The following is a 112688-nucleotide window of genomic DNA, read 5'->3' as shown; positions in this document are numbered from 1 at the left end:
GTGCGGCAAGACGAACCTCGCGATGCTGCAGCCCACCGTGCCGGGCTGGCGCGCCGAGACCGTCGGCGACGACATCGCCTGGATGCGCTTCGGCGAGGACGGCCGCCTCTACGCGGTCAACCCGGAGTTCGGCTTCTTCGGCGTGGCTCCGGGCACGAACTGGAAGACCAACCCGAACGCGATGCGCACGATCGAGCAGGGCAACTCGCTGTTCACCAACGTGGCCCTCACCGACGACGGCGACGTGTGGTGGGAGGGCCTCGAGGGCGACCCGCAGCACCTGACGTCCTGGCTCGGCGAGGACTGGACCCCGGACTCGGAGAAGCCCGCCGCCCACCCCAACTCGCGCTACACCACCCCGATCGCGCAGTGCCCGGTCGTGGCACCGGAGTGGGACGACCCGAAGGGCGTGCCGATCTCGGCGATCTTCTTCGGCGGGCGCCGCAAGACGACGGTGCCGCTGATCACCGAGTCGCGGGACTGGCAGCACGGCACCTTCATGGGGGCCACGATGTCGAGCGAGAAGACCGCCGCCGCGGCGGGCGGCCTCGGCCAGGTGCGGCGCGACCCGATGGCGATGCTGCCGTTCCTGGGCTACAACGCCGGCGAGTACTTCCAGCACTGGGTGAACGTCGGCAAGGGCGCCGACGCCGACAAGCTGCCGCGGATCTTCTACGTCAACTGGTTCCGCCGCGGCGAGGACGGGCGCTTCCTGTGGCCGGGCTTCGGCGAGAACTCGCGCGTGCTCAAGTGGGCCGTCGAGCGGATCGAAGGCACGGCGGCGGCCGCCGAGACCGCGATCGGCTACGTCCCGAGCGCCGACGAGCTCGACCTGGACGGGCTCGACGTGGTGCGCGAGGACATCGAGGCGGCTCTCGAGGTGGACGTCGAGGAGTGGAAGGCGGAGCTCCCGCTCATCGAGGAGTGGTTCGACAAGATCGGTGAGAGCCTTCCGACGTCGATGCGTGACGAGCTGGAGGCGTTGAAGCTGCGCCTGGGCGCCTGACCGACCACCTTGGAGCCGTACTGCTGTCCTGTGGAAATCAGCAGTACGGCTCCAAGGTGTGTTCCGGGCCTAGCATGGCTGCGTGGACCAGCGGGCTTCGGCTTGGCACCTGCTCCTGCTCGTCCCGTTCCTCGTCCTCGTCACGCCGTGGGTCAACACCGTGGAACCGAGGCTGTTCGGGATGCCGTTCTTCTACTGGTCCCAGTTCGCCTGGATCCCCGTGACCGCCGGCTGCCTGGCCGTGGTGTACGTCCGCTCGCGATGATCACGGAGAGTATGCGGCGACCACGACCGTTCACCGCGTGAGAACTACCGCTTGTCGAGTAGTGCCGCATCGTCTGCGCACCGGCGCCGTTTACGGCGCCTCGTCTTCCGTTCGAGGCCCGCTCGCCCCGGCCGGGAGCGCCGGACGCCGCTCGGTGACCGGCAACGGCTGTCGTCTCCCGGACCGCGGGTGCAACATTCGGTCGGCGCCCACGATACGAAGGGTGACCATCGTCGGATGGCGGTGGCAGCGGAGGTGACCCAGTGCTCGAAGTCGGACCGACGGACCAGGACGGCGAGGACGACGCCGACCTCGCCGTCTTCGTCGACCGTCTCGCGGCCGCGGGATCGGACCAGTCCACCACGGACGCCCAGACGCACATCCGCCGGGTGATCGCGGCCGGCTCGCCGCCGCCCGGGTTGCGCCGGCTGGCCGAGGCGCTCGCCGCCTCCGTGGCCGAGCTCCCGCCCTCGCCGCGGCGCCCGGCCGAGGACCCCGCCTCCGTCGTCGCTGCGATGCGCGACAACGCGCTGGTGGTCCTCGAGGACTTCGACACCGCTGCAGCTGCGGCCGCCATCGCCGCGCTGATCGCCGACGGGCGGCGGGTGATCGTCACGGGCGCCACGCCCGCCGAGGTCGCCGGCGTCCGCTCGGCCCTACCGCCGGACGCGGCCGACCGCGCGCTCCCGCACCTGCCGGCTCTCACCCCTGCCGAGCTGCGGGAGCTGCGCCGGCTCCTGGCCACCTCCACACCGGGACGCAGGGCGCGCCCGGGTCAGGAGCTGCCGCCGGAGTCCTCGTTGCCCGATCGTGGCGGCGTGGCGCAGCTGTGCGCCGAGGCGCTGCGGCACACGGGGGAGGACGCCGGGGCCTGGATGGTGCCCACGCTGCTGGCCGACCTCGACGAGGGCCGCCGCTCGGCCGTCACGTCCGTGGCCCGGGGCGTGTACGGCTCGCTCGGCTCGATGCCCGGCCACGCCGGGAGCGAGTGGACCTGGCGGTTGCTGTCCGAGCTGATCCACGGGGGTCGTCGGGCGGAGTTCGACCAGCTGGTGGATGACATCGCACGGGTGACCGCGGCGCTCGACCGCACCCGTACGGATCCGCCGGTGTCGTTCTCGGCGGCTCCCCCGCCCGGCGCGGTCGCGGTGCTCCTGCGCTATCGGGAGTTCCTCGCAGGCGGTGGCCGCACGCGCGCGTACTTCCGCTCCGCGGTGCAGCGCGAGGCCCAGCCGGTGCTCGACGTCGTGCGGGTGGGTGAGCGCCGGCCGGAGAACGAGGCCGACATCGACCAGGTGATCGACTACCTGGATCTGGTGGACCGCCAGATCCAGGTCGATGCCGCGTGCTCCGAGCTCGGCGTTCCGGTGCCGGGCGACGAGGACGAGCTGGCGGAGATCGCCGACGGCCTCGCCAAGGTCGCCGGCGCGGCGCGTTCGGTGGCGGCACTGCGCCACGACGTCCTGTTCCTCGCGCCCGACTCGCCGCTGGCGGTCCCCGATGTGGAGACCGCCGAGGAGATCGCGATCGCGATCATCGAGTACGCCGACCACGGCTCCGCGGTCGCGGCGGCCCGCAAGCTCGACCTCCTGGCCGCGGCGCTGGCCGACTGCAGCCCGGTGGCCGCGACGGCACCGGAGCACGAGCAGGCCGTCACCGCGCTGCGCGAGCGCGACGCCGAGGGTTACGCGGCCGCCGTCGAGGCCCTCGGGGCGGCGCGGCGTGAGGCGCGCGACGAGGCGCAGCGCCTGGAGCTGCTGGAACGGCTGCGGGAGGGCGCGCCTCGCCTCGCCGAGGCCTGGTCGGCGCTCGCCGAGGTCGAGCCCGCTGCGCTCGGCATCGCCTCGTTCGTGCCGGTGGCGCCGCTGCTCTCCGCGCTCCCGGCGCCCGACAGCGCCGACATCGTGCTCGTACTGGGCGCGAGCGGGCTCGGGGTCGAGCGGCTGCTGCTCGCCGCCGTCGCGCCACGGCTGGTCGCCGTGGTCGGCCCGGGTGACACCCGCGACGACTCGCCGAGCCTGCTGAGCGTGCTCCAGCGCGCGTCGGCGCTGGTCATCCGCGGCCCGGCGAGGCGTGGCCAGGTCCTGCCGTTCAGCGGGGGCGCGCCGCGCTCGGCCGCGCCGGTGGGCCAGGCGGGGGCCTGAGGCACGTCAGACCGTCACACGGTCCAGCAGCTCGATCGGGTCGCTGCCGTCGGCGTCGTGCTGCCAGTGGCCGGTGCCGACGGGCCGGTCGAGCAGCCACCCGCCCGTGCGGCGCCGCAGCCGTGCCATCGGGGTGGCCGACCAGGCCGCGCCGAGCTCCGGGTACGCGGGGGCCCTGCGCTCGAGGATCGTGACGTCGTCCCCGTGGATGGTGTAGGCGATCTGGCGCTGCTCGCGCTCGGCAGCGGGGATCCGGGCGGCGCACCACCGCGACAACCGTGTGCGTATCTCCTCGGGCACGGCCATGCCCCGATCGTCCCGGTCGGGCGGACTGCCGTCGAGCGCTATCAGCGGGACTCGCCACGCCCTAACCTGGACCCATGACGTCTCCGCAGGTCAGCCGGTTCGGCCACGTCGAGTTAGAGGACTTCCCGGAGGATCTCCGTGTTCGGGTCGGTGCCGTGTCGGAGAAATCCGGGTTCGTGCCGAACGTGTTCCGGGCGCTGGCGCGCAGACCCGCGGAGTTGCGGGCCTTCCTGGACTACCACGACGCGTTGATGGACTCCGACGACGGCCTGAGCCGGGCCGAGCGCGAGCTGGTGGTCGTGGCGACGTCGGGCGCGAACCACTGCACGTACTGCGTGGTCGCCCACGGCGCGATCCTGCGGGTGCGCACGAAGGATGCCGAGATCGCCGACCTCGTCGCCAGCAATCCGTGGGGTGTGGAGCTGAGCACGAGGGAGCGGGCGATCGTCGACCTCGCGTTGATGATCGCCACCGACTCCGCGTCGCTGACCGACGCGGAGCTGGACGACGCGCGCGCGGCGGGCCTGTCCGACGACGAGATCTGGGACGTCGGCGCGATCACGGCGCTGTTCGCGATGTCCAACCGGCTCGCCCACCTGACGGCCCTGCGGCCGAACCCGGAGTTCTTCCTGATGGGCAGGCTGCCCCGGTCCTGACGCCGCACCGGCGCGCAACCGCGCGTACACGTGCCCGTGACGGAGAACGGAGACGATCTGACGATGTCGAAGCTCTCCGGGAAGCGGGCGGCGATCGTGTCCTACCGCCTCGGGATGGCCGACGGGGTGTCGGTCACCGCGGCACAGTGGGTCACTGCCCTGCACCGCCTCGGTATGCAGGTGCGCACGGTCGCCGGTGACGGCAATCCGGACGTGCGCGTGCCCGGCCTCGCGCTCGACGCCCCACGCCCGCCCACGCGGCCCGCGCTGGCCACGGTGCTCGACGACGTCGACGTCGTGATCGCCGACAACGTGTGCTCGCTGCCGATGAACCGTGCGGCCGGCGACGCCGTGGCGGACTACCTGCGGGGCCGGCCCGCGGTCCTGCGCCACCACGACCTGCCGTGGGAGCGCGAGCGCTACGCCGCCGTCACCTCGTGGCCGCCCGACGACGCGGCGTGGCGCCACGTCACGGTCAACGAGCTCGCCCGCCATGCCCTCGCCGCGCGCCGCGGCATCGCGGCCGCCACCGTCTACCACGGGTTCTCCGAGCATCCGCGTCCCGAGGAGCGCGACGCGGTGCGTTCCCGGCTGGGGGTGGGTGACCGGCTGCTCGTGCTGCAGCCCACCCGTGCGATCCCGCGTAAGAACGTGGACGCCGGGCTGGGGATCGCCGAGTCCCTCGGGGCGGTCTTCTGGCTCACCGGTCCCGCCGAGGACGGCTACGCCGATGCGCTCACGCGGCTGCTCGCCCGCACCCGGGTGCCGGTGCGCCGCAGGCTCCCGGCGGGCGTCGACATGGCCGCGGCCTACGCCGCCTGCGACGCCGTGGTGCTGCCGTCCTCGTGGGAGGGCTTCGGGCTGCCGCTGGTCGAGGCGGCCCTGCACCGCAAGCCGATCGCGGTGGGCGGGTTCCCGGTGGCACGTGAGCTCGCGACCTTCGGTTTCCGCTGGTTCCCGGCCGACGACCCCGCGCGGCTGCGCGCGTGGCTCGCCGACCCCGATCCCGCGCTGCTCGACCACAACCAGCAGATCGCGGAGACCCGCTTCGGCATCGACGCCCTCGCGCGCCGGCTCGAGTGGCTGCTGTCCGGGCCTGCGGTGTGCCACCATGCTGGCACTGCCGGTGACGACGGGGGCCAACGATGCGACTGCGTGACCGCCTGATCGCCCGGGTCCTGCGCGGCCCGGTCGAGGCGCTGGTCGCGGAGGAGGTGGCCCGGCAGGTGCGGGAGCGCAAGCTCGACGCGCTCTACTCCTACCGCTGGCACGGCGACCGCGCCCGGCTGCACATCCCCGACACCGCCGTGGTCAACAACGCCCTGTTCAACATGTCCGGCGGCACGATCACGCTGGGCGAGTACGCGTTCTTCGGCCACGACGTCGCCGTCCTCACCGGCACCCACGACATCACGCAGTTCGGGCGCGACCGCCAGCTCGCCTTCCCCCGCTCCGGCCGGGATGTCGTGATCGGCGAGGGCACGTGGTTGGCCAGCCACGTCCTCGTGCTCGGGCCGGTGACGATCGGCGAGCACGCCGTGGTGGCCGGGGGCTCGCTCGTGCGGGAGGACGTGGAGCCCTACACGGTGGTGGCCGGGCGCCCCGCGAAGGTCGTCAAGAAGATCGGCCGTCCCGGCTCGTGAAGCTCGAGATCGGTGCCGGGGAGAAGCCGCACCCCGGCTACGACCTGCACGTGGACATGCTGGCGCTCCCGGGGATAGCCGTGCGCTGCGCGGCCGACGCGCTGCCGTTCGCCACCGGGTCGCTGGCCGCGCTGCGCGCCAACCACGTGCTGGAGCACCAGAGTTACGAGCTGGTGCAGGAGACCCTGCGGGAGTGGGCCCGGGTGCTGCGCCCCGGTGCACCGGTGGACATCGGAGTGCCGGACGCGAAGTTCGTGGCCGCGCAGTGGGTGCGCGGGGAGGTCGACACCGCGGAGGCGAACCACTGGATCCTCGGCGGGCACTCCGAACGCGCGGCGCACCGGGGCACCGACGCGCGCGGCGTGCCCTTGTGGATCTGGAACGCCCACCACACCCTGTTCGACGCCGAGTCGCTGCGCGCGGCGGTGGAGGCGTGCTTCGTGGTGGAGGAGCTGTTCACCTACGACATCCGCAACCTGCGGCTGCACGGGCGCAAGCCCTGACCGTCTACGATCGGCCCGTTCGTCCGATGGGTTCGGACGAACGGGCCGGATCGTAGCTACGCCTTCGGCCGCAGCCGCAGCTCCTGCATCCCGCCGTCCACCGCGAGCACCACCCCGGTCGTGGACGTCGAGCGCGGGTTCGCCAGGTAGGCGACCGCGTCGGCCACCTCGTCGGCCGACACCAGCCGCCCGTGCGGCTGGCGCGCCGCCAGCGCGGCGCGCTCCGCGGCCGGGTCGTCGGCGCTGTCCAGGAGGCGCCCCACCCAGGGGGTGTCCGCCGTTCCGGGTGCCACGCCGCAGACGCGGATGCCCTCGCCCAGGTGGTCGGCGGCCATCGCGCGGGTGAGCGCGTGCACCGCGCCCTTGCTGGCGCTGTAGGCCGCGCGCTGCGGGATGCCGGCCGTCGCCGCGATCGAACCGGTGTTGACGATCGCTGCGGACGGCGAGCGGCGCAGCGCCGGCAGCGCCGCCCGGCTCGTGCGGACGATCCCGAGCAGGTTGACGTCCAGGACCCGGTGCCACTCGTCGTCGGGGTTGTCCGCGACGGTGCCCTGCGACCCGATCCCGGCGTTGTTGACCAGGATGTCGAGCCGGTCCCACTCCTGCAGCACGCGATCGACCGCGGCGCGCACCGAGGTGTCGTCGGTGACGTCGGCCTGCACGGCCAGCGTTCCCTCCGGCGGGTTGCTCACGTCCCGGTCGAACACGGCCACGCGCGCGCCACCGGCCGCGAGCCGCCGCGCGATCGCGGCGCCGATCCCCGACGCCCCGCCGGTGACCGCCGCGACCAGACCGTCGAAGTCGCCCGCCATCAGCGGGTCCCGTCGACGAGCGCGTGCCGCTGCCGGCCGAGGCCCTCGACCTCGATCTCCACGACGTCGCCCGCGGTCAGGAACGGGAAGCGGCCGGACAGGGCGACACCCTGCGGCGTGCCGGTGATCACCAGGTCGCCCGGTTCCAGGGTCATGTACTGCGAGAGGTGCCAGACGATGAACTCGACGTCGAAGATCATGTCCTTCGTCGTGGAGTCCTGGCGGGGTTCGCCGTTGACCCAGCTGCGCAGGCGCAGGTTGCGGTGGTCGACCTCGTCCGGCGTGACCAGCCACGGGCCGGTCGGGCAGAAGCCGGGCGCGCACTTGCCCTTGCTCCACTGCCCGCCCGAGATCTCGATCTGGGCGTGGCGCTCCGAGAGGTCGTCGGCCACCACGAAGCCGGCGACGTGGGCGAGGCTCTGCTCGGGCGAGTCGAGGTAGGCCGCGGTCGAGGAGATCACGATGCCGAGCTCGACCTCCCAGTCGACCTTGGCCTGGGCGCTGCGCGGCATCGCGACGTCGTCGTCGGGGCCGCCCACGGTGTTGGGCGTCTTGAAGAAGACGACCGGGTTCTCCGGCGGCGCCGCACCCGACTCCGCAGCGTGGGCCGCGTAGTTCATCCCGATGCAGACCACGGCTCCGGGACGGGCGACGGGGGAGCCCACGCGCAGGTCCGACGCGCCGTCCAGGGCCGGCAGCGAGCCGGCCTCCGCGGCGGCGCGCACGTCGGCGACACCGCCCCGGGCGAGGAAGCCGCCGTCGATGTCGCGGGCGAGTCCGCGCAGGTCGTAGGTCCCGGTGTCGGTGACGAGGGCGGGGATCTCGGCTCCGACAGGTCCGAGGCGGGCGAGCTTCATCGGCGGCTCCTCACCGGTCGAGGTGATCGAAAGAAAGATCTGATGTCCGAGGGGGAACCTACCGGCCGCGCGGGCCGGAATCGACCGGGCAGGCGCGGTGATCTCGAGTATCGGTTGCTCATCGTCGTGGTGACAGCAATGTGCAACCGATACTTCGGATCTTCACCCTCGGGGAGCGGGGTGGACCTGCGGGAATTCGCGACCCAACCGCGACCTGATCGTTCTTGACCGGCCATACATCCGATGTCTACGGTGGGCCGCGCATCGCCGACGAAGGGACTGCGCGTGGGCCGCATCACCGCTCTGGAGACCGCGGACGTGCGGTTCCCGACCTCGCTCGAACTCGACGGGTCGGATGCGATGAACCCCGACCCGGACTACTCCGCGGCCTACGTCCGGATCGTCACCGACGCCGCGGACGGGCTCGCCGGGCACGGCTTCGTCTTCACCATCGGCCGGGGCAACGACGTGCAGGTCGCGGCGATCGAGGCGCTCGCCGGGCACCTCGTCGGCCGCGACGTCGACGCGCTGCTCGCCGACATGGGTGGCACCTGGCGCGAACTCGTGCACGACTCGCAGCTGCGCTGGCTGGGCCCGGAGAAGGGCGTCATGCACATGGCGATCGGCGCGGTCGTCAACGCCCTGTGGGACCTGCGGGCCAAGCGGGAGGGCCGCCCGCTGTGGCAGGTCCTCGCCGCGATGACGCCCGAGCAGCTCGTCGACCTCGTCGACTTCCGCTACCTCAGCGACGCGCTGACCCGCGAGCAGGCGCTGGAGATCCTGCGGGCGGCCGAGCCGGGGCGCGCGGAGCGGGAGGCGCGGCTGCTGCGCGAGGGCTACCCCGCCTACACGACCACGCCGGGCTGGCTGGGCTACGACGACGAGAAGCTCGACCGGCTCTGCCGGGAGGCGGTGGCCGAGGGCTTCGACCAGATCAAGCTCAAGGTCGGTGGCGACCTCGCCGACGACGTGCGCCGGCTGCGGATCGCCCGTGACGCGGTCGGCCCCGAGGTGCGCATCGCCGTGGACGCCAACCAGCGCTGGGACGTCGCCGACGCGATCGCGTGGATCAAGGAGCTGGAGGGCTTCGACCTCGCCTGGGTGGAGGAGCCCACCAGCCCCGACGACGTGCTCGGGCACGCCGCCATCGCGCGCGGCATCGCCCCGATCCCGGTGGCGACCGGCGAGCACATGGCCAACCGCGTGCTGGCCAAGCAGTTCCTCGCCGCCGACGCGCTGGCGGTCCTGCAGATCGACGCCACCCGCGTGGCGGGTGTCAACGAGAACATCGCGATGCTGCTGCTCGCGGCGAGGTTCGGGGTGCGGGTCTGCCCGCACGCGGGCGGCGTCGGGCTGTGCGAGGCCGTCCAGCACCTGGCGATGCTCGACTACGTGGCGGTGTCGGGGCGCATCGACGGACGCATGATCGAGTTCGTCGACCACCTGCACGAGCACTTCGTCACGCCGGTCCAGGTCGCCGGTGGGCGCTACCGGGCGCCGACCGAACCCGGAGCGGGAACCGAGATGCACGCGGCGTCGCTCGCCGGGCATACGGTGTCCACCGATGAATGATCTCGCCCTCGGCGCGCTGGGATTCGGTGGCGCCAACCTCGGCAACCTGTTCACCGCGATGTCCGACGAGCAGGCGCACGCCGTGCTGGAGCAGGCGTGGGAGTGCGGAATCCGCTACTTCGACACCGCCCCGCACTACGGCCTCGGCGTGGCCGAGCGGCGGCTCGGAGCGTTCCTCGCCGGCAAGCCGCGCGAGGAATTCGTCATCTCGACGAAAGCCGGCAGGCTGCTCCGTCCCAGCCCGGAAACATCAGATGAGTGGGACGAGGAAGGCGGCTTCGTCGTCCCCGCCGACCGGCGCCGGGTGTGGGATGTCTCCCCCGACGGCGTGCGCCGCAGCCTCGACGAGTCGCTGGAGCGGCTCGGCCTCGACCGGGTCGACGTGCTGTTCCTGCACGATCCCGACGAGTACGACGACATGGAGGGCTCGGTCCGCGCGGCCGTCCCGGGCCTGGTCGCGCTGCGCGACGAGGGCCTCGTGCGGGCGGTGGGGATCGGGTCGAAGTCCGTGGCCGCGCACCTCGCGGGCGTACGCGAAGGCGGGCTCGACCTGCTCATGGTGGCGGGGCGCTACACGCTGCTGGAGCAGCCCGCCGCCGCAGAGCTGCTGCCCGAGTGCCGGGAACGCGGCGTCGGTGTGGTGGTGGCCGGCGCGTTCAACTCCGGCCTGCTGTCCACCCCGCACCCGGCCGACGGTGCCCACTACGAGTACGGCGACGCGCCCGCCGAGGTGATCGCCCGCGCGGAGCGGCTCGCCGCCGTCTGCGCCGAGCACGGGGTGGAGCTGCCGGCCGCCGCGTTGCAGTTCCCGCTGCGGGAACCGGCGGTTCGTTCGGTCGTGCTGGGAGCCACGGAGCCCGCCCACGTGCGCCAGAACGTGGCTCGGGCGGCCGTGCCGATCCCCGCCGAGCTGTGGGAGCACCTCACCGCGCAGGGGCTCCTGCCGTGATCGACGCCCACCTGCACCTGTGGGACCTGCAGCGCAGCAACTACTCCTGGATCACCCCGGAGCTCGGCCCGCTGCACACCACGATCCGGGCGGAGCGCGCCGAGGCCGAGCTGCGCGCGGCAGGCGTCACGCACGCGGTGCTGGTGCAGGCCGAGGACTCGGTCACCGACACCGAGTTCATGCTGGACGTCGCGGCCGCCCACGGCTGGGTGGCCGGTGTCGTCGGCTGGGTGCAGCTCGACGACCCGGCGCTCGCCCAAGCCCAGCTCGACCGGTTCTCGGGCGACCCGGCGTTCCGCGGGGTGCGCCACCTCGTGCACGACGACCCGCGCGACGACTTCCTCGCCCTGCCGTCCGTGCGCACGTCGCTGGGCCTGCTCGCCGAGCGCGGCCTGCCCTTCGACGTGCCCGACGCGTGGCCGCGCCACCTCACCGCCACCGCGGAGCTGGCCGGGGCGCTGCCCGGGCTCACGGTCGTGCTCGACCACCTCGGCAAGCCGCCGCACGGGAAGCCGGACCTCCCGCGGTGGCGCGAGGCGTTCGCCGCCGTCGCCGCGCGCCCCAACACCGTGGCCAAGGTGTCCGGGCTGCAGGTGGCCGGCGAGCCGTTCACCGTGGCCGCCATCCGGCCGGCGTGGGAGACGGCGCTGGAGCTGTTCGGCCCGGACCGTCTGCTGTGGGGCAGCGACTGGCCGATGACGCTGCTCACGGCGGGCTACGCCGGCACCTGGGAGGTCATGTCCCAGCTGGTCGGGGAGCTGACCGCCGAGGAGCAGAACAAGATCCTCGCGGCCACGGCCCGGCGGGTCTACGGTCTCGCTGCGAACTCCTGAGGAGGATCTGTGCTCTCGGGCATCCACCCGCTCCTGACCGGGCCGCTGCTCGCCCACCTCGATGCGATGGGTCATTCCGACGCCGTCGTGCTGGCCGACGCGCACTTCCCCGCGCACCGGCTCGGTTCGCGCGTGCTCGACCTGCCCGGCGTCACGACACCGGACCTCATGGCCGCGATCCGGACGGTGGTGCCGCTGGACGACGCGCCCGCCGTCGACCTCATGGCCACCCCGGACGGGGAGCGGCTGCCCGTGCAGGAGGAGCTGGCGGCCGCGGCCGGCACCACCGACGTGCGCTTCCTCGACCGGTTCGGGTTCTACGAGGCCGCCGCGCCCGCCTACCTGATCGTGCGCACCGGCGAGACCCGGGTCTACGGCAACGCGATCCTGCGCAAGGGCGTCGTGACGTGAGCAGCGAGCTGCTCCTGGCGGCCCGGGGCGTCGGGAAGAGCTTCCCCGGCGTGCGGGCGCTGCAGGACATGCACCTGGAGCTGCGCCGCGGCGAGGTGCTGGCGCTCGTGGGCGAGAACGGCGCCGGCAAGTCGACGTTGATGAAGCTGCTGTCGGGCATCTACACCGCCGACGAGGGCGAGTTCCTCCTCGACGGGAAGCCGCTGCAGGTCAGCGGCCCGCGGGACGCGCTGGAGCAGGGCATCAGCATCATCCACCAGGAGTTCAACCTGATGCCCGACCTCACGGTCGCGCAGAACATCTTCATCGGCCGCGAGCCCCGCGCCGGACGGGTGTTCCTGGCCGACCGCGCGCTCGAGGCGAAGGCGGCCGAGCTGCTGGACCGGCTGCACCTGCCGCTGCGGCCCGGGCAGCGGGTCGGCGACCTCACGGTGGCCAAGCAGCAGATGGTCGAGATCGCGAAGGCGCTGTCCTACGACGCCCGCATCCTGATCATGGATGAGCCCACGGCGGCGTTGAACGACGCCGAGGTGCAGGTGCTGCACGACCTGATCCGCCGCTTCCGGACGCCGGACACCGCCGTCATCTACATCTCGCACCGGATGGACGAGCTGAAGGCGATCAGCGACCGCATCACGGTGATCCGCGACGGTCGCTACGTCGACACGCTGGAGACGGCGACCACGACGATGCCCGAGGTCATCGCCCGCATGGTCGGGCGGGAGATCGCGGGTGGCGCCGGGCCGGAGGGGGTGCGCGAGGACCGGCCCGTCGTGCTCGCGGTCGACCGGCTCAGCACGAAGGAGCTGCTGAAGGAGGTCTCGTTCGAGCTGCGGGAAGGCGAGATCCTGGGCTTCGCGGGGCTGATGGGCGCCGGGCGCACCGAGGTGGCCCGTGCGCTCGTGGGCGCCGACCCGGTCGCGTCCGGCACGGTCACGCTGCGCGGGAGGCCGGTGCGCATCACCAACCCGGCCGAGGCCGCCAAGCACCGCATCGGCTACCTGTCCGAGGACCGCAAGCAGCTCGGGCTGCTGCTCGAGCAGGACGTCAACGCCAACATCGGGCTGAGCTCGGTGAAGGAGAAGTTCCAGTCCTTCGGGTTCGTGCGCGCGAAGGCCATGCGGGCGCGGTCGCGCGAGCTGGTGGACGGCCTGCGCATCCGCACCCCGTCGGTCGACCAGACGGCCAAGTTCCTCTCCGGCGGCAACCAGCAGAAGGTCGTCATCGCGAAGTGGCTGGTCAAGGACTGCGACATCCTGATCTTCGATGAGCCGACCCGCGGGATCGACGTGGGCGCCAAGGAAGAGATCTACCGGCTGCTCAACGACCTCGCCGCCCAGGGAAAGTCGATCATCATGATCTCCTCCGAGCTGCCGGAGGTGCTGCGGATGTCGCACCGCATCGTCGTCATGAGCGAGGGACGGGTCACCGGGCAGCTCGACGCCGCCGAAGCCACCCAGGAGAGCGTCATGCACTACGCAACGCTGCGTCCCGACACGGAGGTCCTGACGTGACCACCCCCGCGGCCACCGACGAGGAGCAGCGCAGCGCAGCGCCCGATGCGGTGCGGCGTTCGCTGCGCGCGGGCCTGCAGCAGTTCCTCGCCTTCGCGAGCCTGCTGGCGATCTTCGCGTTCTTCTCGATCGTCGACCCGAACTTCTTCAACTACGGCAACATCACCAACATCCTGTTCTCGACCGTCGTGATCGGGACGCTGGCCCTGGGCACCACGTTCGTGATCATCACGGGCGGCATCGACCTGTCGATCGGCACCGGGATGGCGCTCTGCGCCGTCATGTCCGGGGTGCTGATCGTGAACAGCGGGCTGCCGATGCCGCTCGGGGTGCTCGGCGCGATCCTCTTCGGCGGGCTGATCGGGCTGGTCAACGGCCTCAACGTGGCCGTGCTCGGGCTGCCGCCCTTCATCGCGACGCTCGCGATGATGATGGTGGCGCAGGGGCTCGCCCTCGTCCTCTCCGACAGCGCGCCGATCTACTTCGACCAGACCCCGTCCTACATCGACATCTCGATCGGCAGCCTGATCCCGGGCACCGACTTCCCCAACGCGGTGCTCGTCCTGGCGCTGGCCGCGGTGATCGCCGGCGTGCTGCTGAACAAGACGGTGCTCGGGCGCTACACCTACTCGATCGGCAGCAACGAGGAGGCCACCGCGCTCTCGGGGATCGACGTGCGCCGCTGGAAGATCCTCATCTACACCCTCGCCGGCCTGTTCACGGGCCTTGCGGGCGTGCTGATCTCGGCGCGGTTGGGCTCCGCCCAGCCCGCCACCGGCATGGGGTACGAGCTGCAGGCGATCGCGGCCGTCGTCATCGGCGGCACCTCCCTCTCCGGGGGCAAGGGCTCGATCATCGGTACGGTCATCGGCGCTCTGATCATCTCCGTGCTCAACAACGGGCTGCAGATCATGCTGATCCCCCAGGAGTGGCAGAACGTCATCCTCGGCTGCGTGATCCTGCTCGCCGTCTACGCGGACCGCGCGCGCAAGCGCGCGACCTGACAACCGTTCGACCAAGGGAGTTCGATCGACCATGCGGATCCACCGGATCGGAGCGGCCGTCGCGACGGCCGCGTTCGCCCTGACCGCCGCGGCGTGCGGCGGCGGGTCGGACGCGGGCGGGGGTGGCGGCGAGGCCGACCAGCCCTACGTCGCGATCGTGTCCAAGGGCTTCCAGCACCAGTTCTGGCAGGCCGTGAAGCAGGGCGCCGAGCAGGAGGCGGCCCGCCAGGGCGTGCGGATCAGCTTCGAGGGCCCGGCCACCGAGGCCGACATCGAGGCCCAGGTGACGATGCTGACGAACGCGCTGGGCCGCCAGCCCGACGTCATCGGCTTCGCTGCCCTCGACTCCCGGGCCGCGGCGCCGCTGCTGCAGCAGGCGCAGAGCCGCGACATCCCGGTCATCGCCTTCGACTCGGGCGTCGACAGCGACATCCCGCTCACCACCGCCGCCACCGACAACAAGGCCGCCGCGGCCGAGGCCGCGAAGCACATGGCCGAGGCGGTCGGCGGCACCGGCAAGGTCGCGCTCGTCGTGCACGACCAGACCAGCAAGTCCGGCACCGACCGGCGCGACGGCTTCACCGAGTGGATGCAGGCCAACGCGCCCGGCATCCAGCTGCTGGAGCCGCAGTACGGCGGTGGCGACCAGGCGAAGTCCGCCGACATCACCAAGGCGATCATCGCGTCGAACCCGGACCTGAAGGGCATCTACGGGTCGAACGAGGGCTCGGCGATCGGCGTCGTCCGGGGCGTGCAGGAGAGCGGTGTGCAGGGCCTCACCGTCGTCGGCTTCGACTCCGGCGCGGCGCAGGTCGAGGCGATCCGCAGCGGCACGATGCTCGGCGCGATCACGCAGAACCCGGTCGGCATGGGCGAGCAGCTCGTCGACGCGGCGGTGAAGGCCACGCGCGGCGAGCAGCTGCCACCCGTGATCGACACCGGCTTCTTCTGGTACGACCAGAGCAACATCGACAGCCCGGAGATCCAGGAGGTCCTCTACCAGTAGGCCTCCCGCGTCCGGCGCGGCATTGCAGCAAAGCCACTTTCACGCAACCTCGTTGCAGGAAAGTGGCTTTGCTGCAACCAGGGGCCCTCAGCCCAGGGCTCTGCGCACCCATTCCGTCACGCCGTTGATGTGCACCGTCGCATGTGCCGCCGCAAGGGGCGCGTCGCCTCGGGCCAGCGCGTCGACGATCGCCTGGTGCTCGGTGAGGGTGCGGGTCACCGCGCCCTCCTCGGACAGGCCGCGCCAGATGCGCGCGCGCATCGTGCTGCTGGACAGCGTCTCCAGCAGGCTGGTCAGGTAGGCGTTGCCCGCCAGCTCGGTGATGTAGCGGTGGAAGACGCCGTCGTGCGCAACGAGGTCGTCCACCGACGTCGTGGCGTGCACCTGGGAGAGCAGGCCGTGCAGGTGCTCGACGTCGCCCGCCGACGCCCGCGCGGCCGCCAGACCGGTGGCGGCCGGCTCCAGGATCCGGCGCACCTCGAACAGTTCGAGCACCGACGCGTCCTGGTGGATGTCGGCCACGAACGACATCGCGTCGAGCAGGAGGTCGGGGGTCAGGCTGGTGACGTAGGTGCCGTCGCCGCGCCGCACGTCGAGCACACGGATGACCTCCAGCGCCTTGACCGCCTCGCGCAGGGAGCTCCGGGAGAGCCCGAGCGCCTCGGAGAGCTCCTTCTCCGGCGGGAGCCGGTCGCCGGGGCGCAGCTCACCGGACCGGATCATCGCCTTGATCTTCAGGATCGCCTCGTCGGTGACGGCCACCAGTGGAGTCTGCCAGGCGGCCCGCTGTCGGTGTCCCCGGTTAGCGTGCCCGCGTGCTGACAACGCTTGCCGTCGAGAACTACCGCTCCCTGCGCGATCTGGTGCTGCCGCTCTCCCGGCTCACGGTGGTCACCGGGGCGAACGGGAGCGGCAAGTCCAGCCTGTACAAGGCGCTGCGGCTGCTCGCCGACGCCGCGCGCGACGGGGCGGTGGCCGCGCTCGCGCGGGAGGGCGGGCTGCCCTCGGCGCTGTGGGCGGGGCCGGAGACCGTCGGCGCGGTGCGGGGCACACGGCGCACGAAGGCGGTGGGCCTGCGGCTCGGGTTCTCCGGCGACGAGTTCGGCTACGCGCTCGACCTCGGGATGCCGATCCCGGGGGAGACCGCCTTCAACCGCGACCCCGAGTTCAAGCGCGAGTGCGTGTGGAGCGGCCCGGTGCTGCGGCCCGCCGCGCTGCTCGCCGACCGCGGAGGACCGGTCGTGCGGGGGCGCGAGCCGAGTGGCGCGTGGGGCCGCGAGCAGCACCGGATAGGGCTCACCGACAGCCTGCTCACCGCGTTCGCCGATCCGAGGATCTCGCCCGAGGTGCTGGTGGTCCGCGAGCGCATCCGGTCCTGGCGGTTCTACGACCACTTCCGCACCGACGCCGACGCGCCCGCCCGGCAGGCGCGGGTGGGCACCCGCACCCCGGTGCTCGACCACGACGGCGCCGACCTGGCGGCCGCCCTGCAGACCATCCGAGAGGTCGGCGACCCGGCGGAACTGGCCGCCGCCGTGGACGACGCGTTCCCCGGCTCCCGGCTCGAGGTGGCCGCAGCGGAGGACGGCCGCTTCGCGCTGCAGTTCCACCAGCCCAGGCTGCTGCGCCCGCTGAGTGCCGCGGAGCTGTCCGACGGCACGCTGCGCTACCTGCTGTGGGTGGCGGCGCTATTGAGCCCCCGCCCGCCGGAGCTGCTGGTGCTCAACGAGCCGGAGACCAGCCTGCACCCGGACCTGCTGCCCGCCCTGGCCGCGCTGATCGCCGCCGCAGCGGCACGCACCCAGGTCGTGGTCGTCACGCACGCCCTGCCGCTGGTGCGCGCCCTCGAGGCGGTCGGCGACGACTCCGCGCTGCTGGAGCTGGAGAAGGAGGACAGCGCCACGGTCCTGGCCGGCCAGGGCCTGCTGGACCGGCCGTCGTGGCACTGGCCGAAGCGCTGACAACCGGGCCCGGTGGACGGACACCGACCAACGCCGCAGCAGAACGTTCACTATTGCAAACGATCCGTCCCAACTGCTTGGCGTAGGTCAGACATGCATCTATCGTCGCCACTGCGACTAGTAATCCAGCCGTAGAAAGTTTCCGCACGTAGGCCGCTCACGAGGAGCGCTGGAGGTTGGATATTAGGAGTCCATCGGGCGGATTCTTCGATCTACAGCAGCTTACGTTTGAAAAATGGGGGAGATTCTGATGAGGGTGCTTGCAAGTAAGGCCGTCGCGGCAGTGCTGACATCGGCAGCAGGTGTCATCGTCGGTCTCGTGGTAGCGGCCACTCCTGCGTCTGCCGCCTCTTCCGGTGTCCTCCAGCAGGGTGTCTGTGAAGGGTACAATTGTCTCTCAAGTGGATACGGATACGAGTCCGAATGCCGCCAGTCTCAGAGTAACTTCGCCAGGCATTGGCGCATCGTTGTTCCCTGCTTCGCCACGATTGATAGCTGGGGCTTCACCTATACAGCTCGATAGGAAAATCAGTTGTTCGTCCAGTTATAGTGTATCGATGGTAGGGTCAGACCTCGGCCGTGCCGTGCAGCACCCGGGCGAGGAACGTGCGCGTCCGCTCCTGCTGCGGGTTGCCGACCACGTCGGCAGGCGGGCCCTCCTCCACGATCACGCCGCCGTCGATGAACAGCACGCGGTCGGCCACCTCGCGGGCGAACTGGATCTCGTGGGTCACCACGAGCATGGTCATGCCCTCCCGGGCGAGGCCCCGCATGACGTCGAGGACGTCGCCCACCAGTTCGGGGTCGAGCGAGGACGTGGGCTCGTCGAAGAGCATGACCGTCGGGTCCATGGACAGCGCGCGGGCGATCGCCACGCGCTGCTGCTGGCCGCCGGAGAGCTGGCGGGGCATCGCGTTCTCCCGGTTCGCGAGCCCCACCCGCTCGAGGTTCTCCCGGGCCACCCGCTCGGCGTCCTGCTGGCTGCGCCCGAGCACGCGGCGCTGGGCGATGGTGAGGTTCTTCAGCACCGAGAGGTGCGCGAACAGGTTGAACTGCTGGAACACCATGCCGGTGGTACGCCGCGCGGCGTCGATGTCGACGTCCGGGTCGGTCATCTCGTGGTCGCCCACGACGACCGTGCCGCCGGTGGGCACCTCGAGCAGGTTCACGCAGCGCAGCAGCGTGGACTTGCCGGACCCGGACGGGCCGATGATGCAGACCACCTCGCCGCGGGCGACCTCGAGGTCGATCCCGCGCAGCACGTGGTTGCTGCCGAAGGACTTGTGCAGGTCCGTGACGCGGACCACGGTGTCGGTCATACCTCGGCGCCCTTCGGCATGCCCGCGCTGCCGAACCGGCGCTCCAGGCGGCGCGCGAGGTACGAGAGCGGAATCGTGATGATCAGGTAGCAGAGCCCCACGACGAGCAGGGGGGTGAGGCTCTTCACCTCGTTCAAAGCGGCGCGGCCGAACTGGGCGAGTTCCTGCTGCGTCAGGGTGGTGCCGAGCAGGAACGCCAGCGAGGAGTCCTTGGTCAGCAGGATCAGCTCGTTGGTCAGCGGCGGCAGGACGATGCGGAACGCCTGCGGGATCACGATGAACACCATCGTGCGCGCCGGCGACATCCCGAGCGAGCGCGCCGCCTCCACCTGGCCGGGCGGCACCGCCTGGATGCCGGCGCGGATGGTCTCGGCGATGTAGGCGGAGCCGACCATGCCGAGGGCGAGCGTGATGGCGAGCGTGCGGTCGAGATTGGTTCCGGGGAAGGCCAACGGGATGCCGAACCCGATCGCGATGAACACGAGCAGGGCGGGCAGCCCGCGGAAGAACTCGATGTACGCCCCGGCGACCCCGCGGTAGACGGCGATCGACGACAGACGCATGAGGGCCAGTACGAGGCCGAGTGCGAGCGCGAGGAGGAAACCCAGCGCGGTGAAGACCACCGTGTTGCGCAGCGCGATGATGATGACGTCGGGGAACAGGCTCGCCGCGACCTCGAGGTCGAAGAAGGCGCGGCCGATCGTGCCCCAGTCGGCGGTGAACGCGACGACCAGCGCGACCGCGACCGCGATCCCGTACTGGACGCCGCGCCACGCCTGGGCCCGTTGGCGTCGGGTGAGTGCCATGCGGGGGGTCAGCCCTGGCTCGGGGCCTGGCCGAACCACTTCTCGTAGATCCGGTCGTAGCTCCCGTCGGCCCGCGAGGCGGCGATGGTCTCGTTGATCGCCGCCAGCAGGGCGGTGTTGCCCTTGCGGACGCCGATCCCGTACTGCTCGTCGGTGCGGAATTCCGCGGTGACGGCGAGGCCCGGGTTCTTCTTCGCGAAGTCCAGCAGCGGGCCGTTGTCGGCGATCGCCGCCTCGACGGTGCCGGTCTGCACCGCAGTGGTCAGCAGCCCGAGGTCCTCGAAGACGACGATCTCGGCGCCTGCGATGTTCTCCTGCGCGTACAGCTGGCCGGTCGTGCTGTTCTGCACGCCCACCTTCTTCCCCGCGAGCTGGGCCGGGTCGGCGATCCCGGAGGCCTCCTGCACCAGCAGGGCCTGCGTGGCGTCGAAGTAGGGGTCGGAGAAGTCGATGTTCTGCTTGCGCTCCTCGGTGATCGTCATCGCCGCGGCGCCGAGGTCGCACTGGCCGGAGTCGAACGCGGCCCCGGACTGGATGCCGTCGAACGGCATGTCGATGATCTGCTGCTCGACCCCGAGCTTGGCGGCCACCAGGTCGACCATCTCGACGTCGAAGCCGACGATCTCCGCGCCGTCCTGGAACTGGAACGGCTCGTACGGCAGGTGCGTGCAGGTGGTCAGCGCGCCGTCGTTCACCAGCTCCACGCCTCCGGCGGCCGGGGCCGCGTCGTCACCTCCACCCCCGCATCCCGCGAGGACGACGGCGAGCGCGGCTGCGCCGAGCGCGATCGGGATGGAACGACGGATGGCGGGCACGGGGACCTCCTCGTGGGCGGTGAGTACGCGGGGATGCTGCCATCCGGCGGCTTCCAGGACACCTCTGAGTCGGTCACTGTTGTGTGACGTCACCCTGAGTGATTCATCGCCGCGGACCTGTGAGGACCAGGACTAGGTTGGGTACTCCTGGAACCAGCAGACACCGCAGGCGCGTTGTCCGCGATGAGTGCACCTACCACGGAGGACCGCGATGCCCCTGTTCAAACGGCTGGCGATGCTGGCCACGGCGGCCGAGGCCGCGCGCCGCTACGCGAAGAGCAACCCCGACAAGGCGTCCAAGTACCTCGACCAGGCTGCGTCCTTCGTGGACAAGCAGACCAAGGGCAAGTACTCGGGCCAGATCCGCGGCGCCACCGACAAGGCGAAGGGCGTCGCCGGGATCCGCCAGACCCCGGGCCACGGGCCCGCGGGCAACGGATACCCGCAGGGCGGGCCCACGCAGGGCTACGACCAGAACGCCGGGTACGGCAAGACGGCGGGCTACACGACCCCGCCGCAGCAGACGCCGCCCGCCCCGCAGCCCGGCCAGTCGCCGACGCCGTAGGGCCATCTCCGAACGGCACGTCCCCGTGGTCGGGGACGTGCCGTTCGTGCGTGCCGACAGGTGCGCCCCGCGGGGGCCGCCCGTGCCAGGATGACGGCGAGCCGGCAAAGGCGCCCTCACCCCGGGCGACTCGGCCGGGCCGCGTCCTCCGCGCCCGCCACGAACGGGAGCGGCTGGAGAGAGTACGAGGAGGCAGCGTGTCCGTTCCACACGACTGGACCCCGCCCACGGCAGCCAGCCCGGAGTCCCGGCGCGGGCGCGACCACGTGGTCGCCGGCCTGAAGGCCACCGACGAGGGGGATCCGGAGCTCGTCCAGCTGCTCACCCCGGAGGGCGAGCGGGTGTCCGACCCCCGTTTCGACTCCTACGGGGCCGACCTGGGCGTCGCGGAGCTGAAGGACCTGTACCGCGACATGGTGCTCGTCCGCCGCATCGACCGGGAGGGCAACGCGCTGCAGCGGCAGGGCCAGCTCGGCATCTGGGTGCCGCTGCTCGGCCAGGAGGCCGCCCAGGTGGGCGCGGGCCGCGCGCTGGCACCGCAGGACATGGCCTTCCCGTCCTACCGGGAGCACGGCGTCGCGTGGACCCGCGGGATCGACCCCACCGACCTGCTGGGGATCTTCCGCGGCACCGACCACGGCTCGTGGGACCCGCAGGAAGCCCGCTTCCACCTCTACACGATCGTCATCGGCAACCAGTGCCTCAACGCCACGGGCTACGCGATGGGCCAGCGCTTCGAGGGCAAGGTCGGTGAGGGCCCCGACAGCGAGGCCACCATCTGCTTCTTCGGTGACGGCGCCACCAGCCAGGGCGACGTGCACGAGGGCTTCGTCTGGGCCGCCGTCTACGACGCACCCGTCGTCTTCTACTGCCAGAACAACCAGTGGGCCATCTCCGAGCCCACCGAGCGCCAGACGCGGGTGCCGCTCTACAAGCGCGCTGCCGGCTACGGCTTCCCCGGCATCCGCGTCGACGGCAACGACGTGCTGGCCTGCCTCGCCGTCACGCGGTGGGCGCTGGAGGAGTGCCGCTCGGGCAACGGCCCGGTGCTCGTCGAGGCCTTCACCTACCGCATGGACGCGCACACCACCTCCGACGACCCGTCGCGCTACCGGCTCGCCGACGAGCTGGAGCTGTGGAAGCTCAAGGACCCGATCGAGCGGGTGCGGGTGAACCTGGTGCGCGAGCACGGCACCGGCCAGGAGTTCTTCGACGAGGTGCAGGCCGAGTCCGATGCGCTGGCGGCGCGGTTCCGCGAGTTCTGCGTGAACATGCCACCACCGGCCCCTGACCGGATGTTCTCGCAGGTCTACTCGGAGCCCTCTCCCGTGTTGGAGGCCCAGAAGGCCGAGTACCTCGCCTACCACGAGTCGTTCGAGGAGGCCGGGCGATGACGCAGCTGACCCTGGCGAAGGCCCTCAACGACGGCCTCCGCACAGCGATGGAGCGCGACCCGAAGGTCCTCGTCATGGGCGAGGACGTCGGCAAGCTCGGCGGCGTCTTCCGCGTCACCGACGGGCTGCAGAAGGACTTCGGGGAGCAGCGCGTGCTCGACACCCCGTTGGCCGAGTCCGGGATCATCGGCACCGCCGTCGGTCTCGCGATCCGCGGCTTCCGGCCGGTGTGCGAGATCCAGTTCGACGGGTTCGTGTTCCCCGGCTACGACCAGATCGTCTCCCAGCTGGCCAAGCTGCACTTCCGCTCGCAGGGCAAGGTCCCGGTGCCGGTGGTCGTGCGCATCCCGTTCGGCGGGGGCATCGGCGCGGTCGAGCACCACAGCGAGTCGCCGGAGTCGCTGTTCGCGCACGTCGCAGGCCTGAAGGTCGTCGCCTGCTCGAACCCGACGGACGCCTACTGGATGATCCAGCAGGCCATCACCTCCGACGACCCGGTGATCTTCTTCGAGCCGAAGCGGCGGTACTGGGAGAAGGGCGAGGTCGATCCGGAGAGCGATCCCCCACCGCTGTTCGCGTCCCGGGTGGTGCGGCCGGGTCGCACGCTGACGCTCGCCGGGTACGGCCCGGTGCTCAAGACCTGCCTGGAGGCCGCCACCGCGGCCGTTGCCGAGGGCCTGGACATCGAGGTGATCGACCTGCGCACGCTGTCGCCGCTGGACCTCGACCCGGTCGTGGAGTCGGTGCGACGCACCGGGCACCTCGTGGTCGTGTCCGAGGCGCCGCCGGAGTCGTCGGTCACCTCGGAGGTGGCGGCCCGCGTGCAGCAGGAAGCGTTCCACTCGCTGGAGGCGCCGGTACTGCGCGTCACCGGGTTCGACGCGCCCTACCCGCCGTCCAAGTGCGAGGACGACTTCCTCCCCGACCTCGACCGGGTGCTCGACGCCGTCGACCGCTCGCTGGCGTGGTGAAACCGGTGCGCCGAGAGTTCGCCATGCCCGACGTCGGTGAAGGTCTCACCGAGGCCGAGATCATCAGCTGGCAGGTCCAGCCGGGCGACACCGTCACCGTCAACCAGGTCATCTGCGAGATCGAGACGGCGAAGGCCGCCGTCGAGCTGCCCTGCCCGTACGCGGGCACGGTGGGTGAACTGCTCGCCCAGCCCGGCACGACGATCGCGGTCGGCACGCCGATCATCGCGATCGAGACGGAGGCCGCTGAAGGCGGGGCGCCGACGGGCGGGGCACCGACGGGCGGGGCGCCGACGGGTGGGGCGCCGACGGGCGAGGCGCCGACGGGCGAGGCGCCGGCCCCCAGGGCCGGCGACGAGGGAGGAGCCAAGATCGGAGAGGCCGGCGCGGACGGCCGCATCGCCAACTTGGTGGGCTACGGCCCGAGGCCGGGTTCGGTGACCCGCCGTCCCCGCCGCTCGACGACAGGGGCGCAGCCCCGGGAGGCCGCTCCCACCGCTCCCCCGGTGGACGAACGGCACGTTCGTCGGCCAGGTAGCAACGAAAGCGCCGTTCGTTCGGGCGAGGAGGGTGTCGCCGCCACCGTTCCATTGGCCAAGCCGCCTGTTCGCAAGCTCGCCAAGGATCTCGGCGTCGATCTGCGTTCCCTCGCCGGCACGGGCTCCGGCGGTGTGATCACCCGGGCCGACGTCGAGGCTGCCGCCGCGCCCGCCCCGGCGCCGGCCGCTGTGGGTGGTGTGCGTCGGGAGCCGATCCGCGGGGTCCGCAAGGCCACCGCGGCGGCCATGGTGAGCAGCGCGTTCACCGCGCCGCACGTCACGGAGTTCCTCGCCGTGGACGTGACGGCCACGATGGCGCTGCGCGACCGGCTCCGGACCACGCGCGAGTACGCGGACGTGAAGCTCACACCGCTGGCGATCGTGGCCAAGGCCGTGTGCCTGGCCGCGCGGCGCACGCCCGAGGTCAACGCGTCCTGGGACGAGGCGGCCGGCGAGATCGTCTACTACGACCGGGTGCAGCTCGGGATCGCCGCGGCCACGCCGCGCGGGCTGATCGTGCCCAAGGTCCGCGACGCCGACACGCTGTCGCTGCGCGAGCTGGCCGGCGCCCTCGGCGAGCTCACGGCCACGGCCCGTGCCGGGAAGACACCGCCCGCCGACCTGGTGGGCGGCACCTTCACGATCACCAACGTCGGGGTGTTCGGCGTCGACACCGGCACGCCGATCATCAACCCCGGTGAGGCGGCGATCCTGGCCGTCGGCGCGATCAAGCCGACGCCCTGGGTCGTGGACGGTGAGCTGGCGGTACGCACGGTGTGCCAGCTGTCGCTCTCGTTCGACCACCGCCTCGTCGACGGTGAGCAGGGGTCGCGGTTCCTCGCCGACGTCGGCGCGCTCCTGACCGATCCGGGGCTCGCGCTCACGTGGTGACGGAGGTGACCTATCCGTGACCCGTGGACCGGGAGCACGGAGGGCATCTCGTGCGTTACTAGGGGTATGGCGTTCGTGCTCCTGTACCTCGTGGTCGAGATCGTCGCGCTGGTCGCGCTCGGGTCGGCGATCGGGCTGGGCTGGACGCTGCTCGTGCTGCTGGCCGGCTCGGTGCTCGGCCTGTGGCTCGCGCGCCGCGAAGGCGTGCGGGCCGCGCAGGCGCTCGCCGAGGCCGTGAACAACCGTCGCGTGCCCACGGCCGAGCTCACCGACGGGATGCTGGTGGCGGCGGGCGGCGTGCTGCTGTTCGTGCCCGGTCTGGTCACCGATCTCGCCGGCCTGCTGCTCCTGCTGCCGCCGGTACGGGCGCTCGCCCGCCGGCGGCTGGTCCAGGCCGCCGAGAAGCGTTCACCGGATCTGCGCACCGCGCGCATCCGGTCCCAGGCCCCGGTGGTCGACGGCGAGGTGGTGGAGGGCGACGTGGTCGAGCGCGAGCCGCGTCCGGACCGCTCCGACCCGCTGGTGATCGAGGGCACCGTGGTGCCCGGCGACAAGCGCTGAGCCCGACGGCGCCACCGTCCGTGTGCGGTGGTCGGTCAGGACAGGAACACCCAGGTCGTCGTGCACTTCGCCGTGACGCGCACGGGCTCTGGCTCGAGCCCCAGCGCGCGTACATCGGGGCCGCCCGACTCGACCGCCGCCGTCCGGTAGGCCATCGGGGCGGAGTGCTCGGCCACCTCGGACAGCCGCCGCAACGGGCCGAGCCTGCCGCCCAGCGCGGTGGCGTACCCCTCGGCGCGGGTCCGGGCGTCGGACACGGCGCGCTGCTGCGCCTCACGCAGCGCCGCAGCGGGGTCGGTGAGCACCCAGCGGGGCCCTCGCAGGTCCGTGGGCTCGGCGCCGAGCAGGGCCGACAGTACGTCGTCCAGCGCCGAGACGTCCGTGACGAGCAGCGCGAGATCCTCGGCCGCCCGGCAGCCGACCACGCGGCCGTCGCGCCACTCGTTGTGCACCCGCAGCCTGCGGTGCCGCACGTCCAGCCCGGGGCGCCGCAGCGCGGCCTCCGCACCGGCCATGCGCGTGCCGAGCTCGGCCACGGCGGTGGAGCGTGAACGGGCCACCGCGGTGAAGGTGACGTCGACCTCGGCGCGGTCGCCGAGCTGCTCGAACCAGCCGTTCCCCTCCGTCACGATCTCGGGTGTGCGGGCCTCATCGGTCGCGGTCACGGCCACAGGAAACCAGATCGGGGAGTATCGGAGTCTCTAGGAATCGGGCGAGAGTGCGGAAGAGACTGGGATGAGCGGACCGGGATGAGCGGCGGAGGAGCAGGTGATCGGATGGCGCGCCCGCTCGTCCACCTGCGCAGGAAGGTGCGGGAAGGCCCGTCCGATGCGCCGGGCCGCGTCGTCGACGTGCTCGGCCGGATCGGGCTCGTCGGCTACGGCATCGTGCACCTCATCGTGGCGTGGCTGGCGCTGCAGGTGGCCTTCGGCGTGCCCGACGCTCCCCCGGACGCCGACGGCGCCGTCGGCACGATCGCGCGCACGCCGGGTGGCGTGTTCGCGCTCGGGATCGCCGCCGTCGGCCTGCTCGCCTTCGCGGTGTGGCAGCTGATGGCAGCCGCCGTCGGCTTCCGTTGGGTGTCGGGCGGCGAGCGGATGCGCAAGCGGGTGGGCGCTGTCGCGAAGGCGATCGCCATGTCCGCGCTCGCGGTGATCGTGCTGTCCTACCTGACAGGCATGCAATCGGGCGGCGAGAGCACGGTGCAGACGGTGGCGGCCGACGTGCTGGCGCTCCCGGCCGGCCGGGCCCTGCTCGGGCTCGGCGCCGCCGTGGTTGTCTTCCTCGCCTGCGCGATGACCTACACCGGCGTGCGGCGCACGTTCATGGGCGACCTCGACGTCCGCCGCCTGCGTCCGGGCCTCCGCCACACGATCGAGGTCGTCGGCGTGGCGGGGCACCTCGCGCGGGCGCTCGCCCTCGGCGTCGTCGGCGTGCTGGCCGGCGCCGCCGCGCTGTTCGCGGACCCGGAACGGGCCGGCGGGCTCGACGCGGCGCTGCGCACCCTCGGCACCACCGGCCTCGGCGCGGGCCTGCTGGCGCTGGTGGCCGTCGGCTTCGCCGCCTTCGGGCTGTTCTGCCTGGCGGACGCCGCCACGCGACGGGCCTGATCGCCGTTTCTCGCGCTTTCTAGCAGCTTCACGATGAAGCCGTAGAGAGGGCGATCGGAGTCCATGCCGCCTGCTACCGGCGGTGGTCCGCGGTGATGAGGCCGCCGAGGATCAGGTCGGCCAGTGCGGTGACCGCGTCGGCGGCGGTGGTGCGCTCGCGGGCCAGCTCGGCGGCGATCGCCTCGGCCGCACCCAGCACGCCGGCGCAGCGCAGCAGCAGTGCGCCGGTCGGCAGGTCGGAGTGCGGCGTCAGGGCGGCGACCATCAGGTCCGTGTAGCCGTCGAGCATCTCGTGCCGGCTCGCCTCGACCTCCGGGTTCCCCTTCAGTGCGGCGGAGACGGCGGCGAACTCGGGCATGTCGGTGACGCAGTCGAAGTACGCGGCGCTCATGACGCGCGCGACCGCGCCGGCGGTGGGCACGGCGGTCCGCAGTGCCTCGGCCAGCGCTGCCCGGTGCCGCTCCTCGAGCCGCCGGTAGAGCGCGAGCAGGAGGCCGGAGCGCGTGCCGAAGTGGTCGTACGCGATCGGCCTGCTCACCTCGGCGGCCTCCGCGAGGGTGACCAGGGTCAGGCCGTCCGCGCCGTGCGCGCGCACGACCCCCAGGGCGGTGTCGAGCAACTGCTCCCGCCTGGCCTGCTTGGACAGGCGGCCCGGTCGCGTCGTCGTCATCGCCCTCCTTGCGCTCCAACCCACTCTAAGCTACAAAGTGTAAGTTACAAAATGTAGCTACGAGGGATCGAGGTAGTCGTGGAACGTGATCCAGTACTGATCCTCGGGGGTTCGGGGCAGGCGGGCGCGGGCGCCGCCGCCGTCCTGCGGAGGTGGCATCCCACGCTGCCCCTGACGATCGCGGCCCGGGACGTCGACCGCGCCCAGCGGGTGGCCGACGAACTCGGCAATGCCACGGCCGTCGCCGGCGACGTGGGGCGCAGCGACCTCGGCCTCCCGGCCGGTCACCGCTGCTCGGCGGTGGTCGCCGCGCTGTGGGACGACCACCTGCACGGGTTGCGCCACGCGCAGCGGCACGCGGTGCCCTACCTCAGCATCTCCAGTGGCCTGATCGACATCGCCCCCGAGGTCGTGGCAGGTGTCCAGCGGCCGGCGACCTCGCCGATCCTCGTGGCCAGCCACTACTGCGCCGGCGTCGGCGTCCTCGTGGCGCTGCACCTGGCCCGGGAGTTCGGCCGGGTCGACGCCATCCGGGTCGGTGCCGTCCTGGACGAGCAGGACGTCGGCGGACCGGCGGCGCTGGCGGACCTGGAACGCTTGTTGGCCGCCACCTCGGCAGGGCTGCAGCGCCGCGACGGCGTCTTCACCTGGGTCGGTGGCCCCGAGGTGCAGGGCGAGGTGCGCAGCGTCGACGGCACCGTGCTGGCGGCGCAGAGCATCGCGATCCTCGACGTGCCGAGCCTGGCCCTCGCGACGGGCGCGCGAGGAGTGCGCTTCGACTTCGCGGTCGGCGAGTCCGCGGGCCGGCGCGGCGGCGGGCAGCCGTCCGTCGAGATCCGCATCGACATCGACGGGGTGGATCCGGCGGGTGCACCGCTGCACACCGCTCATCACCTCGTCCACGCGGAGGGGCAGCGGCCCCTGACTGCGCTCGGCATCGCCCTCGGTGTGGAACGGCTGCTCGGGATGCGCGGCGAGGCGGTCCCGCCGGGCATCCACATGCCGGAGTCCCTGATCGACCCGGCCTACGCGGTCGAGCGGTTGACCGAGATCGGCGCATCCGTCGTGGACGCACGGGCGGGCGCCCTGCCGGGCTGATCGTGGAGTATCGCGGACTCTAGAGAGCATCGTAGAAAGCGGTAGAGGGAGCGATCGGCGACACGCCATCGTCTTCGATAGCCGCTTCTAGGATTTGAGCAAGATCCGCCGATACCGTCCGATGGGTGGACCCCGTGCGGAACCCGTTCGCGCCCGGAGCGGGCCAGCGGCCCCCCGAGCTGGCCGGCCGCGACAAGGAGCTCGACGCGTTCGAGATCGTGCTCGAACGCGTGTCGCGGGGCCGGCCGGAACGCAGCCTGGTGCTCACGGGGCTGCGCGGCGTCGGCAAGACGGTCCTGCTCGGTGAGCTGCGGTCGATGGCGCTGCGCGCAGGCTGGGGTGCCGGCAAGATCGAGGCGCGGCCGGACGCGGACCTGCGCCGCCCTCTCGCCGCCGCCCTGCACCGCGCGATCCGCGACCTCGCCGTGCGCCACCGCGACCCGGAGCGGGCGGGCGACGAGCCCGTCGACCCGGAGCGGGCCGACGAGGTACTGGGCGTGCTCAAGGCGTTCGCCCTGCGCTCGGCGCCCGACGGGGCCAAGCTGCGCGAGCGCTGGCAACCCGGCATCGACGTGCCGGTGGCCAGCGGCCGGGCCGATTCGGGGGACATCGAGATCGACCTCGTCGAGCTGTTCACCGAGGTGGCCGAGCTCGCCAAGGACGTCGGAACGGGCGTGGCGCTGCTCATCGACGAGATGCAGGACCTGCGCCCCGACGACGTCTCCGCACTCTGCGCGGCGTGCCACGAGCTGTCCCAGTCACGGGCTCCGCTCGTCGTGGTGGGCGCAGGCCTGCCGCACCTGCCTGCGGTGCTCTCGGCATCGAAGTCGTACTCGGAGCGCCTGTTCAAGTACTCCCGCATCGACAAGCTCGACCGCGCCGACGCCGACTTCGCGCTGCTCGCGCCTGCCGAACGGGAGGACGCCACCTTCGACATCGACGCCCTCGACGTGCTGTACGAGGCCTCCGGCGGCTACCCGTACTTCGTGCAGGCCTACGGGAAGGCTGCCTGGGATGCGGCGCCGCGCAGCCCGATCGGTGCGGCCGACGTCAAGCTGGCGGCACCGGAGGCCGAGGGCGAGCTCGCAGTGGGCTTCTTCGGCTCGCGGTACGAGCGCGCCACCCCGGCGGAACGGGAATACCTGCGGGCGATGGCCGAGCTGGCCGAGGGTCGCGACGATCCCGTGGGCACCTCCGGGATCGCTGACCACCTCTCACGCAAGGCCTCGTCGCTCTCGCCCGCCCGCGACAGCCTCCTGAAGAAGGGGCTCGTCTTCTCGGCGCAGCGCGGGCAGATCGCGTTCACAGTTCCCCACTTCGGCCGGTACCTGCTCACGCAACCCTGACCTGCCATGGTCCGAACGGGTGAATTCGGCGCGTACGCGGATCAGAGGTAACGACAGGGCCCTCATGTCCGATTCTCAGTACAGCCCCGCGGTGCTGTCGGACCCCCGACCTGACAGCACCGCGGGGCTTTCCCATACGGGCCGGTCAGTGTGGTGTCGGACCCGGCTCGTAGCATCGTGCCGGTGCAGGACGCCAAGCTCGAGATCCAGATGCTGCACGACCGGGTGCTGGTGAAGCCGGAGTCGTCAGGCGAGCGGCGCAGCGGAGCCGGAATCGTCATCCCGGCAACCGCAGAGGTCGCCAAGCGTCTTGTCTGGGGGGAGGTTGTCGGCACGGGGGCACACGTGCGCACGGTCAAGGTCGGCGATCGCGTGCTGTTCGCGCGTGACGACCAGTACGAGGTCGACGTGCACGGAGCCAACTACCTGGTCTTGCGGGAGCGGGAAGTGCACGCCGTCGCCACGGAGCGTACCGAGCACGGTACGGGGCTGTACCTGTGACAAGCCGGGCTGATGCCCGGTCCGATGGTTGAGGGGAACGGACTTCATGCCCGAGCGGCGGTCATCGCCTGGGGAGGCGGCGGCTCCTCCGGAGCCGGAGACGACGCAGAACGGACACGGCGCGGACGAGGCGCACACGAGCGGCTCAGCGGGGGGCACCGCGCAGGTCGCGTCGGGTGAGTGGGGCCAGGCGGCCGAGTCGCCCGTCCGGGCTCCGGGGGATGCGGGGAGCGGCGACCAGCCGGCTGCGCGTCCCTCGCCTGCCGCGCGCCCCGCGCCCGGCCCGCGCGACGAGGCCGAGGACGACAGCGAGAGTCCTACGGTGCGCACGCCGGCCGGTCGGGCGGGCAACGCCTCGCCCGCTGCCGCAGCACCGACCGGCCAGCCCGGCAACGGCCAGGCCCCCAACGTCCAGGCACCGAACGGCCAGGCCCCGAACGGCCAGGCTCCGAACGGCCACGCGGGAGCCGCCCAGCCCGTCAGCGGGGAGTCGAACGGCCACCCGCCCATCGGGGAGGCGGCCACCGTCGCGGTTCCGGCAGGCGGTGCGCGCCCGTCCTGGCCGGGCCCCGACGCCGAGGCCACCCAGGTGCTGCCCCGTACCCCGGCCGGCCCGACCGCCGAGCAGACCACCCAGCGCATCCCGGTCGCGGCGCGGCCCCCGATGCCCCCGATGGACGGGCCCACGCGCGTCGGTCCCGTGGACGACGGGCCCGGTGGTCCGGGTGGTCGCCGCGGTCGCGGTCGGGGCCGTCGGCGCCTCCTGGTGCTCTCGGCCGTGGTGGTCGGGCTCGGTCTGCTGTACGGGGCCGACCTGCTCCTGAGCGCCGGCTCGGTGCCACGCGGGGTCTCGGTGGCCGGAGTGGGCGTGGGCAGCATGTCCCTCGCCGACGCCGAGGAGCGCCTGCGGGCCGAGATCGGTCCCCGCACGGAGGCGCCGATCCCGGTCACGGTCGGTGACGTGCGCGGGGAGATCGACCCCGTCGCGGCGGGGCTGTCGGTGAACTGGGCGAGCACGATGGAGCAGACCGGCGCCCAGCCGCTCAACCCGATCACCCGGATCACCTCGTTCTTCAGCGAGCGTGAGGTCGGTGTCGTCACGAGCGCCGACCCCACCGCGCTGAGCCAGGCGCTCGAGCAGCTCGGCCCGATCGTCGACCGGGAGCCGGTCGAGGGGTCGGTGCGGTTCGAGGGCACGCAGCCGCAGCCGGTGGACCCGAAGCCCGGCCAGCGACTCGACGTGGCCGCGTCCGCCGAGGTCCTGCAGCGGGAGTGGGCGAACGGGAGCGCCGTCGCGCTGCCCCTCATCGAGCTGCCGGCCACCACCACGCCCGAGGACGTCGCCGCCGCCATCGAGCAGGTCGCACAGCCCGCGGTCGCGGCCCCGGTCACGGTCGTCGGGGAGAACGACGTGCGCGGAGAGCTCACGCCCGAGGTGATCGCAGCGTCGCTCAGCTTCGCGGCGGCGAACGGCGACCTGGTTCCGGAGCTGAACCAGCAGGCCGTGCAGGAGGCCCTCGCGCCGCAGATGGCGGCGTCCGAGGTGCCCGGCCGCGATGCCACGTTCGAGTTCTCCGGCGGCCGGCCGGTCGTCGTGCCGTCCCAGGACGGTCGCGGCGTCGACTACGAGGCCACGCTCGCCCAGCTGCTGGGCGTGCTCACCGGTGCGCCGCCGCGGGAGATCACCGCCGTCTACGCCGACCAGCCCGCAGAGGTCACCACCGAGGAGCTGCAGGCGCTGGGCAACCCGGAGGTCATCGGCGAGTTCACCACCGGCGGGTTCGCCGCCGACTCGGGAGTGAACATCCGCCGCGCGGCCCAGCTGGTCAACGGCACCGTCGTGCAGCCGGGCGAGACGTTCAGCCTCGACGCCGTCACCGGGCCGCGCACCGCGTCCAACGGGTACGTCGAAGCCGGCGTGATCCAGGACGGGCGCTCGGCCACCGGCATCGCAGGCGGTGTGTCGCAGGTGTCCACCACGCTGTACAACGCCTCGTACTTCGCCGGAATGACGCTGCTCGAGCACCAGGCGCACAGCTTCTACATCAGCCGCTACCCGGCGGGCCGGGAGGCGACGATCGCCACCGGGGCGATCGACAACCGCTTCCGCAACGACAACCCCACACCGGTGCTGATCCGCACCAACTGGACCCCGACCTCGCTCACCGTGCAGATCTTCGGTCAGCGCCAGTTCGAGGTCACAGGGTCGTTCGGGCCGCGCACCAAGCCCACCGAACCCAACGAGCTGACGCTGCCGGCCGGCGAGGACTGCCACCCGAGCACTGGCAAGCCGGGGTTCACGATCACCGACACCCGCACGCTGCGCAACGTCAGCACCGGCGAGACGCGCAGCGAGACCATGACCACCCGGTACAACCCGGCGCCGCGCATCGTGTGCGAGGAGTGACCGCTGCCCGTACCCTCGATCCGTCAGCGACGACAGTCAGCGACGACGAGATCGGGGGTTCGGGATGCGGATCGCGGACGTGCTGCGGAACAAGGGCAATGCCGTGGCCACGGTGGAACCGGGCGCCACGGTCAGCCGGTTGATCAGCGAGCTGGCCGCCCACAACGTGGGTGCGCTGCCCGTCGTCGACGGCGGGCGGCTCGTCGGCATCGTCTCGGAGCGGGACGTCGTGCGCCGCCTGCACGCCGGCGGCCCGGGGCTGCTCGAGGCGCGGGTGGCCGACATCATGACCACCGAGGTCACCACCTGCAGTCCCGGTGACGACGTCACCGACCTCGCGGCCGTGATGACCTCCCGCCGCTTCCGGCACCTGCCCGTGGTGGTCGACGGCGAGCTGGCGGGCATCGTCAGCATCGGCGACCTGGTGAAGGCCCGGATCGACCTGCTCGAGTCCGAACGGGCCCAGTTGCAGAACTACATCGCCGGCTGAGGCAGCCGCGGCCGCGTCCTCACGAGGGCAGGACGCGACCGCGGCTCAGGCGATCAGGCGGGCGTCAGCACGAGCCGCAGGGACGCGGGCTCCGCGTACAGCTCGTGCTGGGCAAGCACGTCCGGGCCGCAGCTCGCGGTGCCGACGCCGCGGTGGGCGAGGTCCACGGTGAGCCAGACCCGGTCACCCGGCTCCAGGTCGACCGGGTGCCGCGCGGCGGCGAGGTCGGCGCTGGTCCAGCGACGCACCGTCAGGCCGAACGTCGCAGGCCCGTCCTCGGTGGGCAGGGCGGCCACCCGCAGCCCGGTGCCGGAGCCGCCGGTGATCTCGGCCCACCGCACGTCCGTACGCCTGCCGTTCTCCTGCGGCATGACGTAGGGCGTCTGCAGGGCGTCGATCGAGCTGGTGAACCGGCCGACGCGGGCGGCGGCCCGGGTGTCCGGATAGGCCTCACCGGGCCCGCCGCCGTACCAGGTGACGGTGTCCAGCTCGGCGGGCAGCGACCACACCAGACCCAAGCGGGGCAGGGAACCGGGCCACTCGCCCTCGGGTTGCACGGACACGTCGAGCTGTAGCCCGGCTCCGGACAGCGGCGTCCAGCGCATGGTGGTGAGCAGGCCGACGTCCAGGGCGGCCGGGGCGGTGCGGGTGCGGACGACGACGCTGCTGCCGTCCTCGTGCCGCACGTCCTGCACGCGGTGCCGCAACCGGTTCAGCCCGATGGTGTGCCAGGCCTCGGCCGCGGAGCCGCGCGGGATCCGGTCGTTGTCGGTGGGGGCCCGCCAGACGTCCAGGCGCGGGCCGTCGACGGCGAACCCGGCGAACTCGGTGAGCACGCCCCGCACCGGGTCCAGCGCGACCGGGCCGTCGGCGCGGACGATCTCGGTGGTGGGCCGCTCCGCCAGCAGCACCTGCCCCCACGCCACCTCGTGCCCGGCCGGCGCCCACGGCTCGTCCGCCGCGAGGGCGGCGCGCACCGTCAGCCACGCCTCGGCGCCGCCGTCGGCCTTCGCCGGCAGGTCGAGCTCGACACTCGCACCCGGCGCGACCGCCGGGACCTCCAGCTCGCCGGCGGAGACCTCCACGCCCTCCTCCTCGACGTTCCAGGCGAACCGCAGGTGGGTGAGGTCGCGCACCTCGTGCAGGTTGGTGATGCGCAGCCGGCCCTCCGCGGTGGCGGCGATCCGCACCGGCTCCACGACCTTCGCGAACTCGTGCAGGCCCGGCGAGGGCGTCCGGTCGGGGAAGAGCAGGCCGTCGGCGACGAAGTTGCCGTCGTGCAGGTCCTCCCCGAAGTCGCCGCCGTAGCCGTAGAACTCCCAGCCCTGCGCATCGCGGGTGCGGATGCCGTGGTCGATCCACTCCCAGATGAACCCGCCCTGGCAGCGGGGGTGCGCCTCGAACAGCTCCTGGTACTCGGTGAGCCCGCCGGGGCCGTTGCCCATCGCGTGCCCGTACTCGCAGAGCACGAACGGGGACTCCCGTCGCGCGGCGTCCTGCACCGGGTCGACCCCGCGGGCCGGCTCCTCGCGGCGGCCGATCAGCTCGACCTCCGCGTGCGGGGCGTACATGCGGCTGTAGACGTCGGACCAGCGCCCGTCGGGGGCCCGCTCGTAGTGCACCGGCCGGCTCGGGTCGCGGTCCTTCGCGTAGTCGTACATCAGCGCGAGGTTGCGGCCGGTCCCGGCTTCGTTGCCGAGCGACCACATGATCACGCCGGCGTGGTTCTTGTCCCGCTCCACCATCCGGCGCATCCGGTCGGTGAGCGCGTCCGCCCACGTCGGGTCGTCGGTGGGGTTGCCGCGCCAGCCCACCTGCTCGAAGCCGTGGGTCTCGAAGTCGCACTCGTCCACGACGTACAGGCCGTACTCGTCGCACAGGTCGAGGAACCGGGGGTGCGGCGGGTAGTGGCTGGTGCGCACGGCGTTGACGTTGTGCCGCTTCATCAGGTGCACGTCGTCGAGCATGTCCTGCTCGGTGACGGCGCGGCCGCGGTCGGGGTGGAACTCGTGCCGGTTCACCCCGCGCAGCAGCACCCGGTTGCCGTTGACCGTGAGCAGCCCGTCCGCGATGCGCACGGTGCGGAAACCGACCCGCAGGTCGATGTGCTCGGTGTCGGTGACCACCTGCACGTCGTAGAGGCGCGGTACCTCTGCGCTCCACGGCTGCACGGCGTCCAGGCGCACCTGCTCGCCGGGTGCGACGTCGACGTCCAGCTCGGGCAGCAGCACCCGGGCCTGCGGGGCGCCGTCGACGTCCACGCGGAACGTGCCGACGCCCTCCTCGTAGTCGGCGTGCACGTACACGTCGTCGATGCCGCGCGCGGGCCGGAACAGCAGCGCGACGTCGCGGAAGATCCCCGACATCCACCACATGTCCTGGTCCTCGAGGTAGCTGCCCGCCGACCACTGGTGCACGCGGACGGCCACGAGGGTGTCCTCCCCGGGCCGGACCACATCGGTGACGTCGAACTCCGCGGGGAGCCTGCTGCCCTGCGCGGTGCCGACCTCGTGCCCGTCGACCCACACCGCGAAGCAGGAGTCGACGCCCTCGAAGCGCAGGACGATCCGGCCGCCCGTCCAGTCCGCGGGCACGGCGACCGTCCGGCGGTAGCTGCCCGTCGGGTTCTCCGTCGGCACGTGCGGCGGGTCGATCGGGAACGGGTAGCGGACGTTGGTGTAGGCGGGCCGGCCGTAGCCGTGCAACTGCCAGTGCGCGGGAACCGGGAGCTGGGCCCAGCCGCCGTCGTCGAAACCGGGGTCGGCGAACCCTTCCGGGGCCTGCGCGACCGTCGGCGCCAGGTCGAAGCGCCACTGCCCGTTCAGGCTCAGCTGCGGCGCGTTCGACGCCACCGCCGCCCGTGGTGGGAGCGTCCGGGCATCCGGGCGCGGGTCCTCGTGGTAGGGCAGGGACGTCACTGCGGCATTCCTCCTACGGGTGGGGATGGGGTGTAGCGGCCGGTGCTGGAGCGCACGACGAGGTCGGGGAACATCCGCACGGGGACGGGCTCGGTGCCGGGGTGCTCGATGCGGTCGAGCAGCATCCCGACGGCGCGCCGCCCCTCATCGGCGAAGTCCTGGCGCAGCGTCGTGAGCGGCGGGATGAGGTAGGCGGCCTCGGGGACGTCGTCGAAACCGACGACGCTGACGTCGCCCGGCACGGCGCGGCCGGCCTCGTGCAGCGCGCGCAGCAGCCCGATCGCCATCTGGTCGTTGGCGGCGAACACCGCGCTGACGCCGTGATCGGCGGCGAGCACGTGGCCGGCCTCGTACCCGGAGCGCGCGCTCCAGTCCCCCAGCAGCGGCTCGTGCACCGGCGCCCCCGCGGCCTCGAGAGCGGCTCGCCACCCCTCGGCGCGGGATCGGGCGGCGGCCCAGCGCAGCGGACCCGCCAGGTGCCGCACGGTGGGGTGGCCGAGGCCGAGCAGGTGCCGGACGGCGTCCCGCGCGCCCGCGGCACCGTCGAAACCCACGCCCGCCGCCACGGCGTCCAGCCCGCCGCGCAGCACCACGAGTGGGCGCCCGTCCCGCCGCTCCCGCAACGCCGCGGCGGCGTCCACCTCCGGGTCGATCGCCACGATGCCCTCGACGCCCTGCGCGGTCAGCCGCTCGCCCGCCGCGAGGGCCGAAGGACGGTCGAACCGCGAGAGGGTCTCCGTGCTCACCGAGTAGCCCGCGTCGCGGACGGCCTCGTCGACGCCGCGCAGCGTCCGGACCGGGCCGTGCAGGTCGGAGCCGGCCGCGACGATCCCGATGGTGCGCGAGCGGCCCGAGGCCAGCGATCGCGCGGCGAGGCTGGGCCGGTAGCCGAGCTCGCGCATCGCGGCGAGCACCCGCTCCCGGGTCGATCCGCGCACGCCCGACTGATCGTTGATCACCCGGGAGACGGTCTGGTAGGAGACGCCCGCCCGGGCCGCGACGTCGAGCATCACGGGAGCGCCGTCGCGCCCCCGCCCGTCTCGGACCACGACCACCCCCGTGAACGCTCACAGTGCTGCGCGCAACGTGGCGCACCCACGACGAGCGCGCTTCGTGAGCGCTCACATTAGGCAGTCGCCACCACAGCAACCCACGCCGGTATGACGCACTTCACAGACTCGGGTGGCCACTCCACGCAAGACCTGCACTGCGTGAAGTGGCAACCCGGGGTGAGGGCTAGAAGGCCGCCTCGGGCAGCTCCATCAGGCTGTTGTCGGTGCTCTCCAGGATCGCGCGCTGCGCGCTCAGCTGGGGCAGCACCGTCTTCGCGAAGAACCGGGCGGCGCCCACCTTGCCCTCGTAGAACGCCTTGTCCCGGTCCGACGGCTCCCCGCCCAGCGCCGTGAGCGCCACCTCGGCCTGACGCAGGAGCAGCCAGCCGATCAGCACGTCGCCCAGCGCCATCAGCAGCCGGACGCTGTTCTGCCCGACCTTGTACAGGCTCGTGGGGTCCTCGCCCGAGGCCATCAGGAAGCCGGTGAGCGTGCCGAGCATCCCCTGGACGTCGGTGAGCGCCGTGGCGAGCAGGGCGCGCTCCTCCTTGAGGCGCCCGTTGCCCGCCTCCGCGTCGAGGAAGGCCTGGATCTCGCCGGCCACGTGGCCCAGCGCCTGACCGTTGTCGCGCACGATCTTGCGGAACAGCAGGTCGAGCGACTGGATCGCCGTGGTGCCCTCGTAGAGGGAATCGATCTTCGCGTCCCGGATGTACTGCTCGATCGGGTAGTCCTGCAGGTACCCCGACCCGCCGAGCGTCTGCAGGGACAGCAGGAGCTGCTCGCTGGCGCGCTCGGACCCCACGCCCTTGACGATGGGCAGCAGCAGGTCGTTCACGCGCGACGCGAGCGTGGTGTCGGCGCCGGTGGCCTCGCCCGTGGCGATCTGCTCCTGGAAGGTGGCCGTGTAGGTGTACAAGGCGCGCAGGCCCTCGGCGTAGGCCTTCTGCAGCATCAGGATGCGCCGGACGTCCGGGTGGTGCGTGATCGTCACGCGCGGGGCCGTCTTGTCGAGCTGCCGGGTGAGGTCGGCGCCCTGCACCCGCTCCTTGGCGTACTCCAGCGCGGCCAGGTACCCGGCCGAGAGCGTGCCGATGGCCTTGGTGCCCACCATCATCCGGGCGTACTCGATCACCTGGAACATCTGGGCGATGCCGTTGTGCACCTCGCCGAGGAGCCAGCCCACGGCGGGTGTGCCGTGCTGGCCGAAGGTGAGCTCGCACGTCGTGGAGCCCTTGAGGCCCATCTTGTGCTCGACGTTCGTGACGAAGGCGCCGTTGCGCTCGCCCGGCTCGCCGGTCTCCGGGTCGAAGTGGAACTTCGGCACGAGGAACAGCGACAGGCCCTTGGTGCCGGTCCTGGCGCCCTCCGGGCGGGCCAGCACGAGGTGCATGATGTTCTCGCTGAGGTCGTGCTCGGCCGAGGTGATGAAGCGCTTGACGCCCTCGATGTGCCAGGTGCCGTCCGGCTCCTGCACGGCCTTCGTGCGCCCCGCGCCCACGTCCGAGCCCGCGTCGGGCTCGGTGAGCACCATGGTGGCTCCCCACCCGCGCTCGATCATGAGCTCGGCCCAGCGCTTCTGCTGCTCCGTGCCGTTGCGGTGCACCACGGAGGCGAAGTTCGGTCCGGCCATGTACATGAAGGCGGCGGGATTCGAGCCGAGGATCAGCTCGGAGGCCGCCCATTGGACGGTGGACGGGATGCCGTAGCCGCCGAGCTCGGCCGGCAGGCTCAGCCGCCACCACTCGCCGTCCCAGAGCGCTCGGTAGCTGTCCTTGAGCGACTGCGGCAGCGTGACGGAGTGCGTGGCCGGGTCGAACACCGGCGGGTTGCGGTCGGCGTCGACGAACGACTCGGCCAGCGGGCCGGTGGCCAGCGCGTTCAGCTCGGTGAGCACTCCGCGCACGGTGTCGGTGTCGATCGCGTCGTAGGGCGTGCTGCCCAACCGGTCCTGCACCCGGAACACCTCGAAGAGGTTGAACTCGAGGTCCCGCAGGTTGCTCCTGAAGTGGCCCATCTGACTCGCTCCCCATCGCCTACCCGTCGGTAACCCCAGCATATTACCCATCGGTAACCGCGACAAGGGCGGGCGCGCACCGCCCCGCGCGCCCGACCGGGCGATCACACCTTCGAGGAGCACCCGTTGTGCGTGGCCGGTCCGTCACGCATCGTGCGGAGATCGACAGTCATCCGATGTGCACGCGCCGAGAGGGCACCGACGGGAGGACGGCATGGCTCCTGATCTGCCCCGTCGCAGCGTCATCGTCGGAGGTCTCGTCCTCGCGGGCGCCTTCGGCGGCCTCGCGCGGCCTGCCCGGGCGCGGGCCGCGGAGAGCCCCACGATCATCGGGTGCGACGAGTGGGGCGCCCGGCCGAACCGCGATGTCATCCCGGTGTGGAACCAGCGGCCGATCCGGATCATCGTGCACCACACCGCCACGGCGAACGTCGAGGACGTCAGCCGGGGCGCCGCCGACAACGTCGCGCGGCTGATCCAGGGCTTCCACATGGACCGGCGCGGGTGGATCGACACCGGGCAGAACTTCACGATCAGCCGTGGCGGCTTCGTCCTGGAGGGCAGGCACCGCAGCCTCGAGGTCCTGCGCGGCGGCCGCCGGCAGGTGGAGGGGGCGCACTGCACCGGGCAGAACGTCGTCGCGGTCGGCATCGAGAACGAGGGCACCTACAGCGCCGAGGAACCTCCCGACGCGCTGTGGGAGAGCCTGCGCACGACGTGCGCCTACATCTGCGAGCAGTACGGGATCGGACCGGCGGAGATCGTCGGGCACCGCGACTTCAAGGACACCGCCTGCCCTGGAGACGCCCTATACGGGATGCTGCCGGCGCTGCGCGGCGAGGTGGCCGGGCTGCTCGGCGAGCGCCTGTCCGGGAAGGCGGCCCGCCGGGCGTCCTGGCCGCTGCTGCGCAAGGACGACCGCGGGGCTCCTGTGCAGGCGGCCCAGCACCTGCTGCGGGCCGCAGGCCTGCCTGCGGTGCAGGCCGACGGCCGCTTCGACGATCGGACCCTCGACGCCGTCCGGCTGTTCCAGACCGCGCACCGCACGGAGGAGGTCAACGGCGTGCTCGGCGGTGAGTCGTGGCCGCTGCTGGTGACGGCCGACGGCGATCCGGCCGAGGTCGAGCGCGCGATCCGGGCGCTCACCCCGGCACCGGCGGTGCGGGCGTCCTCGATCTCCGGCGTCGACGACTGGCTGCGCCTGCTCGACGCCGCCGCCAGGCGCGCCTGACGACCCGCTACCTCACGACCCCGACTCCCGGGGTCTCGTGGCGCGACTCGCGCGCCTCAGGCCCCGACTCGCGGGGGATGCGCGCCGTACCCCCGCGAGTCGGGGCCTGGGTGTGCGTGTGTCGCGCCGGCGTCACCAGGTGGCGCGCTCGTTCTCCCACAGCTTCCAAGGGGCGTCGCCTGCGGCCCAGAGCCCGTTGAGTGCCTGGTAGTCCTTGTAGGTGTCCATCGCGGCCCAGAAGCCCTCGTGCTTGTTCACGGTGAGCTGCTTGTCGCGGGCCAGCTGCTGCAAGGGCTCGGCCTCGAGGAACAGGTCCTCGTCGTCGTCGAGGTAGTCGTCGAGGAACGTCTTCTCGAAGACGAAGTACCCGCCGCTCACCCAGCCGGTGACCTGCGTCGGCTTCTCGTTGAACTCGGCCACGACGTTGCCGTCGACCTGCATCTCGCCGAACTTCGACGTCGGGTGCACGCCGGTGACGGTGCCGATGCGGCCGCCGTCCGCGTGGGCCTTCGCGAGGTGGGCGATGTCGACGGCGCTCACGCCGTCGCCGTAGGTCATCATGAACTGCGGGGTGTCGATGTAGTCGCGGATGCGACGCAACCGCGCGCCGGTGCCCGCCTCGAGCCCGGTCTCGGCGAAGGTGATCTCCCAGTTCTCGTCGGCCACGCCGTTGCGGAACTGCGGCTGGTGATCACCCTCGGAGAGAGAAAGGGTGAAATCGGACATGTGGGACCGGTAGTCCAGGAAGAACTGCTTGATCTCCCAGCCCTTGTACCCGAGGCAGAGGATGAAGCGGCGGTAACCGAAGTGGCTGTACAGCTTCATGATGTGCCAGAGGATCGGCCGTCCGCCGATGTCCACCATCGCCTTCGGCAGTCGCTCGCTGACCTCGCGGATCCGCGTGCCCTGTCCTCCGCAGAGGATGACCACCGGGGTGTCGTAGTCCATTGGGTAGCGTGTCCCTCCGCTGTATCGGGATTGCTTGCGCATGTCGTAGTGCAGTGCTGGTCCGGTCAGCAAATCTCACGAAACGTCAGACTCTCGGCTATCGCCAGTTCTGCCCGTGTTGTGACATGGACGTTGCGGACATCACCGGCAACGGTGACGACCCCGTACCCGCGCTCCACGACCAGGCCGGAGTTCTCCACCGGACGGGGCCGGTCGGCGTGCACGGCACGCAGCGCACCGGCGCGGAACGCCTGCGGGGTCTGCGTCAGCACGAGGTCGTGCTTCGGCAGCGTCTCGTGGACACGGCCGTCGGCCACGCGCTGGACGACCTCCAGGATCGGGACGACCGGCACCGCCCCGTCCGCGCCCTCGCGCACCGCCGCGATCACCGATCGGAACAGCGCGTCGGACGCGAGCGGGTGGGCGGGGTCGGCCACCACGACGACCGCGGCGTCGGGAGGCAGCGTGGCGAGCCCCGCGCGCAACGACTCCGACTGGTGGTCGCCGCCCTCGGCGAAGGAGTCGACCGGCTCGCCCGTCCACCCGTGTCCGGACGGCAGGACGAGCGCGACGCCGTCGCAGGTGCGGCGGGCGGCGGCGACGGTCCGGTCGACCATGCGCACCCCGCCGACCGGCTCGAACTGCTTCGGCCGGTCGCCGAACCGGCGTGCCGCTCCGCCGGCGAGCACGATGCACCAAACGGGTCCGTCCGCGTCCATCCGCCTCCGCTCCGCCACTCTCCTCGGGGGGCCGAATCGTCCCATCTCGCCCGTTCGGGGGATGGGGTGGGCACGTGCTGCAACCGCCCGATGCTGAGACGGGGACCACGCTGAGTACCCTGCGAGCAGTGTCGACGCGAACCCAGCCGGCGCCCAGAACGCCGGAGAGGCTGCTCGCGGGTTCGCCCGTGGCGCGGCGCCTCGTGCACGAGGCAGCCGCGCGTTCGGCAGCGGTACGTCGCGTCGACCTGATCGGCCCTGGTGGTCACGGCAAGTCCGTGCTGCTCGACGCGCTCGCCGCGGCCTTCGCCGCCGCCGGGGCCACCGTCGTCCGCGATCTGCCCGGGTCGGTCGCGCTCGGTGCCGACGACGTGCTGCTGCTCGACGACGCCCACCTGCTCGGGCCGGACGAGCTGGAGCACCTCGCCGCGCTGGCTGCGGCACCCGGCGGGCACCTCGTGGTCGCTCACCGCCCGTGGCCGCGCCCCACCGGCACCGCCGCGCTCGGAGCGGCGCTCGCCGCGGCCCGCCCACCGGTGGTGCTGGGTGCCCTTGACCGCACCGGCGTCGCCGCCCGGGCCACGCTGCACCTCGGCGCCGAGCACCCGCCCGTCGAGCTGGTCGACCACGTGCTCGAGCGCACCGCAGGCGTGCCCGGCCTCGTCGACCGCCTGCTCGCCGCCCTCGTGGAGGAGGCGGGGCCGGACCGGCGCTCGGTTCCGCTGCCCGACCGGCCGCCCGCGGGTCTGCTGGTGCAGCTCGGCTACGTCCTGCACGGACTGGGTGACGACGTCTGCGGGCTGCTGCTGGCCCGCGCGCTCGGCGCTCCGCTGGAGGCCGAGGTCCTGGTGCCGCTGCTCGGGCTCGCCGACGACGGCGCGGCGCGGCTCGACGAGCAGTTGGAGGCCGCCCGGGCGGCCGGTGTGCTCACGACCGAGGGCGGGGCGATCCCGCTCGTGTCGGCCGCGGTGCTGGCGCGCACCCCGCAGGCGTCGCGGGTGGAGTTGCGGCGCGCGCTGGCCGAGATCGAGTTGAACCGGGGCGGCAGCGTGCTCACCGCCGCACGCGGCCTGCTCGGCACCGGAGCCAGCGGCGCGCGGATCGCCGAGGTCTTCACCACCGCGGCCGGGGAAGCGCTGCGCATCGGGTCGTCCTCGGCGGGTGAGCTGCTCGACGCGGCGGTGCGCGCCGGCGGCTCCGCGCTCGGGCTGGCCGCGCAGCGGGCCGAGGCCGCGGTGCTCACGGGGGACCTCGAGCTGGCCCTCACCCAGGCCGACCAGGTGCTGTCGGCTCCCGAGCAGGTGCCGCCCGGGGAGGCCGTACGGGCCGGCACGGTGGCGGCTGCCGTGCTCGCGCACCGCGGCATGCTCGCGCGCAGCGCGGAGCTGTACCGCTGGATGGGCACCGCGCTGGGGCCGGAGTTGGGCAGCGCGGCCGTGCTGGCCGTGCCCGCGTTGATCGGCACCGGCGCTCTCGACGAGGCCCGCAAGGTGCTGCACGCTCCCCCGTCCGCCGCCGGTGCCCCGCCCCGCCCGCCGACCTTGCTCGCCGGTGCCGAGGAGCTCATGGCCCACGGCGTCTACGACTCGGTCGCCGGATCGCCGACGGCCGCGCTGTCGCAGCTGACGCGCGCGGCGTCGTTGCTGGAGTCCTCGCAGCGGGCTGCGCTCCTGCCGGACACCCCCGCTGCTCTCGCCGCGCTCGTCGCCGTGCACTGCGGGGAGCTCGACGTCGCCCAGTCGGTGCTGGAGCGCGCGCTGCGGGTGCGGCTGGGCGGGCGCGGAGCGGTCACCCGCCACCGGCTGCTGCTCGGCTGGATCGCGCTGTTCCGGGGGGCGACGCCGGCGGCGCGCTCGGCCCTGGCCGCCGCATCCCCGCCGGGCGCCCGGCTCGAGCCCCGCGACGAGCTGCTGGCCGCAGCTCTCGACGTCGCGCTCGCCCGCCGGGCCGGTGACCTCGCGGTACTGATGACGGCCTGGGGCCGCGCGCGCGAGGCGATCGTCCGCCACCCCGTCGACCTGTTCGTGCTGCAGCAGCTCGGGGAGCTCTGGATGGCCGCCACCCGGCTACGGGAGGCGAGCTGGGTGCGTCCGCACCTGGACGAGGCGGCCGAGCTGCTCGCCCGGCTCGGTGATCCGGCGCTGTGGGCGGCCCCGCTGCACTGGGCGGGGCTGCAGGCGGCGATCCTCTCGGAGAGCCGGGAGGCCGCGCAGCGGCACGCGGCAGCGCTGGAGACGGCGGCGGGCGCCAGCCGGTACGCGGCGGCGATGGCCGCTGCCGCACCGCACTGGGTGGGCATGCTCGACTCCGAGGTCGACGCCGCCGGGGTGGAGGCGGCGGCGCGTGGCCTGCACGCCGTCGGGATGGCGTGGGAGGGCGGGAAGCTCGCCGGCCAGGCCGCGATCCGGACCCGCGACCGCAAGGCGATGACCGCCCTGCTCGGCTGCGCCCGCGCCCTGCAGAGCAGCGGCCCGGCAGTGCGCGCCGTGGCGGTCGACGCGGATGCCGCAATCGCCACCGCCCCGGGCGGCATCCCGGTCACCCCCGCGGCAGAGCCCGAGACGCCGGACACCGCCCCGGAAGGAGACGGTCCCCTCAGCGAGCGCGAGCGGGAGGTGGCCGGGCTCGTCCTCGAGGGCCTGACCTACAAGCAGATCGGCGAGCGGCTGTTCATCTCGGCGAAGACCGTGGAGCACCACGTGGCCCGGATGCGCCAGCGCCTCGGCTCGGGCAGCCGCGGCGAGCTGTTCGCCCACCTGCGCCAGATCGTCGGCCCCGGCACGGACTAGCGGGCGGGGTCAGCGGGGCAGGCTCGCCAGCACTCCCTCGCAGCTGCGGACCACCAGCCGGGCCACGTCGGACACCGCGCGGCTGGACATCGGGCTCTCGGCGCGCCGCTGCCAGCGGCCGGCCGCGTCGATCGCGGCGTCCCACAGCTCCTGCGGCCCCGCGTCGGGCTCCAGGCCCAGCCGGGCCGCGGGCGCCCCTCCGTCGCCGCCGAGCAGCCGCTCGGCCTCCTGCACCGCCTCCTTCGGGAGCTTGACGGCGCCCGCCCGCAGGGTGGAGAGCAGCCTCAGCTCCGCGAACTCGTGGGCGCCGGCGAGGATGCGCTCCAGCTCGGCCTGCAACGGCGCGGCGGACGGGCGCGGCTCGCGGGACAGCACCAGGTCGACGGCCAGCAGTGCCGAGCGCGCCTTGAGCAGGTCCCGGCGCTCGGCGAACTGGGTGACGAGCACGCTGCGCAGCTCGTCGAGCCCGCTGCGCTTGACGAGCTCGGACGCGATCGTGTTCGGGTCGGTCATGCCCTGGCGGATGAGCGTGGTGCTCAGCCGCACCCCGAACAGCCCGAACCTCTCCATGAGCTTGGCGCGCGTCTCGGCGTCAGGAGTGTCGAGTTCGGTGCGGGAGAAACGGTCCGCGGACAGCAACATCGACTCGATGTCGGAGCGCGGCAGGGCGGCGAGCGCGGTGAGCGCCGTGAACTCGTGCTGGCGCATCGTGCGGCCCGTCTGCGCGAGCAGACCCGCCACCGGCACGACCGTCTGGCACAGACCGCGGATCTTGTCGTCCGCCCGGTAGCGCCGCGCGATCCGGCGTGCCGAGGTCAGCGCGTCGAGCCGGCCGACGCCGATCTCGTCGGCGCGCGACAGCACGCCGATCGTGTTGATCGGGGTGGCCCGCGCCACGCCCTGGTCGAAGAACGACTCGAGGAAGCGGACGTCGGTGGCGTGCAGGTGCCGCATCAGGTAGACGACGGCATCGGCCTGGGTGGGCGCGTCCTCGGGAGCGAGGAACGCGCCTGCTCGCGCCGAGGTGTCGGCCGACAGGGACGCGATCCCGGGCGTGTCGATCAGCGTCTGGGCCCGCAGGTTCTGCGACGGCCACTGGACCTCGAGCTTCTCGAGCTCCTCCACGGGCGTGCCGCGCAGGTCGAACGACAGCCCGCCGCCCGCCCGGTTGATCGTGAGCTGCTGTGGTGGCGCGGCGCGCGGGAACATCGTGACCTTGGGGATCTGCGCGTCGATGTACCACGTGACCACGCGGGTGCACTCGCCCGCGTCGGTGGGCGCGATCTCCTCGCCGACGAGCGCGTTGAGCAGCGTGGACTTGCCGGCCTTGACCTTGCCGGCGATCGCGACGCGCAGCGGCTCCTCGAAGCGCTGCAGGTTGTGCTGCAGCCAGCCGACCGCCTGCGGGCTGTCCTGGTAGGCCTCGATGGTGCGCCGCAGCAGGACGCGCACGACCGAACCGAGCGGCGGTGCCGGGGTACTCATGCGGCTCCCCCCGCCGACACGGCCGCGGGCCGCTTGTCGCTCACCAGCGCACGGGCCCGCTCGGCGAGACCGTTGACCCGCCCGATCTCGGCCTTGAGATCGCGGATGCGTCTCTCGCGCTCGGAACTGCTGGTCTTCACGGCGCTCTGCGCCGCGTTGACCGACGCGGAGATGGAGGTGCTGACCTCCTCGGCGAGCGCGCTGAAGTGGTCGCGCAGCTGGCGCTGCGTCCGGCGCAGCATGTCGCGGGAGTCCTTCCCGACCTGGAAAGTGACCTCGTCGATGTGCTTGCGCACGCCGTTCTTCGCGTCCGAGCGACGCTTCTGCAACATCCGCTTGCGCTCGTCGCGCACCGACTTGATGCCCAGCAGCACGCCGGCGGGGGCGCCGGCGAAGATCGGCAAGCCCGCGAAGGTGCCCAGCATCCCGAACATCAACATGCCGCCGTACCCGCCGCGCATGCCGGTGAGCAGCGTGTTGCCGATCCCGGTGTTCTCGTGCTCCGGCTCCGCGAGCGGGTCGACCTTGCCCGCGATGCCCTCCTCGTCGAAGCGCAGTTTCGGGAGCGCGACGTCGGCTCCTTCGGCGAAGTGCTCGGCCACTTGGGTGGCCAGCCAGCGGGCCCGTTCGGCCGCCCACACGAAGTTGGCCGAGGACGCCGAGGAGATCTGCTGGTGGAACCACTCGGTGAACTGTTCCCACACCTCGGCGGGGTCGCCGTCATCGATCAGCTGCTCGGCCTCGCGCCCGATCGAGCGCAGCCGGTCGCGCAGGTCGTACTCGATGTCGGACTGCAGGTCGGCGACACCGTCGTTCAAGGTGAGCTGCCAGCGCGAGGAGCGCTGCTTGAGCTCGTCGGCGCGGGACTTCGCCCTGGTCAGATCCTGGACCAGGGCGTCCATCCGCTCGGGGTCCTGCTGCACGGCGAGCTCGGCCCTCATGCCCGAGGCCAGCTGTTCGGAGATCGAGATGACGTCCTGGCTGGTGGAGCGGCGGTCGAGCTCGTCGGACTGCGCCACCACCTTGCGCAGCAGGTAGTCGACCAGCGGCTTGAACCCCGACTCGTCCATCAGCGCGGCGTCCTGCGTCTTCGCGGCGTGCAGCCGCAGCACCGACGAGACCGGGAAGATCTCGGCCTCGACCCCCGCCCGGGCCAGGTGCCCGCGGTCGAGCTCCTCGATCCGCCGCCAGTGCGGGTAGAGGTCGGTCTTGGTGAGCACGCAGGCGACGTTCGGGCACAGCTTCATGGCCGCGTCGAGGAACTCGAGCTCCGGGCCGGTGTACTCCTGCGCGGCGTCCGAGACGAGCAGGACGGCGTCCGCACTGGGCAGCGCGGACATCGTGGCTGCGCCGTGGGCGGACCCGAGGCCACCCACGCCCGGGGTGTCGACGAGCACCAGACCGCCGGCCAGCAGCTTGCGCGGCAGACCCACCTCGGCGTAGCTGAGCCTCGCCTTGTTGCCCGGGTTGCCGGCCTCCGAGACGTGCTGGACGAGCTGGCCCGCCGACACCGCGGTGCGTTCGTCGGGGCTGCTCTCCGACTCGCTCTCGCGGACGACGACGGCCTCGGTGGACTCGGCGTACTTGACCACCGTGGGAACGGCGGTGGCGATGTCGTCGTCGACCGGGCAGACCGGTGCGTTGACCAGCGCGTTGACCAGCTGGCTCTTGCCTTGCTTGAACTCGCCGACGATGAGTACCCGCACATCGGGGTCGGCCAGCCGCTTGCGGGTCTGCAGCAGCCTTCCCCCGAGGTCCGGACGGTCGTAGGCGGTGGTCGCCTTCAGCGCGAGGTCGACCAGGTCGACCGCTGCCGGAACCGCCACGTCGTCCCTGCCTCCCCCATCGTCGGATCATGCCTGTCCCGTGCGCCGGACCGGGCCCGGTACGACACCGGGCCCCGCCACCTCGGGGTGTCCCGGACAGTGGCGGGGCCGGCGGCGGTTCATGCGGCAGGCTACAACGCGGCACTCGCGGCGCTGCGACCCGTGACGGTCACACGACCTGGGTGTGGATCGACTCCTCGGTCTCGTTGTTGCTGTTCTCGGTGGTCTCGCTGGTGTCGTTGTAGGAATCGTCGATCGAGTAGTCGGTGTTCTCGGTGGTCTCGGTGGTGTCGTTGAACGAGTCGTCGACCGAGTTCTCGCTGTTGTCGTTGCCCGAGTCCTCGACGGAGTTGTCGACGGAGTTGTCGGTGTTGTCCACCGTCGAGTCGCCGCCGACGGCCACCGAGCCGCCGTCGTCGACGCTGACGTCGCCGTCGATGTCCGTGGAGGTGGAGTCGCCGTCGCCGAAGCTGGTGGTGTTGTCGTCACCGGTGACGGTCTCGTTGTCGTCCCCGGTGACGTTGCCGTCGCCCGAGATGTTGTCGTCCCCGACGACGTTGTCGTCGCCCGTGACGATCTCGGAGTCCTCGATGTCGTCGCCGGCCGCGACGGCGCCGTCGCCGGAGGCGACCGTGGAGTCGATGTCGATGTCCTGGTCGAAGTCGCCGCCGCCGGTGTCGATCTGCTGGTTCACCGAGTTGTCGGTGATGGTGTCGCGGTCGTCGATGTGGTTGTTGGTGATGTAGGTGTTCAGGTACTGGACGGCGGCCTCGTGGTCGCTCTCGCCGGGCTCCGGCTGCGGGGCCGGCGGGGGCGGCGGGATGTGGACGGTGTTGCCGCCGGTGTTGTAGTCGCGGTCGAAGTCCGCGTCCTGGTTGTCCTGCAGCAGCACCAGCGCCTCGCGGATGTCGTCGGGCGCGACGTCTCCGCAGGAGGAGAGGTAGCCCTCGGGGTCGTCGCGGTAGGCGTCGAGTGCGCTCGGGTCCCGCAGAAGGTTGAGAAGGAGCTCGATCAGCGTGGTCGAGGACGTCATGGGAAGGCTCATCTCCTGATCGGTGGGAGTGCCGGTGCCGGGGTGATCCGGCGTTGGGGAGAACGCTATGACGATCAGCCGCCGCGGCCATCGGGGATCGGCCAGAGACTGGACGATGGCCCGTACGGGGATCGGAGCACCGGATCGTAGGGGGTTCGGGGTCCTCGCCCAACCCCCTGACCGGGGGTTCCGGGGTCTGCGACTGCGGAGACGCGCGCGGACACGGGCCGCGAGGCAGCGGTCGCGAGCCGGGAAAGGCGCGTCCGCGGGAGGTTTGCATGGTCACATCGACACCAGGGCCGTCGGATCGCCCGGCATCAGCGCTGACGTCGACCTGATCAGGAAACGCCTGGATCGGCGGAAGTGGCGCCACAGCGACAGATCGAGCGTCTTGCCGGATCGGGCCGGCGAATGCCTGTGGTGATCGCTGCGAGAAGCAGCTGACCGCCGTCGCGACAGCACCCACGCGCCGCTCGGCCCGATCACCAGGCCGTGATCACTGCACGGCGCCGGTGATGCGGTGGCGTCACGCTCCGGCGGAGAGCTCCGGGCCGGGGCCCTGGGCCGGGTCCTCCCCGTCGGAGCCACTGCTGTCCGGGTCGGGGCCTTCGGGATAGGTGCTCTCCGGGTCGATGTCGTCGAGACCGGCGTCGAGACCTGCGTCGAGGGCGAAGGCGGACGCGTCCGGATCGCCGTACGCCCCGAGGTCGTGCCCGCCGAGGTCGAATCCGTCGGCGCCGGCGGCGTGGAGGCCGGTGGCACCCGCCCCGTAGCCGAGGTCCTCGCCCGCGCCGAACTCGTCGAGCGGCGCCTCCGGGGCGGCCGGCGTGATCACGGCAGCATCCGGGTCGAGGTCGGCCCACGGATCTGCGGTCGCGGGGGGCTGCGGGTCGTCGAGGTAGCGGGCCAGGTACTCGACGGCGGCCTCGTGCCCGTCACCCGCGGGCGGCGGGGGCGGCGGGGCGGCGTCGAGGGTGAAGTCGACCGTCTGGTTGTCCTGCACGAGCACGAGCGCGTCGTGCACGTCGGCCGGGCTGAGGTCGGAGAGGCCGTGGCCGGCGAGGGTGCCCTGGGGGTCCTGCGCGAAGGAGCTGCGCAGCTCGGCGTCGGCGTGCAGCGCCTGCAGGAACTCCATCAAGGACAGCGTCTCGGCCATCGGGGTCGTCTCCGGTGCTCGTGGGGTCGGACAACGGTATGTCCGGGATGGGGTGTGGCCATCGGGGATGCGCCACCGTCCCCCGGACCGGTGTTAGGGGATCCGTCCCTCGGGGGCCCTGACATGGAACGGCCCCGCCGCCGGTGTGACCGGCGGCGGGGCCTGCGGGATTCCGCGGATCAGGCCTGGATCTCGACCTCGTGGTTGTGGTCGACCTCGTTGTTGCTGTCCTCGGTGGACTCGTTGCTGCTGTTGTACGAGTCGTCGATGTCGTAGTCGGTGTTCTCGGTGGTCTCGGTGGAGTCGTTGAACGAGTCCTCGACCGAGTTCTCGCTGTTGTCGTTGAACGAGTCCTCGACGGAGTTGTCCTCGGAGTTGTCCGAGTTGTCGACCTCCGAGTCGCCACCGACGGCGAACGAGCCACCGTCACCGACGCTGACGTCACCGTCGATCTCGGTGGAGGTGGCGTCACCGTCGCCGAAGCTGGTGGTGTTGCCGTCGCCGTTCACCACGTCGTTGCCGTCGCCGGTGACGTTGCCGTCGCCGTCGATGTTGCCGTCGCCGACCGTGTTGCCGTTGCCGGACACGATCTCCGAGTCCTCGATGTCGTCGCCGGCCGCCACGGCGCCGTCGCCCGACGCGACGGTCGAGTCGACGTCGATGTCCTGGTCGAAGTCGCCGCCGCCGGTGTCGATCTGCTGGTTCACCGAGTTGTCGGTGATGGTGTCGCGGTCGTCGGTGTAGTTGTTCGTGATGTAGCGGTTGATGTACTCCACGGCCGACTCGGAGTCGCCGTCGTCGCCGTGGTTCACCGGCTCCGGCGCGGCGACGTTGATCTCGTTGCCGCCGGTGTCGTAGTTGCGGTCGAAGCTGGCGTCCTGGTTGTCCTCCTGCATGAGGACCAGGGCGTCGTGGACGTCGTCGCCGCTCAGGTGGCCGAGGCCGGCGTCGTCGAGGGCCTTGTCCGGGTTCTCGGCGAAGTCCTCGCGGGCCTCGTCGTTCCAGATGAGGCTCCGCAGGAACTCCAGAAGGTTCATGTCAGCCATGTCGTGTTTCCCCTCAAGTCGGTGTCGGCGGCTGGGTGGACCGCGTTGCTGCAAAAGCTAGGGGCTCGGGGGTGGGGGGCCATCGGGGATCGCACAGGGTTGCGGGAGGGGCCCGTTCGGGGATGCCCCGGGGCACCCGATAGGGGGATTGAGGGGTTTCATGATCGCTCTGGTACCGCCGTAAGGGGGGCTAACGATGGCGCGGGATCGCGCGATGCGAGGGTGGAGGTGGCCTGGAGGCCGACTGTCGGGGGTGAGGGGAAGGCCATGAGCTACCAGCTCGGGATCGATCTGGGCACCACGTACACGGCGGCTGCGGTCTGCCGGTCCTCCGATCGACGGTGGGTCGAGCCCGAAGTCGTGACGCTGGGTAGCCGGAGCGCCACGGTCCCGTCCGTGATCTTCGTGGCTCCCGACGGTGCGGTCGTGGTCGGCGAGGCCGCCGAGCGTCGTGCCGTCACCGACTTCGATCGTGTCGTGCGCGAGTTCAAGCGCCGTATCGGCGACCCCACGCCGGTGATGGTCGCCGGGCGGGCATGGGCCCCCCAGGAACTGTCGGCTCGACTCGTCCGCTGGGTGGTGGACAGGGTCGCCGAACGCGAGGGCGGACCCGCCGACCGGATCGCGGTCACGCACCCCGCGGCATGGGGCTCGCACAAGAAGGACCTCCTCGGATCCGCCCTCGCGGGCCAGGGGCTCACCGTCACGTTCCTCGCCGAGCCGCAGGCCGCGGCGCTGTCCTACTCCGCCAACGAGCGGGTGGGTGGTGGATCCACGATCGCCGTGTACGACCTCGGCGGCGGCACGTTCGACGCGGCGGTGGTGCGCAAGGGCGACCCGTCGGCGCCGGGCGGCGCCGCGGGGTTCGGGCTGCTGGGCAGGGCGCACGGCCTGGAGCGGCTCGGGGGCATCGACTTCGACGAAGCGGTCTTCGAGCACGTCATCGAAGGCATGCCGGACGCGTTCGCGGAGCTGGACGACTCCGACCCGGCCGTGCTCTCGGCCGTGGCCCGGCTGCGGCGCGACTGCACGGAGGCCAAGGAGGCGTTGAGCAGCGATACCGAGGTGTCGATCCCGGTGATGCTGCCGTCCGCCCGCGGCTCGGTGCGGCTGCACCGCAGCGAGTTCGAGGCGATGATCCGGCCGCAGCTGGAGGAGACCGTCTCGGCCCTGCGCTCCGCGGTCGGCTCGGCGGGCGCGGCGCCTGATCAGCTCACCGCCGTGCTGCTCGTCGGGGGTTCGTCGCGGATCCCGCTCGTGGGCCAGTTGGTCTCGGAACAGCTCGGCAGGCCGGTCGCGGTGGACGCCGACCCCAAGAACGCGATCGCCAAGGGCGCCGCGCTCGCCATCTCGCCCCAGCCGACCGCGTCGTGGCCGGGTGTCTCGATCCCGCCGGTCCCCGCTGCGGCGGCGGCTCAGGGTCTCCCCCAGGCCCCGCCTCCGCGACCTGGCATGGGGGCGCCGCCGCCCGGGGGGCGGCACGGGGGTGGCCCCGGCGCGCCGTACGCCCCAGCGGGTGTGCCCGGCGCGCCGTACGCCGCGGGCGGCACCCCGCCGCGCGGCAGCGGGCCCGCCTCCCACGCCGCGGGCCCGATGTACGACGACGCGGAACCCCCCACGACGGAGCTGGCCCAGGTGGGGCCCCCACCGCCGGCCCGTCCGCCGGCGGACCCCGAGCCGGACGACTGGGACTACGGGCCCGAACCCGAGCCGCGGCGCAGGCCCAACGGGATGCTGATCGGGCTCGGCGCGTTGTTGGCCGTCGCGGCCGTGGTCGCGGCGGTCGTGTGGTGGCCGACCGGCTCGACCGGAGCCGGCGTCGACGCCGGGAGCGACGGTTCGCTCACCACCTCCGACTCCGCGCCCGCGGAGGACGAGTCGAGCGGGAGCGGCTCCGGTGGCTCCGCCGGTTCCGGCGGGGAGGACCCCGCTCCGCCGGCCCCCGGCACGTCGGCTCCGGAGGAGACCACCGCACCGGCGCCGACCAGCGAGGACGAGCCGCCCGCCGACGAGGAACCCACCACGAAGCCGTCGACGAAGCCGTCGAGCACGGCCGGGAGCGGTGACGACTCGGGATCCGACGCGGACACCGGTGGCGATTCCGGGGGAGGCGCGGATAACGACAGCGACGCCTCCGGCGATAATGCTTCGGGTGCGGACGGTGCCGGGGGCGGCACCGTCGGTGAGGTGCCGGTCGCACCCACCGAGGTTTCCGCGCCGGTGTAACGGCGCGAGTATGTGAAGGGGAGTACCGCTGTGGTGCGGTTGGGGGCGATGGTCGTGGCCATGGAGCTGGTGGCCGTCGTGATGGCTTACGGCTACTTCGGGTGGCCGGTGCTGTTGATCGGGGCGCCCGCCGTGGTGGGCACCACAGCGGTCCTGGTCTTCGTGCGCGCGTCGGAGGCCCCGCGGCGCAAGTTGCAGGCGCACCGCGCGGCCCGGTGGGACCCGGAGGCGGCGCTGCCCGGCGGCCTGATGAGCGGGTTCTTCGACCTCTCGAAGCAGCGGCAGCAGAGCTGACCCCACCGACCTGCGCGGTGCGCTCGGCCGTGGGGCATGCTGAACGCCGTGCTGGTGGGGATCCTGTTCGCCGCCGTGGCGATGGTCCTCAACAGCTGCGGCGCGCTGCTACAGGCCCATGGCGCTCGGCGGGCCACGCGCGCGCGGCCCGCGATCGTGCAGCCGCGGTACCTCGGCGGGATGCTCGTGGACCTCGTCGCGTGGGGCTGCACGGTCATGGCGCTGCGGGTGTTGCCCGTGTTCGCCGTGCAGGCCGTCATCGGAGGCACGATCGCGCTCACCGCGCTGGTCGGCGCCCGGATGATCGGCGCCCGGCTGCCGGTCACCACCCGGCTGGCCGTCGCGGGGTGCCTCGCGGGCCTCGTGCTGGTGGCCGCCAGCGCGGGTAACGAGCAGCCGCCGCTGCACCGTCCCGGCGTCGACGTGGTGCTGCTGGTGTCGGTGCTCCTGCTCGGTGTGGCGGTGCTCGTGCTGCGGCAGGGCAAGCACGCGTGGCCGCTCGCGGTGGTCTCGGGTCTCGGCTTCGGCGGTGGCGCCGTCTCCGTCCGGGCCGCGCACGTGCAGACCGGGGAGGGCTTCGACCTCGCGCTGCTGCTCGGCCAGCCGTCCACGTACCTCGTGATCGGGTTCTGGCTGTTCGGCATGGTGGGCTACACCGCGGCTCTCGGCCGGGGCGACGTCGGAGCGGTCACGGCCGTCTTCACGGTCACCGAGGTGCTCGTGCCCGGCATGGTCGGGATCTGGTTGCTCGGGGACCCGGTCCGGCCCGGCTGGGGGTGGGTGCTGGCGCTCGGTCTCGCCGCAGCGCTCGCCGGCACGGTGGTGATCGCGAAGGCTCCGCCCCTACGACCCCGACGCACGCGCTAGTGGCTCCGGTTCCTTCATGACGAGGCGGCGCGCGGGGGTCCACGATGGCCGTCATGGAGTGGCAGGACGTGGTGGCGATCGCCCGCAGGCTGCCGGAGGTCGAGGAGTCGACCTCCTACGGCACCCCCGCGCTGAAGGTGAAGGGCAAGGGCTTCGCGCGGTTGCGCAGTGAGGCCGAGGGCGGGCTCGTGCTGATGTGTCAGCTGGACGAGAAGGAGGCGTTGCTGGCCTCCGGTGACCCGGCGTTCTACACGACACCGCACTACGAGGGCTACGGGGCGATCCTCGTCGACCTCGAGGCGGTTGCCCGCGACCAGCTGGTGGAGCTCATCGAGGAGGCGTGGCGGGCGAAGGCGCCGGTCCGGGTCCGGAAGGCGTTCGACGCCCCTCCCGACGGGTGACGGTTGTCGGGGTCGGATGCGAACATGTGTTCGTGTCCGAGGCGTCCATCCTCCACGCCGATCTCGACGCGTTCTACGCCTCCGTGGAGCAGCGCGACGATCCCCGCCTGCGCGGGCGCCCCGTGATCGTCGGCGGCGGGGTCGTCCTCGCGGCCAGCTACGAGGCGAAGGCGTGCGGGGTGGCCACCGCGATGGGCGGGCGGCAGGCCCGGGCGCTGTGCCCGCAGGCGGTCGTCGTGCCGCCGCGGATGGCGGCGTACTCCACGGCCAGCAAGGTGGTCTTCGAGGTGTTCCGCGACACGACCCCGCTGGTGGAAGGGCTCTCGATCGACGAGGCGTTCCTCGACGTGGGGGGCCTGCGGCGGATCGCGGGCGCTCCGGTCGAGATCGCCACGCGGTTGCGCCGCGAGGTGCGCGAGCGGGCGGGCCTGCCGATCACGGTGGGCGTCGCGCGCACGAAGTTCCTGGCCAAGGTCGCCAGCGGTGTCGCCAAGCCCGACGGGCTGCTGCTCGTGCCGCCCGACGGGGAGCTGGCGTTCCTGCACCCGCTGGCGGTCGAGCGGCTCTGGGGTGTCGGCGCGATCACCGCGGCGAAGCTGCGCGAGTACGGCATCGGCACCGTCGGCGAGGTGGCGGCGCTGCCGGAGTCGGTGCTGGTCTCGGTGCTCGGGCGCGGGCTGGGGCGCCACCTCCACGCCCTCGCGCGGGGTAGCGACCCGCGCCACGTCGTGGTGAGTCGCCGGCGGGGATCGATCGGTTCGCAACGGGCCATCGGGCGCGGGCCGCACACCCCCGAGTTCCTCGACGCGGTGGTCGTGGGCCTCGTCGACCGGGTCACCCGGCGGATGCGCCGGGCCCACCGGGTGGGACGCACCGTCGTGGTGCGGCTGCGTTTCGCCGACTATTCGCGCGTGTCGCGCTCCCACTCCCTGGCGCAACCGACGTCCGGCACCGGCGAGGTGCTCGCCGCGGTCCGGGCGCTCGTGGCCCGGGCGCGGCCGCTGATCCGGGAGCGCGGGCTCACGCTGGTCGGGATCGCGGTGGGCAACCTCGACGACGACGCCGTGGTCCAGCTCGAGCTGCCGTTCGACGAAGGCGACGCCGACGCCCTCGACACCGCTCTCGACTCGGTGCACGAGCGCTTCGGCACGAGCGCGGTCACCCGGGCCGTCCTGTTGGGCCGTGACCAGGGCGTGTCGGTGCCGCTGCTGCCCGACTGACCACGAGTGGATGATCAGCAGCTACCGGAGCCGCTCAGTTCCTTGAACCGGGCCAGCACCGCCTCGAGGGCCTCGACGTAGGAGTCGAACAGCACGGGCGGCATGTGCGCGAACAGCGCGTCGGCCAGCTCGTGGCGGCCCCGGACCATCGCCTCCGCGGTGGCCCGTCCTCGAGCGGTCGGCGTGACGAGGGTGGCCCTGCGGTCGGTCGGGTGCGCCTCGCGCGTCACGAACCCGGTCTCGACGAGCGCGTCGACGATCCCGGTGATGTTGCGGGCGGTCACGCCGAGCGCCTCGGCGAGCGTGCGCTGCGGCACCGGGCCGCGCTGGTGCAGCTCCCACAGCAGGTGCGCGCGCGATCGGGTCAGGCCGTCGCCGGCCAGCCCGCGCTCCATGTCCTCGTTCACGAGCACGGCCAGTTCCAGCGTGCGGCTCAGCGCCTCGTCGACACCCATCAACGCTCCAGATGATGTATAAGCTTCACTATGTGCTAGCTTCAGTTTAGCGACGATGACCTCGGAGGTGCTCGTGGACACGCCCACCCTTCTCCTCGACCGGCCCGTCGCGTTCGGGCCGACGCCCGCCTACGCCGAGCTGCGCGCCGTCGCTCCCGCGATGCGGGTGCTGACGCCGGCCGGTGAGCCGGCGTGGGCGGTCGTGGACGCCGCGACCGCCCGCCAGGTCCTCTCCGACGAGCGGTTCCTGATGACGCCTCCGGGCTCGCCGGACACCGGGTCGCTGCACTCCGACGGGCCCTCGCACGCCCGCCTGCGCAGGCTGGTGGCGCGAGCGTTCACCCCCCGCGCCGTCGAGGGTCTCCGACCATGGGTCGCGCAGCACGCGGCGGACCTCGTCGAGGACCTGGAGCGGCGCGGGCCGGGCAGCGATTTCGTCGCCACCGTCGCGCGACCGCTGCCGCTCGGCGTCACCGAGCACATGCTGGGGATCCGGGTGGCGGACCGCCGCAAGTTCCACCACTGGACGGATGCGGTGTCCGGCCTCACGGCCGGTGCCACGGGTTCTGACGCCGAACGGGCGTGGGAGGAGTTCGCCGGCTTCCTGGGTGGCGTGATCGCCGAGAAGCGGGCGGAACCGGGCGAGGACCTGCTCTGCCACCTGATCGCGGTGCGCGACACCGACGACGGTCGGCTCGACGACCGCGAGCTGCTCACCACGGTGCTCGCACTCGTGGCCGGGGGCTACCTGACCGTCGCGAACGCGCTCTCCATCGGCATCGTCAAGATCGTGGCGGCCGGTGGTCTCGCGGGTCTCGACGAGCCCGGTGCGGCCGCGCGGGCGGCCGAGGAGGTGGTGCGCCTGCAGATCGGGCTCTCCGGAGAGGCCTTCCCGCGTTGGGCGCGCGAGGAGGTGCAGCTCGCAGGCGTGACGATCGCGGCGGGCGAGCAGGTGCTGGTGCGTCTCGAGGCGGCCAACCACGACCCGGCGCGCTTCGTCGACCCGGAGCGGTTCGACCGGGACCGCGACCCCAACCCGCACGTGGGATTCGGCCACGGGCCGCACCACTGCATCGGAGCCTCGCTCGCCCGCATCGAGCTCGCCGCCGCCCTCGCCGCCCTGGCACGCAGGCTGTCCGGCCTCGCGCTCGCGTGCCCCCCGGAGGAGGTGCCGTGGACCGGCAACCCCCTCGACGACGGACCCGCGTCGCTCCCGGTCACGTGGTGAGGTCCGCGGGATGTGCGCTCAGCGGCTGGCGAGCACGAGCGCACCGCGCTTGGTGACCGGTAGCGGCAGCGGGCCCCGTGCGGCCACTCCGTCGGCCAGCCGTTCGGCCTCGTCCGCGGCGACGAACCGGGCCCGCAGGTAGTCGCGCACCGCGTCGCGGTCGGGCAGCGTGACGAGTGGCGCGTCCCACGCGTCCGTGGTGACGGGCCCGAAGACCCCCGCCACCACCTCCGGTGCCTCCTCCGCGTCGAAGGGGGTGCGCCCGGGACGCCAGAACGGAGCCAGCTCGGGCGAGTCCGCACGCGCCACGGCGCCTGCGACGAGCAGGCCGCTGGGGCGCAGAACCCGGTGCGCCTCCCGCAGCGCGACCGCGGGCCGGTCGAGGTGATCGAGCACGTTGATGCTGACGACGGCGTCCACGCGCGTGTCGCGCACGGGAAGGGCGGTGACGTCGCCGTGCAGGACCGGGCCGTGCCGGCCGGCGGCCCGGAGCGCCGGTGCAGCGGCATCCAGCCCTACGACCCGCAGCGCGGTGCCCGCCGCGGCCGCCGCGAGCGCTCCGTCGCCGCAGCCGGCGTCGAGCACGACGCGCGCACCGGCACTGACCAGGTGCTCGACGACCCGGATCTGCAGGTCCGCGCGCGAGTGCTCGGCCGCGAGACGCATGCCGAGGCGGTACCGCTCCGGATCGGCGTCGTAGTCGCGAGGTGTCGGCACGTCGGCATGGTGCCACCGGGGCGACCCTGTCCTCGCGGTCATGCCGAAGATCCACGTGACGGTGTGGGACGGTCCGGAGGGTGCTGACCGAGCGGTCTTCGTCCACGGTTCGACGACCTGGGGGACGTCCGCGTTCGCCCGGCAACGCCCGCTGACGTCGGAGCACCGGCTGGAGCTGGTGGACCGCCGGGGTTACGGGCGCAGCCCCGCCCTCGAGGTGCTGGACGGCGAGGGCGCCCATCGAGATCCTCAAAGGTGACGGGATCCGGGCGTTGCGTGCCGCGGGTATAGACGCGTTCCGCGACAAAGTCGTGCGGCTTGCTCCGTTCCTCGCCGACCGGGTCGGCGAGATCGAGTCCGTCGACGCGCTCAGCTTCCTTGACGTGCGGGTCGATCGGCTGCGCCGCTGGCACGTGCCGGGCATGCTGGTCATCGGGGACGCCGCGCACTGTGTGTCGCCCGTTGGCGGAGTCGGGGTGAACCTCGCCGTGCAGGACGCGGTCGCCGCGGCGAACACCCTTGTCGAGCCATTGCTCCGGTGCCAGCGCGAAGGGATCCCAGTACCCCGATCGGCCCTGGCGGCGGTCCAGCGGCGCAGAACACTGCCCACGACCACGATTCAGCTGCTGCAACGCGCCGCGCTGCGGGTCGACCTCAACGGTGGGACGGCCGGGACTGATATGGGAACCGACGATGGTGCCGGGGCAGGTGCCGGTCTCGTCGGCAAACTCATGGGGTGGGTGATCGCCTACGGCATCTGGCCGGAACGCGTGCGCGACAAACGAATCCTGACCCCAGCCGGCGGCGAGACCGCGCGGTGAAACCCGCGGCGCTACCCGCACTCCCCGTCGCCGCGGCGAGCGCCGGCTGTCACGGTCGCGCTGACGTGGTGCTCGACGGCGAGCCGATGCGCCTCGCGTGGGGAAACCCAGCGCGACCTCCGCCCATGCGAGGCCTCCGAGGGCACTTCCTCACGAAGTCCCACCGGTACTCGACGACGTCCGGCGCCATCCTGCAAGTCAGGTTCGGCCACCGCGACCACGCCGAACGAGAACTCGCCCTCGCCGAGCGCAACCGACAGCAGCGGCGGAGGCGTTCGTCCGGTGCCGTGTCGTGTCAGGCAGTCGCAGAGTGGAGCTGTACCGAATGTGTATCGGGTGGGCTGCCGGAGCCAGGCTCCCGGTGCGGCGGTCCACTGTCAGCCTTCTGGCTGTCGGGTGCTCGACCGGTATGCGCCGCGCAGGATCAGTTCGGTCGCAGCCACCACGGCATCTGCCGGGACCGCGTCCGGGTCGAGGGCGCGTTGGATGGCCAGGCCGTCCTCCAGTGCGTGCACCACGAGGGCGGGGAAGGATGCCTCCTTGGCATCGATTCCCCACTCGTGGGCCACGGTGATCGAGCACCGATGACCGAGACCCTCACCGTCCTACGCAACCAGTTCGAACTCGTGTGGGCCCTGGCCGAGGTGCACCTCGGCCAGCTCACTGACGACGACTTGCTGTGGGAGCCCGCCACCAACCACTGGACCGTCCGGCGCAGCGAAGACGGCAGCTGGATCCCGGACTGGGACCTCGACGAGGCCGGCCGCGAACCCGATCCCGTGCCGGCACTGACCGGCGCATGGGTGAGTTGGCACCTCGGGTGGTGGTGGACGACCACGCGTGACCACCTACGCGGCCTCGATCCGCCGCGCCGCGAGGACGTGCCCTGGCCCGGATCCGCCACCGGGACAATCGAGTGGCTGCGCGGACTTGCCGATGACTGGCGCACCCTGCTCGGCGACCTCGGCAACAACACGAACGCGCTCGACGCCCCCGCCCCGTTCCCGTGGCCACCCGACTCAGGCCACTCGATCGGGGACACCCTCGCCTGGGCCAACGCCGAGCTCATGAAGAACGTCGCCGAGATCGGCCAACTCCGAATGCTGCGCACTGCGGACAGGATCGAGATGTGAGGACTCGCTTCGGCTGATCGGCTCGCCACGGCGCCGACGCCGGTGGACTCGGCGCTCATTTGTACCGAGTCTGTCCCCCGGCACCTCCATACAGCGGGTGTGCGAGACATGGCCAGAGGGCGGCGCGGACCGGCGCGAGCACCACCGGCGCGGCTGTTGGCGTCTCGTGCGGAAGACTCCCACGCTTTCGAGGTCTGCCGATGAGTGTCTGCTGGAAGCTGTATGAGTCTCGACCTGGGACGCTGCTTCCCGACGACTGCCACCGGACTGAGCCGGACCGGAGCGAATGAGACTACGACTGAGAATGCTGAAGATCATCATCGCAGGGCGAGCGGGCTTAAGGTTGCCTTGACCTGCGAAGGAGGCTAGTCAGCACCGTCTGCGCGAGTTCTGCTTGACCTCAACCTAAGTTGAGCTTCTAACGTGGTCATGGCACCCACCTCACGAAGGAGCTCACGCCGTGGTCATGCACAAATACAGCACAGAAGAACTCGCCGCTCAGCCAATTGGCTACTGGAGCGGCGTTGTTTACCGAGCCGTAACGGACCGCATCCGGGCTTCTCTCGGCGAGGAACAGCTCACGCAACCTCATTGGTGGACGCTCAACCACGTTTCCGGTGCACCAGGCACCTGGGACCGCGGTCGGCTGGCAGAGAAGTTGCTTCCCTACGCTGACGCCGATGTGGACTTTGGTCCCGTCTTCGACGACCTCATCTCGCGCGCCTGGTTGACGGAAGCCTCGGACGGAGCCCTGACGCTCTCGGAGGCGGGAGAAGCAGGCCTGGTCCGCGCGCGCGATCGAAACGCCCTATCGCACGCGCTGATCCACGACGGCATTGCTCCCGAGCAGTACGCCGCGTGCGTAAACGTGCTCCGGAGGATGGTTGCCAACCTCGGTGGCGACGGGAACCTTCCTCGGTAGTGGCGATCTCCTCGCGGCCCGGCTGGCTCTGGCGCGCCGTGAGGAGATCGCTGCCGCACCGCAGCTCCCCCTGATCTCTGAGCGGTGCCGGGTCCGGGCAGCGCCCGGGTTCTTCTCGTCGTGCTCGTCGGCGGTCGCGCTGATGATCGGGCTTTGGTATGAGGTCGCGTCTATCGGTGGGAGCGGGGCCGGCGCGACATCGCCCCGGACGGCAGCACGGTGCGCATCGCGTTCGCGCGCACAGAGATGATCGGGCGCGGCATCGTCGTCGGGCCGCCGAAGTCCCGGACCGGCGTGCGGGAAATCGCAAGTGCCGGCGGCCGTCCGGCCCGACCTCGTCGAGCACCTGGCCGAGTTCGTCGAGCCGGCGGAGGATGCCTTGGTCTTCACGGGCGTGCAGGGGAGGGCACTGCGCCGTGGCGCATGGAGCCAGCGCGTGAAGTGGCCCGAGCTCGTGACGACGATGACGACGGCCCGGTGGCTATGGTCCCCGTTGCCTAGTTGCCGGGCCGTTGCTGTGGAGCCGGATGGCCCGTCAACGACGAAGGCCCAGTTCGGAGGGAAACACCCTCTGACCTGGGCCTTTTGTCTGGAGCGGATGACGGGAATCGAACCCGCGTATTCAGCTTGGGAAGCTGATGTTCTACCATTGAACTACATCCGCATGGCGCTCCGGCTAGCCTAGCAGCTCACTCTCGGTAGTCGGCAAGGTCTCCTCCGTACCGCCAACAGAGTGGTTCTCGCCCTCCCGGACTCGTCAGATGAGGCGAACCCTCGACGCCTGGTCAATGCCCGGTTCACACTCCATGCACCTCGTTCTGCCAGCTCCCCGGCGAAGGACCCAGCATGACCGAGTTCGAACCGCCATTGGGCGGCCTGCCCGTCCCGGAGCACGATCACGACATCCTGCTGATCGCCGGAAGCCGCCCCGAAGTCGCGCGCCTCGCGCCCATCGCGACCGCGTTCAACGACGCCGACCGGATCCAGGCCCTCACCGTGGCGACCGGCCCGGACCCGATGACCGTGCACGAGGCGTTCGAGGCACTGGGGGTGCCGGCCGACGTCACGCAGCTGCTGCGCGAACCACCGGATCCCCAGCCGGCCGCGATCGCGGCCCTGCTGATGACGCGGATCGACGAGCTGCTCGTCGACCTGGATCCGTCGGCGGTCATGGTCTACGGCGGCGGGATGACGCCCGCGGTGGCCGCCCAGGTGGCGTTCTGGCGGCAGATCCCGGTGGTGCACCTGCAGAGCGGTGTCGCCACCGACGACCTGCTCTGCCCGTTCCCCCAGGAGGCCAACCGGCGGATCATCGGGCAGCTCGCGTCGCTGTTCCTCACCACCGGCGATTCCGGGCTCGGGAGCCAGGCCGGGCCGAACGCCATCACCGTCGGCGACACGATGACCGTCAACCCGCAGCCCGCCGACCTGCGGTTCGCCCGGCTCGTGCGGCGGGTCCGGGCGAACGGGCCGCGGCTGGTGCTCGTCGGGCTGGACCGGCCCGATTCGCTCGGTGTCCTCGCCGGGCTGCCCGAGCTGCTCGACGGCGAGCCGGAGATCGAGGTCGTCGTCTTCGGGGAGTTGGCGAGCCACGGGGCCGCGTACCCCTTGCTGCACCACGATCGGGCCACCGTCGTGCGCTCGTTGCCGCTCGCGGAGCTCGTGCAGCTCGTCGCGGCCAGCGCGGTACTGGTGTCCGACGACCCGGAGCTGGTGGCCGACGCGCCCGGCCTCGGCACGCCCGCCGTGCTCGTCGACGGGCCGCACGTCCCGGAGCCGGGCGATTCGATCCGCAGCATCCTGAGCCCCGACGTCATGACCACGGTGCGCCAGGTGCTCGCCGCGGCCGGGATCACGCCCACCCCTCCCGCGGACGGGCTCGCTGCCGCCCGTGTCGAGCAGGCCGTCGCCTGGATGTTCGGGCTCTGCCCGTCGCCGCTGCTCACCTCGCCGTTCCCGAGCAACACCGAGGTATGAGGGCATCGCTACCCTGATCGCGTGTTGCTGTCGGACGGAGACCTGCGCAAGGAACTCGACGCGGGTCGGCTGGTGCTCGATCCGTGGGACGAGGCGATGCTCCAGCCGTCGAGCGTCGACGTGCGGCTGGACCGCTTCTTCCGCGTGTTCCAGAACTCGCGGTACACCCACATCGATCCGGCGCAGCAGCAGGACGATCTGACCTCGCCCGTCGAGACCGAGGGCGACGACCCGTTCGTGCTGCACCCGGGCGAGTTCGTGCTGGGGTCGACGTTCGAGGAGGTGTCCCTCCCGGACGACCTCGCCGGTCGCCTCGAGGGCAAGAGCTCCCTGGGGCGCCTCGGCCTGCTCACACACTCGACGGCCGGGTTCATCGACCCGGGGTTCACCGGGCACATCACGTTGGAGCTGTCCAACGTCGCGAACCTGCCGATCACGCTCTGGCCGGGGATGAAGATCGGGCAGCTGTGCCTGTTCCGGCTCTCCAACCCGGCCGAGCGGCCCTACGGCAGCAGCGGCGTCGGCTCCCGCTACCAGGGGCAGCGCGGGCCCACACCGTCACGGGCGCACCTGAACTTCCACCGCGCCGACACCCGCCGCTGATCTTTCCCGGGTCGTCCCTCTGCGGTGCAGTGGCCTGCCCCGCGGAGGGCATCCACGTCAGTGCCGCGGGTCCCAGCGGAACCTGCGCAGGGCGAGCGCTGCGAAGATCACCGGCCAGCCGATCGACGCGACGAGGGCGGGTGCCACCGCGGGCAGGCCGCCGAGCGTGGGCTCCCAGGTCGCGCCCGTCATCGCCAGCTGGGCGAGCCGGCCGACCGCGGCACCGGGCACGGCCACGAAGACCTGCCACCAGCCGCCCGACGGGACGATCGCCAGCATGATCGCGGCGCCGAGCAGGACGAACACCATCGGCAGGGTCGTGATCTGGGCCCGCTCCGGGGTGGGCGTGACGATGCTGGTGGCGAGGCCTGCGGTGACCCCCAACGCCAGCCCGCCGACGACCGCGAGCGCCAGCGGCACCGGGTCGGCAGGCGCGGGTACCCCGGTGAGGGCGTTGATCACGGCGAACACGACGAGCTGCACGAGTCCGAGCAGCACGATCGGCAACACGGTCGCGATCAGGAGCTCGGGATCGGTGAGGCGGGTCGTGCGCATCCGGGTGAGCACGCGGGTCTGGCGGCGCGCCACGAGCGTCTGGGTGACGGTCACGTAGACGCCCATGCCGATCACGACCGCGAGTTGCAGGGCGATGACGACGGCGAAGGCGACCGGTCCGCTCCCGGCGCGGAAGGTGAGGGCCCAGAACACCCCGAGACCGATCGGGATCAGGATCGAGGACACCGCCACGGTCCGGTTCCGCAGCAGCAACCGCATCTCCGCGGAGGCCACCGCGAGCACCCGGCTCGTGGCCGTCGAGGACGCGGCGCTCGTCGTTGCGCTGGGCATCACGGAACCTCCAGGTCGCGGTGGTCGTCGCGGTGGTCGTCGCTGGCGTGGTCGCCGTCGCGCACGGAGTGGTAGACGTCGGTGAGCGAGGCCGGCGCCGCGCGCAGACCGGACAGCCGCACCCCTCGAGCGGCCGCCCAGCCCAGGAACGTCGTCAGATCGCCCTGCAGGTCCTCGGTCCGCACCCGCACCTGGTCGTCGTCGTACTCGACCGTGCCCGTGAGGGTCGGCAGTTGCTCCCGGCCCGGTGGGAGCGTGGCGGAGAAGCGCGCCGGCTGCGTGGCAACGATCTCCGCGAGCGTGCCCGCAACAGCCACCCGCCCCGCGTGCATGATCGCCACACGGTCCGCGAGCGCCTCGGCCTCCTCCAGGTAGTGGGTGGTCAGCACGACCGTGCGGCCGGCCTCCTGCAGCTCCTGGATCGCGTCCCAGGTGCGCCTGCGCGACCCCGGGTCCAGGCCGGTGGTCGGCTCGTCCAGGACGACCAGCTCCGGCGACCCCCACACCGCCAGAGCCAGGTCCAGGCGGCGCTTCTCGCCGCCCGACAGCTTCCCCACCGGCACGCCCCGGCGCCCATCCAGCTCGAAGCGCTCCATCAGCCGCTGCGGGCGGTCGGGCCGGTCGACGAGCCGCTGCCACAGCTCGAGCGTCTCCTGCACGGTCAGCTCCTCGACGAAGCCGCCCTCCTGCAGCTGCACCCCCATGCGCTGCCGCAGGGCCGCCCGGTCGGTGGCCGGGTCGAGGCCGAGGACGGAGACCGTGCCGCCGCTGCGCCTCCCGAACCCCTCCAGCACCTCGAGGGTGGTGGTCTTGCCCGCGCCGTTCGTGCCGAGGAGCGCGAAGACCTCGCCGCGCCGCACGTCGAGGTCGATGCCGCGCACCGCCTCGAACTCGCCGTAGTGGACGTGCAGGTCCCGTACGGCGACGGCGATGCCGGCGCTCGACGTCGCCGTCGTCCCGGCCGGCCGCTGCGTCGTCTCCGTCATGCTCCCCAGATTCGCGCTCGTCCCGCGGCCCCCGGTAGTACCGGTGCTCACCGGTGGCGCTGACGCGCACCACGAGCCCCGATGACAGCTGTCATGCCCGGTCAGCGCCGTGCCTCGGCTAACGTCCAGGCCGTGGACGCGACACCGCTGCTCGGGCCCGAGGAGCGCAAGGTCCGGGCAGCGCAGCGGTTCGGCCGGATCGGGCTCCTCATGACGATCTTCTGGCTGCTCACCGTGCCCGCCTACGCGATCTGGATGGGCGGCCTGGACCTCGTTTCCGGGTGGTACCTGTTCCTGCTGTACGCCGTCGCGTTCGGCCTGCACCTGTGGCGGATCCGGCAGCACATGACGGCGCTCGGGACCAGCGCCCCGTGGTGGTTCGTGCTCGCGGCGGCCGCCGTCGGCATCGCGATCACACTGCTCGGCCTGGCCACCGGCTTCCCGGGGTTCATCTGGGCGCTGGTCGGTGGCGTCCTGCTCGGTGACCTCGTCGCCGGTCTCCCGGCGCGGTGGATCATGGTGTGGGTCGGGCTGGGCACCGCCGTCACGCTGGTCGGTGGCTACGTCCTCACCGCACCGTCGCTCGTCGGGGCGCCGATCAGCCCGTGGTTCCCCGCGGGGTTCGCGGCGTTCTTCGTGGCCACCATGTGGACGGTGGACGTCGAGCGGCTGTGGTGGCTCAAGGCCGTCACCGACCTCGACGACTCCCGGCGCACCGCCGCCGAGCTCGCCACCGCCCGCGAGCGGCTGCGCCTGGCCGACGACCTGCACGACATCCTCGGGCACGCGCTGGAGGTCGTCGCGTTCAAGAGCGAGCTGGCCGCGCGCCTGCAGGAGGGAGACCCGGTGCGGGCCCGCGTCGAGATGGAGGAGGTGCAGGCCGTGGCGCGCCGATCGCTGAGCGAGGTCCGCGCCCTCGTGCGCGACACGCGTCCCACCGACCTGAGCACGGAGCTCGCGGGCGCGCGCGCCGTCCTGGAGACCGCGGGCGTGGACCTGGTGGTGCGCGGCGACCCGGCCGGCGTCGGCCCTGCCGCGGGCAACGTGCTCGGCCGGGTGCTGCGCGAGGCGATGACCAACCTGCTGCGCCACTCCGAGCCCAGCCGGTGCTCGATCGAGATCGACGTCATCGACGGGCAGGCGCGGCTGCAGGTGGTCAACGACGGTGCCCTGCCCGGCGACGACACCGACCCCGGCACCGGGCTCGCGGCCCTCGGCCGGTACCTGCAGGAACACGCAGGCCGGCTGGACGCCCGGCCGGGCCCGGAAGGCACGTTCCGGCTCGACGCCGAGCTGCCCGCGGGTGTGCGGTGAGCGCGCCGGGCCCGATCCGGCTCGTCCTGGCCGACGACGAGTCGCTGACCCGCGGTGCGGTCGGCGCGCTGCTGGGCATGGAGACCGACCTCGTGGTGGTCGCCGAGGCCGGCACCGGTGACGAGGCCATCGCGAGCGTCCGCCGGCACCGTCCGGACGTCGCCGTCCTGGACGTCGAGATGCCCGGCCGGGACGGCGCCGAGGTGGCGCAGTGGGTGGCCGCGAACGAGCCCGCCACCCGCTGCATCATCCTCACCCGGCACGCACGGCCGGGGGTGCTGCGCAGGGCCCTCGCCGCGGGTGCCGCGGGGTTCGTCACGAAGAGCGCGCCCGCCACGCTGCTCGCCGACGTCATCCGCCGCGTGCACGGTGGTGGGCGCTACGTCGACCCGGATCTCGCCATGACGGCGCTGATGACCGAGGAGTGCCCGTTGACCGACCGGGAGCTGGAGGTGCTGCGTGCGGTGGACGCCACGGGCACCGCGGCCGACATCGCGGCCCGCGTCCACCTCTCCCCGGGCACCGTGCGCAACTACCTGTCCTCGGCGATGCAGAAGCTGGGCGCCGGCTCGCGGACGGAGGCGGTGCAGCGGGCTCGCGACCACGGCTGGTTGTAGCGCTGTGACGTCGGCCTGCGCTTCGCTCCGGCGGCTTGCGGGCCCTCGAGACGCCGCCTCGCTCCTCCGGTGCTCAGTCGCTCGTACCTCGCTCCCTGCGCGCCTCCCCCGCGAGACGACGTCGGCCCGCAAGCTTGTGACATCGGCCTGCGCTTCGCTCCGGCGGGACGGACGGTCAGCAGCGGGTGGCGCGGACGTGGAGGACGCCGAGGCGGCCGCGTTCCCCGGTCCGGATGTCGGTGAGGCCCGCCTCGCGCATCCGGTCCGCGATCCCGTCGTCCGCGTTGGCCCGCAGGTGCTCGTTGCGGTGCACCCAGCGTCCGGCGACGCCGTGGTGGTGGCCGCCGAAGTCGACCAGGTGCAGCTGCCCGCCGGGGCGCAGGACACGGCCCACCTCGGCGAGCATCCGCCGCTTCTCCGCGTCGTCGAGGTGGTGGAACATGAACGCGGACAGCACGCGGTCCACGCTCGCGTCGTCGTACGGGAGCGCGCCGGCGGTGCCGCGGTCCCAGCGGACCGGCGACCCGCGGCGATCGGCCTTGCGCCGTGCCCGCGCGAGGGCCAGCGGGTCGGGGTCGAGCCCCACCACCTCGGCGCCCGGGTGCAGGCGCTGCACCCGCAGCGCCAGGTTCCCGGTGCCGCACCCCACCTCCAGCACCCGGTGGCCCGGTACGACACCGGCCCGGGCGGCGAGGCGGCGGTGCACGCGCGGCGCGCCGACGAGCCAGGTGAAGGGGTCGTAGAGCGGGAGCAGCCGGTCCCTCCCCATCGCGGGCACGTAGTCGTGCTCGTTGCGGGTGCCGGTGGGACGGTCGGACATGGCGGTAGTTCTCCCTCTGCTGGGACGATGTTCGGAGTTCCTGCCTCCAGGCTGGAACGGCCGCGGGCTGTTGCCAAGTGAGGATCCTCGGCAGTGATGGGACGTTCTTCGGATCCGACGTCGCGAGTTCGCGGTGTACCCGTCTACGGCTACCGCCGGGTGCCGGGGGTGCCACCGATCGGTGTGGTGCGGGGCCGCGACGGCCGTGAGGAGCCGGCGGGCGTCGTGCGCCGGCACCCCCACGCCCACGACTTCCTCGTGCTCGTCTACTTCGAGCAGGACGGCGGCTGCCTGCGCGTGGACGAGCGCGAGTGGTCCCCGGTCGCGGGCGACGTGTTCGTCGTTGCTCCGGGCGAGGTGGTCGTCGTCGACCAGGCGGGGGGCCTGGCGGCGGCCGACGGCTGGGCGGTGTTCTTCCCGCCCGACGTCGTCGGGGCCGCCGACCCCGGTGCGTTCCTCTCCTGGCGCTCCCACCCGTTGCTGTTCCCCTTCGTCCGTGGTGTGGCGGGCGGGGTCCAGCGGCTGCACGTCCCGCCGGCCGGACGGGCGGCGTTCAGCGAGCGGCTCGCTGCGCTCGACAGCGAGCTGCGCGAGCGCCGGGACGGCAGCAACGAGGCCGCCGTCGCACACCTGACGCTCCTGCTCGTCGCCGTCTCCCGGCTGGCCACCGACGTCCTCGACGGCTTCGTCCTGCGCGACGAACCACTGCTCGCCGCAGTGTTCGACGTGATCGAGGAGAGGTTCCGCGGGACGTTGACCCTGGCCGACGTGGCGGCGCAGGTCGGCCTCACACCCGGCCACCTCACCACGGTCGTCGGGCGCAAGACGGGCCGCACCGTGCAGCAGTGGATCACCGAGCGGCGGATGGTCGAGGCAAGACGGCTGCTCGCCGAGACCGACCTGACGGCCGAGGCCGTCGGCGCCCGTGTCGGCTACCGCGATCCGGGCTACTTCGCCCGCCGGTTCCGCCGGGCCCACGGCGCTGCGCCGTTGGAGTGGCGCCGCGCCGGCCGTCCCGCTGACCCACGGCGACCGCTGGGACACGGTCCGTCCGACCGGTAGCCTCCGACAGCGATGGAACCGCGACGTGATCCCCAGGCCCCCTGGCTGCCTGCGGCGCGTCCGTCGCACCCGCCGGCCGTGCCCGTCCCGCCGCCGGAGCCGGGCGCGCCGCCGCCGCGCCCGCGGTTCGACTGGCGGCGGATCGTCCGCTCACCCCGCGGGGCCGCCTCCCTCGCGGTGATCGCGGCGGCGCTGCTCCTGTGGCCCTTCGCCGGCTTCTCCTGGATCCCCTGGATGATCGGCCTCGGCGCCCTCGTCGTGCTCCGGCTGCTGCGCCTCGAAGGGCTGCTGCGCGGTTGGGACCTGCCGCTCGCGTTCCTCGTCGTGGTCATCGGGCTGATGGTGAGCACCGGCCCGTGGGCCTGGGCGCTCGCCGGCAGCATCGGCGTCCTGCTGGCAGGGCTCACCCAGCTGCCGTGGTGGCGGCTCGCGGCGGTGGGGGCCGTCCTGTGTGCCGCGAGCGGGATCGGCTTCGGGTTCTCCGTCCACCAGGACCGGATCGAGCTCTCCCAGATTCAGGCGCAGGCGGGAGACCTGTCCCGGGCAGGCATCGCCGAGGAGAGCGGTGACATCGTGCCAACGCTCGTCCTCGCCATCACTCAATCCGGCCCGGACCCCGACCTGCTCTGCGCCGTGCTCACGCCTGCGGCGGAAGAACAGCTGGCTCAGGCAGCCGGTGCCCCCGACTGCGCCGCCGCGGCGGTACTCCTCCACCAACGTGGCCAGACGACGGCCGAGTCGCGGGAGCTCGGCATGCCCCGTGGTGCCGACCCGCGCCTGCCGGCTCCTGCCGCTCTCGTCCTGGACGGCTGCGCGACCGCGTGGGCACAGACCGCAGGCTCGGAGATCGGCCGCGTACAGGCCGAGCTGGTGGACCCGAACCAGCGCACGTACCTGGTGACCGGGTTCGCGCCTTGCGGCTAGCCAGCCCACTCCACACACCGGATGCTCACTGCTGAATGTGTGGAGTGGCTCGGCTTCACTGGCCGGTGCGGCGCTCCTCGTCGCTGGTCGTGCCCTCCGGTCGTGCGCCCTTCGGTTCTGCACCCCCGGTGCTCGCGCCGCCCACCGAGACATCGCCTGCCGGGTCGGCCTGAACCGCCGACTCGTCGCCCGGACCGTTCGCCTCGGTTCCGCTGGCCGGGGTCGTGTCGGCCGTATGGGGGGCGCCCGCGCCGACGGAGTCGACCTTCCCGTTCGGCGCCGCGTCGCCGCGCCTGACCGAGGCGAGCAGCATCTGGGAGACGTCGAGGATCTCCACGCCGCTGCCCTTGTCCTCGCTCTGGCGCTGGGTGAGACCGTCGGAGAACATCACGCGGCAGAACGGGCAGCCGGTGGCGATCTTCTCGGCGCCGGTGTCGAGGGCCTCGTCCACGCGCTCGAGGTTGACCCGCTTGCCGATCTTCTCCTCCATCCACATGCGGGCGCCACCTGCGCCGCAGCAGAAGGACCGATCGGCGTGCCGGGGCATCTCGTTGAGCTTGACGCCCGCTGCCCCCACGAGCTCGCGGGGCTCCTCGTAGATCTCGTTGTGCCGGCCCAGGTAGCAGGGGTCGTGGTAGGTGACGTCGGTGAGCGCGCCGCCGTCGGGGGCGGCCACCGGCACGAGCTTGCCCTCGCGCACCAGCTTGTTCAGCAGCTGCGTGTGGTGCACGACCTCGTAGTGCCCGTCCAGCTGCGGGTACTCCCGGCCGAGGGTGTTGAGGCAGTGCGGGCACGTGGTCACGATCTTGCGCGTGCCCGGCTCGCGCCCCTCGAACACGGTGTTGAGCATCTCGACGTTCTGCTGGGCCAGCATCTGGAACAGGAACTCGTTGCCCGAGCGGCGCGCCGGGTCACCGGTGCAACCCTCCTCCGAGCCCAGCACGACGTAGTCCACGCCGGCGCGGTGGAGCAGCTCGGCGGTGGCGCGCACGGTCTTCTTGGCGTTGTCGTCGAACGCGCCCGCGCAGCCGATCCAGTAGAGGTACTCGGTGTCGGGTGAGAGCTCGCCGTCGAAGACCGGCACCTCGAAGTCGAGGTTCTTGGTCCAATCCAGACGGTCCTTGGCGTTCTGCCCCCAGGGGTTGCCCTTGTTCTCCAGGTTGCGGAACAGCACGCCGAGCTCGGAGGGGAACTCCGACTCGATGAGCACCTGGTGGCGGCGCATGTCGACGATGTGGTCGACGTGCTCGATGTCCACCGGGCACTGCTCGACGCACGCGCCGCAGGTGGTGCACGCCCACAGCACGTCGGGGTCGATCACGCCGCCCTGCTCTGCGGTGCCGACGAGAGGGCGTGCCGCCTGTTCCGGACCGGAACCGGGCACCCGCTCGTACCCGGACTCCGGCACCCCGTGGCCCGGGTGGGCGGTGAGCCCGGCGGAGAAGTCGATCGACCCGTCCTCGGGGGCCTGCTTGCCGTCGATGAGGTAGGGCGCCTTCGCGAGCAGGTGATCCCGCAGGTCCATGATCACGAGCTTCGGCGAGAGCGGCTTGCCGGTGTTCCAGGCCGGGCACTGGCTCTGGCAGCGACCGCACTCGGTGCAGGTCGCGAAGTCGAGCATGCCCTTCCACGTGAAGTCCTCGACCTTGCCGCGGCCGAACGAGGCCTCCTCCGGCGGGTCCTCGAAGTCGATCGGCTTGCCCTCGTGCTCGATCGGCTGCAGGGGGCCCAGCGCCTTCGGGAAGCGCTTGGCCGAGACGTTGATCGGGGCGGTGAAGATGTGCAGGTGCTTGCTGTAGGCGATGATCACGGTGAAGACGAGCATCACGCCGATGTGCAGCAGCAGCCCGACGCTCTCCAGCACGAAGAGCGTGCTCTCCGGGATCCCGGTCATGAGCCGGCCGACGCCGATCGAGACGAAGGCCCCCGACTCGTAGGGGAACACCCCCAGCGCCGACGATGCGCCGCGGAAGAAGAACATCGTCCACAGTACGTTGAAGATCATGAACAGGATCAGCCACGCGCCGCCGGTGTGGGAGCCGTAGAACCGCGACGCGCGCGCCTCCCGCTCCGGCGCGTTGCGGATCCGGATCACGGAGAACACGGCGAGCGAGATCAGCGCGGCGAAGGCGATGAAGTCCTGCAGGAAGCCGAGCACCGGCCAGCGGCCGATCAGGGGGATGTGGAAGTCGTGGTCGAACAGGGCCCCGTAGGCCTCGAGGTACACCGTGATCAGGATCACGAACGCCCAGAACGTGAAGAAGTGGGCGAGTCCGGGCACCGACCACCGGAGCAGCTTGCGCTGCCCGAAGACCTCGACGAACTGCGCTTTGACCCGCTCGCCGAGACCCTCGGTGCGGTCGTGCGCGGGTTGGCCGGCGCTGATCAGCCGGTAGAGCCAGTAGGCGCGACGGCCGGATACGACCAGCGCGAGCACTGTCATCGCCAGGCCGATGACGAGTCTGACAACCACGGGCTCTCCTCCCAGGGCTGGCGCCGCGGGTGGTGGGCCGCGGAGCCGTTGCGGAGCAGGGTAGACCGGTGCTCCCCGTCCATCGCCGATGTCGGTCCGGCCGTTCACCGCGGAACTTACTCACGGGTAACAGCGGAGCGCGATGTGACCTTAACCCGCCGTTCGGGTGCGCGCCTCGGTCCCCGCGCCGGGTCTTCGTCACTCAACCGGTCCAGATCGACCGCTCACCGCACGCCCCGTTCACCCCTGCGCAGTGTTGCGTGGCTGTCCGTGTCACGCGGTTCTGCCGGCCGGGCGACCCTCTATGCTCCCGCTGGTCAACATGGTCTACTCGTCGCGGAGCCCGAGCAGGCCAGGTCGGGTGTCCACCAGCCCGAGGAGGTCGGGTCAGCGGCGAATTCGGGTTGGCAGCGCCACGAGGAGGAGCCGTCATGACCGGACCACAGGTGCTCGTACTGCACGCGCAGACCCTGAGCACCAACGGTCTCCAGGGCTGGATCACCGACAACGTCGTGCCGCTCATCCTGCTCGGCATCGCGATCATCCTGTTGTGGATCGGCGGCAAGGGCGACAACGCAGGCGTCGCGCGCCGCAGCGTGGGGCTCGTCGTCGGGCTCATCGCGCTGGGCATCGCCGTCTCGGGTAACGGCCCCGAGATCGGTAACTTCCTGGCCGGCCTCCTCGTCGGCTGATCAGTGCTCGTCCGCACCGACGACGAGATCTACCGCGTCGACTCCGTCTGGCTCGGCCCGCCGCGCGCCACGTTCCCGTGGCGCGCGCGGTACGTGAGCTACGGGCTCGGCCTCCTCGTCATGATCGTCATCATGTTCGTGCAGCGCCGGATCGGTATCGGCCTCGACTTCTTCTCCGTGGCGTGGGCGCTCCTGCTCACGATCGCGGTCACCCGGTTCCTCGGGCAGCGCATCAACTACGAACGACCGCTCGGGCAGGTCGTGGGGCTCTTCCGGCACGAGGTCACCGGTCCGCGGCGGCGCACCACGGGCGAGGGCGGCGTGGTCCGCTCGAGCCGGGTGCGGATCGGTCCGGCCGTCCGGCCGCGCAGGCGGCCCAAGGCGTGGCGCGAGGCGAGCCCACCCCGTGAGGGGGCCGGCGGTGTTCTGCGGGGAAGGCCCGCGGGCACGCCGGAGTGGAGCGGAGGCAGTTCACGACGGAAGGGACGTTCGCGTGTCGCGACGTGACACGGGCCGTGATCGCAGATCGCCGGAGAAGGCGGGGCGGCGGCGCGGCCGGGCACTCGCGGGGGACGGCGGCCTGCCGACCTACGAGCCCGACATCGCCCTGCGGTCCATCGAGGGGCACCTGACCCGCACCGGCTCCCAGGTGATGGCCTGGTACCGGCTCGCGGCCCAGGCCTGGAGCTTCCGCAGCGATTCGCAGCGCGAAGCGCTCATCCGCCAGATCGCCGCGCAGCTGGGCGAGCTGCAGGGGCGCTGGCTGCACCTGCGCGTGACCACCCGGCCCTACCCGGTGCACATGTGGGCCGAGTCGTTCGACCACAACGCACTCGGCCGCATGCCCGACGTCGCGGGGGCGCTCGGCTGGGACGGCTTCCTCGAGGGCGAGCAGCGCCACCTGATGGGCCTGTCGATGTCGGACAAGGAGGTCTTCCTCGGCATCGAGGTCTCCGGTCGCAGGATGCTCGACCGGTGGGTGGAGCGCGCGGCGCCGGTGCTCGGCAAGCTCGCACCCGCGGCCGTCCGGGCCGAGATCGCGGCGCTGTCGTCGGAGGTCGGCCACCTCGACGCGCTCGTCGCCGGCTCCGGGCTCGACGCGGTGCCGGCCTCGTCGGACGACATCGCCTGGCTGATGCACCGGTCCTGCGCGCTGGGCCTGCCCGCGCCCCGCACCCTGTCGGTCGTGCCCGGTGGCGGCCACCGCTGGGAGACCGAGGACCTCGCGGCGTTCACCGACGGCGTCGAGATGCACCAGGAGCCCTACGCACCCACCGTGCGCGTGGTCGGGCGGCTGCGCGCGCAGACGGTGAGCCGCAACGTCGCCGTGATGTCGCTCGGGCTGATGGAGGGTCTGCGCATCCCGGAGGTCGACGACCCGTGGATGCAGCACTCCGACCGGCTCCCGTTCCCGGTGGAGTGGTCGGCCCGGATGTACATCCGCCGGCCCGAGGAGGTGGCGGGCGAGCTGCAGCGCCAGATGGGCAAGGTGCGCAGCCAGATCCGGCACTACACCCACGACCACGACCTCGACCCGCCGATGTCGCTCGCCCGCCAGGCCGACCGCGTGCTGGAGGTCGAGGACGAGCTCACCAGCGGCCTGACCCAGATCAACACCCGCCTCTACGGGTGGTGGCGCGTGGCCGTGTCGGGCAAGGACGAGGCCGAGGCGATCAGCCGGGCGCAGCAGGTGCTCGACGTCTACCGGCCGAAGGTGCAGGTGGAGCACCCCGAGGCGCAGTACCGCTACGCGCGCGAGTTCATCCCCGGGGAGCCGCTCGCGTCCACCGCCTACCGCCGTCGCGGCTCGGTGATGTGGGCCGCCGCGGCGGTACCCGCAGCCACCGCGTCCGTCGGCGACCGGCGCGGCATCATGATCGGCGAGACGTGCACCGCCACCCGTCGGCCCGTGGCGTGGGACCCGTGGCTCGCGCAGGAGGTGCGCCGCGCGTCCGGGCTCACGGCGGTGGTCGGCGGCCTCGGCTCCGGCAAGTCGTTCCTGACCGGTCTCATCACCTACAAGACGCTGCGGGCCGGGGCCCGCTGGACGCTGCTCGACCCCTCAGGGCCGCTCGCGCAGCTCACCAAGCTGCCCGAGCTGGCGCCGTTCTCCCGGCACATCAACCTGCTGCGAGCCGATCCCGGCATCCTCAACCCGTACCGCGTGGTCGCCGAGCCGCGCCCGGAGCACTTCGCCGACGAGGAGGACCCGGAGCGGGCGTGGCGCCGCGAACGCTCCCTGGCGGCGGCCACCCGCCGCCGGCTCGTGCTGGACGTCCTCACCGGCCTGCTGCCCTACGACGTGGCCCGGATCCCCCACACCCGGATCGTGCTGCTGCGCGCCGTGCGTGAGGTCGGTGGCGCCCCGGACCGGCATCCCGGCCTGGTCATCGACGTGCTGCGCCGGCACGCCCGCGACGGCGAGGACCACGCCGGCGTGGTCGCCGACTTCCTCGAGGAGCGGCGCGAGCTGCCGCAGGCGGCGCTGCTGTTCCCTGACACGACGCGGGAGGACCCCTGGCAGGCCGACCGCGACTACCGGCTCACGGTGCTCACGATGCAGGGCATGACGCTGCCGCGCCCGGGCAGCCCGCGGGAGGAGTGGACCGATTCCGAGGCGCTCGCCGTCGAGCTGCTCAACCTGGCGTCGTGGCTCACCCAGCGCACGATCTACGACGCCGACCGCAACCTGCGCAAGGGCGTGGCGCTGGACGAGACGCACTTCCTGTCCCAGGTGCCCACCGGCAAGGTGCTGATCGACCGCCTCGCGCGCGATTCGCGCAAGTTCAACGTCCGCGCGCTGTTCGCTTCCCAGCTCGCGGGTGACCTGCTGCGGGTCTCGGGGTTCGCGTCGCTGGTCAACGCCGTGTTCGTGGGGCGCACCGACGACGAGGAGGCGCAGGCCGAGGCCTTGCGGCTGCTGAAGGTGCCCACCGGGGTGGGCTACGAGCAGATGCTCGGCACCCTCTCGCCGCGGCCGCGCCACGACGACCGGCCCGACGACACCCCGCGCCAGTTCATCTTCGCCGACGGGCACGGTGGCGTGGAGAAGATCCGCATCGACCTCGAGGCGCCGCACCTGGAGCACCTGCGCGAGGCGCTCGACACCAACCCGGACGCGAACCGCGTGGCCGTGCGGGGCGTGCCCGCGGCCACCGCGCCGGAGGCGGTGCGGGCGCCCGACGAGCCCGCGTCGCCGCGGCCGATCGTGTTCGGGCGTCCGACCGGGCGGGTCGTGGACCTCGGCAGCGACCTGGGCGACGAGCTGCCGGGCGAGGTTCCGGCCGTCCTCGACGTGGACGACGAGTTCCACGCCCTCGACGACCCCGACGGCCTCATGGCCGGTGCCGCGGCCGACGGGTCCGGAGGCGCGGCCGCCGGTGCTCCTCACCTGCGCGAGGACGAGCACCTCGATCTGCTCGGGGACGCCGACGCCGACGACATCGACGCGGATCTCCTCGACGCGCAGCCCGGAGCCGACGCCGCCCGCGGCGGTGACGGCCGCGTGCAAGCGGCCGGGGAGGCCGTTCGGTGATCCCCGCGGACCCGCCGGCGGTAGCCGGCTGGCTGCCGGTCGTCCTGGTGGTGGCGGCGGCCGTCTTCGTCGAGGCGCGTCGCCGCCGCGGGCGCCGCCGCCGCGGTCCGGCGCGGCCTGCGCGCCGGCGGCTGTCCGTACTGGTCGTCGCCGGGCTCGTCGGGGGATCGGTCCTGCTCGGGCAGCCGGCGTTCGGGCAGACCTTCGACTGCAAGGAACCCCCCGAGCCGGATCGGCCGGGTACGGGACTCGTGGGCTCGCTCGACCCACCGCGGGCCAGCCACGGCGAGTTGGGCAGCGTGTACCGCGAGGTGGGCTACGCCGGCCTCGTCTGGCACAACTACGACATCGGCTGCGGCGGGGCGGCGCTCAACCCCGCAACCACCACGGACACCTGGTTGGGTAACCAGACCCTCAACGTCGCGAAGTTCGCGGTCGGCGGCGTGAACTGGGCGCACTACCTCATCGCCGACGGCGGGGAGCTGCTCTCGCCGCTCGACCAGCTGATCAGTGACGGCACGCGCGCCATGTACGACGCGGTCTTCACCACCTGGATCGGCGTAGCGCTGCTCGTGCTGGCCGTCATGCTGCTGCTGCTCGCGCTGCGCGGCGACCTCGCCCGCCAGACCCAGCGCGCGGCCTTCGCGGTGGCGGCGCTCGTGGTCGGCTCCGCGGCCTACCTGGCGCCGGTCGACTGGGCCAAGGCGGCCGACGGCCTGCTGCTCGACGGCGTCACCCAGATGCAGGAGGGGTTCCTGGGCCAGGTCGGGCTCGGCAACCGCGACACGCTGCCCACGGTCCTCGTCGACCAGGTGATCTACCAGAACTGGCTCCGCGGGGAGTTCGGCTCGCCCGACGTGCCGCAGGCCCGGGAGATGGGTCGCGACCTGCTGCGGGCCCAGACGTTCACGAAGCCGGAGGTCGCCGAGGGTCGGGACACCCAGCAGCTCGCGGAGCAGAAGAAGGCCGAGTTCACCGCCCTCGCCGACCGCATGGGCGACCGCTACCCGTACTTCCAGGGCGAGTCGGGCAGCCGCATCGGCGCCGGCATCCTCTCGGTCGTGCAGGCGCTGTGCATCGCGCTGTTCCAGCTCCTGTCCAAGGTCCTCGTGCTGGTGGCGATGCTCCTGCTGCGCCTGATGGTGATGACCGCGCCCGCGGTGGCCGTGGTTGCGATCCTCAAGCCGGAGATCCTTCCCGCCATGCTGCGCGTGGCGGGTGCCGCGATCGTCAACACGCTGGTGGTCGGCGCGCTCGCCGGGCTGCACGCGCTGCTGGTCGTGTCGCTCTTCCGACCGGGCGCGGGCATCGACCTGTGGCTCGCGCTCCTCGTCACCGGCGTGGTGACCGTCGTCCTGTGGGCGGTCGCGCGACCCTTCCGGCGTCTGGTGTCGATGGTGTCGCTCACCCGCGAGCAGTTCGGCGGCATCGTGCCGGGCGCAGGAACCGGCCCGATGTCCCGTGTCTGGCAGCGGGTGCGTGGCGCCGAGACCGAGGACCGCCAGACGCGGTGGTGGGACGAGCGGCGGGGCGCGAGCGCCGGCGGCGGGCACCCCGACGGGGGGCGGCCCGAGTCGGAGCCGGGTATGCGGGTGTCCGGGGCGGAGCGATCCGCCCGGCGGCACCGCCCCGCCGAGGCCCCCGCGCCGCCGGAACTCGTGCCGGCCGCGCGCAAGCCCGCCCTGCCTGCGGGACCCGACGCGCGCGCGGCGGGCGGCAGGATCCCCGACCGGTCCGATGCCGGCGAGGTGGACGAGCGGGTGATCTACCGCAGGCCGGACGCGGTGCCGTTGCGCCCCGGCGCCGCCCGACCGGTGCAGGCCGAGATCGTCGACGGCGTGCCGGTCTACCGCATCTACCGGCCGCACTCGACGCAGTCGGCCTACAGCCCGCAGGGGACCGGCCGTGCCGATTAGGACGCCTCACGGACGATCTGCGGCATACCGGATGATCTGGGGCTGGCCACTGCGCTCGCCCGTGCGTCTTGCGGTCACCGTGGTGATCGTGGCGGCGCTGGCGGTCGGGGTGACGCTGGCGGTCACGGCCCTCAACGGAGGGTCCGCGGGCGGCGGGGCGCCGGGATCCGACGACGGTTCGACGACCAGCGGCCCGGCCACGCGCAGGCCCGGTGGCTCGGGCCCGCCGCCGAGCCCCACCCCCACGATGCTTCCGCCGGTTCCCGCACTCACACCGTCCCCGCGGCCGCTGTCGCAGGCTCCGGACGAGGCGATCGAGGTGGCGGCGCTCTGGGCGGGCGCGTGGGTGCGCCCGCCCGAGGGCACCTCGGCGCAACAGTGGCTGGAAGGGTTGCGGGCCACCACCACCGACGAGTACCTCGGCGTGCTGAGCGGCGTGGATCCGGGCAACATCCCGGCCACGCGGGTGACCGGGGAACCCCGTCCCGTCGGGGTCGCGGCGAGATCCGTGCAGGTGGAGGTGCCCACCGACGCCCTCACGCTGGTGGTACTCGTCGTGGACACCGAGGCGGGCTGGCGGGTCGCCGGCTACGACCGGGTCTGAGGGCGGCGCGCGGTGTTCCTGGCGCGGCCGTTGCGGCTCCTCGTCCCGGTCGTGGCCGTCATGGCGGCGCTCGGGCTGTTCCTCGGCATCGGGTTCATCGCGTTCACCGCGAGCACCGGTGGAGGCGGCGGGGTCGCCACCACCGGGTCGTGCGACCCGAGCGTGCGCGCGCCGGCCGGACCGCTGGCAGGCAGCCGGGCCGGCACGCGGATCGGCGACCTCAGCGAGGAGCAGCGCCGCAACGCGGCCACGATCATCGGTGTCGCCCGCGAGATGGGGGCGCCGCCCCGGGCGTGGCTGGTCGCGCTGGCCACCGCGATGCAGGAGTCCACCCTCCGCAACATCAACTACGGTGACCGCGACTCGCTCGGGCTCTTCCAGCAGCGCCCGTCCCAGGGCTGGGGTTCGCCCGCCGAGGTCACCGACCCGGTCTACTCCACCCGGATCTTCATCGAGCGGCTGCTGCAGGTCGGTGGCTGGGAGGACATGCCGGTCACGGTGGCCGCCCAGACCGTGCAGCGTTCGGCGTTCCCCGACGCCTACGCGAAGTGGGAGGGCCTCGCGGCCGAGCTCGTACAGCAGCTCGCCGACGTCGCCGACCCGACCGGGTGCGGGCGGACCGCGGTCCTGCCGCAGGGGGCGGCGGGCGCGGCGATCGAGTTCGCGCTGGCCGAGGTCGGCAAGCCCTACGTCTGGGGCGCCACCGGTCCCAACACCTACGACTGCTCGGGCCTGATGCTGCGCGCCTTCCAGGCGGCGGGGATCAACCTCCCCCGCGTGTCGCGGCAGCAGTTCCACGCGGGCGGGCACGTACCGATCTCCCAGGCACAGCCCGGAGACCTGCTGTTCTACGCCACGGACCCCTCGGACCCCTCGACGATCCACCACGTCGTGCTGTACATGGGCAACGACCAGATGGTGGAGGCGCCCTACACCGGCGAGCGGGTGCGGGTGCGGGCCGTGCCGTGGGACTACGAGGAGCTCGTACCGCTCGCGACCCGCCCGGGCACCACCCCGAACCGCGCCTGACGGGGCAGCCGACGTCACCCGTCCGGACCGGGGCCGGGCCTTGCACCCGGCAGCACTACTGTCGCGCTCGGCCTCTCGTACGAGCTGGAGTAGCAATGCCCACCGACAGCCCGATCCCGGCGTCCACGACCCCCGTGCAGGACTACCTCGACCGGTCCGCGCCCGGCGCCACCACCGACCACCTGGTGGTTCCGCGTTCGTTGGCCCAGTCGATGCCCCTGCGTTGGCAGCAGGTGTTCGTCGGGCTGCTGGCCGACCTGCACGACGCGTACGGACACCTGTCGTGGCCGGACTACAAGGTCGTTCCGAGCCGCAGGGAGCTGCTGGTCGACCTCGACGAGGAGCAGCTCGCCGCCGCGGGCTACCACGCCGACCTGGGGCCCGAGGGCGAGCTGGAGTACCGCGACGCCGCGGAGGACGTGGTGGCCGAGCCGGAGCACCACCGCGTGCTCGCTCCGGTGGACGACCCGCTGCCGCCCGCGTCGGCGGGCCGCGTCGAACCGCGCCCGGCCGCTCCGATGTAGGTTGCAGCGGCGGCGCGCCCCGTCACGGATGGGCGGGACCGCGGAGCCGGAACAGCCCGAGGGCGAGGGGCACCAGCAGGGCGACGGTCCCGCCCGCCACCATCACCGCGGACGTCGATGCCGCGTCGACGACGACGCCGCCCAACAGCGCCCCGAGAGCGATCGTGGCCTGGAAGGACGAGGTGAACAGCACGGTCGCCGCTTCGGGGGCGTGGGGCGCCGCCGTGACGAACCACGTCTGGGAGCAGACGGGCACCGCACCGTAGGCGAGCCCCCAGACGACCAGCAGGGCGACGGCGCCGACGTCGGTGCGCCCGAACACCGGGAGCAGCATGGTGGCCGCGGCCAGTGCCGCCGCGGCCACGCAGAACGTGCCGCTCGGGGCGCGGGCGACGGCGAGCCCACCTGCGAAGTTCCCGGCGAGGCCGGCCGCACCGTAGACGAGCAGGTAGGCCGTGATCGATGCGGGAGCCGCGCGCGTGACGTCCTCGAGGAAGGGCGTGACGTAGGTGTAGGTGCCGAAGTGCGCGGAGACCACCAGCAAGGTCACGAGCAGGCCCACCCGTGTGGCCGAGCCGCGCAGCACCGTCCTGAGCACGGACAGGCGGGTGGGGGTCTGCGGTGGGAGCGCCGGCAGGAACACGAGGAGCGCGACGACGACCCCGACCGTGAGCAGCCCCATCACCACGAACGCCGCCCGCCAGCCCGCGAGCGTGCCGAGGAACGTGCCCGCCGGGACGCCGAGCACCGACCCGAGCGGCACCGCGGCGAAGATCACGGTGGTGGCGCGGCCCGCGTGCCGATCGGGGACGAGCCGGGCGGCGAGACCCGCGCCGACCGACCAGAACGCGCCGATGACGACGCCGACGAGCACCCGGGACACCACCATCACCCAGTAGGCGGGTGCCGTGGCCGCGAGCAGGTCGGCCACGGCGAGGACGACCATCAGCGCGCACAGCACGCGGCGCCGGTCGAGCGACGCGGTCGCCACGGTCATGGCGGGCGCGGCGAGGGCCGCGAGGATCCCGGGCACCGTCATCGTCAGACCCGCGGTGCCCGCGGAGATCCCGAACGTGCGGCCGATCGGGGTCAGCAGCCCGATCGGGAGGATCTCCGTGGTGACGATGGCGAAGATCCCCATCATGACGGCCAGCACCGCGAGCCAGCCGTTCAGAGGCGGTCGCGTTGCGGCGGATCCGGTATCGGCGGCGGTCGGGAGCGTGGCCATGAGGACAGCCCAGCAGCCTCGTACGCCCGGGTCTGGCGCCTTCCGGTCGCGACCCGCTCTCCCGTCGTGACTCGGGTGCGACGAACGCCACTGTCCGCGCACGGCGGCGGCGCGGGAACAGAACTGCCAGGTGGCGCGTTGGACGGGCAGACAAGTTGAGCGGGGCAGGCTCAAGGGTGGCGTGATCGCCCGAGCGGCGCCGTGGCAGACTTGAGCGAACCGAACTCAAGCTACACAGATCTACCTCGGAGGCACACACCATGGCTCGTGCGGTCGGCATCGACCTCGGGACCACCAACTCCGTCGTCGCCGTCCTCGAAGGAGGCGAGCCGACGGTCATCGCCAACTCGGAGGGCGCGCGCACCACCCCGTCCGTCGTGGCATTCGCCCGCAACGGCGAGGTGCTCGTCGGGCAGTCGGCGAAGAACCAGGCCGTGACGAACGTGGACCGGACCATCCGTTCGGTCAAGCGCCACATCGGCACCGGCTGGGCCACCGATGACGTCGACGGCAAGAAGTACTCGGCGCAGGAGATCAGCGCCCGCGTGCTGCAGAAGCTGAAGCGCGACGCGGAGTCCTACCTGGGCGAGGACATCACCGACGCGGTGATCACCGTGCCCGCGTACTTCGAAGACGCCCAGCGTCAGGCCACCAAGGAGGCCGGCCAGATCGCGGGCCTCAACGTCCTGCGCATCGTCAACGAGCCCACCGCGGCCGCCCTCGCCTACGGCCTCGACAAGGGCGAGAAGGAGCAGACGATCCTCGTCTTCGACCTCGGCGGTGGCACGTTCGACGTGTCGCTGCTGGAGATCGGCGAGGGCGTCGTCGAGGTGAAGGCCACCAACGGCGACAACCACCTCGGTGGCGACGACTGGGACGAGCGGGTCATCAGCTGGCTCGTCGAGAAGTTCAAGAACAGCCAGGGCATCGACCTCACCAAGGACAAGATGGCGATGCAGCGGCTGCGTGAGGCCGCGGAGAAGGCGAAGATCGAGCTGTCGAGCCAGTCGACGGCCACGATCAACCTGCCCTACATCACCGTCGACGCGGAGAAGAACCCGCTGTTCCTCGACGAGACGCTCTCGCGCGCCGAGTTCCAGCGGATCACCTCCGACCTGCTCGACCGCACCCGCGCGCCGTTCAACCAGGTGGTCAAGGACGCCGGCATCTCCGTCGGCCAGATCGACCACGTGGTGCTCGTCGGCGGTTCCACCCGCATGCCCGCCGTCACCGAGCTCGTCAAGGAGCTCACCGGCGGCAAGGAGCCCAACAAGGGTGTGAACCCGGACGAGGTCGTCGCCGTCGGCGCCGCCCTGCAGGCCGGTGTGCTGCGCGGTGAGGTCAAGGACGTCCTGCTGCTCGACGTCACCCCGCTGTCCCTGGGCATCGAGACCAAGGGCGGCGTGATGACCAAGCTCATCGAGCGCAACACCACGATCCCCACCAAGCGGTCGGAGATCTTCACCACGGCCGACGACAACCAGCCGTCCGTGCAGATCCAGGTGTTCCAGGGCGAGCGCGAGATCGCGGCCTACAACAAGAAGCTCGGCATGTTCGAGCTCACGGGTCTGCCGCCCGCCCCGCGCGGCGTGCCGCAGATCGAGGTCTCGTTCGACATCGACGCCAACGGCATCGTGCACGTGTCCGCCAAGGACCTGGGCACGGGCAAGGAGCAGTCGATGCAGATCACCGGCGGGTCCGCCCTGGGCAAGGACGAGATCGACCGGATGATGCGCGAGGCCGAGCAGCACGCCGAGGAGGACAAGCAGCGGCGCGAGGAGGCCGAGGTCCGCAACCAGGCCGAGTCGCTCGTCTACCAGACGGAGAAGTTCGTCAAGGAGAACGACGAGAAGCTGCCCGCCGACGTCAAGGACTCGGTGAACGGCGCGCTCGGCGAGGCGCAGACGGCGCTGAAGGGCACCTACACCGACGCCATCAAGGCGGCGATGGAGAAGCTCGCCACCGAGTCGCAGAAGATGGGCTCCGCCCTCTACCAGCAGCCGGGCGCCGAGGGTGCCGCTCCTGGTGCCGACGCCGGCCAGGAGCAGCAGGCGCAGGACAACGCCGATGACGTGGTGGACGCCGAGATCGTCGACGAGGAGAAGGACAAGAAGTGAACGACCACGACAACCGCAACGAGAGCGCCGAGCACGGCGACGGTGAGCGGGTCGTGGTCCGGGACCGGCGCCGGATCGACCCGGTGACCGGCGAGGTGCGGGCCCCGGTCGGTGAGCCGGCCGGGGACGCTCCCGAGGCCGGCGAGCCCGAGCAGCCCGTCGGGCCCGACGCCGTCGCGTCCGCGGAGCTCGCCGCCCAGGTCGCCGAACGCACGGCCGACCTGCAGCGGGTGAGCGCCGAGTACGCCAACTACCGGCGACGGGTGGACCGCGACCGGGAGAGCGTGCTGGTCGGTGCGCGGGTGCAGTTCGTCTCCGAGCTGCTCACCGTGCTGGACGACCTCGACCGCGCGGAGTCCCACGGCGACCTCACCGGTGCATTCAAGTCCGTCGGCGACAAGCTGGTGGCCGTCGTCCAGAAGCTCGGTCTCGAGCCGTTCGGATCGGTGGGCGAACTCTTCGACCCGTCGGTCCACGAGGCCGTGCAGCACGAGGCCGGCACCGACGAGGGGCCCACGGTCACCGTGGTCTCCGCGGTGCTGCGGCGTGGCTACCGCATCGCCGACCGCGTGCTGCGGCCGGCGATGGTCACGGTGGTGGACCGCGCCGACGACGGCACGCTGACCGAGCCCGCGCAGGACCCGGTGTCGCCCGAACCCGATCCGGCCGTAGAGCCCTGAGTCGCACGGAGGAGGCGGAGTGACCCAGCGGGACTGGATCGAGAAGGACTTCTACCGCGAGCTGGGCGTCGCCTCCGACGCCTCGGCGGACGAGGTCAAGAAGGCGTACCGGAAGCTCGCGCGCGAGCTGCACCCGGACGCCAACCCCGGTGACGCCAAGGCCGAGGCCCGCTTCAAGGCCGTGTCCGAGGCGTACGGGGTGCTGTCCGACGAGAAGAAGCGCCGCGAGTACGACGAGACGCGCGCGCTCTTCGCAGGCGGTGGCGGGTTCGGCCCTGGCGGGGGGTTCCCCGGCGGGTTCGGCAGCGGCGCAGGCGGGCAGGGGTTCGATCTGAACGACCTGTTCGCCCGCGCCGGTGCCGCCGGGCCCGGCGCCGGCGGTACGGGTGCCGGCGGGCTGGGCGACATCCTCGGTGGCCTGTTCGCCAACCGGGGTGCCGGCCAGACCACGGCTCCGCGCTCGCAGCGCGGCGCCGACGTCGAGAGCGAGCTGCGGATCGACTTCGTCGACGCCGTGCGCGGCGCCGAGGTGCAGCTGCGGCTGTCCGCGCCGGGACGGTGCGAGCGTTGCGGTGGCACCGGCGCCCGGCCGGGTAGCACGCCGCGCACCTGCCCCACCTGTTCCGGGGTGGGGCTCGTGAGCCGCAGCCAGGGCGCGTTCGCGTTCTCCGAGCCGTGCCGCGACTGCCGCGGCACGGGCCGGATCATCGACGACCCGTGCTCGGAGTGCGGCGGCGACGGCGTGAGCACCCGCACCCGCACGCTCACCGTGCGCGTCCCCGCGGGTGTGCAGGGCGGCCAGCAGGTGCGTCTGAAGGGGCAGGGCGAGCCCGGCCGGGGCGGCGCTCCGGCGGGTGACCTGTACGTGAAGGTCAACGTCACCCCGCACCGGTTGTTCGGCCGGTCCGAACGCAACGCCGACGACCTCACGTTGACCGTCCCCGTCACCTACCCGGAGTTGGTGCTCGGCAGCACGGTCACGGTGCCCACTCTCGATTCCACCGTGTCCCTGAAGATCCCCGCGGGCACGGCGAGTGGGCGCACCTTCCGGGTCCGGGGCCGTGGCGTGCAGCGCCGGGGGAAGTCCGGTGACCTGCTCGTCACCGTCGAGGTGGCGGTTCCGGCGCGCCTGGACGACCCCGCCACCGAGGCGTTGCAGGCCTACGCCGAGGCCACGAAGGAGATCGACCCGCGCGCCGACCTGCTCGGAGGTTCGCGATGACCAGCGGTGGTCCCGGGCTCCCGCCCGGTACCAACATGGACAGCCCGGTGTTCGTCATCTCGGTGGCCGCCGAGCTGGCCGGACTGCACGCGCAGACCCTGCGCAGCTACGACCGGCTGGGGCTCGTCCGCCCCGGCCGGTCGGCCGGCGGCGGTCGCCGCTACTCGCCGCGCGACATCGCCCTGCTGCGCGAGGTGCAGCGGCTCTCCCAGGAGGAGGGCGTCAACCTCGCCGGCGTCAAGCGGATCATCGAGCTGGAGCAGCTCGTCGACGAGCTCCGCGCCCGCCTCGAGGAGATGGCGCAGGAGCTCGACGCCGCCCGTGCCTCCGCCGAGCAGGCCGCGGCCTCGGTGCACGCGTCCTACCGGCGCGACCTGGTGCCGGTGGACCGGAGGCAGGCGCTGGTGGTCTGGAAGCCGAAGCGCCGGTCCTGACACCCTGACCGACACCGGGCTATTCTGTCTGTCATGTCCGATGAAGTGTCGGTCCCCCACCCGCGGTCGCCCGAGCGGGAGATCGCGATCCGCGAGCTGCGCAACGCCGGAAAGGTCGTCGCAGAGCTCGCGGCCGCCGGAGCCGTCGGCCGCCTGACCAGCGGCGGCCGCCTCGTCGGCTGGCTGGTCCCGGCCAGTGAGGACGAGCAGCGCGTCGAGGACCTCGTTGCTCGTGGAAAGCTCCGGCTGGGACGCCCGGGCGGGCTGACCGGCCGCCGGCCGCGGCCGCGCCGGCCGGGAGTCCGTCCTCTCGGCGAGACGATCGAGCAGCTTCGGGGCGACGAGGACCGGTGATCTACCTCGACTCGTGCGCGCTGGTCAAGTTGATCCGTGACGAGGACGGGTCGGACGCACTCCAGGCATGGTTGGACGAGCGGGGTGACGAGCTCGTCGTCACGTCGGAGCTCGCCCAGGCAGAGGTGCTCAGGGCGGTCCGGCGAAGCAATCACAACGATCAGGGAGCGCTCATCGACGCGGCTGAGCTCGCTGCGGAGCTCGCCGAGGCTGATGACGTTCTGGACGCGATCGCGCAGGTCTCGATCGATCGTGACCTGCTGGCTCGGGCCGGTGCACTCGAACTCCCGATGCTGCGGACGCTGGATGCCATCCACCTGGTGTCGGCACTCGAACTCGCGTCCGTGGGCACAGGCTTCGTGACCTATGACAACCGGTTGGCGGCGGCCGCACGTGCTGCCGGGCTGAGGGTGATCAGCCCCTCCTGACTGTTCTCATTCGCGTCGGTTAGCCGGAAAGGACGAACTCCGGCGGGTCCTCCGGTATCGAGTAGGGCTGCAGACGAATCGATTGGTCTTCGGTCGCGTTCCGCGCCGAAAAGCGCATCCTCAAAGACGTGCCTACGAGGTCGGCTACGGGGTGAGTGCCGAATCCTGTATCTGTGAGGGGCCACGGTGTGGCGAGATGGCCGCTCACGAGGTCCTGTACGTCCGCAAGGACGTTCGCCGCGATGTCGGCCAGATCTTGCCGGGTGACGGCTGCAGGAATGCGGACTGCTTGCGTGGCCACCACGTGTGGTCTTCCGCTCGTGGTCAGGAGCGCGATGTGAGGGGTAGCGAGGAGCGCGAGGCCTTCGGGGAGGCTGGGACCGAGCTGGTCGATGATGTGCGCCACCATGTCCGGCACGACGGGCGCCCAGTCCGCCGAGTCACTGCTCACCAGGGTGGGATCAGACATTCGTTGTCGTCCCGGACGGACCAGCCACTAGTCCATCGTGAACGGGTCGTACTTGATCCGGTCCAGCGGCGTGCCGGCCACGAGCATGCGGGAGACGGTGGCGCGGATCATCGCGGGCGAGCCGCAGACCAGCACGTCGTGGTCGGACCAGGCGCCGTAGCGGGTGACGACGTCGGCCAGGGTGCCGCGCTCGGCGCCGGTGGCGCCCTCGTCGTCCTCGACGACCGGGATCACGTCGACCCAGGTGTTGCTGTAGGAGAACTTGCGCAGGCTGGCGAAGTCGTAGAGGTCCTCCCAGGTGCGACCGCCCACGAAGACCTGGGTGCGGGGCTGCTCCGGGCGCTGTGCGATGTCCTCGAGCAGGGCCTTGATCGGCGCCATGCCGGTGCCGCCGGTGACCATCAGCAGCTCGCGTTCGGACGAGGGGTCGACGTGCATGCGACCCATGGGTGGTCCGATGCGCCAGGTGTCGCCGATCTGGGAGTGGGCGACGATCGCGCGGCTGACCCATCCGCCGTCGACGGCGCGGACGTGGAACTCGAGCGTGCCGTCCTCGCGGGGGGAGTTGGCGGGCGAGAGGTAGCGCCACAGGCGGGGCCGTTGCGGTGTCTCGACGCTCACGTACTGCCCGGCTCGGTACGGGACGGGTTCGGGGGTCTGGAGGGTGATCATGGCGAGGTCCCAGCCGACGCGCGTGTGCTCGACCACGCGTCCCAGCCAGGACGCCGGGCCGCGCTCGGCCTGCGCGGCGGTGCGCATCGCGGTGGCGAGGTCGGCGTAGGCGCCGGTCCAGGCTTCGTGCACCTGGGGGGTCCACGACTCGCCGGCGTGGGCGCGGATGGCGCCGATCAGGGCCTGGCCCACGGCGTCGTAGTGCTGCGCGACGACACCGAACTTGCGGTGGTCGCGACCGAGCTGCTCGAGGAACGGCACGAGGTCCTCGGGCTGGTCGACCATCTGCACGAAGTGCACGAGCGCCCGCATCAGCCGGCTGCGCTGGACCTCCATGTGCACCGGGAACAGGTCGCGCGTCTCGGGCGCGATCCGGAACAGCGTGGCGTAGAACAGCCGTCCCATCTCGTCGCTGTGCGACTCGGCGGCCGCCCAGCTGTCCTTGATGAGCCGCATCCGCCCCGACTCCTCGCCGCGGGACTCACCGATGCTCGGAAGGCCTGCGGTGAGCAACTGGTCAGCGGTCATGGAGGCCGGCTCTTCCTGCTCGACGGACGGGGAGCGGGGACGGGGTCCCGGGGCGCCAGCCTATCGCGCGCAACGCCATCCGGTGACTCTCGAGCCCGAGGATGGCACGGTGGTGGGGTGGCTCCGCACACCCAGCCCCTCGCTGGCACCCGTTCGGTGACCGTTCAGCGTTCCGTGGACGTGCCGTCACCGTCCGTAGAGCATGATCCCCTCCCGGGGTCGGGGGGTGAGCACGAGCTCCAATGCGCTTACGGCACGGAGACGCGCGCTCGGCGCTTCTACGCCGACCAGCTCCGGGACCGGCTGTTGCCGACCATGATGGCCTTCGTGCAGCGGATGGAGATGGTCTTCGTCGCCTCCGCCGACGGCAGGGGCGAGTGCGACGCGTCGCTGCGGGCGGGGCCGCCCGGCTTCATCCGCGTGCTCGACGCCCGGACGCTCGCCTACCCCGAGTACCGCGGCAACGGGGTGCACGCGAGCCTGGGCAACATCGCGGAGAACTGCCACGTCGGCCTGCTGATGGTCGACTTCGTCCAGGACCTGATCGGGCTGCACGTCAACGGCGCTGCCCGCATCGTGGAGGGTGCCGACTTCACAGTGGCGTTCCCGCAGGTCCCGGCCGACCTCGGCCAGGGTCCGCGGGTGGAGCGGTGGGTCGTCGTGGACGTCGAGGAGGCCTACGTCCACTGCCGCAAGCACATTCCCCGCATGGCCCGGGTGCACGAGAAGCGCGAGTGGGGCACCGACGACCCGGGCCGCAAGGGCGGCGACTACTTCGGGGCCAAGCAGACGCCGCGCTGGCGCCCGCGTCCGCATGCCGCGCGCAGGCGCTTCCCCAGCACCACGCACCTCGGCGGGGGGAGCTCGCGGACCCTGCGCCCCCGTTGACGTCGGGCGGGTCAGGCCCGCCGGAACCGGCGCGCGAGCCCGACGACCAGCGCCAGCACCCCGAGCAGGCCGAGCACGAGCCACACCAGCGCGGCGAACAGGCCGATCCCGGTCACGGCCACGGCGAGGAACAGGACCGCGCACGCCACGATCGCCAGGTAGGTGAGGCGGAGCGGACCGTCGGCGCGCAGAGCGGCCCGCACGGCGGGGCGGGTCCGTTCGGGCAGGGTGCGGATGGTGCGCCACACCAGCAGGCCGATCACGAGCACCGCGATGGTGGCCGCGATGCGCGCCGACCAGGTCGAGGCGTCCGGGGTGGGACCCGCGGCGGCGACGCAGGCGACCGTCGCCACGACGAACAGCATCCGCAGCCGCCACGACAGCTTCCAGAGCACCACCGTGATCGTCTGCAGCACGATCGGCAGCGTGGGGTCCAGCGTCCCGGCCTCGACGAGCCCGCGCAGCGCCCGTGCCGGGTGGCGCGTGTTCGCGTCCAGCACGGCCAGGTCGTGGCGGGCGACGGCGTTCTGCGGGTCCAGCCGTAGCGACTCCTCGTAGGCGCGGCGCGCGGTCCGCCGGTCCCCGAGGTCGTCGGCGATGTCGGCGAGCAGGAGGTGCGCGACCGAGGACTCGGGGGCGAGCGCCACGGCGTGGCGGGCGGCGTCGCCTGCCTCGCGCAGCCTGCCGGCGGCGGCGAGGACGCGAGCGCGGGTCCGGGCGGTCCCGGGATCCTGCGGGGCGAGCGAGCCCGCCGTGCCGACGGCGGCGACGGCGTCGTCGTGCCGCTCGAGCGCGGAGTGCAGCACGGCCCGCAGGAGGTGGTGGCGGGCGTCCTCGGGGGCCCGGGCGGTGGCGGCCTCCGCGGCCGCCAGGCCGTCGACGTGCCGGTCGGCGGCGTGGAGCACCCATCCCAGCGCACCCAGCAGGTCCGGGTCGTCGGGTTCGGCGGCCAGCGCACCGCGCAGCGTCTGCTCCGCCTCGTCGAGCCGCCCGAGCTGCCGCAGGCCCTCCGCGCGCTCCAGCGCCCCTGCGGTGTTCGGGGCGGTGGTCACAGCTTCTTGTTCTTCCGCAGGTACACCGACAGGTCGTCGTACTCGCCGTCGGTGTTGGCGAAGGCGACGACGTTGCGCGCCGTGGCGAACCACGGCCCCGTGCTCGGCCGGACCTCCTTGACGGCCATCTCGAGGTCCTTGGTGGTGAGCGCGTGCATCCGGCCGTCGCGCATCGACAGCGCGAGACCGCGTTCGGCTGCGGTGGTGCAGACGTGCGCCAGGTCGGCGCCGGAGAAGTGCTCGGTGATCTTGACGAGCCGGTCGAGGTTGACCTCCGCCACCGGCCGGTCCCGCAGGTGGTAGCGCAGGATCGCGGCGCGGGCCGTCGCGTCGGGCGGGAGCACGAGCACCATGCGGTCGAAGCGGCCGGGCCTGCGCAGCGCGCTGTCGATGTCCCAAGGGTGGTTGGTGGCCCCCAGCACGAAGACGCCCTCGTTGTCGGCGGCCACCGAGTCCAGCTCCGTCAGCATCTGGTTGACGGTGTTGCGCATGCTGCTGGAGTGCGTGAGGTGGGAGCGCTTCTGGCCGAGCGCGTCGAGCTCGTCGAAGAACAGCACGCAGGGGGCGTGGCGGCGGGCCTCGGCGAAGATCCGGGCGAGGTTGCGCTCGCTCTGGCCGGTGTACATGTCGAGCACGTCGGAGACCCCGATGCTGAAGAAGCTCGCGCCGAGCTCGCCCGCCACCGCCTTCGCGAGGAAGGTCTTGCCGCACCCGGGCGGGCCGTAGAGCAGCAGGCCGCCTCCCAGGCTCTTGCCGAACGCCTTGGCGAGCGCCGGGTTGCGCATGGGCCCGAGGAAGGCCAGCTCCAACCGCTCCTTGACCTGCTGCATGCCGCCCACGTCGGTCAGCCGGACGGCGGGCCGCTCGATGTCCTCGACCACGGGCGACGGCGCGTCGTCCCCGGCGGGGACGGGCTCTTCGATCCCCGCGACCTGCTCCTCGGCCTGGGCCCAGTCGAAGCCGCGCAGGCGCTGCGGCGCGGGCCGTGGTGGTGCCGCAGGTGTGACGGGCAGCGGGGCGGTGGGGCTCGCCATCGCGGCCGTGACCCGCTGCAGCAGGGCCAGCGCGTCGGGGTTCCCGGGGTCGCGGGTGAGCGCGTGGCTGCAGTGCTGCAGGGCGTCGGTCGGCCGGCCGTGGTCGGCGAGGAGCGCGGCGACGTGCAGCCGCAGCGGGACGTCGTCGGGGGCGGCGTCGACGGCGGTGAGCAGACTGGTCAGGAGCACGTCATCAGGCATCGGCGGCAGTATCACCGATGGGTGACGATCCGACCGCCTTGAGCGGAACACGCTCAACTTTCCTGACGTTGTTCTTCTCGACAGGGCACGATGGTGCCCGCCCGACCCGACGCAGGAGGACCCGAGGGGATGGATTCCTTCAACCCCACCACGAAGACGCAACAGGCGATCTCGGCCGCGGCGCAGGCCGCGGCGCTGGCCGGCAACCCCGACGTCGGCCCCACCCACTTGCTGGGTGCGCTCCTCGCCCAGGGCGACGGGATCGCCGCGCCGCTGCTGGCCGCCGTCGGTGCCGATGCCGCAGCCGTGCGCGCCGAGCTCACGCAGCTGGGCAACCGGCTGCCGTCGGCGTCCGGTTCCACGGTGAGCGCGCCGCAGCTCTCGCGCGCCGCGCTGGCCGCGATCAACGCGGCCCAGCAGCTGGCCACGGAGATGGGTGACGAGTACGTCTCCACCGAGCACCTGCTGGTCGGGCTCGCCACGTCCGGCAGCCAGGTGGCCGACCTGCTGGGTCGCCACGGTGCCACGGCCGACGCGCTGCGCGAGGCCTTCTCGAAGGTCCGCGGCTCGACCCGGGTCACGAGCCCCGATCCCGAGGGCACCTACCAGGCGCTGGAGAAGTACGGCGTCGACCTCACCGCCCGGGCCCGCTCCGGCGACCTCGACCCGGTGATCGGGCGCGACACCGAGATCCGCCGCGTCGTGCAGGTGCTGTCGCGCCGCACCAAGAACAACCCCGTGCTGATCGGCGAGCCCGGCGTCGGCAAGACCGCGATCGTCGAGGGCCTCGCCCAGCGCATCGTGGCCGGCGACGTGCCGGAGTCGCTGCGTGGCAAGCGGGTGGTCTCGCTCGACCTCGGGGCGATGGTCGCGGGCGCGAAGTACCGCGGCGAGTTCGAGGAGCGGCTCAAGGCCGTGCTGAAGGAGATCACCGACAGCGCGGGCGAGATCGTCACCTTCATCGACGAGCTGCACACGATCGTCGGGGCGGGCGCCAGCGGCGAGGGCGCGATGGACGCGGGCAACATGATCAAGCCGATGCTGGCTCGCGGCGAGCTGCGGCTGGTCGGGGCCACCACGCTCGACGAGTACCGCCAGCGCATCGAGAAGGACGCCGCGCTGGAGCGACGCTTCCAGCAGGTGCTGGTCGGCGAGCCGTCCCCCGAGGACACCGTCGGCATCCTGCGCGGGCTCAAGGAGCGCTACGAGGTGCACCACGGCGTCCGCATCACCGACGCCGCGCTGGTCGCCGCCGCCACGCTGTCCGACCGCTACATCACTGCGAGGTTCCTGCCGGACAAGGCCATCGACCTCGTCGACGAGGCCGCGTCCCGGCTCCGGATGGAGATCGACTCCCGGCCCGTCGAGATCGACACGGTCGAGCGCGCGGTGCGCCGCCTGGAGATCGAGGAGATGGCGCTGTCGCAGGAGCCCGACGCCGCCTCCGTCGAGCGCCTGGCCGCGCTGCGCGCCGAGCTGGCCGAGCAGCGCGAGCAGCTGTCCGCCCTCACCGCGCGCTGGCAGAACGAGCGCGGGGCCATCGAGTCGGTGCGTGAGCTGAAGGAGCAGCTGGAGTCGCTGCGTGGCGAGTCGGAGCGTGCCGAGCGCGACGGCGACCTGGGCCGGGCCGCGGAGCTGCGCTACGGGCGCATCCCCGCGCTGGAGAAGAAGCTCGCCGAGTCCACCGCCGTCACCGCGCCCGACGCCGACGTGATGCTCAAGGAGGAGGTCGGCCCGGACGACGTCGCCGACGTCGTGTCCGCGTGGACGGGCATCCCGGCCGGTCGCATGCTCGAGGGCGAGACGGCGAAGCTGCTGCGCATGGAGGACGAGCTGCGCAAGCGCGTGGTCGGGCAGGCCGAGGCCGTGCGCGCGGTGTCCGACGCCGTGCGGCGCGCCCGTGCAGGCATCGCCGACGAGAACCGGCCCACGGGATCGTTCCTGTTCCTCGGCCCCACCGGCGTCGGCAAGACGGAGCTGGCCAAGGCTCTCGCGGATTTCCTCTTCGACGACGAGCGGGCGATGGTCCGCATCGACATGAGCGAGTACTCCGAGAAGCACTCGGTGGCCCGGCTGGTCGGTGCGCCTCCCGGCTACGTGGGCTACGACCAGGGTGGGCAGCTCACCGAGTCGGTGCGCCGCCGCCCGTACAGCGTGGTGCTGTTCGACGAGGTCGAGAAGGCGCACCCGGACGTGTTCGACACGCTGCTGCAGGTGCTCGACGACGGCAGGCTCACCGACGGGCAGGGCCGCACGGTTGATTTCCGCAACACGATCCTGGTGCTCACCTCCAACCTGGGCTCGCAGGTCATCGCCGACCAGGCGCTCGACGACCGCGGCCGCCGGGACGCGGTCATGGCGGTCGTGCAGAAGCACTTCAAGCCGGAGTTCCTCAACCGGCTCGACGACGTGGTGGTCTTCCACGCGCTGTCCACCGAGGAGCTCACCTCGATCGTCGACATCCAGCTCGACGTGCTGCGCCGCAGGCTGGGCAGGCGCAGGCTCACGCTGGAGGTCACCGACGCGGGGCGCGAATGGCTCGCCATGAACGGGTTCGACCCGGTCTACGGGGCGCGGCCGCTGCGCAGGCTGGTCCAGTCGGCCATCGGCGACCAGCTGGCGCGCCAGCTGCTGGCCGGTGAGGTCCGCGAAGGCGACGCGGTGCGGGTCGACCTCGACCCGCTGGCGGAGGGCGGCACCGGCGGTCTGATCGTCGGCCGCGGCCTCCCGGTCACCTCGAAATGACGGGCGAGGTGGCGGTCCGGTGGGCCCGCCACTCCCGGTGATCGTGGTGTTGCGGGGCAGCGGGGCCGTCCGGGGCTAGGCTTGTCCACCGTGGGCCTTTCGTCGACGGTGTGGTTCGTCATCGCCGTGATCGCGCTGCTTCTCGGCGCGGCGCTGCTGCTGGTCGAAGGCCGCCGCGGAGGCGGCGCGAAGGACCGCAAGCGGTGGGCCGCGATGCGCGAATGGGAGTTCCTGGACACCGATCCGGTGCTTCCCAGCCGCTGGCGCTACGGCACGATCCACCAGGGTGGGCCCGGCGTGGCCCGCAACCTGATCAGCGGCGACGTGCCGACCCCGGACGGGCCGCGGATGGCGTACGTGTTCGACCACGAGCAGGCCGGGCGGCTGACGTCGATCCTGGTGGCCGTCCAGCTGCAGGACCAGCTGCCCGCGGCCGTGGAGCTGCGGCTCCCGTCGGCCCCGCTGCCCGACGACGCCGGGCTCGACCTGCTGCAGCCGGTGGGCGAGCGCTACGCGTTCGTCTCCGACGCCGCGTCCGTGCGCCCGTTGCTCACGCCGCGTCTCGCCGGCGCGGCCGACGCCCTCGGCGACGACGTCGAGCTGCTCTGGGGCGAGGAGTCCTGGGTGCTGGCCACGGCGCCGCTGGGCTCGAGCGCCGAGCGCGTGCAGGACCTGCTCGCCGACCTGGCCGAGTTCGCCACGGCGCTCGAGCAGGGGCTCGGGGTCCGCCTGCGCAAGGAGGGCTGACGGTCGCTCAGTAGGGTCGGGGCGTGCCCACTGCCCTGATCACCGGCGCCAGCGCGGGTCTCGGTGCGGCCTTCGCCGACCGCCTCGCGCGCGACCGGCGCGATCTCGTCCTCGTCGCCCGCGACCGCGAGCGGCTCGAGGCCGCCGCCGACCGGTACCGCGCGGCCGGCGTGGTCGTGGAGGTGCTGCCGGCCGATCTGTCCGACGCCGACGGCCGCGAGCGGGTGGCGCGCCGCCTCTCCGATCCGGACGCGGCACCGGTCGACCTGCTCGTCAACAACGCGGGGTTCACCCACGGCGGCTCGTTCCTCGGGGCCGACGTGCCGGTGCTGCAGAGCCAGCTCGACGTGAACGTGACGTCGGTGCTGCGCCTGACCCGTGCCGCGCTGCCCGGCATGATCGAGCGCGGGCGCGGCGGGGTCGTGAACGTCTCGAGCGTGCTCGGGCTCCTGGCCGGCACCGGGTCGACCTACAGCGCCGACAAGGCGTGGGTGGTGTCGTTCACGGAGGCCGTCGCCGGTCAGCTCGGAGGCACCGGGGTGCGTGCGCTCGCGCTGTGCCCGGGCTTTATCCGTACCGAGTTCCACGAGCGCGCCGGGATCGACGGCGGCGCGCGCAAGGGGCCGTTCTGGCTCGATCCGGACCGAGTGGTCCAGGAGTGCCTCGCCGACCTGGCGAGGGGGAAGGTGCTCTCCGTGCCCAGTCCGCAGTACAAGGCGGCGGTCGCGCTCAGCGGTGCGCTGCCCCGCACGGTGGTGCGCCGCCTGATGGCGTTCCGCGATCGGGACGCGCGATGAACCCCGACGTGAAACGCGACGAGCTCGCCGGGTTGGTCCGCGAGCTGGGCGTCGTGCACGAGCGCGTCACCCTCTCCTCGGGGGCCGAGGCCGACTACTACGTCGACCTGCGACGCGTCACCCTGGACCACCGGGCCGCGCCGCTCGTCGGGCAGCTGCTGCGGGTGCTGACCGCCGACTGGGAGTACTCCGCTGTCGGCGGGCTCACCCTGGGGGCCGACCCGGTGGCCGACGCGGTGCTGCACGCCGCGGCCGCCGAGCGCGTCGCCACCGCGGACGTCCCGCCGGTCGACGCGTTCGTCGTCCGGAAGGCGACCAAGCAGCACGGGTTGCAGCGGCTCATCGAGGGTCCCGACGTGTCCGGACGCCGCGTGCTCGTGGTCGAGGACACCTCGACCACCGGGTCGTCGGTGCTCACCGCCGTGCGGGCGGTGCGGGACGCCGGGGCCGAGGTCGTCGGTGTCGCCACCGTCGTGGACCGCGACACCGGCGCCCGCGAGACCATCGAGGCCGAGGGCGTGCCCTACCGAGCGCTGCTCGGCCTGGCCGACCTCGGCCTCGGCTGAGACGGTCTACTGCACGGGGATCCGCACCACGTCCATCGCCGGGGTCTGGTCGGCCCGCTGCATCATCGGGATCCGGTGCGACCCGTCCCCCGCCCACACCGAGCACTGGGCGGTGCCCGACTCCGGCATGCCGCCGTCCACAGTGATCTTCACCGTGTCGGCGTCGGCGCCACCGCCGTTGTCCTGCGTGGCGAGGAAGAACTCCGGCTTCGGAGCCGCATCGGGAGCGGTGCTGGTGCTGTCGAGCATCCGGCAGGCCGTGTGGAAGTGGCCGCGCTGGATGCCGGACTCGTCGAGGAACGAGCTCTCCTTGTAGTAGCCGCCTGCCGCGGCGCCGAGGAAGCGGTCACGCACGAGGTTGCGGGTGCTCACCGTGATCGTGAAGTCCTCGGAGGCCTTCACCGACTGCGGTGCCTCGGTGATGAGCAGGGACGGGCTCTGGTCCTCGGCGGCGACCTCACCGAACGACGTGGAGACGCAGCGCGGCGCCTCCTCGAACCCGTCGTGCGGCTCCAGCTCGCTGTTCGTGCAGTCGGTGCCGAGCACGTCGAGCTCGTCGTCCGCGGCGTCGCCGTTGCCGCCCTCCTCCTCGGCGGGGGGTTCCTCCTGCTCGCCCTGCGCGGCAGCGGCCGCCTGGTCGCCCTCCTCCTCGGCGGGTGCCCGGGCCTGGTCGCCGCCCTGGTCGCGGCCTTGGTCGCGGCCCTGGTCGCGGCCCTGGTCGCCGTCCTGCCCGGCGGCGTCCTGCCCGGCGGCGCCCGCGTCCTCGGCCTCCTCCGCGCCCTCGGCCTCGTCATCGGGCCGCGGCTGGGCGGCGTCCTCGCCCCCGACCTCGACCTCGGAGCCGTCGGCTGTGGAGCTGTGGTGACCGGCGTGGCCGGGCTCGGAATCGGCGTAGGCGGCGCCGCAGGCCGTGGGCAGGACGGTCACGATGAGCGCGGCCGCGCAGATGGCGATCTTGTGGACGGTCGCTCGGTGTCGTGCGGTGCTGTTCGGGGACACGGGTCCTCCGTTCGGGGGTCGGGGACGGACACCGGCAGGCGGGGGCCGGCCGGATGGCGCGGAATCGGGGAGCGTGCGCCGGGGGGAGAGGGGGTCAGCGCCGCATCGAGTGCCGGGCGCGAGAGCGTGGGAGCCGGTGGGAGCCGGACGCGGAGACGCTGCGCTGGGCTCCCGATTCGGTCACGGCCTGCGCCGACCCGACGTCCGGCACGGCGGGCTGGGATCCCGTGTCGCTCGGCCGGGAACCGGTCGAGGACACGGAGCGGTGCGGGCCCGAGTCGGCAGGGTCCGTGGACGCGGCGTCGGGGACCAGCGGGATGGGCCCGGTGTCGTCGAGCGCGGGAGCGCGTGGAGCGGGGATCGCGGACACGGCGGCGAGCTCCGGCATGCGCGCAGCGGCGCGCGGCACGGTGGCGCGTGGGACGGTGACGCGTTCGCGGGGGGCAGGCGCCCGGTTGCGCAGGGCCCAGAACAGCGCGACCGCGGCCAGCAGGGCGGCGAGGAACACGAGCATCGGCACGAGGAGGTCGGTCAGTTCGGTACCGCCGCCGAACAGGCCCGGCCCGTGGTGCGGCAGCGCCGAGTAGTCGACGAGTCCGGTGCTCTCCAGGTAGTCGTGGTGGCGCCCGACGAACTCGGCGGCGGTGACGGCGAAGTCGCGGACCATGTCGTTGCGGGTGCTGCTGCGGACCTCGGAGATCACCGGGAGCACCGCACCGTGGGCCTCGCGCAGCCGCTGCACGTACACCCGGTCGTAGTCGGACCCGGTTGCCGAGGAGATCTCGTCCATCCACGCGTTCTGCTGCGCGCTCGGGGCGCTCGGCAGCAGCACACCGAGCTGGTTGGCGACCCGGCGCACCTCCTCGTCGAGCTCGGCGTGCTCGGCGGAGATCTTGCGCGCTATGTCCTTCACCTCGGCGCTGCTCGCCTGCTGCTCGGCCTGCTGGCTGGTCGGTCCCTCCCACAGCCCGGCCAGCCGGACCTTCACGAGCAGGTCACGGTCGGCGGGCCCGAGCGGCCCGAACTCGGTCTGCACCCAACCGTTCGCGCCGGGCGAGCCCGTGGACCAGGACTGGTAGACCGACGCGGACACGGCCAGGAGCACCGCGACGATCACGGCGCGACGGAGCATGCGGGGGATACGGCGGAGCATGTGGGCCTTCCTCTAAGCGAAGTCGAACTGCTCGGTGTGCACGCGGCCGGGCGCGACACCGAGGACGTCCAGGGCGCTCACGGCGTCGGAGACGAGGGACGGGGGGCCGCAGACGAAGTAGTCGACGTCGTCGGGGTGGGTGCCGTCGAGCGCGACGACGGAGAGCAGTTCGACGCCGATCTCCCCGGTGTGCCCGGACCAGCCCGGCGTCGGGCGGCGCAGCACCTCGGTGACCTCCAGGTCGAGGTGGCGGCGCAGCTGGGCGAGCTCGGCCCGGAACAGCAGGTCGCCGGGCGCGCCCGCGACGACGACGAGGCGGTACGGGCGCTGGTCGCGCCGGTGCGCCGCCGTGCGCAGCATGCTCATCATCGGGGTCACGCCGACGCCGCCGGCGATCATGACGAAGCCCGCGGCCCCGCCGACGTCGTTGGTGAACGCCCCGTGCGGCCCGTCCACCCAGACGGCCGCGCCCGGCGGGAGCCTGCGCAGGGCGCGGGTGAAGTCGCCGGCGTGGCGGATCGTGAACTCGGTGGCATCGGAGTGCGCGCTGGACGCGATCGTGAAGGGGTGCTCCTCGGCGGCCAGGGAGCGCTCCAGGCGCAGCCAGGCGAACTGACCCGGTGCGAACGCCCAGACGTCGGCGTACCGGTCGTCGCGGCAGCGGGGTTCGAGCACCAGTGTGCTCACCGTCGGGCTCTCCCGGCGGACGTCGCGGACCACGAACTCGGTCGACGGGTCGAACAGCGGGCGCCACAGCCAGCGGTGGCCGAACACCAGCACCAGCAGCGCGGCGAGCAGCCCGAGCATCGCGGCGAACGTGGTCTCCCGCACGAGCTGGTCGAGCCACCAGACGTGCAGCGCCGAGAACCCGAGCACCATCGCGGCGAGGGCGAGGTGCGACCACTTCCACAGCTCGTAGGACAGCTGGGCGCGGCTGCGCAGCACCGCGAGCACGGCCAGCGCGACGAGCGCCATCGTCGCGAGCGTGGCGGCCTGCGCCCGTCGGGGGGCCGCGAGCAGGTCCAGCAGGGCGACGTTGGCGGGGTCGGCGGCGACGACGCACGCGAGGTGGGCGAACACCAGAGCCGCGGTGACCAGGCCGAGGAAGCGGTGCAGGTCGATGACGGACTCGATGCCGAACGCGCGGTTCAGCGACCGCAGCCGCGACGGGAGCACGGCCGCGCAGACGAGCGCCGAGAGGGCGAGCAGGCCGGTCAGCACCGAGAGCCGATCCCAGAGTCCGCCGGGTTCCGGCATCACGAGGTGGGCGAGCGCCGGGCCGACGACGATCGCGCCGAGGACGCTCAGCCACCCCACGCGCAACAGCCGCTGTTCCATGGCCGGGGACCGTAAGAGGTGTCTGTGGGCCCGGGTTGCGAAACTGAGAGGGCAGTGGGCCGGGAGTATCGGCAGGCGCGACGAGTGGCGGCGAATTGCGCCGGACGTCGCATCCGTTGGACCGAACGCTACGCGCCGTCTTCAGAGAGTGACCGTTCTGCGCTTTCCTGACGGTTCGTCGCGCCGCTCGCCGCCCCCGCGGGACCGCAGATGGACGTCACGCCGGACGACCGGAAGCAGGAAGACGCCGAACGGGCCGCCGACCGGTCGAGCTGCACACTTACCTGAACACACCTTGGAGCCGTACAGCTGTCCGGAGGCCCGGAAAACAGCAGTACGGCTCCAAGGTGGGGTGGTTGTGGGGTGGTTACGGAATCAAGATCGCTCTTCCGCGCACCCTTCCGGCGTCCAGGTCGTCGATCGCCTTCTGGAAGTCGGCCAGCGGGTACTTCGTGGTGTGCAGGGTGACCTTGCCGCGGGCGGCGAGCACCATCAGCTCGCACAGGTCGCCGTAGCTGCCCACCAGGTTGCCGATGATGTTGATTTCGGCGGAGACGAGGTCGATCGTCGGCACGTCGACGTTCTCGCCGTACCCCACCACGTGGTAGTCGCCCGCCCGGCGCGTCATCGCCAGCCCCTCGCGGGTGCTGCCGCCCTCACCGACGAAGTCGAGCACCACCTCGGCGCCCTCGCCGCCGGTCAGCTCCGCCACCTGCGCCACGTGCGTGCCGTCCGCGACGACGCCGTGGTGCGCGCCGACCGAGCGCCCCAGATCCACGGCGTCCGGGTTGCGGTCGACGACCACGAGCTCGGCCGCCGTGAGCGCCGCGAGCACCTGGATGCCGATGTGCCCGAGGCCGCCGGCCCCGATCACGACGCACCGGTCACCCGGCCGCAGCCGGCGCGCCGCATTGGCCGCGGCGTGGTAGGCGGTGAGGCCGGCGTCGGCGAGCGCCGCCACGTCGGCCGGCTCCAGCGAGTCGTCGAGCTTGACGACGCTGCGCGCCGTTGTCCGCAGGTACTCGGCGTACCCGCCGTGGGTGTCGATGCCGGGGAACTGGCTGCGGGCGCAGTGGACGTCGTCGCCGGAGCGGCAGGCGCGGCACAACCCGCAGGTCATGAGCGGGTGGACGATCACCTTGTCGCCCTCGGCGACGTTCGTGACCGCGCTGCCGACGGCGTGCACCCAGCCCGCGTTCTCGTGCCCGATCGTGTAGGGCAGCGTGACGCCGGACTTCTGCTCCCACTGGCCCTCGAGGATGTGGATGTCGGTGCGGCACACCCCGGCCCCGCCGATGCGCACGATCACGTCGTGCGGGTCGACCGCCGACGGCGCGGGGACCTCGGTCATCTCGAGGTCGCGGTGGTAGCCGATCACCTGCACTGCTCTCATGACGCCTTCTCCTCCTGGGTGGTGTCGGCGGTGGTGTCGGGGTAACGGGTGCGCAGCAGCCCGCGGCAGAAGTGCGCGTTGCCCTCGATCGAGATACGGGTGGAGCGCGCCATCCGCAGCCGCAGCGGTACCTCGTCGGGCGGGTACGGAACCCCGTCGGAGCCGACCAGGACCGGCAGGCCGGGATCCTCGCCCAGCCCGATGGCCGCGCGTCGGCGCAGCAGGGCCGCGGTGGCGTCGTCGGCGGGGAGATCGCCGAGGCTGACGCCGTGCAGGTCGGCCTCCGTCAGGTCGCGATCCGCCCGCAGCAGCCGGGTGAGCACCCGTTCCATCGCGGCGGTGTGCGCCTTGCGCTTGAACGTCTCCCGCAGCTCGTCGAGGCTCTCCTGCGCCTCGTGGGCGAACGTGCCGCGGTAGCCGGCGTCGGCCGCCAGCCCGCGGTTGATCAGGTCGGAGTCGTGGTGGTCGTCGAGCTCCACGCTCACCCGGCGCGTCCAGGCCAGCGCGACGAGCGCGTCCTTGGTGTCCGATGCCATCAGGTAGGCGAAGTTCGGCGAGCAGAAGCTCGTGGGCAGGCGCAGGTGCACCGTGACGGCGTCGCCGTCGACGTCGAGCGAGCGGACGAAGCCGAGGTCGGTGATGGGCTCGTCCAGTTCGGGGTCGACGACCGCGTGCAGGGCCTCGAGCGCGTCCCGTTCGGGGGTGGGCATGTTCAGGCCACCGCCACGGCCTGCGGCTCCTCGCGCGGCAGTTGCAGGTGCTCCGGCACCGGGATGTCGTACATCGCCGCGGCGTTCAGCCCGAGGATCTTCTTCTTCTGCGCCGTGGTGAGCGGCGCGTACTCGGTGAGGTCCTCGGGGATCTGGAAGTCCACGAACCGCTCGATCAGCCAGCGCGGCGTCCAGATCGCGTAGTCGCTGGAGAACTGGATGCGGTCCTCGTCGAGCCAGTACAGCAGCTCGCCGATGATCTGCGCGAAGTACTTCGGGCGGGTGTGGATGAACGGCATGGCCACCGCCAGCCCGGCGTGCACGTTCGGTTCCTGGGTGGCGATCCAGCAGAAGTCCTCCAGGCGCGGCAGCCCGCAGTGCTCGATCACGAAGTTCAGTTCCGTGAAGTCGGTGGCCACCTTGTCCACGTCGGCGACGTCGAACGCGTCGCGGTCCAGCGGCCGGATCGTCGGGCCCTTGTGGATGTGGATGTTCTTGACGCCGAGCTCCTGGGCGGCCTCCAGGTAGCGGTAGGACCACAGGTCGTCGAGCTTCCAGCCGCGGGACTGGCCGTGCCACTCCGCCGTGTAGAGCTTGGCGCCCTTCAGGCCGAACCGCTTCACGTCCTCGCGGAGCTGCTTGAGGCCCTCCTCACCGTCGCGGGGGTCCCAGTAGTGGTTGTAGGTCAGCTTGTCCGGGTGCGCCTGCGTGAGGGCGAACGCCTCTTCCGTCTGGCCGAACCCGCCCGAGTAGAACTCGCCGAGCCGAGCCGGCTGGAAGATCGCGTGGTCGGCATAGCCGTCGGTGAACAGGTCCTTCATCAGCCGCTCGCCGCCCTGGTAGAGGTAGTCCTCGTAGGGCCAGACCTCGGATTCCGGGCTGAGGTTGCGGTGGTAGTCGTAGAAGCAGTCGATGAACTGCTTGCCGTGGATGTTGCGCTGGTTCTCCGGGCGCGCGTCCCAGAGCGCGACGTGCGCGTCGACGATGAAGTAGTTCTCGCCGTCCTTGGTGTACACCGTGGTGGGTCCTCTCGCGCGGCAGCAGTGGCACGTTCGTGCCGGGACGCTAGGGACGTGCCGCTTGCGCGAGGGCCGCCCGACGTCTCAATCTGAGACGGACGATCGGTGGCAGAGCCTGCGCGCTGTGTCACAGTCGGGGGGCGGGAGACGCACCGGAGCGTCCGACGGAGGTTCGGGATGGACGAGCAGGCGCACCTGTCCGAGCGCGAACAGCTCGCGATGGCACGTCGTGGCGCGACGGCGGTCACGACACGGCTGTCCGCGTCCTGGCGCCGCAGCGAGAGCTACGGCGTGTCCCTGGACGCGGTCAACCCGGTCTTCGCAGGGCAGGTCGACGACGGGTCGCTGTTCTACGAGTGCGGGCAGGAGGTGCTGCGGGGCCTGCACGCGACGCTGGCGAACGAGCCGATCAGCCTCATGCTCACCGACAACGCCGGGCTGGTGCTGAGCCGGATGTGCAACGAGTCCGCGCTGCTGCAGGCCCTCGACCGGGTCTACCTCGCACCCGGTTTCGCGTTCTCCGAGCGCGAGGCCGGCACGAACGGGCTCGGCCTGGCCCTCGCCGACCGCACGCCGTCGCTCGTGCGTGCCGACGAGCACTACTGCACCGGGCTGTGGGGCTACACCTGCGCAGCGGTCCCGGTGACCGACCCGACGAGCGGTTCCCTGGTCGGCAGCGTCAACCTGACGACCTGGTCCCGGCAGTCGGACGACCTGCTGCTCGCACTGGCGCAGATGGCCGCCGGGCACACCTCGGCGCTCATGCTGGCGCGCTCGCGGGGGGCGCAGGCCCGGTCGTCGCCGCGCGGCGAGGTGTTCCGGGTGGCCCCGGTCGAGCGCGACGCGTCGCCGCCCGCGCTGTCGGCCGCCTGGCGCACCGCGCTGGACGGGGCGGCCGCGGCACTGGCGGACGACCGGGTGATTGCGGTCGTCGGGGAGCCGGGCGCCGGGAAGACCGCGCTGCTGGCCGCGGCGCACCGGCGCGTCCGACCCAACGGTCGCGTCCTGAACGCGAGGCCCCCGGATCCGCGCGACGCGGAGTCCTGGCTCGCCCTGTGGACCCCCGAGCTGGGCAAGGACCGCACCAGCGTGGTGGTCGGACGGGTCGACGGGCTCCCTTCCTGGGTGGCCGCGGAACTCGCGGGGATCTTCGAGCGCGTCGCCGCCGCCGGGTCCGGGCACCACCGCAGGCCGTTCGCGCTCACGGCCGAGACGCCCGAGGCGATCCCGGCCCCGCTGCGGGAGCTGGTCGACGAGGTGGTGGCTGTCCCGGCGCTGCGCTACCGCCCCGACGACGTGCTGCCGCTGGCCCGGTGGTTCGCCCGGCGCGCCCGTGGCCGCGAGGTCCGCTTCACCCCCGCGGCCACCCGCGCGCTGGCCGCCTACCACTGGCCGGGCAACGCCGCACAGTTGCAGCAGGTGGCGCGCGAGGCGGTCACGCGCGGCGACGTCGTGGACGCCCGGCACCTGGCCGCCGAGGTGTTCAGCGGAGCCACCCGAAGGCTCACCCGGATCGAGACGATCGAGCGGGACGAGATCGTGCGCTGCCTGCTGGAGCCCGGCGCCACGGTGAACCGGGCGGCGGCCGACCTGGGCATGAGCCGGGCGACGATCTACCGGAAGATCACGCAGTACGGGATCCGGATGCCGGGCCGCGGATGAACCCGGCGTGCCACACAACGAACGGCACTCTCGTCGGTTCCTAGCCGACGAGAGCGCCGTTCGTTGCGTGGGAGGGCGCCGGGCATCATCGCCGATGTGACTGCCGAGGACGACGGAGCGGGACCCAGCGAGTGGGCGGTGCCGGGGCAGGTCGGTGTGGGGCCGTGGCCCGACGGTCCGGCCTCGTGGCCCCGCGACGAGCGGTACGACCCCGAGCTGCTCGAGCACGGCGACGCCCGCAACGTGGTGGACGACTACCGCTACTGGCGCCGCGACGCCGTGGCCGCCGACCTCGCCCGCCGCGCCCATCCTTTCCACGTGGCGATCGAGAACTTCGGCCACGACCACAACATCGGCACGGTCGTGCGCACGGCGAACGCGTTTGCGGCTTCCGGCGTGCACATCGTGGGCCGGCGCCGGTGGAACCGGCGCGGCGCCATGGTGACCGACCGCTACCTGCAGGTGCACCACCACGAGACGCTCGCCGGCCTCGCAGGCTTCGCCGACGCGAACGGGCTCGTGGTCGTGGCCGTGGACAACACGCCCGGCGCGGAGCGGCTCGAGACCGCCGCGCTGCCCCGCGAGTGCATGCTGCTCTTCGGGCAGGAGGGCCCGGGCGTCACCGGTGAGGCCCGCGCCGCGGCCGGGTTGACGGTGTCGATCGCCCAGTTCGGCTCGACGCGTTCGATCAACGCCGGCGTGGCGGCCGGTATCGCCATGCACGCGTGGATCCGGCAGCACGCCGACCTCGACGCGGCCTGGTGAACGCTGCCGATCACCGCCGGCGGAGGGTCAGACCGGCACCAGCTCGTCGGCCGGCACGACCAGCAGCGCGGGGACCGGGGGACCGCCGGGCAGCTGGTAGAGGTCGTGGGCGGCGAACAGCCAGTCGGCCGATTCGGGGAACGTGAGCAGGTGCACGTCGCCGCTGCGCAACCGGATCCGCTCGCAGGGGGAGAGGACGTGGCCGAGGCGGACCAGCTCGCCGAGGTCGTTGAGCACCGCGGCCGAGACGGCGGGGGCGGTGGCGAACAGGATGAGCTCCGGGTGCCGGAACCCGGACAGCCCGACCGTGTAGACGAAGGGCGGGCCGTCCTCGTCACCCGGAACTGCGTGCAGCGCCCAGCCGTGCAGGCGGATCGTCTCGCGCTGCCAGGCATCGTGCTGGTCGGCCTGGTGGACGGATGCGATGGGGTCCATGGTCTCGAACATACATTCGAACCCTGACGAAATCGCGTGGGCACGCCGGTCGGGGCTCGCCTGGTGCCGACCGATCGCCAGGCGGTCGTGTCGGACCGGCGCGATCTCGCTCAGCCGGAGCTCGTGCTCGCCCTCCGTGCCGAGGGCGGCTGGGTGGGGTGCCCGATGATCACCGGTAAGGGTGGATCTGGACCACCGCAAGGTGCGCGAGCTCGCAGCAGGGGCGCTCTCGTCCGGGACAGGCCTGGGCCCGCGCCGGGGACGGCCGCCCACCCAGTCCTGATATTCGGTAGTTCTGCCAACCCGGCCGCGTCGCCGACGGGCAGGAACAGGGGAACCCGGCCGACTGCGCGGAAGGCCTGGGCCGGGGTGTGGGGCAGTGGCTGCGAGCCGGGAACGGCGCGCCCACAGGAGATTCCATGACCATGTAGACGTGAGAGGGGTTGGATCTTTGAGGGACCCCTCTCAGGTCTATCTGATCATGAAGAGGGCGGCTTTGATCAGCGAAAGTGGTGTGAGGGCGACAGATGTGACGCCCTCACACCACTCCTGGCGATCACGACGGCGAGCCGCGTGCGAGAAGCACATGAGCACGGTCGCGAGGGCCCTGACGTACGTCTCGGACCGATCATCCGGCGGCCGGCACGGATCCCACCGCGTAACTCGGGTGCCCACCCCTCGGGGGTCGTGGCACCCTCGCCGGATGCGCCTGGTGGAGCCCGGTGGGAGAGCCTGCCTCCTCTTCGACGCCGATGACACGCTGTGGGAGAACAACGTCTTGTTCGAGCGCGTGATCGACGCCTACCTGGACTGGCTGGCCCACCCGACGCTCGATCGGGCCGCCGCACGGGCGGTGCTCGACGAGGTGGAGCGGGCCAACGTCGTCGTGCACGGGTACGGCAGCGCGAGCTTCCTGCGCAGCCTGCACGACTGCTTCGCGCGGCTGTCCGAGCGGCCGGCCTCCGACGCGGAGGCGCGGGAGATCGAGGAGCTCGCGGCGGCGCTCGCGTTCGACGAGGTGGAACTCGTGCCGGACGTCGCGGCCACGCTGACCGACCTCGGCAGCCGTCACGACCTCGCCCTGCTCACCAAGGGTGACCCCGCCGAGCAGCAGCGCAAGATCGACGCCTCTGGCCTCGCGCACCACTTCACGGACGTCCGCATCGTGGCCGAGAAGCGCGTGGACACCTACCGCGCCCTCACGGCGGAGCTGGGTCTCGCGCCCGCGTCGACGTGGATGATCGGCAACTCCCCGCGCTCGGACATCCTCCCGGCCCGGGCGGCCGGCCTGCGCGCGGTGTTCATCCCGAACGCCCACACCTGGGTGCTGGAGGAGGACGAACTGGACCATGCCGACGACGGGGTGCTGCACCTGCGGCACTTCCGGGAGCTCGTCCAGCACTTCTGATCGGGGAGCCCGATGTCCGTCGACCCGCGCGCACCGACGAGTCGGTGCGGTTCGGACCGATCACCGCTCCGCGTCAGGAGCGCAGCTTCGCGTACTCCCCCACTCGCTCCATGACGACGGCGTCCACCTTGCTCGGGTGCCCCGCGTCGAACGGCGGCTGCGGGTCGTACTCGATGAACACCTGCGCGGCCCGGGCCGCCACGTCGTCGACGAGCAGTTCGGCCAGCCGGATCGCCATGTCGATGCCGGACGAGACGCCGGCCGCGGTGATGATCCGTCGGTCGAGGTGCTCCACGACCCGCTGCTGCACCGGTACGGCGCCGAGTTGCCGCAGGTGGTCGTAGACGCTCCAGTGGCTGGTGGCGGTGAGGCCGTCGAGCAGCCCGGCGGCGGCGAGGGCGAGCGAGCCGCTGCACACCGAGGTCGTGAACCGCGTGCCCGGGTGCACCGCGCGCAGCCAGTCCAGGGCCGGCCCGCCGCCGAGCATGTCGCGGGTGCCGACGCCCCCGGGCATGACCACGACGTCGGGCGCGGGCACCTCGTCGAACGCCGCGTCGACGGTGAGGCCGAGGAACCCGTTCTCGGTGCGGACCTCGCCGCGCCGCTCGCCGGTGAACACGATGTCCAGCTCGGGGATGCGTTGCAGCACCTCGTAGGGCCCGATCGCGTCGAGCGCGGTGAGGCGGGGGAACAGGGCGATGGCGACCTGCACGGTCGTCTCCTTCCGGGAGGTTCAGGCGCGGACCACCGCGAAGCGGCGGCGGTAGTGGTCGGGTGCGACGCCCAGCCGGCGCAGGAACGCGCGCCGCATGGTCTCGGCCGAGCCGAAGCCGGCCCGGGCGGCGGCGACCGTGACGAGCACCGGTTCGGACTCGAGCACCCGGCGGGCGGTGTCGACCCGTACCTGCTCGACGTAGTCGCCGGGCGGGCAGCCCAGCGCTCGGGTGAACTCGCGGCTGAAGTGCCGCTCGCTCATGCCGACCCGGGCGGCGAGCACGGACACCCGCAGGTCGGCTGCGGGGTCGCCGTGGATGAGGTCCTGCGCCTCGCGGACGCCTGCGCGGCGGGCGGGCGGCGACCACACGGGTCCGGCGAACTGGCTCTGGCCGCCGGGCCGGCGCAGGAACACCACGAGGTGGCGGGCGATCTGCTGGGCTACCTCGGCGCCGTGGTCGGCCTCGACCAGCGCGAGCGCGAGGTCGATGCCGGCCGTGACGCCGGCGGCCGTCCAGATGCGGCCCTGCCGCAGGTAGATCGCGTCGGCCTGCACGTCGACGGCGGGGTGGTCGCGGGCGAGCTTGGCGGCGTAGTGCCAGTGCGTGGTGACGCAGAGCCCGTCGAGCAGCCCCGCGCTCGCGAGCGCGAACGCGCCCGTGCAGACCGACACGACCCGCTCGGCGCGCTCGGCGGTCCTGCGCAGCCAGCCGACGAACGGGTCCCCGTCCGCCATCGCGAGGGTGCTCGTGCCGCCGGGAACCAGCAGGGTGCCGACGGGGCCCGACTCGGGTAGCGGGCCCTCGGCCACCAGCTGCAGCCCACTGCGCGCCCGCACCGGGCCCGGCCGCTCCGCCACCAGCGACACCCGGTAGCCGGGGCCGTCGCCCCGGTGTTCCAGGAGCTGGTCGGCCCCCGAGAGCACCTCGTGCGGCCCGGTGACGTCGAGCGGCTGGACGCCGTCGAACAGCGGGATCAGTACGTGGTGCGCGGGCACGTCACGAGCCTCGCCCCGCTGCGGCATGGCGTCAACGACAGGGATCCCACCATTTCGGCCATCGGGCAGACTGGCCGGATGGCTCCCGCGGACGTCGACTGGTCGGTACGGGCGGGCATCGCGGAACGGGCGGTCGTCCGCCGGCACCTGCGGCGCGTGGGCGGCGTCCTGCCCGGCACGCGGATCGGTCGGGTCCGCTGGCCACGCCGGGCGCCCGCGCCGCCCGCGCCGTGGCACTACTGGTGGCAGGCCCACCTGCTGGACTGCCTGGTGGACGCGCAGCTGCGGGCCCCGCAGCGGCAGCGGGCCAAGGCGATCGCGGCCGTCGCGCGCAGCGTGCGGGTGCGCAACGCCGGGTCGTGGCTCAACCGCTACTACGACGACATCGCGTGGCTGGGCCTGGCCGTGCAGCGCGGGGGCACGCTGTCCGGCCGCTCCGGGCCCTCCGCGCTTCCCACGATCATGGCCCGCCTGCACGACGGCTGGACCGAGGGCGGGGGCGGCGGGATCTGGTGGCGCCGTGACGACGACTTCAAGGCCGCCCCGGCCAACGGCCCCGCGGCGATCCTGCTGGCTCGCGACGGGCAGACGGCGTTCGCCGCTGCCATCACCGACTGGATGGCCGAGACGCTCGTCGATCCCGGGTCCGGTCTGGTCCGCGACGGTGTGCGGGTCGCGTCCGACGGCAGCATCCGGGTGGTCGAGCCGAACATCTACACCTACAACCAGGGCGTGTACCTGGGTGCCTGCGTCGAGCTCGCGGCGCGCGACGGGCACCAGCGCTGGACCGACCGCGCGATCGCCCTCGTCGACGCGCTGCGCCAGCGGCTCGCCGGACCGGACGGGGTGCTGCCTGGGTCGGGCGGGGGCGACGGCGGGTTGTTCGCCGGCATCACGGCCCGCTACCTCGCCGATGCGGCGCTGCGGGTGCCGGAGCTGGCGGACGCCACGAAGGGGCTCGTGTTCGCCAACGCCGAGGCGGCCTGGAAGGGCCGGGCCGAGATCGGTGGCGGTCCCGTCTTCTCCGCGGAGTGGCGGGACCCGGCGCCGGAACCGCGGCGCGGCGTGCCCGAGGCCGACCTGTCGGTGCAGCTGTCGGGCTGGATGCTGCTGGAGGCCGCGGCCCGCCTGCAGGTGACCTGAAGCCGCTGCCTGCCGGACACCCCCGACCCCGACATGCGTGCACCGAGACCCCAACTCGCGGGTGTTGGGGCGCGACTCGCGGGTGTTGGGGCGCGATACGCGCGCTCGCGCGCCCCGACTCGCGGGGCACGCCCGTTCTCCGCGAGTCGGGGTGTGGATGTGCGCGTGTCGTCGTCTGGTGCCTGTGTGTCGCGGGGGTGGCGGGGCCCGGCGTCAGGCGGCGTCGCGCAGGTCCGGGTCGTTCGCCCGGTCCTCCGGGTGCGGCGCGGTCTCGTCCACGGGCCTGCGCACGTCCTGGACGTACCGGTACAGGCCGTAGCCGCTGCCGATGACGAAGAAGCCGACCGCGAGGATCGTGGCCACCTCCTTGAGCCACGGCAGCGTGTCGAGCAGGCCGGCGCCGTAGTAGCCCAACATGATCAGCGTGGGCACCCAGATCACCGCGCCGACGGCGTTGGCCACGATGTAGCGCCGGTTGTCCATGCGGGCGGCGCCGGCGATCATCGGCGCGAGCGTGCGCACCCAGGGCAGCCAGCGCGCCACGACGATCGCCCAGAACCCCCAGCGGTCGAAGAACGCGGCCGCCCGCTCCAGGTTGGTGCGGTTGAGGATGCGCCCCTCGCGGCGGGCCAGCATGCGGGTGCCGGCGTAGCGGCCGACGAGGTAGCCGACCTGGTTGCCCGCGACGGCGACGCCGGCGGCCACGAACCCGAGCGTCCACGCGCTGCCCTCGTGCGCGCCGTGGGCGAGCACGACGCCTGCCGCGAGCAGCAGCGAATCGCCGGGTAGGAACATCCCGACGATGAACGCGCACTCCAGGAACACGAAGGCGAGGACGACGGCCCAGACCGTGATCGGCCCGGCCGCCTCCAGCGGCCCGGCGAGGGCGAGCTGATGTGCGGCGGCGACGGTCACGGGACTCCAGGGTAGGCGCTCACC

107 protein-coding genes and 1 tRNA gene (1 of these 108 only partly in view) are annotated in these 112688 nt (G+C 72.5%); 66 read left to right on the top strand and 42 right to left on the bottom strand.

Annotated elements, in window-relative coordinates; all coding sequences use genetic code 11:
- The 3 genes from CFP66_RS09690 to CFP66_RS09680 form a co-directional block, all read left to right on the top strand.
- Nucleotides 1–1006, top strand: the 3' portion of a protein-coding gene (locus CFP66_RS09690; protein ID WP_094922283.1) for a phosphoenolpyruvate carboxykinase (GTP). It extends 818 nt beyond the left edge of the window; 1006 of the gene's 1824 nt are visible here — the last part of the coding sequence; its start codon lies beyond the left edge, outside the window; it ends in the stop codon at nt 1004–1006.
- Nucleotides 1007–1088: 82 nt separating this feature from the next.
- The gene (locus CFP66_RS09685) at nt 1089–1271 is read left to right on the top strand and encodes a DUF3311 domain-containing protein (RefSeq protein WP_094922281.1); all 183 of its coding nucleotides are present in this window, start codon (nt 1089–1091) and stop codon (nt 1269–1271) included.
- Nucleotides 1272–1534: 263 nt separating this feature from the next.
- Entirely contained in the window at nt 1535–3415 is a 1881-nt protein-coding gene (locus CFP66_RS09680) for a hypothetical protein (protein WP_094922280.1), read from the top strand.
- Between the two features lie 6 nt (nt 3416–3421).
- Here CFP66_RS09680 and CFP66_RS09675 read toward each other — a convergent pair whose 3' ends face one another.
- Nucleotides 3422–3721: a hypothetical protein gene (locus tag CFP66_RS09675; RefSeq protein ID WP_094922278.1), complete on the bottom strand. Its 300-nt coding sequence runs from the start codon at nt 3719–3721 to the stop codon at nt 3422–3424.
- Nucleotides 3722–3795: 74 nt separating this feature from the next.
- Between CFP66_RS09675 and CFP66_RS09670 the strand changes: the two genes are divergently transcribed.
- The 4 genes from CFP66_RS09670 (at nt 3796) to CFP66_RS09655 (ending at nt 6523) form a co-directional block, all read left to right on the top strand.
- Nucleotides 3796–4377, top strand: coding sequence for a peroxidase-related enzyme (locus CFP66_RS09670; RefSeq protein ID WP_094922276.1), 582 nt, complete (start codon nt 3796–3798; stop codon nt 4375–4377).
- A gap of 63 nt (nt 4378–4440) precedes the next feature.
- Complete coding sequence (locus tag CFP66_RS09665; RefSeq protein ID WP_094922275.1) at nt 4441–5544, top strand: glycosyltransferase; 1104 nt, start codon at nt 4441–4443, stop codon at nt 5542–5544.
- Entirely contained in the window at nt 5523–6020 is a 498-nt protein-coding gene (locus CFP66_RS09660) for an acyltransferase (protein WP_094922273.1), read from the top strand. Before CFP66_RS09665 ends, CFP66_RS09660 begins: the two co-directional genes overlap by 22 nt.
- Entirely contained in the window at nt 6017–6523 is a 507-nt protein-coding gene (locus tag CFP66_RS09655; RefSeq protein WP_094922272.1) for a methyltransferase domain-containing protein, read from the top strand. The genes CFP66_RS09660 and CFP66_RS09655 overlap by 4 nt, the downstream gene beginning before the upstream one ends.
- A gap of 56 nt (nt 6524–6579) precedes the next feature.
- On the opposite strand, the gene CFP66_RS09650 is transcribed toward CFP66_RS09655, so the two are convergent.
- Both CFP66_RS09650 and CFP66_RS09645 read right to left on the bottom strand, forming a co-directional pair.
- Nucleotides 6580–7335, bottom strand: a complete 756-nt coding sequence (locus tag CFP66_RS09650) for an SDR family NAD(P)-dependent oxidoreductase (RefSeq protein WP_094922270.1) — start codon at nt 7333–7335, stop codon at nt 6580–6582.
- On the bottom strand, nt 7335–8192 hold the full coding sequence (locus tag CFP66_RS09645; protein WP_094922268.1) for a fumarylacetoacetate hydrolase family protein: 858 nt from the start codon (nt 8190–8192) through the stop codon (nt 7335–7337). Before CFP66_RS09645 ends, CFP66_RS09650 begins: the two co-directional genes overlap by 1 nt.
- 243 nt (nt 8193–8435) lie before the next feature.
- On the opposite strand from CFP66_RS09645, the gene CFP66_RS09640 reads away from it, so the two are divergent.
- The 7 genes from CFP66_RS09640 to CFP66_RS09610 are packed head-to-tail and all read left to right on the top strand — an operon-like array spanning nt 8436 to nt 15481.
- The gene (locus tag CFP66_RS09640) at nt 8436–9764 is read left to right on the top strand and encodes an enolase C-terminal domain-like protein (RefSeq protein WP_369804996.1); all 1329 of its coding nucleotides are present in this window, start codon (nt 8436–8438) and stop codon (nt 9762–9764) included.
- On the top strand, nt 9757–10713 hold the full coding sequence (locus tag CFP66_RS09635; protein WP_094922265.1) for an aldo/keto reductase: 957 nt from the start codon (nt 9757–9759) through the stop codon (nt 10711–10713). Before CFP66_RS09640 ends, CFP66_RS09635 begins: the two co-directional genes overlap by 8 nt.
- Nucleotides 10710–11546: an amidohydrolase gene (locus CFP66_RS09630; RefSeq protein WP_094922264.1), complete on the top strand. Its 837-nt coding sequence runs from the start codon at nt 10710–10712 to the stop codon at nt 11544–11546. The genes CFP66_RS09635 and CFP66_RS09630 overlap by 4 nt, the downstream gene beginning before the upstream one ends.
- A gap of 9 nt (nt 11547–11555) precedes the next feature.
- The gene (locus CFP66_RS09625; protein WP_094922262.1) at nt 11556–11957 is read left to right on the top strand and encodes an RbsD/FucU family protein; all 402 of its coding nucleotides are present in this window, start codon (nt 11556–11558) and stop codon (nt 11955–11957) included.
- Entirely contained in the window at nt 11954–13471 is a 1518-nt protein-coding gene (locus CFP66_RS09620) for a sugar ABC transporter ATP-binding protein (RefSeq protein WP_233159260.1), read from the top strand. The genes CFP66_RS09625 and CFP66_RS09620 overlap by 4 nt, the downstream gene beginning before the upstream one ends.
- Nucleotides 13468–14475, top strand: coding sequence for an ABC transporter permease (locus CFP66_RS09615; RefSeq protein ID WP_198961334.1), 1008 nt, complete (start codon nt 13468–13470; stop codon nt 14473–14475). Before CFP66_RS09620 ends, CFP66_RS09615 begins: the two co-directional genes overlap by 4 nt.
- Before the next feature lie 31 nt (nt 14476–14506).
- A complete protein-coding gene (locus tag CFP66_RS09610) occupies nt 14507–15481 on the top strand; it encodes an ABC transporter substrate-binding protein (protein WP_094922261.1) in 975 nt (324 codons plus the stop codon).
- Between the two features lie 87 nt (nt 15482–15568).
- On the opposite strand, the gene CFP66_RS09605 is transcribed toward CFP66_RS09610, so the two are convergent.
- A complete protein-coding gene (locus tag CFP66_RS09605) occupies nt 15569–16243 on the bottom strand; it encodes a FadR/GntR family transcriptional regulator (RefSeq protein ID WP_094922259.1) in 675 nt (224 codons plus the stop codon).
- Between the two features lie 53 nt (nt 16244–16296).
- Between CFP66_RS09605 and CFP66_RS09600 the strand changes: the two genes are divergently transcribed.
- Nucleotides 16297–17442 (top strand): AAA family ATPase, encoded by a 1146-nt coding sequence (locus CFP66_RS09600; RefSeq protein ID WP_094922258.1) that lies wholly within the window; start codon nt 16297–16299, stop codon nt 17440–17442.
- Between the two features lie 566 nt (nt 17443–18008).
- Here CFP66_RS09600 and CFP66_RS09595 read toward each other — a convergent pair.
- Genes CFP66_RS09595 through CFP66_RS09585 form a run of 3 tightly spaced genes read right to left on the bottom strand, consistent with a single transcriptional unit; the run spans nt 18009 to nt 20382 of the window.
- Entirely contained in the window at nt 18009–18761 is a 753-nt protein-coding gene (locus CFP66_RS09595) for an amino acid ABC transporter ATP-binding protein (RefSeq protein WP_094922256.1), read from the bottom strand.
- Entirely contained in the window at nt 18758–19567 is an 810-nt protein-coding gene (locus CFP66_RS09590) for an amino acid ABC transporter permease (RefSeq protein WP_094922255.1), read from the bottom strand. Before CFP66_RS09590 ends, CFP66_RS09595 begins: the two co-directional genes overlap by 4 nt.
- Before the next feature lie 8 nt (nt 19568–19575).
- Nucleotides 19576–20382 (bottom strand): basic amino acid ABC transporter substrate-binding protein, encoded by an 807-nt coding sequence (locus CFP66_RS09585; protein ID WP_094922253.1) that lies wholly within the window; start codon nt 20380–20382, stop codon nt 19576–19578.
- Nucleotides 20383–20593: 211 nt separating this feature from the next.
- Between CFP66_RS09585 and CFP66_RS09580 the strand changes: the two genes are divergently transcribed.
- The 5 genes from CFP66_RS09580 (at nt 20594) to CFP66_RS09560 (ending at nt 25303) form a co-directional block, all read left to right on the top strand.
- Nucleotides 20594–20947, top strand: coding sequence for an antitoxin (locus CFP66_RS09580; protein ID WP_094922252.1), 354 nt, complete (start codon nt 20594–20596; stop codon nt 20945–20947).
- A gap of 197 nt (nt 20948–21144) precedes the next feature.
- Nucleotides 21145–22341: a pyruvate dehydrogenase (acetyl-transferring) E1 component subunit alpha gene (gene pdhA, locus CFP66_RS09575; protein ID WP_094922250.1), complete on the top strand. Its 1197-nt coding sequence runs from the start codon at nt 21145–21147 to the stop codon at nt 22339–22341.
- On the top strand, nt 22338–23312 hold the full coding sequence (locus CFP66_RS09570; RefSeq protein WP_094922249.1) for an alpha-ketoacid dehydrogenase subunit beta: 975 nt from the start codon (nt 22338–22340) through the stop codon (nt 23310–23312). Before pdhA ends, CFP66_RS09570 begins: the two co-directional genes overlap by 4 nt.
- Before the next feature lie 23 nt (nt 23313–23335).
- Nucleotides 23336–24742, top strand: coding sequence for a dihydrolipoamide acetyltransferase family protein (locus CFP66_RS09565; protein WP_094922428.1), 1407 nt, complete (start codon nt 23336–23338; stop codon nt 24740–24742).
- Between the two features lie 66 nt (nt 24743–24808).
- Nucleotides 24809–25303, top strand: coding sequence for an FxsA family protein (locus CFP66_RS09560; protein ID WP_094922247.1), 495 nt, complete (start codon nt 24809–24811; stop codon nt 25301–25303).
- A 35-nt stretch (nt 25304–25338) separates the two neighbouring features.
- Here the strand turns inward: CFP66_RS09560 and CFP66_RS09555 are convergent, their stop codons facing one another.
- Complete coding sequence (locus tag CFP66_RS09555; protein WP_094922426.1) at nt 25339–25968, bottom strand: SIMPL domain-containing protein; 630 nt, start codon at nt 25966–25968, stop codon at nt 25339–25341.
- Between the two features lie 111 nt (nt 25969–26079).
- On the opposite strand from CFP66_RS09555, the gene CFP66_RS09550 reads away from it, so the two are divergent.
- Nucleotides 26080–26913, top strand: a complete 834-nt coding sequence (locus CFP66_RS09550) for a DUF1206 domain-containing protein (protein ID WP_158228055.1) — start codon at nt 26080–26082, stop codon at nt 26911–26913.
- 73 nt (nt 26914–26986) lie between these two features.
- Here the strand turns inward: CFP66_RS09550 and CFP66_RS09545 are convergent, their stop codons facing one another.
- Nucleotides 26987–27583 (bottom strand): TetR/AcrR family transcriptional regulator, encoded by a 597-nt coding sequence (locus CFP66_RS09545; protein ID WP_094922244.1) that lies wholly within the window; start codon nt 27581–27583, stop codon nt 26987–26989.
- 78 nt (nt 27584–27661) lie between these two features.
- Between CFP66_RS09545 and CFP66_RS09540 the strand changes: the two genes are divergently transcribed.
- The 5 genes from CFP66_RS09540 (at nt 27662) to CFP66_RS09520 (ending at nt 33425) form a co-directional block, all read left to right on the top strand.
- Nucleotides 27662–28681, top strand: a complete 1020-nt coding sequence (locus tag CFP66_RS09540) for a saccharopine dehydrogenase (protein ID WP_094922243.1) — start codon at nt 27662–27664, stop codon at nt 28679–28681.
- A 125-nt stretch (nt 28682–28806) separates the two neighbouring features.
- Nucleotides 28807–30027: an ATP-binding protein gene (locus tag CFP66_RS09535; RefSeq protein WP_094922241.1), complete on the top strand. Its 1221-nt coding sequence runs from the start codon at nt 28807–28809 to the stop codon at nt 30025–30027.
- Nucleotides 30028–30210: 183 nt separating this feature from the next.
- Entirely contained in the window at nt 30211–30528 is a 318-nt protein-coding gene (locus CFP66_RS09530) for a co-chaperone GroES (RefSeq protein ID WP_198961333.1), read from the top strand.
- A gap of 322 nt (nt 30529–30850) precedes the next feature.
- A complete protein-coding gene (locus tag CFP66_RS09525; protein ID WP_094922239.1) occupies nt 30851–32935 on the top strand; it encodes a VanW family protein in 2085 nt (694 codons plus the stop codon).
- A gap of 64 nt (nt 32936–32999) precedes the next feature.
- Nucleotides 33000–33425: a CBS domain-containing protein gene (locus tag CFP66_RS09520; protein WP_094922238.1), complete on the top strand. Its 426-nt coding sequence runs from the start codon at nt 33000–33002 to the stop codon at nt 33423–33425.
- 53 nt (nt 33426–33478) lie between these two features.
- Here CFP66_RS09520 and CFP66_RS09515 read toward each other — a convergent pair whose 3' ends face one another.
- The 3 genes from CFP66_RS09515 to CFP66_RS09505 all read right to left on the bottom strand — a co-directional run bounded on the left by CFP66_RS09515 (nt 33479) and on the right by CFP66_RS09505 (nt 39412).
- Nucleotides 33479–36343 (bottom strand): glycoside hydrolase family 2 TIM barrel-domain containing protein, encoded by a 2865-nt coding sequence (locus CFP66_RS09515; protein ID WP_233159259.1) that lies wholly within the window; start codon nt 36341–36343, stop codon nt 33479–33481.
- Complete coding sequence (locus CFP66_RS09510; protein ID WP_094922421.1) at nt 36340–37353, bottom strand: LacI family DNA-binding transcriptional regulator; 1014 nt, start codon at nt 37351–37353, stop codon at nt 36340–36342. Before CFP66_RS09510 ends, CFP66_RS09515 begins: the two co-directional genes overlap by 4 nt.
- A gap of 226 nt (nt 37354–37579) precedes the next feature.
- Nucleotides 37580–39412, bottom strand: a complete 1833-nt coding sequence (locus tag CFP66_RS09505; RefSeq protein ID WP_094922236.1) for an acyl-CoA dehydrogenase — start codon at nt 39410–39412, stop codon at nt 37580–37582.
- A gap of 214 nt (nt 39413–39626) precedes the next feature.
- Between CFP66_RS09505 and CFP66_RS09500 the strand changes: the two genes are divergently transcribed.
- The gene (locus tag CFP66_RS09500; RefSeq protein WP_094922234.1) at nt 39627–40643 is read left to right on the top strand and encodes an N-acetylmuramoyl-L-alanine amidase; all 1017 of its coding nucleotides are present in this window, start codon (nt 39627–39629) and stop codon (nt 40641–40643) included.
- A gap of 132 nt (nt 40644–40775) precedes the next feature.
- On the opposite strand, the gene CFP66_RS09495 is transcribed toward CFP66_RS09500, so the two are convergent.
- Together CFP66_RS09495 and CFP66_RS09490 are read right to left on the bottom strand one after the other, a co-directional pair.
- Nucleotides 40776–41591 (bottom strand): glucose-1-phosphate cytidylyltransferase, encoded by an 816-nt coding sequence (locus tag CFP66_RS09495; protein WP_094922233.1) that lies wholly within the window; start codon nt 41589–41591, stop codon nt 40776–40778.
- 65 nt (nt 41592–41656) lie between these two features.
- On the bottom strand, nt 41657–42310 hold the full coding sequence (locus CFP66_RS09490) for a 2-C-methyl-D-erythritol 4-phosphate cytidylyltransferase (RefSeq protein ID WP_158228054.1): 654 nt from the start codon (nt 42308–42310) through the stop codon (nt 41657–41659).
- A 128-nt stretch (nt 42311–42438) separates the two neighbouring features.
- On the opposite strand from CFP66_RS09490, the gene CFP66_RS09485 reads away from it, so the two are divergent.
- Complete coding sequence (locus tag CFP66_RS09485; RefSeq protein ID WP_233159256.1) at nt 42439–45099, top strand: LuxR C-terminal-related transcriptional regulator; 2661 nt, start codon at nt 42439–42441, stop codon at nt 45097–45099.
- Nucleotides 45100–45108: 9 nt separating this feature from the next.
- Here the strand turns inward: CFP66_RS09485 and CFP66_RS09480 are convergent, their stop codons facing one another.
- From CFP66_RS09480 to CFP66_RS09460, 5 genes are all read right to left on the bottom strand, one after another.
- A complete protein-coding gene (locus CFP66_RS09480) occupies nt 45109–46584 on the bottom strand; it encodes a dynamin family protein (RefSeq protein ID WP_094922230.1) in 1476 nt (491 codons plus the stop codon).
- Nucleotides 46581–48410 (bottom strand): dynamin family protein, encoded by a 1830-nt coding sequence (locus CFP66_RS09475; protein ID WP_094922228.1) that lies wholly within the window; start codon nt 48408–48410, stop codon nt 46581–46583. Before CFP66_RS09475 ends, CFP66_RS09480 begins: the two co-directional genes overlap by 4 nt.
- 169 nt (nt 48411–48579) lie before the next feature.
- Nucleotides 48580–49443, bottom strand: a complete 864-nt coding sequence (locus CFP66_RS09470) for an IniB N-terminal domain-containing protein (RefSeq protein ID WP_094922227.1) — start codon at nt 49441–49443, stop codon at nt 48580–48582.
- Between the two features lie 526 nt (nt 49444–49969).
- Complete coding sequence (locus CFP66_RS09465) at nt 49970–50599, bottom strand: IniB N-terminal domain-containing protein (protein WP_094922225.1); 630 nt, start codon at nt 50597–50599, stop codon at nt 49970–49972.
- Nucleotides 50600–50778: 179 nt separating this feature from the next.
- Nucleotides 50779–51645, bottom strand: a complete 867-nt coding sequence (locus CFP66_RS09460) for an IniB N-terminal domain-containing protein (protein WP_143517192.1) — start codon at nt 51643–51645, stop codon at nt 50779–50781.
- Between the two features lie 267 nt (nt 51646–51912).
- Between CFP66_RS09460 and CFP66_RS09455 the strand changes: the two genes are divergently transcribed.
- Genes CFP66_RS09455 through dinB form a run of 5 tightly spaced genes read left to right on the top strand, consistent with a single transcriptional unit; the run spans nt 51913 to nt 56653 of the window.
- The gene (locus CFP66_RS09455) at nt 51913–53871 is read left to right on the top strand and encodes an Hsp70 family protein (RefSeq protein ID WP_094922222.1); all 1959 of its coding nucleotides are present in this window, start codon (nt 51913–51915) and stop codon (nt 53869–53871) included.
- A gap of 30 nt (nt 53872–53901) precedes the next feature.
- On the top strand, nt 53902–54165 hold the full coding sequence (locus tag CFP66_RS09450; RefSeq protein ID WP_143517191.1) for a hypothetical protein: 264 nt from the start codon (nt 53902–53904) through the stop codon (nt 54163–54165).
- Nucleotides 54166–54213: 48 nt separating this feature from the next.
- A complete protein-coding gene (locus CFP66_RS09445; RefSeq protein ID WP_143517190.1) occupies nt 54214–55032 on the top strand; it encodes a hypothetical protein in 819 nt (272 codons plus the stop codon).
- Between the two features lie 53 nt (nt 55033–55085).
- Nucleotides 55086–55433: an MmcQ/YjbR family DNA-binding protein gene (locus tag CFP66_RS09440; RefSeq protein WP_369804995.1), complete on the top strand. Its 348-nt coding sequence runs from the start codon at nt 55086–55088 to the stop codon at nt 55431–55433.
- A 26-nt stretch (nt 55434–55459) separates the two neighbouring features.
- Nucleotides 55460–56653, top strand: a complete 1194-nt coding sequence (dinB, locus tag CFP66_RS09435; RefSeq protein WP_094922215.1) for a DNA polymerase IV — start codon at nt 55460–55462, stop codon at nt 56651–56653.
- A gap of 14 nt (nt 56654–56667) precedes the next feature.
- Here dinB and CFP66_RS09430 read toward each other — a convergent pair whose 3' ends face one another.
- A complete protein-coding gene (locus tag CFP66_RS09430; protein ID WP_094922214.1) occupies nt 56668–57108 on the bottom strand; it encodes a MarR family winged helix-turn-helix transcriptional regulator in 441 nt (146 codons plus the stop codon).
- A gap of 55 nt (nt 57109–57163) precedes the next feature.
- On the opposite strand from CFP66_RS09430, the gene CFP66_RS09425 reads away from it, so the two are divergent.
- Nucleotides 57164–58336, top strand: a complete 1173-nt coding sequence (locus CFP66_RS09425) for a cytochrome P450 (RefSeq protein WP_143517189.1) — start codon at nt 57164–57166, stop codon at nt 58334–58336.
- An 18-nt stretch (nt 58337–58354) separates the two neighbouring features.
- Here the strand turns inward: CFP66_RS09425 and CFP66_RS09420 are convergent, their stop codons facing one another.
- A complete protein-coding gene (locus tag CFP66_RS09420; RefSeq protein ID WP_158228053.1) occupies nt 58355–59053 on the bottom strand; it encodes a class I SAM-dependent methyltransferase in 699 nt (232 codons plus the stop codon).
- Between the two features lie 40 nt (nt 59054–59093).
- Here CFP66_RS09420 and CFP66_RS48485 point away from each other — a divergent pair, with 40 nt between their 5' ends.
- Both CFP66_RS48485 and CFP66_RS09410 read left to right on the top strand, forming a co-directional pair.
- Nucleotides 59094–59312 (top strand): hypothetical protein, encoded by a 219-nt coding sequence (locus CFP66_RS48485; protein WP_198961332.1) that lies wholly within the window; start codon nt 59094–59096, stop codon nt 59310–59312.
- A 13-nt stretch (nt 59313–59325) separates the two neighbouring features.
- Nucleotides 59326–59874, top strand: coding sequence for an FAD-dependent monooxygenase (locus CFP66_RS09410; protein WP_233159255.1), 549 nt, complete (start codon nt 59326–59328; stop codon nt 59872–59874).
- 377 nt (nt 59875–60251) lie between these two features.
- Here the strand turns inward: CFP66_RS09410 and CFP66_RS09405 are convergent, their stop codons facing one another.
- Nucleotides 60252–60443, bottom strand: a complete 192-nt coding sequence (locus CFP66_RS09405) for a hypothetical protein (protein WP_094922209.1) — start codon at nt 60441–60443, stop codon at nt 60252–60254.
- A gap of 15 nt (nt 60444–60458) precedes the next feature.
- On the opposite strand from CFP66_RS09405, the gene CFP66_RS09400 reads away from it, so the two are divergent.
- On the top strand, nt 60459–61007 hold the full coding sequence (locus tag CFP66_RS09400) for a DinB family protein (protein ID WP_094922418.1): 549 nt from the start codon (nt 60459–60461) through the stop codon (nt 61005–61007).
- Nucleotides 61008–61473: 466 nt separating this feature from the next.
- A complete protein-coding gene (locus CFP66_RS09395) occupies nt 61474–61929 on the top strand; it encodes a MarR family transcriptional regulator (RefSeq protein WP_094922417.1) in 456 nt (151 codons plus the stop codon).
- A 590-nt stretch (nt 61930–62519) separates the two neighbouring features.
- Here CFP66_RS09395 and CFP66_RS09390 read toward each other — a convergent pair.
- Nucleotides 62520–62593 (bottom strand) — tRNA-Gly (locus CFP66_RS09390).
- A gap of 182 nt (nt 62594–62775) precedes the next feature.
- Here CFP66_RS09390 and CFP66_RS09385 point away from each other — a divergent pair.
- Together CFP66_RS09385 and dcd are read left to right on the top strand one after the other, a co-directional pair.
- Nucleotides 62776–63906 carry a UDP-N-acetylglucosamine 2-epimerase gene (locus CFP66_RS09385; RefSeq protein ID WP_094922207.1) on the top strand — a complete coding sequence of 377 codons (1131 nt, stop codon included), beginning with the start codon at nt 62776–62778 and terminating at the stop codon, nt 63904–63906.
- A gap of 21 nt (nt 63907–63927) precedes the next feature.
- A complete protein-coding gene (dcd, locus tag CFP66_RS09380; protein WP_094922206.1) occupies nt 63928–64509 on the top strand; it encodes a dCTP deaminase in 582 nt (193 codons plus the stop codon).
- Nucleotides 64510–64566: 57 nt separating this feature from the next.
- Here the strand turns inward: dcd and CFP66_RS09375 are convergent, their stop codons facing one another.
- Together CFP66_RS09375 and CFP66_RS09370 are read right to left on the bottom strand one after the other, a co-directional pair.
- Nucleotides 64567–65355, bottom strand: a complete 789-nt coding sequence (locus CFP66_RS09375) for an ABC transporter permease (RefSeq protein ID WP_094922204.1) — start codon at nt 65353–65355, stop codon at nt 64567–64569.
- Nucleotides 65355–66341, bottom strand: coding sequence for an ABC transporter ATP-binding protein (locus tag CFP66_RS09370; RefSeq protein ID WP_094922203.1), 987 nt, complete (start codon nt 66339–66341; stop codon nt 65355–65357). The genes CFP66_RS09375 and CFP66_RS09370 overlap by 1 nt, the downstream gene beginning before the upstream one ends.
- A 132-nt stretch (nt 66342–66473) precedes the next feature.
- Between CFP66_RS09370 and CFP66_RS09365 the strand changes: the two genes are divergently transcribed.
- The gene (locus tag CFP66_RS09365) at nt 66474–67655 is read left to right on the top strand and encodes a sensor histidine kinase (protein WP_143517188.1); all 1182 of its coding nucleotides are present in this window, start codon (nt 66474–66476) and stop codon (nt 67653–67655) included.
- The gene (locus tag CFP66_RS09360; protein ID WP_094922200.1) at nt 67652–68272 is read left to right on the top strand and encodes a DNA-binding response regulator; all 621 of its coding nucleotides are present in this window, start codon (nt 67652–67654) and stop codon (nt 68270–68272) included. Before CFP66_RS09365 ends, CFP66_RS09360 begins: the two co-directional genes overlap by 4 nt.
- A 175-nt stretch (nt 68273–68447) precedes the next feature.
- On the opposite strand, the gene CFP66_RS09355 is transcribed toward CFP66_RS09360, so the two are convergent.
- Nucleotides 68448–69092 (bottom strand): class I SAM-dependent methyltransferase, encoded by a 645-nt coding sequence (locus CFP66_RS09355; protein ID WP_094922198.1) that lies wholly within the window; start codon nt 69090–69092, stop codon nt 68448–68450.
- A gap of 96 nt (nt 69093–69188) precedes the next feature.
- On the opposite strand from CFP66_RS09355, the gene CFP66_RS09350 reads away from it, so the two are divergent.
- Entirely contained in the window at nt 69189–70154 is a 966-nt protein-coding gene (locus tag CFP66_RS09350) for an AraC family transcriptional regulator (RefSeq protein ID WP_094922196.1), read from the top strand.
- Between the two features lie 78 nt (nt 70155–70232).
- Nucleotides 70233–71078, top strand: a complete 846-nt coding sequence (locus CFP66_RS09345; RefSeq protein WP_143517187.1) for a hypothetical protein — start codon at nt 70233–70235, stop codon at nt 71076–71078.
- A gap of 55 nt (nt 71079–71133) precedes the next feature.
- Here CFP66_RS09345 and CFP66_RS09340 read toward each other — a convergent pair whose 3' ends face one another.
- A complete protein-coding gene (locus tag CFP66_RS09340; protein ID WP_198961331.1) occupies nt 71134–73551 on the bottom strand; it encodes a (Fe-S)-binding protein in 2418 nt (805 codons plus the stop codon).
- 431 nt (nt 73552–73982) lie between these two features.
- Between CFP66_RS09340 and CFP66_RS09335 the strand changes: the two genes are divergently transcribed.
- The 7 genes from CFP66_RS09335 (at nt 73983) to CFP66_RS09305 (ending at nt 81851) form a co-directional block, all read left to right on the top strand.
- Nucleotides 73983–74243: a hypothetical protein gene (locus CFP66_RS09335; protein WP_094922193.1), complete on the top strand. Its 261-nt coding sequence runs from the start codon at nt 73983–73985 to the stop codon at nt 74241–74243.
- A 3-nt stretch (nt 74244–74246) separates the two neighbouring features.
- Nucleotides 74247–74750 carry a hypothetical protein gene (locus CFP66_RS09330; protein WP_198961330.1) on the top strand — a complete coding sequence of 168 codons (504 nt, stop codon included), beginning with the start codon at nt 74247–74249 and terminating at the stop codon, nt 74748–74750.
- Complete coding sequence (locus CFP66_RS09325; protein ID WP_094922192.1) at nt 74737–77778, top strand: ATP-binding protein; 3042 nt, start codon at nt 74737–74739, stop codon at nt 77776–77778. The genes CFP66_RS09330 and CFP66_RS09325 overlap by 14 nt, the downstream gene beginning before the upstream one ends.
- On the top strand, nt 77775–79694 hold the full coding sequence (locus CFP66_RS09320; RefSeq protein ID WP_094922190.1) for a hypothetical protein: 1920 nt from the start codon (nt 77775–77777) through the stop codon (nt 79692–79694). Before CFP66_RS09325 ends, CFP66_RS09320 begins: the two co-directional genes overlap by 4 nt.
- A gap of 88 nt (nt 79695–79782) precedes the next feature.
- The gene (locus tag CFP66_RS09315) at nt 79783–80298 is read left to right on the top strand and encodes a hypothetical protein (RefSeq protein WP_233159254.1); all 516 of its coding nucleotides are present in this window, start codon (nt 79783–79785) and stop codon (nt 80296–80298) included.
- Between the two features lie 60 nt (nt 80299–80358).
- Nucleotides 80359–81327 (top strand): C40 family peptidase, encoded by a 969-nt coding sequence (locus tag CFP66_RS09310; RefSeq protein WP_094922414.1) that lies wholly within the window; start codon nt 80359–80361, stop codon nt 81325–81327.
- 95 nt (nt 81328–81422) lie between these two features.
- Entirely contained in the window at nt 81423–81851 is a 429-nt protein-coding gene (locus tag CFP66_RS09305) for a hypothetical protein (RefSeq protein ID WP_094922187.1), read from the top strand.
- Between the two features lie 22 nt (nt 81852–81873).
- Here the strand turns inward: CFP66_RS09305 and CFP66_RS09300 are convergent, their stop codons facing one another.
- The gene (locus CFP66_RS09300) at nt 81874–83079 is read right to left on the bottom strand and encodes an MFS transporter (RefSeq protein WP_094922186.1); all 1206 of its coding nucleotides are present in this window, start codon (nt 83077–83079) and stop codon (nt 81874–81876) included.
- A 260-nt stretch (nt 83080–83339) separates the two neighbouring features.
- Here CFP66_RS09300 and dnaK point away from each other — a divergent pair, with 260 nt between their 5' ends.
- From dnaK to CFP66_RS09270, 6 genes are read left to right on the top strand one after another with little or no spacing between them, the layout of a single operon-like run.
- Entirely contained in the window at nt 83340–85196 is a 1857-nt protein-coding gene (gene dnaK, locus CFP66_RS09295) for a molecular chaperone DnaK (RefSeq protein WP_094922184.1), read from the top strand.
- Nucleotides 85193–85876, top strand: a complete 684-nt coding sequence (gene grpE, locus CFP66_RS09290; RefSeq protein WP_094922182.1) for a nucleotide exchange factor GrpE — start codon at nt 85193–85195, stop codon at nt 85874–85876. Before dnaK ends, grpE begins: the two co-directional genes overlap by 4 nt.
- Nucleotides 85877–85895: 19 nt before the next feature.
- Nucleotides 85896–87098: a molecular chaperone DnaJ gene (gene dnaJ / locus CFP66_RS09285; RefSeq protein ID WP_094922181.1), complete on the top strand. Its 1203-nt coding sequence runs from the start codon at nt 85896–85898 to the stop codon at nt 87096–87098.
- Nucleotides 87095–87532, top strand: a complete 438-nt coding sequence (locus CFP66_RS09280) for a heat shock protein transcriptional repressor HspR (RefSeq protein WP_094922180.1) — start codon at nt 87095–87097, stop codon at nt 87530–87532. The genes dnaJ and CFP66_RS09280 overlap by 4 nt, the downstream gene beginning before the upstream one ends.
- A 33-nt stretch (nt 87533–87565) precedes the next feature.
- Complete coding sequence (locus CFP66_RS09275; RefSeq protein ID WP_143517186.1) at nt 87566–87886, top strand: hypothetical protein; 321 nt, start codon at nt 87566–87568, stop codon at nt 87884–87886.
- Nucleotides 87883–88314 carry a type II toxin-antitoxin system VapC family toxin gene (locus CFP66_RS09270; RefSeq protein WP_094922178.1) on the top strand — a complete coding sequence of 144 codons (432 nt, stop codon included), beginning with the start codon at nt 87883–87885 and terminating at the stop codon, nt 88312–88314. Before CFP66_RS09275 ends, CFP66_RS09270 begins: the two co-directional genes overlap by 4 nt.
- A 19-nt stretch (nt 88315–88333) precedes the next feature.
- On the opposite strand, the gene CFP66_RS09265 is transcribed toward CFP66_RS09270, so the two are convergent.
- On the bottom strand, nt 88334–88783 hold the full coding sequence (locus CFP66_RS09265; protein WP_094922177.1) for a hypothetical protein: 450 nt from the start codon (nt 88781–88783) through the stop codon (nt 88334–88336).
- Between the two features lie 27 nt (nt 88784–88810).
- Nucleotides 88811–89983 carry a globin domain-containing protein gene (locus CFP66_RS09260; protein WP_094922175.1) on the bottom strand — a complete coding sequence of 391 codons (1173 nt, stop codon included), beginning with the start codon at nt 89981–89983 and terminating at the stop codon, nt 88811–88813.
- 318 nt (nt 89984–90301) lie between these two features.
- On the opposite strand from CFP66_RS09260, the gene CFP66_RS09255 reads away from it, so the two are divergent.
- A complete protein-coding gene (locus CFP66_RS09255; RefSeq protein ID WP_369804999.1) occupies nt 90302–90871 on the top strand; it encodes a pyridoxamine 5'-phosphate oxidase family protein in 570 nt (189 codons plus the stop codon).
- An 11-nt stretch (nt 90872–90882) separates the two neighbouring features.
- Here the strand turns inward: CFP66_RS09255 and CFP66_RS09250 are convergent, their stop codons facing one another.
- Both CFP66_RS09250 and CFP66_RS09245 read right to left on the bottom strand, forming a co-directional pair.
- Entirely contained in the window at nt 90883–91923 is a 1041-nt protein-coding gene (locus CFP66_RS09250; RefSeq protein WP_094922172.1) for a tetratricopeptide repeat protein, read from the bottom strand.
- Complete coding sequence (locus tag CFP66_RS09245) at nt 91920–93158, bottom strand: 26S protease regulatory subunit (protein WP_094922171.1); 1239 nt, start codon at nt 93156–93158, stop codon at nt 91920–91922. The genes CFP66_RS09250 and CFP66_RS09245 overlap by 4 nt, the downstream gene beginning before the upstream one ends.
- A gap of 129 nt (nt 93159–93287) precedes the next feature.
- Between CFP66_RS09245 and clpB the strand changes: the two genes are divergently transcribed.
- From clpB to pyrE, 4 genes are all read left to right on the top strand, one after another.
- The gene (gene clpB, locus CFP66_RS09240; protein ID WP_094922169.1) at nt 93288–95903 is read left to right on the top strand and encodes an ATP-dependent chaperone ClpB; all 2616 of its coding nucleotides are present in this window, start codon (nt 93288–93290) and stop codon (nt 95901–95903) included.
- Between the two features lie 90 nt (nt 95904–95993).
- Nucleotides 95994–96650: a hypothetical protein gene (locus CFP66_RS09235; RefSeq protein ID WP_094922412.1), complete on the top strand. Its 657-nt coding sequence runs from the start codon at nt 95994–95996 to the stop codon at nt 96648–96650.
- Between the two features lie 23 nt (nt 96651–96673).
- Nucleotides 96674–97447, top strand: a complete 774-nt coding sequence (locus CFP66_RS09230) for an SDR family oxidoreductase (RefSeq protein ID WP_094922168.1) — start codon at nt 96674–96676, stop codon at nt 97445–97447.
- Complete coding sequence (pyrE, locus tag CFP66_RS09225; protein ID WP_094922166.1) at nt 97444–98013, top strand: orotate phosphoribosyltransferase; 570 nt, start codon at nt 97444–97446, stop codon at nt 98011–98013. Before CFP66_RS09230 ends, pyrE begins: the two co-directional genes overlap by 4 nt.
- A gap of 6 nt (nt 98014–98019) precedes the next feature.
- Here the strand turns inward: pyrE and CFP66_RS09220 are convergent, their stop codons facing one another.
- From CFP66_RS09220 to CFP66_RS09195, 6 genes are all read right to left on the bottom strand, one after another.
- Entirely contained in the window at nt 98020–99012 is a 993-nt protein-coding gene (locus CFP66_RS09220) for a hypothetical protein (RefSeq protein WP_094922164.1), read from the bottom strand.
- A 94-nt stretch (nt 99013–99106) separates the two neighbouring features.
- Complete coding sequence (locus CFP66_RS09215) at nt 99107–100165, bottom strand: DUF4142 domain-containing protein (protein WP_094922163.1); 1059 nt, start codon at nt 100163–100165, stop codon at nt 99107–99109.
- A 12-nt stretch (nt 100166–100177) separates the two neighbouring features.
- Nucleotides 100178–101503 carry a ferric reductase-like transmembrane domain-containing protein gene (locus CFP66_RS09210; protein WP_094922161.1) on the bottom strand — a complete coding sequence of 442 codons (1326 nt, stop codon included), beginning with the start codon at nt 101501–101503 and terminating at the stop codon, nt 100178–100180.
- Between the two features lie 367 nt (nt 101504–101870).
- A complete protein-coding gene (locus CFP66_RS09205; protein WP_094922159.1) occupies nt 101871–102896 on the bottom strand; it encodes an NAD(P)-dependent alcohol dehydrogenase in 1026 nt (341 codons plus the stop codon).
- Complete coding sequence (locus tag CFP66_RS09200) at nt 102893–103606, bottom strand: iron-sulfur cluster assembly protein (protein WP_094922158.1); 714 nt, start codon at nt 103604–103606, stop codon at nt 102893–102895. Before CFP66_RS09200 ends, CFP66_RS09205 begins: the two co-directional genes overlap by 4 nt.
- A 2-nt stretch (nt 103607–103608) precedes the next feature.
- On the bottom strand, nt 103609–104622 hold the full coding sequence (locus CFP66_RS09195; protein ID WP_094922156.1) for an amidohydrolase family protein: 1014 nt from the start codon (nt 104620–104622) through the stop codon (nt 103609–103611).
- 180 nt (nt 104623–104802) lie between these two features.
- On the opposite strand from CFP66_RS09195, the gene CFP66_RS09190 reads away from it, so the two are divergent.
- On the top strand, nt 104803–106287 hold the full coding sequence (locus tag CFP66_RS09190; protein WP_094922155.1) for a helix-turn-helix domain-containing protein: 1485 nt from the start codon (nt 104803–104805) through the stop codon (nt 106285–106287).
- 96 nt (nt 106288–106383) lie between these two features.
- The gene (locus tag CFP66_RS09185; RefSeq protein ID WP_233159252.1) at nt 106384–107052 is read left to right on the top strand and encodes an RNA methyltransferase; all 669 of its coding nucleotides are present in this window, start codon (nt 106384–106386) and stop codon (nt 107050–107052) included.
- Between the two features lie 27 nt (nt 107053–107079).
- Here CFP66_RS09185 and CFP66_RS09180 read toward each other — a convergent pair whose 3' ends face one another.
- Complete coding sequence (locus tag CFP66_RS09180; protein WP_158228052.1) at nt 107080–107487, bottom strand: DUF4262 domain-containing protein; 408 nt, start codon at nt 107485–107487, stop codon at nt 107080–107082.
- Nucleotides 107488–108190: 703 nt separating this feature from the next.
- Here CFP66_RS09180 and CFP66_RS09175 point away from each other — a divergent pair.
- The gene (locus CFP66_RS09175; RefSeq protein WP_094922149.1) at nt 108191–108895 is read left to right on the top strand and encodes an HAD family hydrolase; all 705 of its coding nucleotides are present in this window, start codon (nt 108191–108193) and stop codon (nt 108893–108895) included.
- 73 nt (nt 108896–108968) lie between these two features.
- Here the strand turns inward: CFP66_RS09175 and CFP66_RS09170 are convergent, their stop codons facing one another.
- Together CFP66_RS09170 and CFP66_RS09165 are read right to left on the bottom strand one after the other, a co-directional pair.
- Nucleotides 108969–109607 carry a DJ-1/PfpI family protein gene (locus CFP66_RS09170; protein WP_094922147.1) on the bottom strand — a complete coding sequence of 213 codons (639 nt, stop codon included), beginning with the start codon at nt 109605–109607 and terminating at the stop codon, nt 108969–108971.
- 21 nt (nt 109608–109628) lie between these two features.
- Nucleotides 109629–110633 (bottom strand): GlxA family transcriptional regulator, encoded by a 1005-nt coding sequence (locus CFP66_RS09165; protein ID WP_094922146.1) that lies wholly within the window; start codon nt 110631–110633, stop codon nt 109629–109631.
- A 51-nt stretch (nt 110634–110684) separates the two neighbouring features.
- Here CFP66_RS09165 and CFP66_RS09160 point away from each other — a divergent pair, with 51 nt between their 5' ends.
- A complete protein-coding gene (locus CFP66_RS09160) occupies nt 110685–111749 on the top strand; it encodes a glycoside hydrolase family 76 protein (RefSeq protein ID WP_094922144.1) in 1065 nt (354 codons plus the stop codon).
- Between the two features lie 213 nt (nt 111750–111962).
- On the opposite strand, the gene CFP66_RS09155 is transcribed toward CFP66_RS09160, so the two are convergent.
- Entirely contained in the window at nt 111963–112664 is a 702-nt protein-coding gene (locus CFP66_RS09155; protein ID WP_233159251.1) for a DedA family protein, read from the bottom strand.
- Between the last annotated feature and the right edge of the window lie 24 nt (nt 112665–112688).

This window comes from Pseudonocardia sp. MH-G8, from assembly GCF_002262885.1.
Taxonomy (GTDB): Bacteria; Actinomycetota; Actinomycetes; order Mycobacteriales; family Pseudonocardiaceae; genus Pseudonocardia.
This window is presented reverse-complemented; position numbering and strand designations above follow the sequence as displayed.

What these genes read in the sequence shown, in the direction of transcription:
- CFP66_RS09675 (WP_094922278.1), bottom strand. Translation starts at nt 3,721, where the DNA reads ATGGCCGTGCCCGAGGAGATACGCACACGGTTGTCGCGGTGGTGCGCC.
- CFP66_RS09670 (WP_094922276.1), top strand. Translation starts at nt 3,796, where the DNA reads ATGACGTCTCCGCAGGTCAGCCGGTTCGGCCACGTCGAGTTAGAGGAC.
- CFP66_RS09665 (WP_094922275.1), top strand. Translation starts at nt 4,441, where the DNA reads ATGTCGAAGCTCTCCGGGAAGCGGGCGGCGATCGTGTCCTACCGCCTC.
- CFP66_RS09660 (WP_094922273.1), top strand. Translation starts at nt 5,523, where the DNA reads ATGCGACTGCGTGACCGCCTGATCGCCCGGGTCCTGCGCGGCCCGGTC.
- CFP66_RS09650 (WP_094922270.1), bottom strand. Translation starts at nt 7,335, where the DNA reads ATGGCGGGCGACTTCGACGGTCTGGTCGCGGCGGTCACCGGCGGGGCG.
- CFP66_RS09645 (WP_094922268.1), bottom strand. Translation starts at nt 8,192, where the DNA reads ATGAAGCTCGCCCGCCTCGGACCTGTCGGAGCCGAGATCCCCGCCCTC.
- CFP66_RS09640 (WP_369804996.1), top strand. Translation starts at nt 8,436, where the DNA reads ATGTCTACGGTGGGCCGCGCATCGCCGACGAAGGGACTGCGCGTGGGC.
- CFP66_RS09635 (WP_094922265.1), top strand. Translation starts at nt 9,757, where the DNA reads ATGAATGATCTCGCCCTCGGCGCGCTGGGATTCGGTGGCGCCAACCTC.
- CFP66_RS09610 (WP_094922261.1), top strand. Translation starts at nt 14,507, where the DNA reads ATGCGGATCCACCGGATCGGAGCGGCCGTCGCGACGGCCGCGTTCGCC.
- CFP66_RS09595 (WP_094922256.1), bottom strand. Translation starts at nt 18,761, where the DNA reads ATGACCGACACCGTGGTCCGCGTCACGGACCTGCACAAGTCCTTCGGC.
- CFP66_RS09590 (WP_094922255.1), bottom strand. Translation starts at nt 19,567, where the DNA reads ATGGCACTCACCCGACGCCAACGGGCCCAGGCGTGGCGCGGCGTCCAG.
- CFP66_RS09580 (WP_094922252.1), top strand. Translation starts at nt 20,594, where the DNA reads ATGCCCCTGTTCAAACGGCTGGCGATGCTGGCCACGGCGGCCGAGGCC.
- CFP66_RS09570 (WP_094922249.1), top strand. Translation starts at nt 22,338, where the DNA reads ATGACGCAGCTGACCCTGGCGAAGGCCCTCAACGACGGCCTCCGCACA.
- CFP66_RS09565 (WP_094922428.1), top strand. Translation starts at nt 23,336, where the DNA reads ATGCCCGACGTCGGTGAAGGTCTCACCGAGGCCGAGATCATCAGCTGG.
- CFP66_RS09560 (WP_094922247.1), top strand. Translation starts at nt 24,809, where the DNA reads ATGGCGTTCGTGCTCCTGTACCTCGTGGTCGAGATCGTCGCGCTGGTC.
- CFP66_RS09550 (WP_158228055.1), top strand. Translation starts at nt 26,080, where the DNA reads ATGGCGCGCCCGCTCGTCCACCTGCGCAGGAAGGTGCGGGAAGGCCCG.
- CFP66_RS09545 (WP_094922244.1), bottom strand. Translation starts at nt 27,583, where the DNA reads ATGACGACGACGCGACCGGGCCGCCTGTCCAAGCAGGCCAGGCGGGAG.
- CFP66_RS09520 (WP_094922238.1), top strand. Translation starts at nt 33,000, where the DNA reads ATGCGGATCGCGGACGTGCTGCGGAACAAGGGCAATGCCGTGGCCACG.
- CFP66_RS09510 (WP_094922421.1), bottom strand. Translation starts at nt 37,353, where the DNA reads ATGCTCGACGTCGCGGCCCGGGCGGGCGTCTCCTACCAGACCGTCTCC.
- CFP66_RS09505 (WP_094922236.1), bottom strand. Translation starts at nt 39,412, where the DNA reads ATGGGCCACTTCAGGAGCAACCTGCGGGACCTCGAGTTCAACCTCTTC.
- CFP66_RS09500 (WP_094922234.1), top strand. Translation starts at nt 39,627, where the DNA reads ATGGCTCCTGATCTGCCCCGTCGCAGCGTCATCGTCGGAGGTCTCGTC.
- CFP66_RS09495 (WP_094922233.1), bottom strand. Translation starts at nt 41,591, where the DNA reads ATGGACTACGACACCCCGGTGGTCATCCTCTGCGGAGGACAGGGCACG.
- CFP66_RS09490 (WP_158228054.1), bottom strand. Translation starts at nt 42,310, where the DNA reads ATGGACGCGGACGGACCCGTTTGGTGCATCGTGCTCGCCGGCGGAGCG.
- CFP66_RS09480 (WP_094922230.1), bottom strand. Translation starts at nt 46,584, where the DNA reads ATGAGTACCCCGGCACCGCCGCTCGGTTCGGTCGTGCGCGTCCTGCTG.
- CFP66_RS09470 (WP_094922227.1), bottom strand. Translation starts at nt 49,443, where the DNA reads ATGACGTCCTCGACCACGCTGATCGAGCTCCTTCTCAACCTTCTGCGG.
- CFP66_RS09465 (WP_094922225.1), bottom strand. Translation starts at nt 50,599, where the DNA reads ATGGCCGAGACGCTGTCCTTGATGGAGTTCCTGCAGGCGCTGCACGCC.
- CFP66_RS09460 (WP_143517192.1), bottom strand. Translation starts at nt 51,645, where the DNA reads ATGGCTGACATGAACCTTCTGGAGTTCCTGCGGAGCCTCATCTGGAAC.
- CFP66_RS09455 (WP_094922222.1), top strand. Translation starts at nt 51,913, where the DNA reads ATGAGCTACCAGCTCGGGATCGATCTGGGCACCACGTACACGGCGGCT.
- CFP66_RS09440 (WP_369804995.1), top strand. Translation starts at nt 55,086, where the DNA reads ATGGAGTGGCAGGACGTGGTGGCGATCGCCCGCAGGCTGCCGGAGGTC.
- CFP66_RS09430 (WP_094922214.1), bottom strand. Translation starts at nt 57,108, where the DNA reads ATGGGTGTCGACGAGGCGCTGAGCCGCACGCTGGAACTGGCCGTGCTC.
- CFP66_RS09425 (WP_143517189.1), top strand. Translation starts at nt 57,164, where the DNA reads ATGACCTCGGAGGTGCTCGTGGACACGCCCACCCTTCTCCTCGACCGG.
- CFP66_RS48485 (WP_198961332.1), top strand. Translation starts at nt 59,094, where the DNA reads ATGCCGAAGATCCACGTGACGGTGTGGGACGGTCCGGAGGGTGCTGAC.
- CFP66_RS09400 (WP_094922418.1), top strand. Translation starts at nt 60,459, where the DNA reads ATGACCGAGACCCTCACCGTCCTACGCAACCAGTTCGAACTCGTGTGG.
- CFP66_RS09395 (WP_094922417.1), top strand. Translation starts at nt 61,474, where the DNA reads ATGCACAAATACAGCACAGAAGAACTCGCCGCTCAGCCAATTGGCTAC.
- CFP66_RS09385 (WP_094922207.1), top strand. Translation starts at nt 62,776, where the DNA reads ATGACCGAGTTCGAACCGCCATTGGGCGGCCTGCCCGTCCCGGAGCAC.
- CFP66_RS09375 (WP_094922204.1), bottom strand. Translation starts at nt 65,355, where the DNA reads ATGCCCAGCGCAACGACGAGCGCCGCGTCCTCGACGGCCACGAGCCGG.
- CFP66_RS09370 (WP_094922203.1), bottom strand. Translation starts at nt 66,341, where the DNA reads ATGACGGAGACGACGCAGCGGCCGGCCGGGACGACGGCGACGTCGAGC.
- CFP66_RS09355 (WP_094922198.1), bottom strand. Translation starts at nt 69,092, where the DNA reads ATGTCCGACCGTCCCACCGGCACCCGCAACGAGCACGACTACGTGCCC.
- CFP66_RS09350 (WP_094922196.1), top strand. Translation starts at nt 69,189, where the DNA reads ATGGGACGTTCTTCGGATCCGACGTCGCGAGTTCGCGGTGTACCCGTC.
- CFP66_RS09335 (WP_094922193.1), top strand. Translation starts at nt 73,983, where the DNA reads ATGACCGGACCACAGGTGCTCGTACTGCACGCGCAGACCCTGAGCACC.
- CFP66_RS09310 (WP_094922414.1), top strand. Translation starts at nt 80,359, where the DNA reads ATGGCGGCGCTCGGGCTGTTCCTCGGCATCGGGTTCATCGCGTTCACC.
- CFP66_RS09305 (WP_094922187.1), top strand. Translation starts at nt 81,423, where the DNA reads ATGCCCACCGACAGCCCGATCCCGGCGTCCACGACCCCCGTGCAGGAC.
- CFP66_RS09300 (WP_094922186.1), bottom strand. Translation starts at nt 83,079, where the DNA reads ATGGCCACGCTCCCGACCGCCGCCGATACCGGATCCGCCGCAACGCGA.
- dnaK (WP_094922184.1), top strand. Translation starts at nt 83,340, where the DNA reads ATGGCTCGTGCGGTCGGCATCGACCTCGGGACCACCAACTCCGTCGTC.
- CFP66_RS09280 (WP_094922180.1), top strand. Translation starts at nt 87,095, where the DNA reads ATGACCAGCGGTGGTCCCGGGCTCCCGCCCGGTACCAACATGGACAGC.
- CFP66_RS09275 (WP_143517186.1), top strand. Translation starts at nt 87,566, where the DNA reads ATGTCCGATGAAGTGTCGGTCCCCCACCCGCGGTCGCCCGAGCGGGAG.
- CFP66_RS09265 (WP_094922177.1), bottom strand. Translation starts at nt 88,783, where the DNA reads ATGTCTGATCCCACCCTGGTGAGCAGTGACTCGGCGGACTGGGCGCCC.
- CFP66_RS09260 (WP_094922175.1), bottom strand. Translation starts at nt 89,983, where the DNA reads ATGACCGCTGACCAGTTGCTCACCGCAGGCCTTCCGAGCATCGGTGAG.
- CFP66_RS09255 (WP_369804999.1), top strand. Translation starts at nt 90,302, where the DNA reads ATGGCCTTCGTGCAGCGGATGGAGATGGTCTTCGTCGCCTCCGCCGAC.
- CFP66_RS09245 (WP_094922171.1), bottom strand. Translation starts at nt 93,158, where the DNA reads ATGCCTGATGACGTGCTCCTGACCAGTCTGCTCACCGCCGTCGACGCC.
- clpB (WP_094922169.1), top strand. Translation starts at nt 93,288, where the DNA reads ATGGATTCCTTCAACCCCACCACGAAGACGCAACAGGCGATCTCGGCC.
- pyrE (WP_094922166.1), top strand. Translation starts at nt 97,444, where the DNA reads ATGAACCCCGACGTGAAACGCGACGAGCTCGCCGGGTTGGTCCGCGAG.
- CFP66_RS09215 (WP_094922163.1), bottom strand. Translation starts at nt 100,165, where the DNA reads ATGCTCCGCCGTATCCCCCGCATGCTCCGTCGCGCCGTGATCGTCGCG.
- CFP66_RS09210 (WP_094922161.1), bottom strand. Translation starts at nt 101,503, where the DNA reads ATGGAACAGCGGCTGTTGCGCGTGGGGTGGCTGAGCGTCCTCGGCGCG.
- CFP66_RS09205 (WP_094922159.1), bottom strand. Translation starts at nt 102,896, where the DNA reads ATGAGAGCAGTGCAGGTGATCGGCTACCACCGCGACCTCGAGATGACC.
- CFP66_RS09200 (WP_094922158.1), bottom strand. Translation starts at nt 103,606, where the DNA reads ATGCCCACCCCCGAACGGGACGCGCTCGAGGCCCTGCACGCGGTCGTC.
- CFP66_RS09190 (WP_094922155.1), top strand. Translation starts at nt 104,803, where the DNA reads ATGGACGAGCAGGCGCACCTGTCCGAGCGCGAACAGCTCGCGATGGCA.
- CFP66_RS09180 (WP_158228052.1), bottom strand. Translation starts at nt 107,487, where the DNA reads ATGGACCCCATCGCATCCGTCCACCAGGCCGACCAGCACGATGCCTGG.
- CFP66_RS09175 (WP_094922149.1), top strand. Translation starts at nt 108,191, where the DNA reads ATGCGCCTGGTGGAGCCCGGTGGGAGAGCCTGCCTCCTCTTCGACGCC.
- CFP66_RS09165 (WP_094922146.1), bottom strand. Translation starts at nt 110,633, where the DNA reads ATGCCGCAGCGGGGCGAGGCTCGTGACGTGCCCGCGCACCACGTACTG.
- CFP66_RS09160 (WP_094922144.1), top strand. Translation starts at nt 110,685, where the DNA reads ATGGCTCCCGCGGACGTCGACTGGTCGGTACGGGCGGGCATCGCGGAA.